The 91,988-nt window shown below is 36.3% G+C and carries 94 protein-coding genes and 1 pseudogene (1 of these 95 only partly in view); 61 read left to right on the forward strand and 34 right to left on the reverse strand.

What is annotated here, in order from left to right:
* Window positions 1-289: the 3' portion of a GNAT family N-acetyltransferase gene (locus H4K33_RS02945; RefSeq protein ID WP_370576653.1), read on the forward strand. 326 nt of this gene lie to the left of the window's left edge; 289 of the gene's 615 nt are visible here — the last part of the coding sequence; its start codon lies beyond the left edge, outside the window; its stop codon occupies window positions 287-289.
* A gap of 132 nt (window positions 290-421) precedes the next feature.
* On the opposite strand, the gene H4K33_RS02950 is transcribed toward H4K33_RS02945, so the two are convergent.
* From H4K33_RS02950 to H4K33_RS02980, 7 genes are all read right to left on the reverse strand, one after another.
* Window positions 422-1,300: an IS3 family transposase gene (locus tag H4K33_RS02950; RefSeq protein WP_182647103.1), complete on the reverse strand. Its 879-nt coding sequence runs from the start codon at window positions 1,298-1,300 to the stop codon at window positions 422-424.
* Window positions 1,267-1,665 carry a transposase gene (locus H4K33_RS02955; protein WP_182647012.1) on the reverse strand — a complete coding sequence of 133 codons (399 nt, stop codon included), beginning with the start codon at window positions 1,663-1,665 and terminating at the stop codon, window positions 1,267-1,269. The genes H4K33_RS02950 and H4K33_RS02955 overlap by 34 nt, the downstream gene beginning before the upstream one ends.
* Window positions 1,666-1,895: 230 nt before the next feature.
* Window positions 1,896-2,399 (reverse strand): YfbM family protein, encoded by a 504-nt coding sequence (locus H4K33_RS02960; RefSeq protein ID WP_182647013.1) that lies wholly within the window; start codon window positions 2,397-2,399, stop codon window positions 1,896-1,898.
* 50 nt (window positions 2,400-2,449) lie between these two features.
* The gene (locus tag H4K33_RS02965) at window positions 2,450-3,331 is read right to left on the reverse strand and encodes an alpha/beta fold hydrolase (RefSeq protein WP_182647014.1); all 882 of its coding nucleotides are present in this window, start codon (window positions 3,329-3,331) and stop codon (window positions 2,450-2,452) included.
* A 111-nt stretch (window positions 3,332-3,442) separates the two neighbouring features.
* On the reverse strand, window positions 3,443-3,862 hold the full coding sequence (locus tag H4K33_RS02970; protein ID WP_182647015.1) for a MarR family winged helix-turn-helix transcriptional regulator: 420 nt from the start codon (window positions 3,860-3,862) through the stop codon (window positions 3,443-3,445).
* A gap of 131 nt (window positions 3,863-3,993) precedes the next feature.
* Window positions 3,994-4,926: a M48 family metallopeptidase gene (locus H4K33_RS02975; protein WP_182647016.1), complete on the reverse strand. Its 933-nt coding sequence runs from the start codon at window positions 4,924-4,926 to the stop codon at window positions 3,994-3,996.
* Window positions 4,926-5,486: a LemA family protein gene (locus H4K33_RS02980; RefSeq protein ID WP_182647017.1), complete on the reverse strand. Its 561-nt coding sequence runs from the start codon at window positions 5,484-5,486 to the stop codon at window positions 4,926-4,928. Before H4K33_RS02980 ends, H4K33_RS02975 begins: the two co-directional genes overlap by 1 nt.
* 205 nt (window positions 5,487-5,691) lie before the next feature.
* Between H4K33_RS02980 and H4K33_RS02985 the strand changes: the two genes are divergently transcribed.
* The 7 genes from H4K33_RS02985 (at window position 5,692) to H4K33_RS03015 (ending at window position 11,692) form a co-directional block, all read left to right on the forward strand.
* Complete coding sequence (locus H4K33_RS02985) at window positions 5,692-6,021, forward strand: helix-turn-helix transcriptional regulator (protein WP_182647018.1); 330 nt, start codon at window positions 5,692-5,694, stop codon at window positions 6,019-6,021.
* Between the two features lie 59 nt (window positions 6,022-6,080).
* Window positions 6,081-6,536: a DUF6428 family protein gene (locus tag H4K33_RS02990; protein ID WP_182647019.1), complete on the forward strand. Its 456-nt coding sequence runs from the start codon at window positions 6,081-6,083 to the stop codon at window positions 6,534-6,536.
* Window position 6,537: 1 nt separating this feature from the next.
* Window positions 6,538-7,158, forward strand: coding sequence for a protein-tyrosine-phosphatase (locus tag H4K33_RS02995; RefSeq protein ID WP_370576654.1), 621 nt, complete (start codon window positions 6,538-6,540; stop codon window positions 7,156-7,158).
* Entirely contained in the window at window positions 7,155-8,183 is a 1,029-nt protein-coding gene (gene arsB / locus H4K33_RS03000) for an ACR3 family arsenite efflux transporter (RefSeq protein ID WP_182647021.1), read from the forward strand. The genes H4K33_RS02995 and arsB overlap by 4 nt, the downstream gene beginning before the upstream one ends.
* A 338-nt stretch (window positions 8,184-8,521) precedes the next feature.
* On the forward strand, window positions 8,522-10,444 hold the full coding sequence (locus H4K33_RS03005; protein WP_182647022.1) for a PQQ-binding-like beta-propeller repeat protein: 1,923 nt from the start codon (window positions 8,522-8,524) through the stop codon (window positions 10,442-10,444).
* Window positions 10,445-10,649: 205 nt separating this feature from the next.
* Window positions 10,650-11,111, forward strand: coding sequence for a hypothetical protein (locus H4K33_RS03010; protein ID WP_182647023.1), 462 nt, complete (start codon window positions 10,650-10,652; stop codon window positions 11,109-11,111).
* Between the two features lie 41 nt (window positions 11,112-11,152).
* Window positions 11,153-11,692 (forward strand): hypothetical protein, encoded by a 540-nt coding sequence (locus H4K33_RS03015; RefSeq protein WP_182647024.1) that lies wholly within the window; start codon window positions 11,153-11,155, stop codon window positions 11,690-11,692.
* 137 nt (window positions 11,693-11,829) lie between these two features.
* Here the strand turns inward: H4K33_RS03015 and H4K33_RS03020 are convergent, their stop codons facing one another.
* The 4 genes from H4K33_RS03020 to H4K33_RS03035 form a co-directional block, all read right to left on the reverse strand.
* Complete coding sequence (locus H4K33_RS03020) at window positions 11,830-13,203, reverse strand: RagB/SusD family nutrient uptake outer membrane protein (RefSeq protein ID WP_182647025.1); 1,374 nt, start codon at window positions 13,201-13,203, stop codon at window positions 11,830-11,832.
* Between the two features lie 12 nt (window positions 13,204-13,215).
* Window positions 13,216-16,260, reverse strand: a complete 3,045-nt coding sequence (locus H4K33_RS03025; protein ID WP_182647026.1) for a SusC/RagA family TonB-linked outer membrane protein — start codon at window positions 16,258-16,260, stop codon at window positions 13,216-13,218.
* A gap of 97 nt (window positions 16,261-16,357) precedes the next feature.
* The gene (locus H4K33_RS03030) at window positions 16,358-17,728 is read right to left on the reverse strand and encodes a HAMP domain-containing sensor histidine kinase (protein ID WP_182647027.1); all 1,371 of its coding nucleotides are present in this window, start codon (window positions 17,726-17,728) and stop codon (window positions 16,358-16,360) included.
* On the reverse strand, window positions 17,728-18,402 hold the full coding sequence (locus tag H4K33_RS03035; RefSeq protein WP_182647028.1) for a response regulator transcription factor: 675 nt from the start codon (window positions 18,400-18,402) through the stop codon (window positions 17,728-17,730). Before H4K33_RS03035 ends, H4K33_RS03030 begins: the two co-directional genes overlap by 1 nt.
* 153 nt (window positions 18,403-18,555) lie before the next feature.
* On the opposite strand from H4K33_RS03035, the gene H4K33_RS03040 reads away from it, so the two are divergent.
* The gene (locus H4K33_RS03040) at window positions 18,556-18,945 is read left to right on the forward strand and encodes a VOC family protein (RefSeq protein WP_182647029.1); all 390 of its coding nucleotides are present in this window, start codon (window positions 18,556-18,558) and stop codon (window positions 18,943-18,945) included.
* A gap of 103 nt (window positions 18,946-19,048) precedes the next feature.
* Here H4K33_RS03040 and H4K33_RS03045 read toward each other — a convergent pair whose 3' ends face one another.
* From H4K33_RS03045 to H4K33_RS03060, 4 genes are all read right to left on the reverse strand, one after another.
* Complete coding sequence (locus tag H4K33_RS03045; protein WP_182647030.1) at window positions 19,049-19,198, reverse strand: hypothetical protein; 150 nt, start codon at window positions 19,196-19,198, stop codon at window positions 19,049-19,051.
* Between the two features lie 126 nt (window positions 19,199-19,324).
* Window positions 19,325-19,849, reverse strand: coding sequence for a DUF4252 domain-containing protein (locus H4K33_RS03050; RefSeq protein ID WP_182647031.1), 525 nt, complete (start codon window positions 19,847-19,849; stop codon window positions 19,325-19,327).
* Window positions 19,850-19,855: 6 nt separating this feature from the next.
* On the reverse strand, window positions 19,856-20,071 hold the full coding sequence (locus H4K33_RS03055; protein ID WP_182647032.1) for a hypothetical protein: 216 nt from the start codon (window positions 20,069-20,071) through the stop codon (window positions 19,856-19,858).
* A gap of 123 nt (window positions 20,072-20,194) precedes the next feature.
* The gene (locus H4K33_RS03060; protein ID WP_255493524.1) at window positions 20,195-21,226 is read right to left on the reverse strand and encodes a YncE family protein; all 1,032 of its coding nucleotides are present in this window, start codon (window positions 21,224-21,226) and stop codon (window positions 20,195-20,197) included.
* A 780-nt stretch (window positions 21,227-22,006) separates the two neighbouring features.
* On the opposite strand from H4K33_RS03060, the gene H4K33_RS03065 reads away from it, so the two are divergent.
* The 8 genes from H4K33_RS03065 to dnaB all read left to right on the forward strand — a co-directional run bounded on the left by H4K33_RS03065 (window position 22,007) and on the right by dnaB (window position 30,944).
* Window positions 22,007-22,792: a lipopolysaccharide kinase InaA family protein gene (locus H4K33_RS03065; protein WP_182647034.1), complete on the forward strand. Its 786-nt coding sequence runs from the start codon at window positions 22,007-22,009 to the stop codon at window positions 22,790-22,792.
* A 100-nt stretch (window positions 22,793-22,892) separates the two neighbouring features.
* The gene (locus tag H4K33_RS03070; protein WP_182647035.1) at window positions 22,893-24,032 is read left to right on the forward strand and encodes an ABC transporter substrate-binding protein; all 1,140 of its coding nucleotides are present in this window, start codon (window positions 22,893-22,895) and stop codon (window positions 24,030-24,032) included.
* The gene (locus tag H4K33_RS03075; RefSeq protein WP_182647036.1) at window positions 24,033-25,046 is read left to right on the forward strand and encodes an iron ABC transporter permease; all 1,014 of its coding nucleotides are present in this window, start codon (window positions 24,033-24,035) and stop codon (window positions 25,044-25,046) included.
* 74 nt (window positions 25,047-25,120) lie between these two features.
* The gene (gene tgt / locus H4K33_RS03080) at window positions 25,121-26,251 is read left to right on the forward strand and encodes a tRNA guanosine(34) transglycosylase Tgt (RefSeq protein WP_182647037.1); all 1,131 of its coding nucleotides are present in this window, start codon (window positions 25,121-25,123) and stop codon (window positions 26,249-26,251) included.
* A 37-nt stretch (window positions 26,252-26,288) separates the two neighbouring features.
* Window positions 26,289-27,362, forward strand: a complete 1,074-nt coding sequence (locus H4K33_RS03085) for an LptF/LptG family permease (RefSeq protein ID WP_182647038.1) — start codon at window positions 26,289-26,291, stop codon at window positions 27,360-27,362.
* Window positions 27,349-28,242 (forward strand): DMT family transporter, encoded by an 894-nt coding sequence (locus tag H4K33_RS03090; protein ID WP_182647039.1) that lies wholly within the window; start codon window positions 27,349-27,351, stop codon window positions 28,240-28,242. Before H4K33_RS03085 ends, H4K33_RS03090 begins: the two co-directional genes overlap by 14 nt.
* Window positions 28,243-28,305: 63 nt before the next feature.
* Window positions 28,306-29,259: an acetyl-CoA carboxylase carboxyltransferase subunit alpha gene (locus H4K33_RS03095; RefSeq protein WP_182647040.1), complete on the forward strand. Its 954-nt coding sequence runs from the start codon at window positions 28,306-28,308 to the stop codon at window positions 29,257-29,259.
* Between the two features lie 146 nt (window positions 29,260-29,405).
* Window positions 29,406-30,944: a replicative DNA helicase gene (dnaB, locus tag H4K33_RS03100; protein ID WP_182647041.1), complete on the forward strand. Its 1,539-nt coding sequence runs from the start codon at window positions 29,406-29,408 to the stop codon at window positions 30,942-30,944.
* Window positions 30,945-31,047: 103 nt separating this feature from the next.
* Here dnaB and H4K33_RS03105 read toward each other — a convergent pair whose 3' ends face one another.
* The 7 genes from H4K33_RS03105 to rsfS form a co-directional block, all read right to left on the reverse strand.
* Window positions 31,048-31,809, reverse strand: a complete 762-nt coding sequence (locus tag H4K33_RS03105) for a superoxide dismutase (RefSeq protein WP_182647042.1) — start codon at window positions 31,807-31,809, stop codon at window positions 31,048-31,050.
* Window positions 31,806-32,075, reverse strand: a complete 270-nt coding sequence (locus tag H4K33_RS03110) for an acyl-CoA-binding protein (protein WP_182647043.1) — start codon at window positions 32,073-32,075, stop codon at window positions 31,806-31,808. The genes H4K33_RS03105 and H4K33_RS03110 overlap by 4 nt, the downstream gene beginning before the upstream one ends.
* Window positions 32,076-32,077: 2 nt before the next feature.
* Window positions 32,078-32,728, reverse strand: coding sequence for a phosphatidylserine decarboxylase family protein (locus H4K33_RS03115; protein ID WP_182647044.1), 651 nt, complete (start codon window positions 32,726-32,728; stop codon window positions 32,078-32,080).
* 3 nt (window positions 32,729-32,731) lie between these two features.
* Entirely contained in the window at window positions 32,732-33,520 is a 789-nt protein-coding gene (locus tag H4K33_RS03120; protein ID WP_182647045.1) for a phosphatidate cytidylyltransferase, read from the reverse strand.
* Window positions 33,521-33,523: 3 nt separating this feature from the next.
* The gene (locus H4K33_RS03125) at window positions 33,524-34,096 is read right to left on the reverse strand and encodes a lactate utilization protein (RefSeq protein WP_255493525.1); all 573 of its coding nucleotides are present in this window, start codon (window positions 34,094-34,096) and stop codon (window positions 33,524-33,526) included.
* A gap of 144 nt (window positions 34,097-34,240) precedes the next feature.
* Window positions 34,241-36,205 carry an ATP-dependent zinc metalloprotease FtsH gene (ftsH, locus tag H4K33_RS03130; RefSeq protein WP_182647047.1) on the reverse strand — a complete coding sequence of 655 codons (1,965 nt, stop codon included), beginning with the start codon at window positions 36,203-36,205 and terminating at the stop codon, window positions 34,241-34,243.
* 19 nt (window positions 36,206-36,224) lie between these two features.
* A complete protein-coding gene (rsfS, locus tag H4K33_RS03135; RefSeq protein WP_158961357.1) occupies window positions 36,225-36,596 on the reverse strand; it encodes a ribosome silencing factor in 372 nt (123 codons plus the stop codon).
* A gap of 102 nt (window positions 36,597-36,698) precedes the next feature.
* On the opposite strand from rsfS, the gene H4K33_RS03140 reads away from it, so the two are divergent.
* Window positions 36,699-37,430 (forward strand): biotin--[acetyl-CoA-carboxylase] ligase, encoded by a 732-nt coding sequence (locus H4K33_RS03140; RefSeq protein ID WP_182647048.1) that lies wholly within the window; start codon window positions 36,699-36,701, stop codon window positions 37,428-37,430.
* A 41-nt stretch (window positions 37,431-37,471) separates the two neighbouring features.
* Here the strand turns inward: H4K33_RS03140 and msrB are convergent, their stop codons facing one another.
* Together msrB and H4K33_RS03150 are read right to left on the reverse strand one after the other, a co-directional pair.
* Entirely contained in the window at window positions 37,472-37,864 is a 393-nt protein-coding gene (gene msrB / locus H4K33_RS03145) for a peptide-methionine (R)-S-oxide reductase MsrB (protein WP_182647049.1), read from the reverse strand.
* Between the two features lie 10 nt (window positions 37,865-37,874).
* Window positions 37,875-38,753: an alpha/beta fold hydrolase gene (locus H4K33_RS03150; RefSeq protein ID WP_182647050.1), complete on the reverse strand. Its 879-nt coding sequence runs from the start codon at window positions 38,751-38,753 to the stop codon at window positions 37,875-37,877.
* Between the two features lie 218 nt (window positions 38,754-38,971).
* On the opposite strand from H4K33_RS03150, the gene H4K33_RS03155 reads away from it, so the two are divergent.
* From H4K33_RS03155 to H4K33_RS03185, 7 genes are all read left to right on the forward strand, one after another.
* Window positions 38,972-39,784: a M48 family metallopeptidase gene (locus H4K33_RS03155; protein ID WP_182647051.1), complete on the forward strand. Its 813-nt coding sequence runs from the start codon at window positions 38,972-38,974 to the stop codon at window positions 39,782-39,784.
* A 70-nt stretch (window positions 39,785-39,854) separates the two neighbouring features.
* Entirely contained in the window at window positions 39,855-41,156 is a 1,302-nt protein-coding gene (locus H4K33_RS03160; protein WP_182647052.1) for an MFS transporter, read from the forward strand.
* 93 nt (window positions 41,157-41,249) lie between these two features.
* Window positions 41,250-42,260, forward strand: coding sequence for a hypothetical protein (locus H4K33_RS03165; protein WP_182647053.1), 1,011 nt, complete (start codon window positions 41,250-41,252; stop codon window positions 42,258-42,260).
* Window positions 42,261-42,449: 189 nt separating this feature from the next.
* A complete protein-coding gene (lon, locus tag H4K33_RS03170; RefSeq protein ID WP_182647054.1) occupies window positions 42,450-44,918 on the forward strand; it encodes an endopeptidase La in 2,469 nt (822 codons plus the stop codon).
* Between the two features lie 161 nt (window positions 44,919-45,079).
* On the forward strand, window positions 45,080-46,102 hold the full coding sequence (gene porQ, locus H4K33_RS03175) for a type IX secretion system protein PorQ (RefSeq protein ID WP_182647055.1): 1,023 nt from the start codon (window positions 45,080-45,082) through the stop codon (window positions 46,100-46,102).
* Between the two features lie 17 nt (window positions 46,103-46,119).
* Window positions 46,120-46,803, forward strand: a complete 684-nt coding sequence (cmk, locus tag H4K33_RS03180; RefSeq protein WP_182647056.1) for a (d)CMP kinase — start codon at window positions 46,120-46,122, stop codon at window positions 46,801-46,803.
* Between the two features lie 73 nt (window positions 46,804-46,876).
* Entirely contained in the window at window positions 46,877-48,211 is a 1,335-nt protein-coding gene (locus H4K33_RS03185; protein ID WP_182647057.1) for an MFS transporter, read from the forward strand.
* A 78-nt stretch (window positions 48,212-48,289) separates the two neighbouring features.
* Here the strand turns inward: H4K33_RS03185 and fumC are convergent, their stop codons facing one another.
* Window positions 48,290-49,681 carry a class II fumarate hydratase gene (gene fumC, locus H4K33_RS03190; RefSeq protein ID WP_182647058.1) on the reverse strand — a complete coding sequence of 464 codons (1,392 nt, stop codon included), beginning with the start codon at window positions 49,679-49,681 and terminating at the stop codon, window positions 48,290-48,292.
* Window positions 49,682-49,824: 143 nt separating this feature from the next.
* On the opposite strand from fumC, the gene H4K33_RS03195 reads away from it, so the two are divergent.
* The 11 genes from H4K33_RS03195 (at window position 49,825) to H4K33_RS03245 (ending at window position 62,142) form a co-directional block, all read left to right on the forward strand.
* The gene (locus H4K33_RS03195; protein WP_172462211.1) at window positions 49,825-50,001 is read left to right on the forward strand and encodes a hypothetical protein; all 177 of its coding nucleotides are present in this window, start codon (window positions 49,825-49,827) and stop codon (window positions 49,999-50,001) included.
* A 632-nt stretch (window positions 50,002-50,633) separates the two neighbouring features.
* Entirely contained in the window at window positions 50,634-53,471 is a 2,838-nt protein-coding gene (locus tag H4K33_RS03200; RefSeq protein ID WP_182647059.1) for a TonB-dependent receptor, read from the forward strand.
* Window positions 53,472-53,541: 70 nt separating this feature from the next.
* Entirely contained in the window at window positions 53,542-54,540 is a 999-nt protein-coding gene (locus tag H4K33_RS03205; protein WP_182647060.1) for a metallophosphoesterase, read from the forward strand.
* Window positions 54,540-55,610: a phytase gene (locus H4K33_RS03210; RefSeq protein WP_182647061.1), complete on the forward strand. Its 1,071-nt coding sequence runs from the start codon at window positions 54,540-54,542 to the stop codon at window positions 55,608-55,610. Before H4K33_RS03205 ends, H4K33_RS03210 begins: the two co-directional genes overlap by 1 nt.
* 254 nt (window positions 55,611-55,864) lie before the next feature.
* Window positions 55,865-56,737, forward strand: coding sequence for an SDR family oxidoreductase (locus H4K33_RS03215; protein ID WP_182647062.1), 873 nt, complete (start codon window positions 55,865-55,867; stop codon window positions 56,735-56,737).
* 150 nt (window positions 56,738-56,887) lie between these two features.
* Window positions 56,888-57,652 carry a ParA family protein gene (locus tag H4K33_RS03220; protein WP_182647063.1) on the forward strand — a complete coding sequence of 255 codons (765 nt, stop codon included), beginning with the start codon at window positions 56,888-56,890 and terminating at the stop codon, window positions 57,650-57,652.
* 24 nt (window positions 57,653-57,676) lie between these two features.
* Window positions 57,677-58,579, forward strand: coding sequence for a ParB/RepB/Spo0J family partition protein (locus tag H4K33_RS03225; protein WP_182647064.1), 903 nt, complete (start codon window positions 57,677-57,679; stop codon window positions 58,577-58,579).
* Between the two features lie 23 nt (window positions 58,580-58,602).
* Window positions 58,603-59,175: a DUF5683 domain-containing protein gene (locus H4K33_RS03230; protein WP_182647065.1), complete on the forward strand. Its 573-nt coding sequence runs from the start codon at window positions 58,603-58,605 to the stop codon at window positions 59,173-59,175.
* A 14-nt stretch (window positions 59,176-59,189) separates the two neighbouring features.
* Window positions 59,190-59,897, forward strand: a complete 708-nt coding sequence (gene dapB, locus H4K33_RS03235; RefSeq protein WP_182647066.1) for a 4-hydroxy-tetrahydrodipicolinate reductase — start codon at window positions 59,190-59,192, stop codon at window positions 59,895-59,897.
* A gap of 29 nt (window positions 59,898-59,926) precedes the next feature.
* Window positions 59,927-61,513, forward strand: a complete 1,587-nt coding sequence (lepB, locus tag H4K33_RS03240; RefSeq protein ID WP_182647067.1) for a signal peptidase I — start codon at window positions 59,927-59,929, stop codon at window positions 61,511-61,513.
* Between the two features lie 2 nt (window positions 61,514-61,515).
* Window positions 61,516-62,142: a WbqC family protein gene (locus H4K33_RS03245; RefSeq protein ID WP_182647068.1), complete on the forward strand. Its 627-nt coding sequence runs from the start codon at window positions 61,516-61,518 to the stop codon at window positions 62,140-62,142.
* Window positions 62,143-62,231: 89 nt separating this feature from the next.
* Here H4K33_RS03245 and H4K33_RS03250 read toward each other — a convergent pair whose 3' ends face one another.
* The 4 genes from H4K33_RS03250 to H4K33_RS03265 all read right to left on the reverse strand — a co-directional run bounded on the left by H4K33_RS03250 (window position 62,232) and on the right by H4K33_RS03265 (window position 65,654).
* A complete protein-coding gene (locus H4K33_RS03250) occupies window positions 62,232-63,320 on the reverse strand; it encodes a peptidylprolyl isomerase (RefSeq protein ID WP_182647069.1) in 1,089 nt (362 codons plus the stop codon).
* Between the two features lie 5 nt (window positions 63,321-63,325).
* Window positions 63,326-63,877, reverse strand: a complete 552-nt coding sequence (gldI, locus tag H4K33_RS03255; RefSeq protein ID WP_182647070.1) for a gliding motility-associated peptidyl-prolyl isomerase GldI — start codon at window positions 63,875-63,877, stop codon at window positions 63,326-63,328.
* Window positions 63,870-64,892 (reverse strand): bifunctional oligoribonuclease/PAP phosphatase NrnA, encoded by a 1,023-nt coding sequence (locus tag H4K33_RS03260; RefSeq protein WP_182647071.1) that lies wholly within the window; start codon window positions 64,890-64,892, stop codon window positions 63,870-63,872. Before H4K33_RS03260 ends, gldI begins: the two co-directional genes overlap by 8 nt.
* A gap of 78 nt (window positions 64,893-64,970) precedes the next feature.
* Window positions 64,971-65,654, reverse strand: coding sequence for a Crp/Fnr family transcriptional regulator (locus tag H4K33_RS03265; protein ID WP_182647072.1), 684 nt, complete (start codon window positions 65,652-65,654; stop codon window positions 64,971-64,973).
* A gap of 127 nt (window positions 65,655-65,781) precedes the next feature.
* Here H4K33_RS03265 and H4K33_RS03270 point away from each other — a divergent pair, with 127 nt between their 5' ends.
* The 9 genes from H4K33_RS03270 (at window position 65,782) to H4K33_RS03310 (ending at window position 75,415) form a co-directional block, all read left to right on the forward strand.
* The gene (locus H4K33_RS03270; RefSeq protein WP_182647073.1) at window positions 65,782-68,163 is read left to right on the forward strand and encodes a heavy metal translocating P-type ATPase metal-binding domain-containing protein; all 2,382 of its coding nucleotides are present in this window, start codon (window positions 65,782-65,784) and stop codon (window positions 68,161-68,163) included.
* Window positions 68,164-68,248: 85 nt separating this feature from the next.
* A complete protein-coding gene (gene ccoS, locus H4K33_RS03275; protein ID WP_182647074.1) occupies window positions 68,249-68,449 on the forward strand; it encodes a cbb3-type cytochrome oxidase assembly protein CcoS in 201 nt (66 codons plus the stop codon).
* A gap of 12 nt (window positions 68,450-68,461) precedes the next feature.
* On the forward strand, window positions 68,462-70,645 hold the full coding sequence (gene ccoN / locus H4K33_RS03280; RefSeq protein ID WP_182647075.1) for a cytochrome-c oxidase, cbb3-type subunit I: 2,184 nt from the start codon (window positions 68,462-68,464) through the stop codon (window positions 70,643-70,645).
* A gap of 17 nt (window positions 70,646-70,662) precedes the next feature.
* Window positions 70,663-70,869: a cbb3-type cytochrome c oxidase subunit 3 gene (locus tag H4K33_RS03285; protein WP_158961321.1), complete on the forward strand. Its 207-nt coding sequence runs from the start codon at window positions 70,663-70,665 to the stop codon at window positions 70,867-70,869.
* Window positions 70,866-71,843 (forward strand): cbb3-type cytochrome c oxidase N-terminal domain-containing protein, encoded by a 978-nt coding sequence (locus tag H4K33_RS03290; protein WP_182647076.1) that lies wholly within the window; start codon window positions 70,866-70,868, stop codon window positions 71,841-71,843. Before H4K33_RS03285 ends, H4K33_RS03290 begins: the two co-directional genes overlap by 4 nt.
* Window positions 71,844-71,939: 96 nt before the next feature.
* Window positions 71,940-73,361, forward strand: coding sequence for a cytochrome c oxidase accessory protein CcoG (gene ccoG / locus H4K33_RS03295; protein WP_182647077.1), 1,422 nt, complete (start codon window positions 71,940-71,942; stop codon window positions 73,359-73,361).
* Window positions 73,362-73,381: 20 nt separating this feature from the next.
* The gene (locus tag H4K33_RS03300) at window positions 73,382-73,831 is read left to right on the forward strand and encodes a FixH family protein (RefSeq protein WP_182647078.1); all 450 of its coding nucleotides are present in this window, start codon (window positions 73,382-73,384) and stop codon (window positions 73,829-73,831) included.
* A gap of 5 nt (window positions 73,832-73,836) precedes the next feature.
* Window positions 73,837-74,532, forward strand: coding sequence for a sulfite exporter TauE/SafE family protein (locus H4K33_RS03305; protein WP_182647079.1), 696 nt, complete (start codon window positions 73,837-73,839; stop codon window positions 74,530-74,532).
* A gap of 484 nt (window positions 74,533-75,016) precedes the next feature.
* Window positions 75,017-75,415 (forward strand): hypothetical protein, encoded by a 399-nt coding sequence (locus H4K33_RS03310; protein WP_182647080.1) that lies wholly within the window; start codon window positions 75,017-75,019, stop codon window positions 75,413-75,415.
* Window positions 75,416-75,734: 319 nt separating this feature from the next.
* Here the strand turns inward: H4K33_RS03310 and H4K33_RS03315 are convergent, their stop codons facing one another.
* On the reverse strand, window positions 75,735-76,181 hold the full coding sequence (locus H4K33_RS03315; RefSeq protein ID WP_182647081.1) for a hypothetical protein: 447 nt from the start codon (window positions 76,179-76,181) through the stop codon (window positions 75,735-75,737).
* 232 nt (window positions 76,182-76,413) lie between these two features.
* Here H4K33_RS03315 and H4K33_RS03320 point away from each other — a divergent pair, with 232 nt between their 5' ends.
* The 15 genes from H4K33_RS03320 (at window position 76,414) to H4K33_RS03390 (ending at window position 87,311) form a co-directional block, all read left to right on the forward strand.
* Entirely contained in the window at window positions 76,414-77,442 is a 1,029-nt protein-coding gene (locus H4K33_RS03320; protein ID WP_182647082.1) for a cytochrome-c peroxidase, read from the forward strand.
* 204 nt (window positions 77,443-77,646) lie between these two features.
* Window positions 77,647-78,420: a 3'-5' exonuclease gene (locus H4K33_RS03325; RefSeq protein WP_182647083.1), complete on the forward strand. Its 774-nt coding sequence runs from the start codon at window positions 77,647-77,649 to the stop codon at window positions 78,418-78,420.
* 12 nt (window positions 78,421-78,432) lie between these two features.
* Window positions 78,433-79,044, forward strand: a complete 612-nt coding sequence (locus H4K33_RS03330) for a fumarylacetoacetate hydrolase family protein (RefSeq protein WP_182647084.1) — start codon at window positions 78,433-78,435, stop codon at window positions 79,042-79,044.
* A gap of 6 nt (window positions 79,045-79,050) precedes the next feature.
* Window positions 79,051-79,404, forward strand: coding sequence for a hypothetical protein (locus H4K33_RS03335; protein WP_182647085.1), 354 nt, complete (start codon window positions 79,051-79,053; stop codon window positions 79,402-79,404).
* Entirely contained in the window at window positions 79,401-80,645 is a 1,245-nt protein-coding gene (locus tag H4K33_RS03340; RefSeq protein WP_182647086.1) for a competence/damage-inducible protein A, read from the forward strand. Before H4K33_RS03335 ends, H4K33_RS03340 begins: the two co-directional genes overlap by 4 nt.
* An 80-nt stretch (window positions 80,646-80,725) precedes the next feature.
* On the forward strand, window positions 80,726-80,962 hold the full coding sequence (gene rpmB / locus H4K33_RS03345; protein ID WP_002990304.1) for a 50S ribosomal protein L28: 237 nt from the start codon (window positions 80,726-80,728) through the stop codon (window positions 80,960-80,962).
* 26 nt (window positions 80,963-80,988) lie between these two features.
* Window positions 80,989-81,171, forward strand: a complete 183-nt coding sequence (rpmG, locus tag H4K33_RS03350) for a 50S ribosomal protein L33 (protein ID WP_002990305.1) — start codon at window positions 80,989-80,991, stop codon at window positions 81,169-81,171.
* Window positions 81,172-81,178: 7 nt separating this feature from the next.
* Complete coding sequence (locus H4K33_RS03355; protein WP_002990306.1) at window positions 81,179-81,331, forward strand: DUF4295 domain-containing protein; 153 nt, start codon at window positions 81,179-81,181, stop codon at window positions 81,329-81,331.
* Window positions 81,332-81,466: 135 nt separating this feature from the next.
* Entirely contained in the window at window positions 81,467-82,420 is a 954-nt protein-coding gene (ftsY, locus tag H4K33_RS03360) for a signal recognition particle-docking protein FtsY (protein WP_182647087.1), read from the forward strand.
* A 9-nt stretch (window positions 82,421-82,429) separates the two neighbouring features.
* A complete protein-coding gene (locus tag H4K33_RS03365; RefSeq protein WP_182647088.1) occupies window positions 82,430-82,864 on the forward strand; it encodes a lipocalin family protein in 435 nt (144 codons plus the stop codon).
* A gap of 2 nt (window positions 82,865-82,866) precedes the next feature.
* Window positions 82,867-83,196, forward strand: a complete 330-nt coding sequence (locus H4K33_RS03370) for a DUF721 domain-containing protein (RefSeq protein ID WP_182647089.1) — start codon at window positions 82,867-82,869, stop codon at window positions 83,194-83,196.
* A 118-nt stretch (window positions 83,197-83,314) separates the two neighbouring features.
* Window positions 83,315-83,749 carry an Rrf2 family transcriptional regulator gene (locus H4K33_RS03375; RefSeq protein ID WP_182647104.1) on the forward strand — a complete coding sequence of 145 codons (435 nt, stop codon included), beginning with the start codon at window positions 83,315-83,317 and terminating at the stop codon, window positions 83,747-83,749.
* Between the two features lie 69 nt (window positions 83,750-83,818).
* On the forward strand, window positions 83,819-86,065 hold the full coding sequence (locus tag H4K33_RS03380) for a nitric-oxide reductase large subunit (RefSeq protein WP_182647090.1): 2,247 nt from the start codon (window positions 83,819-83,821) through the stop codon (window positions 86,063-86,065).
* Window positions 86,055-86,768, forward strand: a complete 714-nt coding sequence (ric, locus tag H4K33_RS03385) for an iron-sulfur cluster repair di-iron protein (protein WP_182647091.1) — start codon at window positions 86,055-86,057, stop codon at window positions 86,766-86,768. The genes H4K33_RS03380 and ric overlap by 11 nt, the downstream gene beginning before the upstream one ends.
* Window positions 86,769-86,852: 84 nt before the next feature.
* Entirely contained in the window at window positions 86,853-87,311 is a 459-nt protein-coding gene (locus H4K33_RS03390; protein WP_182647092.1) for a copper resistance protein CopD, read from the forward strand.
* Between the two features lie 3 nt (window positions 87,312-87,314).
* On the opposite strand, the gene H4K33_RS03395 is transcribed toward H4K33_RS03390, so the two are convergent.
* The gene (locus H4K33_RS03395) at window positions 87,315-87,686 is read right to left on the reverse strand and encodes a helix-turn-helix domain-containing protein (protein ID WP_182647093.1); all 372 of its coding nucleotides are present in this window, start codon (window positions 87,684-87,686) and stop codon (window positions 87,315-87,317) included.
* Window positions 87,687-87,826: 140 nt separating this feature from the next.
* Here H4K33_RS03395 and H4K33_RS03400 point away from each other — a divergent pair, with 140 nt between their 5' ends.
* Window positions 87,827-88,969 carry an MFS transporter gene (locus tag H4K33_RS03400; protein ID WP_182647094.1) on the forward strand — a complete coding sequence of 381 codons (1,143 nt, stop codon included), beginning with the start codon at window positions 87,827-87,829 and terminating at the stop codon, window positions 88,967-88,969.
* A gap of 73 nt (window positions 88,970-89,042) precedes the next feature.
* Here the strand turns inward: H4K33_RS03400 and H4K33_RS03405 are convergent, their stop codons facing one another.
* From H4K33_RS03405 to nirK, 3 genes and pseudogenes are all read right to left on the reverse strand, one after another.
* Window positions 89,043-89,669, reverse strand: coding sequence for an SCO family protein (locus tag H4K33_RS03405; protein ID WP_182647095.1), 627 nt, complete (start codon window positions 89,667-89,669; stop codon window positions 89,043-89,045).
* Between the two features lie 11 nt (window positions 89,670-89,680).
* Window positions 89,681-90,460: a formylglycine-generating enzyme family protein gene (locus H4K33_RS03410; RefSeq protein WP_182647096.1), complete on the reverse strand. Its 780-nt coding sequence runs from the start codon at window positions 90,458-90,460 to the stop codon at window positions 89,681-89,683.
* 1 nt (window position 90,461) lies between these two features.
* Window positions 90,462-91,805 (reverse strand): annotated as a pseudogene (gene nirK / locus H4K33_RS03415) (copper-containing nitrite reductase); the annotation flags it as partial.
* Between the last annotated feature and the right edge of the window lie 183 nt (window positions 91,806-91,988).

Genomic DNA, 91,988 nt, shown 5'->3' on the forward strand with positions numbered 1-91,988 from the left:
TACGCAAAAATATTGGGGAACTGCGGTTAATTTAGAGAGTAAACTATTGTTGATGGCCTATTGCTTTGAAGTACTAGGAGTAAATCGCGTCCAATTAAAAACAAAGGATACCAATATTCGATCGCGCAAAGCGATAGAAAAGATAGGGGGAGTCTTTGAAGGTATTTTGAGAAAAGATAAAATACAAGCCGATGGCACAACGCGCAATGCGGCATATTACAGTATTTTAGATACAGAATGGGAAGCAGCTAAAAGTAAAATAAATCAGTTGATATTTGAGAGAGAATAGAGGAAAGAGAATAGAGGAAAGAGAATAGAGAATAGAGGAAAGAGGAAAGAGGAAAGAGGAAAGAGGAAAGAGGAAAGAGGAAAGAGGAAAGAGGAAAGAGGATGAACATCCCTAAATACGGTTGACCGTTTTTTAAACATTAACTTCATTATTAAAGATAGTAATAATTGGTTTGTTGAAAGTACTTTCTGCAAACCAATTATTTTCAAACTCAATAGGAGACATTTTTCTTATTGAATTATGAGGTCTATTATTGTTGTATTGATTGACTGCTTTTCTCACAGCTTTTTTTAATTCCAACAAATTTTTAGGTTTCCAAAATTCTAGGTAATCATTTTTGATTGTTCTATTAATACGCTCAGCGTAGGCGTTATCTTGAGCAGAAAGAGCCATACTTATTTGGCAATTATTACTCTTTAATATTTCGATATAACCTTTATACATATATTGACTTCCTCTATCTGAGTGATGGATTAAAGGAGCTTGATTATTCTTTAAAGCCATTTTTAAAGCCATTATATTAGCTTGTGCTCGCATGTGATCTGATACTTGATAACCTACTATTTTTTTTGTGTATACATCTATGATAAATACGGCGTAATAGAAGCTACTTCCAACTGGGATATAGGTGATGTCTGATTGCCATATAGTTGATGGAGATTTTACTTGCATCCCCTTAATTAAATTAGGATAATATATCCTTGAAGCTACGGTTGTTTTTGTGTGATTTCTACGTTTATTCAATCGATAACCTAAGCTCATAAAAGTAGCTATAAACTTGTCTCTACCTAAAAAACTTGGTTTTAAGGTGTAGTACATCTTCTCAACCCCGCAACCAGGGTGATCGCGTCTTAAATCATCCGCTTCTGAAGCAAGTTTGGATATTTTATTATTAAATAAATCTTGCCGTTTGGAGTATTGATTTACCGCTTGTTTACTGATACCTAAAGTTCGGTATAAACTGTTCAGTGAGTAAGTTATTTGTTCTCTTTCTTTGCGGAACCAGTCGATTGCGGGGTGTTTGAATTTTTTATGATATCATAGTCTAATTCTTCACTAGCAATCTCTATCAATTTTGAATAGAAATCTACTTGAATTTGCTTTTGACCTACTATACGCTCTAGTTCTCTGACTTTGGCTTCTAATTCTTTTACTTTGTTGGTGTTGCTTGCTTTCATCTCTACGATTCTTTGTCCTTGTTTACTAAAGATAGAAAATTTATAGATCCATCGGTAAATTACTGGACCCGAAATTCCATATAATCTACTAATTTGCAATACACTATAATTTCCTTTTTCAAATAAGGAAACTATTTCGCGTTTAAATTCTTCTGAATAAACACGACTTTTTTGAATAATTTTGACATTGGGTTTCATATAAAAATTGACTTTTTATGGTCAACCTATATCAGGGACGTACAGGAAAGAGGAAATCGAAACGCAGTGAAAATCGAAACGCAGTGGAGATTCATCGAACACAAAAACCAATATAAACTCGGTGAGATATATTCATCGAACACAAAAACCAATATAAAATAGGTGAGATAAAGAAGAAAGAAGAGAGGTGAGAAATTTCACACCTATCCTCTTTCCCCTCTCTTGTTTCTTTAATTCAAATAAGTAATCATCGCCTCATTTTGATCTGCAGCTTTTTGATAAGCTGTACGAAGAACTTGGAGATTATCTTGGATATATTCCCATAAATCTTCTTCATCTTCTCCTACCCAAAAAGAAGGATAAATATCGTGTTCTTCACATAAAGCAGGTGAAAAGCGTTTTCTTATTTCCTCATCTGTTAGTTGAGTTAGAGCCTGATTGAGTTCTGTTACCTCTTCAGCAGTAAGGTATCTCGCTGGGCCATAACCCACATCTTGATTCTCATCTAGGGTGTGTTTACCGAAGAGTAGACCCGCCATCGGGTGATCTTCGAATCTATCTTTTGTTTCTCCTAAAAGAAAAGCCAATACATGCCAAGCTTTATCTAAATCTACCATAGCCTCGTCTGTTTCGTCGTATTCTTTGTAAATGCGATCCTCAAATAATTGACTATCGGCTTGGTAACGTGCTAAGTCTGCTTGTGAAACACGAAGCAAATTGCCTATCATACTCATCGTTTATGTTTTTTAGTAAGGATAAAGATATGGGAAATATCGGCGTTTTTTTATCCCCAATTATGGCTAAATTCTTCGAGTAAAAGCGCATAGCGATTGGGATGTAAATCGTGTCCCATTTGGTCAATAAGTACCAATTTCGATTGTGGTATAGAAGCGTGTAAATCCAATGCGTGTTCCTGAGGGAAGATAGGATCAAGAGTTCCATGCATAATCATCACCGGACAATTAATATCTTTCGTTATTGCAGAAGTATAGGGTGTAAATCCAACAGCCGCTACGTGGAATAGCGTTTGGTTTGGTTTTGTATTGCGGCGATAATCTTCTTCAATTAAAGCGATTTCCTCTGTTTCATTAAAAGGCAAATCAGTACTTGAAATGCGTTTGGTAAAGGTCAATCGCGCTTGAAGGTGATCTTCTTTCGCAGTGAAATAAGACGGAAGAGGCGTCATCATTTGTTGCATGACTAGAGGATCCGTTTGCGGTAGTGCTGGGTTCAAGGAAGTTGACATAATAATCACCAAAGACAACACGCGTTCTTTGTACTTACTTCCCAAAATTTGAGCGACAATTCCCCCCATTGAACGCCCCATAATATGTGCTTGTTCAATGCGAAGCTGATCCAATAAATCGATGGCATCTTGCGCTAAATCGTATAAAGAATAAAAAGGAGTTTCTATTTTACCTTTTTGCAAAGCGGCCATGAGTTCGCCAGGATGAGTTATACTCGGAGAGGTAAAGGTCGAACAACCCGTATCACGATGGTCATAACGGATGACATAAAAACCGCGTTGAGCCAGTTGTTGACAAAAATCAACCGTCCATCTCGTCATGGAAGTCCCTAAACCACCAAGTAGCAGTACACAAGGATTTGCAGAAGATCCGAAATCTTCGTAACAAAGGGTTAGGTGTGGGGTTTGTATGTGTTTCATTTTTTTGTTTTTTGTTTTTTGTTCGTTGCGAATCTTCGATTAAAGGAAGGAACCTTTTATCTTAGAAAATCTGCGGATAACTGATAACCGATAACCGATAACCAACAACAATTATTCCTTGTCAATTTGTCTAAACAAGTCCATAACCGCTTGCAGCTGATTTGCTTTTATTTTGGGTAGTAATTCCAAGGCTACAGCTTCTGCAGTTATTTTTGCCTCCGCATAAATGCGTTGACCTGTTTCAGTTAAAATGACATAACTAACACGAGCGTCTCGTGCATTACGCTCTCTGCCTACTAATCCATTTTTTTCTAACGGACTCAGTAAACGTGTCACCCCCGAAGGTGTAAGCCCAATGCGACTGGCCAAATCAATTCTCCTCATTTTATTTTCTGAATTGCTTGCAAGAAGATGGAGTAGCATAAAATCGGTATAGCTCAATCCGTGTACACTCAATCGATCAAATTTTCGTTGAAGGACAGATTGTGTTTTTGTTAGGCTGAACAACAGTTGTAATGATTCGTTTATCATTTGAAATATGTTTGAGTAGTCAAATACTTTGCAAATGTAAAAAAAATCTGTTTGGTTTTTACTCAAACAGATTTTTATATTTTATCATTTTTAATTAAATGTTTTATTTTCTTGTGAAATACGTCATGAAATTACATTTTTTCCAAAAAGTCAATGCGTTTTTCGATTGGAGGATGCGTACTGAAAATAGAACTAATATCTCCCAAGAATCCCTTGCTTTTTGACTCATTACTGTTGTCAATAAAGAGTTCTCTTACTTCATTGTTGGTGGTTTCTAATTTCGAATTCCCACTGATTTTACGCAAGGCACTAGCTAAGGCATGGGCATCTTTTGTCATGCTAACTGCACCAGCATCAGCCATATATTCTCGGCTTCTCGATAAAGCAAATTTAAAAACCATAGAGAAAAAATAAATCACTAAGGTTACTACTAAGATGAGAATGATAATGGCACCTCCATTGTCTTTTCCTCCTCGTCTTCGTCCCAAACCGTTAAATAATCCGCGCAGTAATAAATCGAGAATAACACCCAAAATTCCAACAAAAACGATAGTGACAACGAGCAATCGCACATCGTTGTTGCGGATGTGCATCAGTTCATGTGCAATAACCCCTTCCAACTCTTTATCGTCAAGTTTGTCAATGATTCCTCTGGTTAAGGTGACAGAATGTGATTTCTGATTGATCCCCGAAGCAAAGGCATTTAAGGCCTCAGTTTCAATAATAAACAGTTTAGGCATAGGCATTCCCACCGACATACAAAGATTTTCGGTTAGGTTGTATACCCGCATATTGTCCTTTCGCTCTAGCGGTTTTGCATGTGTGGCCCGCTGAATCATTTGGTTGTGAAAAAAAAAGGAAATAACAAACCAAATTCCAACTACTACAAAAACAATAGGTGTAACTTGTATGATCGGATCATAGGCCATTTCCCAATTCCAGCTAGCTAGGTAGCCCAAAATAAAAACGACTCCCAGTAAAATTAATAAGGGGAAAGAAAATAAAAGGAGAACCGATTTGGTGTTGTTTCTTCTAATTTGCGTATGTAAACCAACGTATGCCATTAAAATTTAATCTCAGGTGCAACATCAAGTTGAGCGCGCTGTTCAGCACCTAGTTCAAAGAAAGGTTGTCTGGTCATGTTTTTAATCCCTGCTATAATGTTCGAAGGAATGGATTCAATTGCTGTGTTTAGTTCTTTTGTAGCCGAATTAAAGTAACGACGAACAGCAGCTAGTTTATTTTCAATATCTGAGATTTCGTTTTGCAATTGTAAGAAGTTCGTATTTGCTTTTAGATCAGGATATGCTTCAACTGCAACACGCAATCCCGCTAAGGCAGAAGAAAGTTGTTGTTCAGCCTGAATTTTGGTGTTGATATCTCCCGCTTGCATCGCAGCTGTACGTGCTTGTGTTAGTTTTTCTAAAGTTTTTGCTTCGTGTTCCATATACCCTTTTACAGAAGAAACCAACTGAGGAATTAAATCATGACGCTGTTTGAGCTGTACATCAATGTCAGCAAATGCATTTTCTCTGTTGTTTTTTAATGCTACTAATCTGTTGTTTGTAACGATGTACCAAAGAACAAGAAGAACAAGAATACCGATTCCAATAAAAATTCCCATAGTTTATAATTTTTTGTCTAATGTACGACTTTTTAGGTTTTTTTAACCGTTCTGAATGGTAGATAAAGATATTTTAATGTATAAAATGCGAATAAGTAGATACAAAAATATCGTTGCCAAAAGAAAATAAAATTTTTTTGTGGGTGTTATAAAAAAATAAATATCTTTGTATCGTAATATTACGATGATAAAATAAAAAGAGCAGATGGGAATTACAAAATCAGAATTATTTAGTGAGAAGAAAAATCGCTTAGCGGCTATGTTTAAAGTACTAGGACATCCTGCACGTTTGGCTATTTTGCAGTATATCATCAACCAAAAGGCTTGTATATGCAGTGATCTAGTAGAAGAACTTGGTTTAGCACAAGCAACAATATCTCAGCATTTAAAAGAGTTGAAAAATAGTGGATTATTACAAGGTACGGTAGAAGGAAAATCTGTTTGCTACTGTGTTGATGAGGAGATTTGGAAAGAGTTTTCTACTGAATTTGCAGCTTTCTTCGGGCAATCTACGCATATTGATAAATGCTGTTAAGGCATTTTTTTAATGTAACGTATCGTAATATTACGATTAATAATATAAAAACAAAAATCATGAAATTATCAGAAGTAAAACAAATTTTAGCAGGATTGGAAAAAGTAGATTTTCAATTAGAAGATGGCAGTTTTGTACCCGAACATTTTCACGTAACCGAAGTGGGGCAAGTAGATAAGAAATACATCGACTGTGGTGGTGTAATTCGCACTGAGAAAAAAGTGAGTTTCCAGCTGTGGAATGCCAATGATTTTGAGCATCGACTAAAAGCAGGGAAGTTGTTGAATATTATTCGATTGTCTGAAAATAAATTAGGTATTGAAGAGGGTGAAGTAGAGGTGGAATTCCAAGGAAAAACAACTATTGGCAAGTATAACTTAGCTTTTAATGGCACGCATTTTATCTTAGTGAATACCATAACCGCTTGCTTAGCGGAAGATGCTTGTGGCATCAAGCCTGAAGATCTACCGCAAACAGCAAGCTCTTGTTGTGATCCTAATTCTGGTTGTTGTTAAGGTGTATCCAGTTTTACAACAAACAATTACTTCTTTGCTGTACCGAACTACTTTGAGTGAGGAACGCAAAGAAGTACTTACTCCTCTTGTAGATTGCCTTAGCGATCAATTGAATAAAGATGGAAGTGTTATTATAGTATTCATTTGTACACACAATTCAAGGCGTAGTCATTTGGCTCAAGTATGGGCACAAGTTGCCGCTCATTATTATGGATGTGTAACGATCCATTGCTATTCTGGTGGAACAGAAGAAACAGCGCTGGCACCTCAAGTGGCAACGGTCCTGCAAGAACAAGGAATCAATGTGAGTTTATTAGCCTTAAACGATAATCCAATCTATAGTTTAAAGTACGATAGTAGAAGTGCTCCTCTGATTGGATTTTCTAAAAAATACAACCATGTGTTTAATCCAGAGAGTGGGTTCATTGCCGTTATGACTTGTTCACAAGCAGACGGAGATTGTCCTTTTATATCAGGAGTTAGTCATCGAGTAGCCATCGCTTATGCTGATCCTAAGACGTTTGATGGTCTGCCAGAAGAAGAATGCGCCTATAGAGAAGCCAGCTTGTCTATTGCTCAAGAAATGTTTTACGTGTTCTCCCAAGTAAAGAATAAAAGATGAAAACAAAAATGAAATTTTTAGATCGCTACCTTACCCTATGGATTTTTTTAGCCATGGGTATTGGTGTAGCTTTGGGGAATGTTTTTCCTCAATTGCCTGTAATACTAAATAAATTAAGTATAGGAACGACGAATATTCCCTTGGCGTTAGGATTAATCATTATGATGTATCCGCCGTTGGCAAAGGTAGATTATACCTTATTGCCTAAAGCCTTTCAAGACAAAAAAGTATTGAGCCTTTCTTTGTTGTTGAATTGGGTTGTTGGACCTATCTTGATGTTTATTTTAGCCCTTATTTTTTTACGTTATCAGCCCGATTTAATGGTAGGAGTAATTCTCATTGGGTTGGCGCGTTGCATTGCGATGGTCATTGTGTGGAATGATCTCGCTAAGGGAAATCGAGAATATGCCGCCTTACTCATCGCCTTGAATAGTATTTTTCAAATTCTTTTTTACAGCGTATTTGTATGGTTGTTTATCAATGTACTACCCCCATACTTCGGATTTGCCTCCTTTGATGTTTCCATTGCGATGACTGATGTAATACAAAGTGTTGCAATCTACTTAGGGATTCCTTTCTTGGCAGGTTTTCTAAGCCGAAAATATCTAGTACAATACAAAGGAGAGATTTGGTACAATCACAAGTTTATTCCCTTTATTTCTCCTTTCACCCTATATGCGTTGCTTTTTACCATAGTGTTTATGTTTAGCCTAAAAGGAGAGCAAATCGTTCAACTTCCTGGACAGGTAATTCAAGTGGCAATCCCTTTGATTATCTATTTTGTATTGATGTTTTTTATTAGTTTTTTCCTCAATAAATCTATGGGAGTTCCCTATGATAAGAATGCAGCTATCGCATTTACAGCAACAGGAAATAACTTTGAATTAGCCATTGCTGTAGCTATTGCAGTATTTGGAATACACTCCCCTCAAGCCTTTGTTGGTGTCATAGGACCTTTAGTTGAGGTACCCGTACTGATTTTACTCGTTAAGGCTAGCTTACTGTTGAAGAAAAAGTATTCATAAAGTAGACAGCGCATCGAAGACCAAAATAAACTATAAACCTAATGATATAAACATCAACGCAGCGAATAAAGAGGAGAGTAGTGGGAATTTGATCCCTGTATTGTCAATTGGTCTTGGAGTGAAATTGTCGAATCAAACGAAACAGTTCTGTTAGTATAAACGGTGGTTTGTTTCGTGATAAATTTGCGTATAGTGGTGTTTTTTATCAATATTTAATGTTTATAATTTGTTATTTTGCTTTAAAATAATGGTTATTTTGTAAAAATATGTTTTTGTTAGGTGTTTATTTTGTTAAATTTGCCCTCGATAAAATGACAAATTGTAAAAAACAATTGCATATGAAATTAAAATACTACGTATTGGCAGCTTTGCTGTCTAGTGTATGGGTAAATGCACAAGTTAATGTGGATTTAAAACATACTATCGAACAGGTTCTCTTAGAACCTCTAACGGGAAATGTATTGGTAGAGGATAAAGAAAATATCTCTGCCATCGATGCCGAAAACCATAAGGTGGTTTGGAGTATTGCAAAAAAGGACTATAGCAGTACTACTACTTTGCAAAGCATAGATAAGATTAATTCGAAGCTATCTGCTAATGATTTCATAGGTGCTTTTTCCAAAAATGAAGAACTATCATTAATTCCCAATTCTCCTTTTGCCTTAGTGAATTTAGAAAATAATGATTTAATCATTAATGCTGCAACTGGAAAAGTCGTATTTAATTCTGCAGATGCAGGTTACCGTATTTTAGAAACCTATTATATGCTAGCCGAAAATGCTTTATTAGTTTTAGGTGTGAAAGGAGATCAAATCGAGTTTGTTAACTTTGATTTAAGTACAAAAAACATTAAATGGTCTAACCCTCTAGGAACAGTAGATAGTTTAGGAAAAACTCTAGGTGGATTGTTTAAAGTAAAACGCGTAGCAGAAGATAAGATTGTATCGGTAGGATCTACCATTATGGTTACGGTGAAAGGTGTTTTATACAATATTGATAAAAATACAGGAAATGTAAACTGGAATACATCTTACGCAATTACTAATTTCTTCATCAATCAAAGTAAAGACAAAGTAGTAGTAATTACAGATGAATCTAGTTTGTTTTCATCTAAATACGCCTTGAATGTATTAAACTTATCGAATGGAGATAAATTGTGGAAAGACAATATTACAACGAAAAATATCTCTTATTTAGAAGATCATCAAGATAAAATTTTAGTTGCTCATACCACTGGATTCAACTTTTTCAGCTATAAAGATGGCAAAAAAGTGTGGAAGAAAGATGCGAAAGGAAAAAACATCAAACGTGTAATTCCAGTAGAACAAGACTATCTGTATATTGCAGATAACGAGATGAACTTGGTAAACAGTAATGGAGAAAATAAATGGAAGAAATTTGTAGAAATTGCAGATGATGAGAAGGACGAAGTTTACTATTTAGACAAGGTTGGTAGTGATCGCGTTTTTTATTTAACAGATACGTACGGAAACATGGTTGATTATGTTTCAGGTAAGAAAATTTGGAAAAAGAATGTGAAGTTTGATAAGAAAAGACCTTTGGTTTATTCGGTAACAGGAGATAAGTTTTTAGTATATAACAACAAGCGTATTTACACTTTTGATGCAAACTCTACGGACGATCCGAAACCAAAAGGTAAAGTTGAAGTGAACAACGATAAAACAATTAAGAGTATTGAAGCTTTTGATTGGGGAGTGTGCTTAGTTGGAGAGAATGATGTAATTGGATTGGATTACGAAGGAAATCAATTATACCACAATACCTATAAAGAACCAGGAGAAGGACAACGTAGGCTGTTGAAATCGGCAGGAATTGTAGGTGGAGCTTTGTTGCAAACAGGACAAGGAGCTAATGCTGCTATGGCCAATGCTACTGTTACAATGACGTATAGAGATGCAAATGGACAACTGAAATCTGAAACTGGAAGTTTATTGACCGAAGCTGCACAGAATCGCGCCAACAGAAATGCAGATGCTTTTGGTGGAGCTGCGGATGCGTTAGATAAAAACCTAACAGCTAAAGTGAAAAATCGCTTTAATGCAATGAAGCAAAATGATGAATATGCTTTCGTAGCTAATAGAGGTGAAAAAGGGCCTGAATTAGTGAAAGTACGCAAAAAAGACGGACAAGAAGTGGTGAAGATTGAATTAGATGGGAACAAACCGTTGTATGAAATTGACCCAGTAACGGAAAATCTTTACTACGCAAGTGGTACTACGCTTAAAATTTATACGAAGTAATTCGTTTATAATAAACAGTTATATCAAGGTGTTCCAATCGGAACACCTTTTTTTGTTTCTTTTTTAGAAGTAACGTGAGCTAAAGGTTTTTCTCTTTTTAGTGATTTTTACCTATGAAATAAAAAACACAAGAAAAGTTCATAAAAATGAGTGTTAGCGCACTTTTTAAAGTATATTGCTGGGAGAAATAAAAGAAATTGGTTTCATGAGTATAGTATCTTCCAAACGAATTGCTTTTTGGCGAAGTGTTCTGTGGTATGAACTGTTGTTTGTAGCTTTGGCTTTTGTACAAGCATCCATTGCTATGCGTCCTTTTAAGGATCAACCTTCAAGTAGTTTGTCATACGATTTTTATACCGATGCATTTTTTGCCTCTCTGATTGTCAGTGTGGGCTACATACTTTTTTTGTTTCTTGTATTGCGAATTAAACCTTGGCTTTTGCAACTAGTAAGCCACCTCATACTCGTTAGTTTGCTTTGGTTTTGGATTGATTGGGGAATTTTTGAAGATCGAGAAGCTGGATGGAGTACGTACACCCTTGAAGAATCATTTTACGCAATGGTGAATCATAGCCTTTGGGTCATTCTTATTGGATGTAGTTTATTTTTGTTTGGGAGTCAATGGATATGCAAACAAAACCAATCAAAAGGTAAATCCCTTAGTTAAATTTCCTATAGAAATACTACCTTTGTTTTAAATCAGCTCATATGAAAAAACTATTGACACTCACACTTGTATGTTTGTTCGCACTAGCGTGTAAACAAAATACAGAACAAGATACAACAACTACCGAAGTATCAACGAAAGAACATGCTGCAAAAGCATTTGAAAAAACAGAAACACTACAAAAAATTAGTAGTGAATTACTCGTTCCTATGGAAATTGTTGATCCTACATCAACAGTAGTTACGACGAAGTATGGATTGGAATTTGGAGGTAATTGCTATGCGTGTGATGTTGTCAATATTTTAATTGACGGAGAAATGATTACTGTAATGAATGCTTGCGACCTCAATAGTCAGTTGTCTTATGCCATTGAAGCCGTAGAAGAAAAAGGAGCGCAAATTAGCATTCGAACTAAATCTCATACGTTTGTATTTGAACAAGTAGAAGATTATCCTGTTTATAGTCTGAAAGTAATCGGTGAGGAAATAGATGAATCGCTATTTAGAGAAGCTTCTTTTTATACGTTACGCAGTTTGTTAGAAACATTTGAGGTACATGATTGTGGAGATTTTGAAGGATAATTGTTCCAATTGATATAACATTAAAAAAGCCCCTAGTACACTGTTCTAGGGGCTTTTTTTATATTTTTTGCGCGTCACTAGATTGACTTGTAAAAGATCGCATATCCTTGTACTAGAAAATCCATGTCAACCACCAGCTAATTACCTAAATTAGGATTGCTTTGTACTTCTTTTAAAGGGATAGGCAATTGATAGAGTGGACTGCCAAATAAGAGGAATGGATTATCAGAGAGAGCGGCTAGATCCTCTGAATTGCGTTCTAGTGTTTTACCCAAGCGTTTTAAGTCAAAGTAGCGGTGTCCTTCAAAAGCCAATTCTTTAAAGCGCTCAACTAATAATTGTTCTTCTCTGAGTAAAGTAGTGGTAGCGATTCCTGTTCTCGCTTCTTCTAATGCGTGAATATCGGCTAGCGCTTGATCTTGTGATCCCGAATTGAAAAGTGCCTCTGCGCGAATAAGATACAATTCGGCAGTTCGAAATACAGGCAAATCGCTAATTCTATTTTCATTGTTTTCTCCAGCGTATTTGGCAATTTGATTGTTTTGCTCTTCTCCAAAGAATAGAATGGATCGAATGTCGTTTACTTCGTAGGATTGAATTAATTTATTCGAAGCATAAAATAAGTTCTTCCCAGTATTGAAGTTGTACCATAACGTATTTGGACGAAGCTCATCATCGTTATTTCTAGCAAGCTTAAAGATACTTTCAGCCGTTTGATTTTGTTGCCATAAAGCAGTGTATTGCTCTTTTGTAGCTAAAGGATAGCGATCAATTACTTTACTGGCATAGGTAATCGCTCGGTTGTAATCTTGCTGATACAGTGCCACGCGAGCTGCAAGGGCTTGTGTTGCTGCAAGTGAAAAACGCGTAGGACCATCCGTATTGTTCAACTGTTTTTCCGCAACGTGTATATCATCCCATAACAAAAAGTAAAAATCTTCCCTAGGCGTTTTTCCTGGCTTTTTGTATAAATCAGTATCAACAACATAAGGAACCGTTGACGCTTGTGTTTTTTGACTATCTGAATCTCCAAAAACACGATGAAGTTCAAAGTGGATTAATGCGCGTAATCCGTGTAACTCACCTTGTAGTGCGTACATCTTTTCTTTATCGACTGTCGTTTCTTGGGGAACTCGATGCTGATTCTCCAGTAAATCATTGATTTTGTATAGCGTATGATAGTAATCTTTCCAAGTTTCGTGCAACAATTCATCATCAGAACTGTACGTCCATCGATTGAGCTGAACAGCATAACCATCAACTCCGGTATTCTCACTGCTCAATTTACACTCATCAGCCATCACAGCTCCCAATAAGACAGAGTATTCTAAATGTAAACTGTTGTAAACCCCAACCACTCCGTATTCAAAGTATCGCACCGATTTGTAAAGCTGATCAGAATCGACATTCTCCTTAGGGTCAATGTCTAACATGCGATCACAACTCGTCAAGTAAAAGACTGAACAAAGAGCGAAAAGAAGCCCTAGTATGGTATATCTTATTTTAATCATGGTATGTATCTTTTAGAAAATTACTTTTAAACCTGCCGTAATAGTACGCGGGAGTGGATATTCATATTGGTACCAGTTGTTGTCGTCTTCAGGATCTTGTCCTTTCCATTTGGTCCAAGTAACGAGGTTAGATCCTTGGGCGAATACATTCACCTCTTTGACGAATTTACTGGCTCTACCCAAGTTGGTCATTTTATAGTTGATCGTTACATTTCTCAATTTTAGATAATCCGCTTTTTGCAATTCGCGATCGGTTAAATATCTCGTGTAACTTGGGTGTGGATTGCTACTTTCATCTCCTGGTTTCTGCCACATGTCCAACATACTGGTCGATTGGTTGTAGATGCGATAATTCGGATCTGCGGCGGTGCGATAAAATTCACCTGTATTGAGACGATACATTCCTTTGATAAAAGAAAACAACGCACTTACTTCTAAATTTTTATAGCGGAAGTTTGTTGTGATTCCCCCTTTCCAAGAAGGGTCAAAACTACCTTTGACAAGAACCGCATCTTCGGGATTATATTCATCAGTAATACGACCTTCTTTATCCAAATACTGTGGAGCTCCAGTTTGTGTATTTACCCCTGCCCAACGTACCATGTAAAAATGTCCTAATGACTTTCCTACTTGATGAATAGAATAATCCTCTGTTACGATGTCGTCTTCATCACCCAAACGGAGAATTTTATTCTTATTGAAAGCGAGATTTAGTCCCATGTTCCACGTAAAATCTCCCTGACGAATCAGATCACCTGCAATTCTAAACTCCACTCCACGGTTGCGTATTTTACCCAAGTTAGAAGGAAGAGACTCAAAGCCAGAAGTCATAGATAAAGTGCGATCCAAGAATAGATCACTCGTTATGCGGTTGTAGAAATCAATTTCAGTAACTAAGCGATTTTGAAAAAATCCCATCTCAACACCCACATCAAAAATTCGATTCATTTCCCAATTGTAATTGGCATTTCCTGGTGTGATAGGTACTAATCCTGCTTGCCCATTATATTGCCCAGGACCATACAAACGACGATAACCAAAGTCACTGGCAAATCCATTCGCATTACCTGTTAATCCATAACTCATGCGTACTCTTGCGGTAGAGATTACTTCTATATCCTGTAGAAAATCTTCATATTTGGCGTTCCAGTTTCCACCAAGTGCATAGAAGTATTTATATCGGTTGTCGGCGGGTACGCGAGAAGAGCCATCTCTTCTCAAACTACCAGTTACGGTGTATTTATTTTCAAAAGAGTAACGCAGTAAAGCAATTTGAGACAACAAAACATTTTCTGAAGCTCCACCTTCTATTTTGGGAATAAAGTCATTTTCGGGTGTTCCAGGCGTAATGCCAGAAGGAGTTTGATCCAAACCAGAAACCAATCCAAATCCCGTAAAACCATGATAATCGTATTTATATCGGTTAATTTCAACTAGCCCAATTGCTTCAAGTTCATGTCGATCCCATTGAGTTCTGTAGTTGAAACCTATATTGCTCATGGTACTGATCTTATTTTGATCTCCTTGACTGTACATCCCTTGTCCGCCTTCTTCCACTAACGATCCAAAATACGTATCAGGTTTGATAATATGTGTATTGGAATATTTGCTGTAATCAACCCCTAAGGTTGAGGTTAATTTTAATTCATCTGTAATAGCATAAGAGAAATTGCTGGATAGGACTCCTTTTAGGCTAGTTGATTTGCGGTTGACATCTTGATACATAGATAGCGCATTTGTTCCAAATCGATTCACCCCAGGTTGTAGTTTACCTTGCTCATCATAAGGATTTTCATAAGGCAAAGCAAAGTAAAGAGAAGCGACTGGGTTGGTTTCGCTGACGTCAAAATCCGATTCGGACTCTTTACTGTTGCTATGTGCCAAGTTGATGAAAAAATCAGCCTTAAAGCGTTTGCTTTGGTGGTGAATATTGGAATTTATCGTAAATCGTTCTAAATCTGAATTGTATAAAACACCTTCTTGATTTGCATAAGTAAAGGAGGTATAGTGTTGTGTTTTTTCAGATCCACTCGTTAAACTTAACGCGTGGGATTGAATCATACCTTTGCGCAATAATTTCTTGCGCCAATCGATATCTGTTTTTCTCAACTGTTCAAGCTGTTGAGCATCTCGAATATAATCTTCATCCGTTTTGGCTACTTTAACACCTTGCACTGTTTTGTAAGGATTTTGCACAGAATATGCCCAACCAGGTAAATTTGGATCTTGTAAGAGTTCTTCAAATTGCAAACGTTGATTGGTGTTCATCATATCCCATTTGCTGTTGTTGGCTTGAGCAAACCCCAATTGCGTTTGATAGGTAACACGAAGTGGAGATTGAGGCACCCCTTTTTTGGAGGTTATAACAATAACCCCATTGGCTCCTCGTGAGCCATATTGTGCCGTAGCAGCTGCATCTTTTAAAACGGTGATATCTTCGAAGTCTTCTGCAGGCAAAGACGTAAATGTTTCTGGTGAAATGGGCATGCCATTTAAGATATACAATGGGTTTGTATTTTCATCTTGTAAAGAACCAATACCGCGAATCGTAACACGACCTGGGGTACCGGGTTGACCTGAGGGTGAAGCAACGTACAAACCAGGTACTTGCCCTTGTAGAGCTTGATCCATCGAGCTTACTTGCAATTGATTCAATGCTTTAGCTTCAATTTTTCCAATAGCTCCTGTGGTTCTTGACTTGGATTGTTTCGTATAGCCTGTAATTACAATGCCATCCAATACGTTTTCCTCGATGAACAAGTCAATCGTATCGGGAATAGCATCGATAGTAAAGGAGAGAAATTGGTCTTGATACCCCAAATACGATAACCTCAATTGGATCGTTTCTTCTTCTCCTTCAGTCGTTAAATCAAAAGAACCATCCTCTAAGGTAAAGCTATATTCATTTTTGCTGATATTCTCTATCGTTACTCCTGGTAAGGGGAGTAAGGTTTCTGCATCTCGTACTAAAATAGGAATCTTTTTATCATAAGCTTGAGCACTTAATAAAGCAAAATAGCATAATAAAGTAGCTAAAAATCTTTTCGTTTTGCGCATATCCGTTTGTGTTTATTGAGAATACAAACCTAATGGCAGCAGATTAGAAGCACTTTAAATCGAGATCAAGAAGGAATTAAAAAGAGATTAAAAAAAACTAATGTGTCTTTTTAAATTGTTTGGGAATTCGAATTGTAACTGTTGTCCCTTGTTGTAGAATCGAAGTTACGTTTACTGTTCCTTTGTGTAATTCTACAATCTTATAAGCCAAGGATAAACCCAACCCAGTACCTTTAATCCCCAAAGCATTTGAGGATCGGAAGAAGGGCAGAAAAAGTTTGTCCAAATCTTCTGGATGTATGCCAATTCCTTGATCCGCAATGGCAATTATAATAGCAGAATCATCCGTTGTTAGCGTTAGTTGTATTGGTGCTTGGTGCGAAAATTTATGTGCATTGAGAATAATATTCGAAAGCGCTAATTCTAATAAATGTGAATTTCCCGTAAAGTATAAGGCATATAATTCTTCCTGTGTTTCTAGGGCTAGGTTGAGATTTAAATCTTTTTGTTTGGCAATTAAATGATCAATAACAGTCCACCAAAATGTCTCAAAAGGCGTTTCTATAAGCGAATAACGCGCATTGTTCAATTGAGATAAGGTAAGTAGATTATTGATGATTCGATCAATGTGACTTGCATCTCTGACTATGCCCTCCAATACTTCTTGATATTCAGTAGTAGAGCGCGGACTGCGTAAAGCAATTTCTGCATTGCCCATCATCGAAGCGATTGGCGTTTTTAATTCGTGTGATGCATGTGAAACAAAAGACTGTTGATTGTCAAAGGATAGATGAAGACGCAAAAACAAGGTGTTGATGGTGTTGCTTAGCACTTTAATCTCATCATTTGACATGTGTTCCACTGGAATTGGCTGAATGAGTGTTTCCACATCTTTATCTTGAATGTGATTAATCATGCTTTTAATCGGATTCAATAGCGAATTTGAAAAGATACGAGATAGAATAAAAGTTATAATCAAAGCAATGAGTAAACTAAAGAGCATGATACTGCGCAATTGGTGTAAAGCTTTTTCTCCATTTTCATTTGTCGCTTTGGCAACGATAATATAATCTCCAGAATTATCTTCATAAAACACACCAACGATATAGTCTCCATCTTGTTTAAATTGTATTTTTTTTTGGGTATAGATTTGGTTTAATACGTGTTTATCCCATTTCAATTCTTGTTCTGCTATGTAGGTAGGTTCAAAGGAAGAGGTGTAAATGCGTATTTGTTCTTTGGGTAGCGTTCTGGGAAATTTTCGGAGAACTTCTTCATATTCGGCTGCAGTAAAATTGTCTTCTGCTAAATAGTTATGACCGACAGTTATGGCGCGATCTTCCAATTGACGAAAGAAATTATTTTTCCATTGAGAGGCTACTACAAAGTAAATAGAAGTTAAAACACTCAATAGTAAAATAGCAAATAAACCAATAAATTGTAGGGAAAGGCGGGTTCTTATTTTCATTACTCATCTTTTAAAATATACCCCATACCAATCACCGTTTGAATCAAGGGGGTCTCTTGATTTTTATTGATTTTTCTTCTCAGGTAGTTGATGTATACATCAATGAGATTGGTTCCTCGATCAAAGTCAATACCCCAAACTGCTTCTGCAATTTGAGCGCGACTGAGTACGCGATTTTTATTGAGTAAAAAATACTCGAGTAAATGATATTCTTTTTGCGTGAGATTGATTTCTTCCGAATCGCGATAAACTTTCTTTTTGAAACAGTTCATGACCAAATTATCTGCGGTGTATTCAAGGCTAGGCATGGTCATTTTATTACGGCGTGTTAAAGCATTAATACGCAATAAAAGTTCCTCATAATGGAAGGGTTTGGTTAAATAGTCATCTGCTCCCATATTGAATCCTTTAATTTTATCGTGTAAGGTAGATAAGGCAGTGAGCATTAAGACGGGAATATCCGATTTGTACTTTTTAACCTCTTGACAAATATCAAAACCATTGATATTCGGAAGAATTACATCTAATATGATGAGGTCAAACTCGTGTTCCATTGCGAGTTTTAATCCCATATACCCTTCATAAGCTAACGTTACGTGATGTTGACTTTCTTCTAATCCTTTGCGGATAAAATTCGATACAGTTGTTTCATCTTCAACAAGTAAAATATTCATAAGCTAAATTTTAAACAAAAATAAAACTTATAAGTACTTGAAAATTAACATTAAAGAAATTTAATGGTAGGTTAGAAAACAATAAGAGTGATGAAAAAAGAAGATTGAGTATGTTTTTTTGCTAAAATCAAATTGTATATTCGGACAAAAAATATGATTCGATATTCTTATACTATTTTGTATGTAAAACAGGTAGAAACTACCGTTGAATTTTACGAAAAGGCGTTTGGATTTGAACGCAAGTTCTGCACTCCAGAAGGCGATTATGCAGAGTTAATTTCTGGTGAAACAACGATTGCGTTTGCATCAGAAGCACTCGCTACATCCAATTTGTCAAAAGGTTTTATTTCAGCTAGTAAGGAGCGCGTTTTTGGTATAGAACTTGGCTTTGTTGTGGCAAACGTTGAAGAAGCTGTTGCTCAAGTAATAGCAGTAGGAGGAGCGTTGTATGAAGAGAGTCAGGTGAAACCTTGGGGACAAACCGTTGCTTACGTCACCGATTGCAACGGATTCTTGATTGAATTGTGCACAGCAATGGCGTAAAATTAGGCCACAAAATTTCATGCCCAATGTTGAGCGAAAAGAAGAAATTGTGATGGTCGCTCATCACAATTTTTCTCTCTTGTGTTGTATATCAAATTTTGTCCTACTCTTGTTGGTCTTCTTCATTCTTTTTTGAGCTTCCTCCCATGAATAAGAAAATAGCTACAACAAGACCCACACATACTAAGCCAAAGATAATGATCATAAATGTGCCATTAGCAAAATTGTACAGAGGTAAATTCATTAAGTTCATAATACGTGTTTATTAATGTTATTCTGTACTAATTTATGAAAAATAATAATAATATTGAATGATAAATATCAGTATATTATGATGAATAATAAAAAACGCCCCTTTTTTTAAGGGGCGTTGATGTTTTTATAATTTGTCTAGGGTATTGCCTAAAGGAAGATTCATTTTTTTAGTTAGAGAGGAAAGCTCCTTTAAACTGAAGTTCCCTGTGATGAGAACTAAAATCGTTTCTTTCGAAGGATCCACACTATCATTGATCATTACTAGTTCAGAAATATTTTGATTCGTCCCTGTTTTGTCAATGTAAATGACAATTTTAGCGTCATTGTCTTTTTTATTGATCAGTTCTTTTAAGTTTTTAGCCTGTACGTAGTCTTGCACAGTTGTAGTCATTTCTTTTTTTACCTCAGGTGTTTTTGAGTTAAAAACGCGTAGACTACTTAATTTTTTGATGAGATCAAAGTAAAGCTGTTCTTCCGTATTCGTTGCTTCGACCTTAACATTAGCCATCATTTCAAACATCTTTTTGTTTACAACTACATTGTTGATGTTTTTGTTTTTTTCAAACTTTGAAAAAGTGTCTTGACCCAAAGCTTGATTTGCAGTGCAAAGAGCAAAGCAAAAAAGTAAATAAGGTATAATTCGTTTCATGCTATTTTAATTTGTCGTATCGCTGGTATTTACGGCTTTAGAAACCTCTGTCAAAATAGTTTTACACTCTTGGTAAGCTACTTCTGGGTTTGTAAACGTCCCCAAATTGGTTTCTGAGGTTGTACGTGTTGTCTTGAGGTATTGAGTTTGTACAATCAACACAAGTAAACTAATGGCCAATATACCGACAATGAAGTAGGTGAAATTTTTTTTGTTCTTCATTATTCTTGCGAACTAAATTAATATCTAGAGTAAAAATAGGAAATATAATGGAATTATTGTCACTTTTTTAAAAGATAGTGTTAAGGATGTATAAATAAAAAAGAGTCCAATTGGACTCTTTTTTTATTTTTTGAAGTTAGCGTAGAAGTTGTTCGTTAAAATTCCCGCTTTAAAACTGTTGACTTTTTTTCCTTTTTGATAGACATCAACCGTACTTGCTTCATTCATATCTCCTGCATCTCCAATGTAAAAAGTTGTATTGATAACATTAAATCCGTAAAAAGAAGAAGCTTCGTTGAATTTTTCTGTCGGAATACTTAATACTGGTGCTACTTGTACATTCGTGTCACTTGTTCTCCAGTTATAGATGTGATTTGCACTAGTATAGTATAAGTCGTTATTGTCTAAACGCAAGTTCTTTGCATTTGAGTTTCTCGTTGAAAAGAATTCCGTTGCTTTTGAATCTGTATGTGCATCTATTTTGTAGAAATACGATTTGTCAGTTGTTGATGAAATCGCGTAAACGAAATCACCCAATACAGCCATTCCTTTTAATTCACTTTCAATAGCTATTTTTTTAGATACAGCAAAGTCTGCACTCAGTATAGCAATCTCACTCTTTGTCTCTGATATATTTTTCTGAATATATAGTTTTGTATTCCAAGCGATAATTTGTCCAACTTCCGCTCCCATGTCAATCTCGTGAATTAACTTGTTGCTTGAATCATAGATTGCAACATTCTTTGACTCCGCATTCGTTACGTACATTAAATTGTTGGCAAAAGCAATGTAAAGGGGCTGATGTAATCCTTCTTTAATTGATCCTTCGTGTTTAAATGTGTAACGGTCAAAAATTTCAATCGAATTAGACCCTTTCATCACAACATAAGCTTTGTTGTCTTTAAATGCAATACTATGCGCAACATCTCCTAGTATCTTCTCTGGAGTAATAGCAATGTTTTCGTGATATTTATCGAAAGTAAAACTTGCAAATCCTATGGATGCATCATTCAATTGAAAACCTCCTTCATTTAATATGATCAAACCATTATCAAGATTAGGTGCTTGTGGTTTTTCAATAAATGGATCATCTGATGTACTACAAGATGTTGAAAGGATTGATAATGATAGTGCTAGAAATAAAAGTTTTTTCATATTTAGTTGCATAGTATTAGTATTACACGAAAGTGAAAGTTTAATAAAATGTTAATTTTTATCTTTTTCAAAATTAGTTTTTATTCTGAAATAAACAAGAACTAAACGATAAAAATTACGGGAATGCAAGTAATTATCTTGTAAACATCTACTTATAACCTAGCATATGGGTTTAAAGGTCTGAAATGTTAGGTATTGAAATAGAATGTTCAAAAAAAATTTCCTTGTGTTTCTTTGCTTTGATAACGATAAAAACAGGGCTTTCGTATAGCGTATTACCCTCATTTGAGAAGAAAAAAGAATGGAATAATGCTATTTAACAAATATTAACATAGTTCAATTTAAAGTGTAAAAGCCACTTGTGAAAAAAATAATTGTTTGTTTTTTATTTTTTAGTTCGGAATTTAATGAACTAAAAATATGTAAAGTGAATCAAAATTGCAATTTTAGCTTTAAAAAAGTCCGTAAACACGTTGATTGTATTGAATTTCACAATAATCAAATAAACGCAAATGACGCATTTTTAATTTAAAACTAAGTTTTGATTTTGTGTTAAATAGAGTAGAAGAGTGCTTTTTATAACGAATAAGCGCAAGTTATAAGGAATAAAGTGAGTTTTATTCTTAATTTGAGAGAGGTCTTTAAATGGGTGGAAGAAATAGGTGATCGATTCTTTTTGTATTTTAACTTATTGATATAGTGGTGTTTGTGTTTTTAAGCAGCTGGGTTTAGTTTCCTGAAAAGGCAGTATCTTGCCTGTAAATAAAAAATAGTTTACATATGACTCAACTAAGGGTGAAAACACTACTACATCCCTTATATCACGACCAACAAGAAGAATTAACTAATTTAATTGAAAACTATGACGAATTAACTACTTACCTTTTTAAAGGAACTAGAAACTCAATCAAAATTGCCACCTTATCAACCGGACAACGAGTTGCTATTAAATCCTTTAAAATCCCCAATATTTTTAATCAATATGTGTATAAGTTTTTTAGAAAACCAAAAGGACTGAGATCCTTTGAACATGCTGAAAGATTAAAAAAACTTGGAGTAGCTAATCCACAAGCTGTTGCGTACTTTGAATACAGTACAACCACAAGAATTCGAAATACCTTTTATATTTCTGTTTTGGTGGATGCCGAATTAACGTATCGCGATTTAATTACCCAAAAGAATTATCCCAATCGGGAAGTGATTTTGGAAGAATTCGTTCGATTTTCTTACGGTTTACATGAGAAAGGGATTAATTTTTTAGATCATTCACCAGGGAATACCCTGATTGAACAAAAAGAAAACGGAGCGTATAAATTTTATTTGGTAGATTTGAATCGAATGAAATTTGATCAAGTGATGTCATTTACGCATCGCATGAAAAACTTAGCACATCTAACAACCAATATTCAAGATATTGAAAAGATGGCCGAACACTATGCTCGATTGATCGGAAAAAACTCTAAAGAAGTTTTTATCCGTTTGTGGCTAGAAACCATTAAATTTCAATTTAGATTTTACAAGAAAAAAGATTTAAAGTTTAAAATTAAACGATTTTATTTTAGTTAAGAGAGAGGAGAGAAGAGAGAGGTCTTCTTTCCTCTCTCTTCTTTCCTCTCTCCAAATAAAAGAAATAAGATTATTTTTGTATCGTAAACATTAAGAGGATATGAAAAAAATAGCTTTTTATCTTTTAGGATGCATGACATTGCTTTTGTTTGTTGCTTGTAAGGATAAACCAACAGCCGCAATAGAACAAGTAACACAGCAATCGCTTATTACCTATGCAAAGGGATTTACCCTAGCTTCCTATGATGACTTTTACGTTGTGCGAATCACACAACCTTGGGTGGGTGCAAAAGAACAATTTACCTATGTCTTGAAGAGAGAACAAGCGCAAGTTCCTGACTCTTTGCTTCAATATACTCAAGTTCAAATTCCGATTCAAACAATAGCTTGTACTTCTACTACACATATTCCCGCTTTGGATGTGCTAGATAAAGTTTCTTCTCTTATTGGGTTTGCCGGATTAGATTATATCTCAACACAGTCTGTTCGAGATCGAATAGAACAAGGGAGTGTTCAAGAGCTAGGACAAAATGAAGCCTTGAATGTTGAAACGCTCATTGATTTACAACCAGATGTTTTGATGACTTTTGCTATGGATCATTCCAATAAAGCACTACAAACTATTGAACAAGCGGGAATTCCTGTTTTATACAATGGAGATTGGACAGAGCAAAATCCGCTGGGAAAGGCAGAATGGATTAAGTTGTTTGGCGTTTTATTTGATAGAGAAGCGGAAGCTAATCAATTTTTTAATCAAATAGTAAAGGATTATACTTTGACTTTACAAGTAGTAGAAAACATAGAAATTCAACCTACGGTATTGAGTGGTGTGATGTATGGAGATATATGGTACTTACCTGAAGGAAACAGTTGGGCAGGAATTTACTTTCAAGATGCACAAGCGAATTACCTTTGGAAGGAAACTCAAGGCACGGGAAGTTTATCCCTTTCTTTTGAACAAGTTTTGGAAAAAGCACAGCAAGCAGAATATTGGATCAATCCTGGGCATTATGAATCGCTAGCCGATTTAGATGCTGCTAATCCACATTACAAAGAGTTTGATGCATTTAAAAATAAAAGAGTGTACTCGTTCGCCTCTACAAAAGGATCTACCGGAGGTTCTCTTTTTTATGAACTTGGAGCACTGCGACCTGATTTGGTTTTGAAAGATTTAATTCACATCCTTCATCCAACGGTATTGCCCAATTATCAACCCTATTTTTATCGACAATTGAAATAAATGAAAGTAAAAAAATTGAGTTGGCTAGTGGGAATAGCGCTACTTCTCGCGTTGTTTATTTTAAATCTGTCTTGGGGAAGTGTGAAGATTCCCTATCTTTCTGTTTGGAATATTCTTACAGGACAGGAAGGAGAAAAACCTTCTTGGGAGTATATTGTATTGCACTATCGCTTACCCAAAGCTATTGCAGCCATACTTGTTGGAATTGCATTATCTGTTAGTGGAGCTTTGATGCAAACGCTTTTTCGAAATCCTATGGCGGAGTCTTATGTTTTAGGAATTAGTGCTGGTGCGGGATTGGGAGTAGCTCTTGTTCTACTAGGTGGTACAGTTGTTCCAGCAGTACTAACGTCTTATTTAACCTCAAATTACACGTTGCTTTTAGTTGCTATACTCGGCAGTTTTGTTTTGCTGTTGTTTATCTTAGCGGTGTCTAATAAGGTTAGAAATTCGATTACAGTGCTTCTTGTAGGACTAATGTTTGGCAGTTTTGCCAATGCCATAATAGCCTTATTAACCTATTTTAGTCAAGCAGATCAATTGAAAAAATACGTAGTTTGGATGGCGGGTAGTTTAGGAAATTTAACCCCAGAGATGCTTGTGCTTTTTGGTATTGTTGTAAGTATAGGAGTGCTCATGGCTTTGCTTTTGATTCGAAGATTAGATGCTTTGTTGTTGGGCGATGATTACGCTGTCTCTTTGGGAATAAACGTCAAGCAAACGAGAAATTGGTTGATTATTACAGCGAGTTTATTGGCTGGGGGAGCTACAGCTTTTGTCGGACCTATTGCTTTTATCGGTTTGGCAGTTCCTCATATCGTTCGAATGCTTTGGAAAAAAAACACCCACCGTACCTTGCTACTGGGTTGTATGTTTTTAGGGAGTATAATAATGCTGTTATGTGATATGTTAACGCAAATCGGCAGTAGTACGGTGTTGCCTATCAACGCAATTACAGCATTATTTGGTGCACCAATCGTGGTTGTTCTTCTCTTTAAATACCGCATTTTGTAGAAAGTAGAAAAATAGATAAAAACTAGGGCGAATGACTACTTTTAAATTATCTTTGCAAGTTGTAAATAGATAATATGAAGTTCGAATTATTACATACTGATGTTCAGTCACGTGCACGTGCTGGAAAAATTACTACGGATCACGGTGTAATTGAAACACCTATCTTTATGCCTGTTGGAACAGTTGCAACAGTAAAAGGAGTACATCAAAGAGAGTTAAAAGAGGAAATAAATCCCGATATTATTTTGGGAAATACCTATCACTTGTATTTACGTCCAAAAGTAGAAATTTTAAAGCAAGCAGGTGGTTTGCATAAATTTATGAATTGGGACCGCAATATCTTAACCGATAGTGGGGGATTCCAAGTGTATTCTCTCTCAGCTAATAGAAAAATCAAAGAAGAAGGAGTGAAGTTTAAATCTCACATTGACGGTTCATATCACTTTTTTTCTCCTGAGAATGTAATGGAAATCCAACGCGCAATCGGGGCAGATATTATCATGGCGTTTGATGAGTGTACACCTTATCCTTGCGATTATCGCTACGCGAAACGCTCTATGCACATGACGCACCGTTGGTTAGATCGCTGTGTGACACACTTTAATAAAACACCTGAACTTTACGGGTATTCACAAGCGTTATTTCCAATTGTACAGGGAAGTACATATAAAGATTTACGTCAACAATCAGCTGAGTACATTGCGAATGTTGGAGCAGAAGGAAATGCTATTGGAGGATTATCGGTAGGAGAACCCGCAGAAGAAATGTACGCAATGACTGATGTGGTAACTTCTATTTTACCTGTAGATAAACCTCGTTATTTAATGGGGGTAGGAACACCAATTAATATTTTAGAAAATATTGCCCTTGGAGTGGATATGTTTGACTGTGTAATGCCAACGCGAAACGCAAGAAACGGGATGTTATTTACAGCCAATGGTATCATTAATATTAAAAATAAAAAATGGGAGGATGATTTTTCTCCTATTGACGAAATGGGACATACTTGGGTAGATACAGAATACTCAAAAGCCTATTTACGCCACTTATTTGCTGCTAATGAATCACTAGGAAAGCAAATTGCATCAATTCACAACTTAGGTTTTTATATGTGGTTGGTACGCGAGGCGCGTCAACAAATCCTAGCAGGAACATTTGCTGCATGGAAAAATAAAATGGTAAAGCAGTTAGGAGAAAGATTGTAACAAGAAACAAAGGTCAAATAGCAAAAGTAGTTTACAGATGAAAATTATAGATTGGTATATTTTAAAGCGATATTTAGCCACTTTTTTTGTGATGCTCTTGCTGTTTGTACCTATTGGTATTGTTATTGACGTCTCGGAAAAAATCAATAAAATCCTCGAAAATAAAGTTCCCGTACAGGCAACAATAATGTATTACTTGGATTTTACGGTTTATTTCGCCAATATGTTGTTTCCTATATTTCTGTTTATTTCCATTATTTGGTTTACCTCCAAATTAGCAAATAACACAGAAATTGTGGCAATTTTGAGCTCGGGTATTTCCTTTACTCGTTTCTTACGCCCTTATTTAATTGGAGCAACATTAATCTCCCTATTAGCCCTGGCTATGTCGATGTATATCGTACCTAGAGCTAGTGCTGGTTATAATGATTTCCGATATAAATATCTCAAAAGAGATGAGGTTCGGGAAAGTCAAAATGTATTCAAACAGATTAATGCCAACGAGTTTATCTTCGTTAGTAATTTTAACTATGGTAACAATACAGGATATAATTTTACTTTAGAAGAGTTTGAAGAAAATACATTAGTTTCAAAAATAGAGGCAAAACGCATCGAATGGAACGCTGAAACAAAAATGTATACCTTGTATGACTATTTCAAACGATCAGTAGGAGAAGCTGGAGATAAGCTTGAATTTGCTGACGCCAAGGAATTGCAGTTAGAATTTGATATCGACGACCTAAGTCCTGTAGTTTATGCTGCAGAAACCATGACTTTAGGGCAACTAAAGCGATTTATTGAAAAAGAACGCATGCGCGGTTCATCAAATATCAATGTTCACTTAGTTGTACTATATAAGAAATACAGTGTACCTGTATCTGCCTTTATTTTGACCATTATTGCCGTATCCGTGTCTTCAATGAAGAGACGAGGAGGAATGGGAATTAACTTGGCTATCGGTATTGCGTTGGCCTTTATCTATGTTTTCTTTGATAAAATATTCAGTGTGTTAGCGGAAGCTTCTAGTATGTCACCTCTTGTGGCTGTTTGGATTCCCAATGTTACATTTTCAATTTTAGCTATATTTTTATTACGAAATGCTCGCAGATAACGTTAAAAGTCATTTGCTGTTGCACCTCATTGTTTTTGTATGGGGGTTTACAGCTATTCTAGGAAATTTAATTACGCTAGAAGCATTGCCATTGGTTTGGTATCGCATTGTCATTGCCGTGATTACTTTACTTATTTTGTTTGCCTTTAAACGACAAACACTTAAAGAAAGTAAAGGAAATATTATGAAGTTTTTAGCCGCAGGTGTAGTTATTGCATTGCATTGGCTAACTTTTTTCTGGGCAATTAAAATATCTAATGTATCGGTTACTTTAGCTTGTCTGTCGACAGGTGCATTCTTTACTTCTATTTTAGAACCTATTTTCTATAGAAGAAAAGTTATCGCTTACGAAGTTTTGTTCGGTTTTATGGTGGTATGTGCACTAGCGCTTATTTTTAGCGTGAGTATGGAATATATCCAAGGTATTATCTTGGCCCTAATTTCGGCGTGTTTATCAGCGATGTTTTCGATTATTAACGGAAAATTTGCCAAACAAGCATCAGCCTCTATCATCACATTCTATGAAATGGTCGGAGGAGTATTGATCTTGTCTTTGTATTTGTTGTTTAGCGGTGGGTTTACAGCAGAATTTTTTACCGTAGCAACTTCGGATTGGCTGTGGTTGTTAGTGTTGGGTACTTTTTGTACTGCTTTTGCTTTCATCGGCTCCGTTTATGTAATGAAGTATATTACGCCCTTTACCGTAATGCTTACCGTTAACCTTGAACCCGTATACGGAATCTTGTTAGCCATCCTTATTTTTAAAGACAGTGAGAAAATGAGCACCGAATTTTACATCGGAGCACTATTAATATTGAGTACAGTAGTATTAAATGCTATTGTTAAAAACAGGAAAAAGATAAAAGTTAGCGAAATATAGAGGTCTATATAGAGGAAAATTTTATCTTTGTGATTAGTAATTGAAACTAAAAATTATTCATAAATGGAATATTTAGATTTTGAGCTTCCTATTAAAGAACTTGAGGAGCAGTTAAAAAAATGTACGTTAATCGGGGAAGAATCTGATGTAGATGTATCAACAACTTGCTCACAGATCGAGAAAAAATTAGAAGAGACAAAGAAAGACATATATAAAAATTTGAGTCCTTGGCAACGCGTACAATTGTCGCGTCACCCAAATAGACCTTATACTGTTGATTATATTAAAGCGCTTTGTGGAGATACTTTTTTAGAGCTATTTGGCGATAGAAATGTAAAAGACGACAAAGCAATGATCGGTGGTTTAGGGAAAATTGGAGATCAAAGTTTTATGTTTGTTGGTCAGCAAAAGGGATTCAACACAAAGACTAGACAGTATAGAAACTTCGGAATGGCTAATCCAGAGGGATATAGAAAAGCTTTGCGTTTGATGCAAATGGCAGAGAAATTTAATATTCCAATCGTAACTTTAATTGATACTCCAGGTGCATATCCAGGATTAGAAGCTGAAGAAAGAGGTCAAGGAGAAGCAATTGCACGTAATATTTATGAAATGTTCCGCATTAAGGTTCCTATCATCTGTATTATTATCGGTGAAGGTGCTTCAGGTGGTGCTTTGGGTATTGGTGTAGGTGACCGTGTAACGATGTTGGAAAATACATGGTATTCGGTAATTTCACCAGAATCGTGTTCTTCAATCTTATGGAGAAGTTGGGAGTACAAAGAACAAGCTGCTGAAGCTTTGAAATTGACTTCATACGATATGAAAAAGAATAAATTAGTAGACGATATCATTGCAGAACCACTAGGTGGAGCACATTCAGATCGTGAAGCTACTTTTGAATCAGTGCGCAATTACATTGTAAAAACACACAAAGAACTTGCTAAAACACCATTAGATAAATTACTAGACCAACGCATGGAAAAGTATTTCGAAATGGGAGAATACAAAAGTTAAGTATAAAAAATACAATAAAAAAATCCGAGCATTGCTCGGATTTTTTGTGCTTTATTATTCCGCTAATCACATTTAAAAAGGTTATTTTTATTAAATGTAAAGGAAATACAAGAACAGTCTATTAAAAAAAGAGTTATTTTCGCACTATGGAAAAAGCAAAAGATATACGTACCTATTCCAGTTCTTTTACTAAAGATGTTATTGCTTTAGAAAAAGGAAAGTTACCGCCTCAAGTCACTGATTTTGAGGAGGCTGTTTTAGGTGCAATGATGATTGATAAGAAAGGAATCGACGAAGTAATTGACATTCTTCAACCAGATGCCTTTTACAAAGAAGGACATAAGTATATTTTTGAAGCTATCGATCAATTGTTTGTCGGAAATCAACCCATCGATTTACTAACTGTTTCAGCTCAATTGCGCAAAAATGCCAAATTAGATTTGGCTGGCGGTGATGCTTATTTGGTTAGCTTGACACAAAAGATCAGTTCTTCTGCACATATTGAATTTCACTCTCGTGTGATTCTTCAAAAATTTATCCAACGCAGTCTGATTCGTATTTCTAATGAAATTATCGAAGATGCTTATGATGAAACTACGGATGTTTTTGATTTGTTGGATAAAGCCGAAGCAAAACTGTACGAAGTTACACAAGGAAACATTAAGAAAAGTTCCGAAACGGCACAAAGCTTAGTAGCTCAGGCGAAAAAACGAATCGAAGAAATTAGTACCAAAGAGGGATTGAGCGGATTGCCAACTGGTTTTCACAAGTTAGATGAACTTACCTCAGGATGGCAACCCAGTGACTTGATCATTATTGCTGCACGTCCCGGGATGGGAAAAACGGCATTTGTATTGTCTATGGCGCGTAATATTGCCATTGAAGCAGGAGCAGGGGTCGCTTTTTTCTCCTTAGAGATGTCTTCCGTACAGTTGATTACGCGTTTGATTTCTTCTGAAACAGGTTTGTCTTCGGAGAAACTTCGTACCGGGAAATTGGAAAAACACGAATGGGAACAATTGAACGTTAAGGTAAAAGACCTAGAGCGTGCCCCGTTATTTATCGATGATACACCTTCATTGTCTATCTTTGATTTACGTGCAAAAGCAAGGCGTTTAGCCTCTCAATATGGTATTAAACTTATTGTTATTGACTATTTACAGCTGATGACAGCTGGAGGAAGTCAAAAAGGAGGAGGTAACCGTGAACAAGAGATTTCAACGATTTCTCGAAACTTAAAAGCACTAGCAAAAGAGTTAGATATTCCAGTAATTGCCTTATCTCAGCTATCGCGTGCAGTAGAGACTCGTGGTACATCGAAACGCCCTTTATTGTCGGATTTAAGGGAGTCTGGAGCTATTGAGCAAGATGCGGATATCGTGTCGTTTATCTATCGTCCGGAGTACTATAAAATTGAAGAATGGGATGATGAGTTCCGTTCGCCTACAGCAGGACAAGCAGAATTCATCGTTGCAAAACACAGAAATGGTGGACTAGATAATATTCGCCTGAAGTTCTTAGGTATGTACGGTAAGTTTGACAACTTAGATGAAGATGCTAGAATGGAAGGTTTTCCAGGAGGGGATGGAGTATATTCATCAGCAATTAATGAAGGAGGAGCTAATATGACGCAACATTTACCTCCAGCGAGAGATGTGTTTAATGATGATGATGTACCTTTTTAGTTAACTGTTAACGGTTTACAGTTTTTAGATTTGGTAAACAACGAACATAAACAAATAAAAAAGGCGAAAGAGTTATCTTTCGCCTTTTTTATTTGTTTATTCATCACTGCTCACTCAATCTTCGATTGGCAAATTCCCAGTTTAAATGAGGGAGGAGTGCTTTAATGTATTTTTCTTTGTCGTTTTTATAGGAAGCTAAATAAGCGTGCTCCCATAAGTCAATAACCAATAGCGGTTTTCCTAGTCGCAATGTAATTGGGTTTGTATTGTTTTCTGTCGTTAGCAAGGTGAGATTATTGCGGTGATCTGCAATAAGCCACAACCAACCAGAACCTTCAAACTCAACAGCCATTCTTGTAATTTCAGCTTTTAAATTGTTGTAAGAGCCAAAACTAGAAGTGATCATGGCAGATAACGTTGTATTTGGACTTGTTGTCGTTTCTTTACTTATCGATTGCCAAAAGAAATTATGGTTGTAATAAGCACTAGCGAGATGGTTGATTTCCACTTGTGCAGGCGTTACTTTAGTCAGGATACCCACAAGGCTATCTGTTACAAAAGGAGTGTTGTGGATGGCTGTATTTAAACGATTGGCATAGCTTAAATGTATTTCTCCATAGTGTAAAGCCATTTCCTCAGGTTTGAACAATTCACTCAGTTCTTCATATTGAAAAGCAAGAGGATTCATGTCAAAAGGACCTTGTTTCGTTTTGACCTTTTCTTGGCCTAACGCTGATTTTTTTTCAACAATAAAAGTTTCCCTTTTGGGAATTTCGACTTCAACGAGGTCATTTTTTTTGCCACAAGATGCCGCTAAAAAAGCCAGGAAGTAAAGAACTAGGTTTAACGACTTGATTCTTTTCATTTTTTGGTCAAAATTGTTTGGGCAATTCTAATATATTCTGCTTTAGCTTCTTCAGTGGATAAGTGACTAACTTGTGTCCATGCATTGAACTTAAACGCCTTTTTTAAATCGTGAGACATGTGTTCAAAGTCTTGATGACTTAAACCATTTGTCGCTTGTTTATAATAGGCATAAATCCGCAGCATTACATCTGGAGCTAAATTTCTAGCTTCTTTAGAAATTCGCTCATAAGCTTCTAAGAAGTCTTTATCTAGTTGCTCGTTCATTCCTATTTTTTTGCAATTATCGTTTTGTTACCGATCGCTTTTTGGTTGAGCACTACATCTACTTTTGTTCCAACTGGTAAGTATAGATCTACTCTAGATCCGAATTTAATAAATCCTGCATCAGTTCCTTGAATGGCTTGCATTCCAGGTTGTGCGTAGTTTACAATTCGCTTAGCTAGCGCACCTGCGATTTGGCGGTACATAACCTCTCCGTAAACAGGGTTGTCAATAACTACTGTTGTTCTTTCATTTTCTTCACTTGCCTTTGGATGCCAAGCGACAAGATATTTTCCTGCGTGATATTTGCTGTACTTAATTAATCCGCTTAATCCATAACGCGTAACGTGTACATTGATTGGCGACATAAAGATAGAAACCATCAAACGGTTATCTTTAAAATATTCAGGCTCATAAACTTCTTCGATCACAACAACTTTTCCATCCACAGGAGCTACAATAACTTGGTCATTGGGCTTAATTGATCTGTTTGGATTTCTAAAGAATTGCAACACTAAGATTAGCAGTGCTAGAATAATAGATGACAAAGTCATTCTTAACCAATCAATCGTTATGAAATAATCAAAAACTACAATAATGATTACAGCGACTACTAACGAGAAAAAAATAATTTTAGTTCCTTCTTTATGAAACATGACTTATAAAATTTGAAAAATTATATACAAAAAGGGTGAGATAAATAAGATGCTGTCTAAGCGATCTAGGATACCTCCATGCCCAGGCATGATAGTGCCACTATCTTTTACACCAGCTTCTCTTTTGAAATGCGATTCAACCAAATCACCAAGTGTTCCGAATAGCCCTACAAAAATAGCACTTGCAATCCAAATATACACATTTAATGAGGTAAAAAACTGATTTAATACTAGAGAAGCTATAATCGCGAATACAATACCACCTAGTAAGCCTTCGATAGTTTTCTTTGGTGATATACGTTCAAATAACTTGTGTTTACCAAATTTTTTACCAACAATATAAGCAAAAGTATCATTGGTCCATACTAAAATAAGAATGCCAATTACGATTTGTGGCTGATAACCTTCTGCTGTATAAGGGAGGTGTAAAAAAGCTAAAAAGGTTCCAATAACGTATCCCAAGAAGAGGATAACTTTGATTGGAAGACTTCGGTTGGGTTTTCGGGTGGTGAATAGTTCTGCCGTTATTGCTAAAAGTATCAAAAACGTTGCGATTACTAAAGCGTTAATAGGTAAGGGTACCACTGATTGAAATAGTGCTCCCACAGCTAATAAACTAATGCCTACGCAAAAGTATTTTGATAGTTGTATTAAGCGTGAGAATTCATATGCAGCTACAACCATGAAAAAACTAAAAAGTATTTTGAAGGTTAGCGCATCATATAAGGTTGCACTTATTAGTAGAACAATATATACAATTCCCGATATTGCTCTTTTAACGGTTTCAGACATAATTTAGAGATCTTCTAATAAAAGTAAATATAAGTTTTTAGGAGATCTGCCATAACTTAAGAAATCTTGATTGGCAGACGGTTTAAAACAGTTAATAGCCGTAATATTAGTAGGCAAAGAACTGCTGTACTTTCTTTTTATTTCGCGTAATCCATCACTTTTTGTTCGTGTAATTTGACTCGTTGCAGCGATAATAATTATGTTGTCTGGGATTTCGTGCGGTTTGTAATCTCTCAGCTGCTTTTCACAAAATAAAATAGCTCCATCATCTGCAATTAAACTTTCACAAGATGAAACAAAAAAAAGCGGTTGCTTTGAGTTGATATATTTAATATTATTTTCCCTTAAAAGTGAATGAAATTTGTTTTCATGTGTTAGGGCTTCTTTTTCAAACCAATCATTTTCCACTAATACATTGACAAAGGTCTCGTGTAATTCTGTTTGTGTATCACAATACAAGAACTTACCACCGTTATTCTTAAAATTAACAGTGAATAAGTCATCAACAGGCATAACAGTCTCTGGAAGATATTGGCTTTTTTGATCGCCGTTTTCTTCATTATTTTGTTTTGACATAAATCCGCTAATTAACTTCTTTAGAAAGCTCATAGGTTAAGTGTCGAAATAGATGGTTTGTATTATCTTCAAAGATAAAAAAAATCTTAACTTAAAAGGGTCTTTAAGTTAAGATTTTTATATGGTTTGTTATATTATGCTTGATTAAGCGATTGTTTCTTCGCTATCCGATTGAGGTTGAATTGTGTTTTCTACTGTTTCAACTGGTTCAAAAGGTCTTTTACCAAAGATATTTTCTAAATCTTGTTGGAAAATAACCTCTTTTTCACAAAGTAAATCGGCTAATTGAATTAATTTATCCTTGTGTTGAGTTAAAATGGTTTGAGCACGCTCATATTGACCTTCGATCAATTTCGAGATTTCTTCGTCAATTACCTTAGCTGTATCTTCTGAATAAGGTTTGCTAAAGTTGTACTCGTTCTGACCTGATGAATCGTAATAGGTGATGTTTCCAAGTCTGTCGTTTAATCCATAAACAGTAACCATCGCTCTTGCTTGTTTGGCTACTTTTTCAAGATCACTGAGTGCACCCGTTGAAATTTTGTCAAAGACAATTTTTTCAGCAGCACGTCCACCCATAGTAGCACACATTTCATCTAGCATTTGTTCTGTGCGGACAATTTGTCTTTCAGCAGGTAAATACCAAGCAGCTCCTAAACTTTGTCCACGCGGTACAATAGTAACTTTTACAAGTGGTGCTGCATGTTCACACATCCAACTTACAGTCGCATGACCTGCTTCGTGTATAGCGATAGCGTATTTCTCTTCTGGTGTAATGATTTTGTTTTTCTTTTCTAATCCACCTATAATACGGTCTACTGCATCCAAGAAATCTTGCATATCTACTTCTTTCTTGTCTTTACGAGCTGCAGTTAAAGCCGCTTCGTTACACACGTTTGCTATGTCAGCACCAGAGAACCCCGGTGTTTGTTTAGCTAAAAAGTCAATATCTAAATTGTCTACTCTTTTAATGTTGCGCAAGTGAACATTGAAAATAGCTTCTCTCTCTTTAACGTCCGGAAGGTCAACATAAATTTGTCTGTCAAAACGACCTGCACGTAGAAGGGCTTTATCCAAGATTTCTGCACGGTTAGTTGCTGCCAATACAATTACGTTAGTATGTGAACCGAAACCATCCATTTCTGTCAGTAGCTGGTTTAACGTGTTTTCTCTTTCGTCATTTGATCCAGAGAAATTACTTTTTCCTCGAGCTCTACCTACAGCATCAATCTCGTCAATAAAGATAATAGCTGGTGATTTTTCTTTTGCTTGTTTGAATAAGTCGCGTACACGTGATGCACCAACTCCAACGAACATTTCTACGAAATCAGAACCTGACAACGAGAAGAAAGGTACTTTTGCTTCGCCAGCAACTGCTTTAGCTAACAATGTTTTACCTGTTCCTGGAGGTCCTACCAAAAGAGCTCCTTTTGGTATTTTTCCACCAATTGATGTATATTTTTCAGGGTTCTTTAAGAACTCTACAATTTCTACAATTTCTTCTTTGGCCCCTTCTAATCCTGCCACATCACTAAAAGTAACTTTAATGTCGTTCTTTTCGTCGAAGAGTTTAGCTTTTGATTTTCCAATAGAGAAAATCTGTCCACCACCACCAGCACCACTGCCACCAGTCATTCTTCTCATCATGAATAACCAGAAACCAATGATAATGATAATTGGCAAGAAACTGATGAAATAATCACCCCAGTTACTCTCTGCTTCTGATTTGTATTCCAGAAGTTTACCCTCAACAGCAGCTTCATCCAATTTCTTTTGGAAAATTTCTGAGTTACCAATTTCTGTTACAAACTGAGGACCTGTACTTTCTTTACCTAAGATTGATTTTCGTTGTAATTCTTCAAAGTCTTTGCTCTGCAAAGCGTCTTTGGTCAAATAAATTTTAGCAACAGAACGATTAAATTCTACCTTTTCAACTTTACCTTCTTTCAGGTAATCGAAGAATTTAGACAGACTCAGTTGTTTGGAATCTCCAACACCGCTTCCGTTTGATAAAAAGTTTATAACCAATACAATAACCACAATGCTCGCGTACAATATCCACGGGCTAAATTTGGGTTTGTTTTGGTTTGGTTTTATGTTTCCCGCCATGAAGAATAAATTTTAAGGTTTAATATTGGCTGTTGATATTTGTAATCTTTGCGTCTCCCCACAAGCTCTCTAGGTTGTAAAATTCGCGAATTGATTTTTGGAATACGTGTACCACAACATTAACGTAGTCCATTAAAATCCATTCTGCATTTATTTCCCCCTCAACATGCCAAGGTTTGTCGTGTAATTCTTTTGATACAATTTTTTGAACTGAACCCGCGATCGCATTTACTTGCGTATTCGAGTTTCCATCACATATAATGAAGTAATCACAAGGTGTGTTATCTATTTCTCTTAAATCTAAAATTGTTGTGTTTTCCCCTTTTACAGCTTCAATTCCTTTGATAATATTAGCAATCAATTCGTCGTTGTTGATAGTTTTGTTTGTCATTTATTGATTTTATCTAAATTTCTTCAAGTTAACAAAAATATGTTTCCTAATTTTGGGTTCAAATATAGTGAATCGCTTCTGATTAGACTACAATAATTTTATATGAATATTATCAAACTCGATGCCACGGCGTCTACAAATACCTATTTAAGAGAGATGTTAACAACTTGTGATTTAGAAAACTTCACTGTTGTTGTTGCTGAAAATCAATTTGCAGGTAAAGGACAGCGTGGTTCTAATTGGGTATCTGAAGCAGGTAGTAACCTGACATTTAGCGTGTTGTTGAAAAGTGTGCCGGTGTCAATTCAACGTGTTTTTGATCTGAATGTTATGGTTGCCTTGGCTGTTGTACGCACCTTAAAAAAAATGTATAACCTGCCATTTTTTATCAAATGGCCGAATGACATTTTGTCCTATACAAAGAAAATCTGTGGCATACTCATTGAGAATATTATCAAGCAGCAAGGTGAAGTATTCTCTATTGTCGGAATTGGTATTAATGTTAATCAAAAGAACTTCTCTTCGATGAGTAAAGCAAGTTCTCTTTCTATTATGCTTGAAAAACAGCTAGATAAAGAAGAACTTTTGCACGCGTTATTGCAAGAATTAGCGAAGGGCTATCAGCAATTGGCAGAAGGTCAAGCTGCTCTTATGTGGCAAGAGTATAAGACTTTTTTGTTTCGAAAAGACAGTGTGTCTGCTTTTGAATTGCCTCAAGGTAGTCGCTTTAACGGAATAATAAGAGATGTGACTCCTTATGGAAAGTTAGTTGTCGAAATGGAAGACAGCTCAAACGCGGTGTTTGACTTGAAAGAAGTAAAGCTATTGTATTAGTTCAAAATAAGGATTGTCCTTACTTTGAACTACGACATTGTTTATTTTTGATGCTTTATTGAAATTGAGTTAATGCAATAGCGATGCCCAGTTGTTTCTTGTGGCCCATCAGGAAATACATGTCCTAAATGACCGTTACAATTGGAACAAACTACTTCTACACGAACCATACCGTGACTTACATCTTTATTGTAAGTGACGCTGCCCTCTACGGCTTGATCAAAAGACGGCCATCCGCAGTGGGAGTTGAACTTGGTGTTAGAATCAAATAAAACTTGACCACAACCCGAGCAAACATATTGTCCGTCCTCATAAAAATCATTGTACTCTCCTGTAAAAGGACGCTCTGTTCCTTTTTCTCTCAATACATAGAATTGCTCTGGTGTCAGTATTTCCTGCCATTCTTGCTCTGTTGTCTGTTTGTCTTTTTTCATCTTGTTGTTATTAGTTGTTTTCCTGTGTAAAATCGCGAATGCGTTCAATTACTTTTTTATCACCCAATATTTTGCGATGACCTAGACCTGCTGTTATCATCAATTGGCTAGTTGGTGCGTGTTTTTTAATTTGATAAGCCGCTTTAATCGGAACATCAACATCGTCTTCATCATGTATAATTAATAACGGAATATCTAGATGTTCTGCTGCTTTATGAACACAGTAGCTGTCCATGGAGCGGTTGAATTGCTTTTCGAAACGCGCTTTGATAATCTGTGCAATTGCTGGTTTGAGCTGAATCTGTTTCACGAAATCTTCAATTACATCTTGTACTACGTCTCCACTGCCAATGATGATTGCTTTTTTTGCTTTCAAACCATCGCGCAATGCATTGATCGTTGTCATGCCACCCAAAGAGTGTCCAACTACAAGGTCAAAAGGCCCGAATTGCTTTTCGATTTCAAAGGCAGAGGCGATGAATTCAGTCAGATTTGTTTTTGTTTTCGGTGAAAAACCGTGACCAGGAGCATCAAAACTGACAATGTCATAGCCTTGTCTGATTAAAATATTAGCAATGGTTACGAGTTGTGTCCCTCTGCCATTCCAACCGTGAATGAGCAACGCTTTTTTAGTTGCTTTTTTGTTGATCCCATATTCGTATACAACAATATCCTTTTTAATTGTATTGACATACAACTTCGTTCTTTTGCTTTTAGAAAGCATTTCTTTTTCCCTTTTAGGAGTTTTGAATTTTATGGGTGTTATAAAGAGATTCTGTGCGAATTTTGCAGCGAGTGAAAGGGAGAAAAATTGTAAAAACTTCCCTGTCCAAATGATCGATTTAGGTATTTCTAGCGAATGTTTTACCTTTTTAGAATTGTCTTGCATTATTTACCAACGTTTCGAACAAAAATACAAAATATATTGGGAGGCTTTTTTTCGCAAGGTTCTTTTTTGGTTTTTGCAGTTGTTTTTTTATTACACAGGTTCTTAAAGAGGTGGTATCTTCTTACTTGTTGTTTGATTTGACAAAAGATTAAAAAAACAAAAAAATATTTCCATTTGTTAAACATCAAAGAATAATTTTAATTTTGATAAAAAAAAGAATGAGAAAACTAGCTTTAACTTTAGGAGTGGTTCTTTTGCTAAGTGGCTGTAAAACAAATCCATTTAGTGGAAAAAGTACAATGGCTTTTGTGTCAGATGCTTCTTTGTTTCCTTCATCTTTCCAGCAGTATGGAGAGTTCTTGAAAGAAAATAAAGTCATTAAAGGAACGAAAGACGCAAAGAGAATTGAAGATATTGGAAACAAGATTCGCATAGCTGCTGAGAAGTGGTTGACGGCAAATGGTTATCCAAAATATTTAGACGATTACCGTTGGGAATATAATTTAGTTGATGACAAAGAGGTTAATGCTTGGTGTATGCCAGGGGGTAAGATTGTGTTCTTTACGGGAATATTGCCGATCTGTCAAACCGATGCTGGAATCGCTACGGTTATGGGACATGAGGTATCGCATGCTTTAGCTAATCACGGACAACAGCGTATGAGTGCTGCTATGCTACAGCAAGCAGCGGCGGTTGGCCTAGATGCAGCAACAGCAAATAGCAAAGGATCAACGAAAGAAGCCTTAGCTATGGCTTTTGGGTTGGGGAGTCAATATGGTGTAATGTTGCCATTTAGTCGCAGCAACGAAAGTGAAGCGGATAAAATTGGTTTAACCTTAATGGCTATTGCGGGATATAACCCCGATGAAGCTGTTAATTTTTGGAGCCGTATGGCAGCAAATAGCGGTGATGGAGGAGGAGGCTCGTCTTTTTTAAGTACACACCCTTCTAATCAACAACGCATTGAAGATCTAAGGAAATTGATCCCTGCTGCCAAAGCAGAAGCTGCTAAATTTGGCGTGACCTTTTAAAATATATAGAAAAAAGCTACCCACACAGGTAGCTTTTTTTTACTTTAGTGGCCTATTTAGAACCTGTAGAATGAAAAAATTTGAAAAGGGGAATGCCAAACTTTTAAATGCTTGGGCATTTTACGATTGGGCGAATTCGGTTTATCCACTAGTGATATCGTCTTCTATTTTTCCGCTGTACTATGGAATGCTATTCAGAGCCAAAGAGATAGATCAGTATACTTTTTTTGGCGTGTCTATGAATAGCGAAAGCATAATTAGCTATATCACAGCTTTAGGTTTTTTAATCATTGCTTTTATCTCTCCTCTGTTATCGGGAATCGCAGATTATTTAGGTACTAAAAAGTTCTTCATGAAGCTCTTCTGTGGTATTGGAGCTGTATCTTGCATGTTGTTGTATTTTTTTAGTTTAGATTATTTTGGACTGAGCTTATTTATCTATATGATGGGCTTAATCGGTTTTTGGGGGAGTTTAGTCTTCTATAATTCCTATTTACCTGACATCGCTTATGAAGAACAACAAGATCGCATCAGTGCTAAAGGATATGCCTTGGGATATGTGGGGAGTGTGGTGTTGTTAATTCTCAACTTAGCATTAGTGATGAATGCCGAAAAATTGGGCTTTGATAACGGACAACAAGCCATGCGAATGTCTTTTATTTTAGTAGGTGTTTGGTGGATTGTATTTAGTCAAATCACCTTTCGCAGATTGCCCGATTTTAAAAATGACAAAAAACTGTCGAAAGGAATCGTATTCAATGGTTTTAAAGAATTAAAAAAAGTCATGGTGCTCCTACAAGAACAACGCGTATTAAAACGTTATTTAGTTGCGTTCTTTGTCTATAGTATGGCTGTGCAAACCGTGATGATTATTGCTGCTTTTTTCGGTGAAAAGGAAATAGCTTGGCAAGACGATGAACAGCGTAGTATGGGGCTTATCGTCAGTATTATGTTGATTCAGCTCATTGCTATTGTCGGTGCATTTGCAACTTCTAGTCTGTCTAAGCGCATTGGCAATATATATACGCTCTGTGTTTTGAACGTGCTGTGGGTCTTTATTTGTATTTACGCCTACACCATCGTTTCTCCAAATGAGTTTTACGTTGCAGCTGCTTTTGTCGGATTGGTGATGGGAGGAATTCAGTCTCTATCGCGTTCAACTTATGCGAAGTTGTTGCCCGAAACTACAGATACAACTTCCTTTTTTAGCTTTTATGATGTAACAGAAAAAATCGGTATTGTTGTAGGAATGTCTATCTATGGGCTAATTAGTGACTTAACAGGTAAAATGCAGAATGCGATTTTATTCCTTATTCTCTTTTTTATCGTAGGTTTTTTCTTATTATTACGTGTAAACGAGAAGAAGAAATAAAAGAGAATATTTTTTGTTAATTTTTTTTTATTAAAAAAGTTTTAAAATCTATTAAAATATATATATTTGAATTTGTAATTAGAATATGAAATTATGAAGAGAATTTATTCGATATTGATGGGTATTAGCATCTTGGCTGTTGGAGGAGGATTAGTAACCTCTTGTAACAGTTCTGATAATAGCGACTTTTCAAGTGATCCAAATTATAAGGGACCAACTTTTGTTTCTCTTACTTTACCTGATACAACACGTATTGAAAAAGAAAATTTTATTGCTAGGCTAGATGTCAATGGAGAATTTACGTTGTTGCTAGATAGAATAGACAATGGAAATGAAAAATTTGAATTTAAGGTATTGCGATTCCAAGAAGGAAATTTTCCAACGAATCTAAACCCGATGACTTATCTATTGAGAACGGGAGAAGGTTCTTATGATGCATTTAGTTCTTTGGATATGATGGATCCAAAGAAAAATAATGGAATGATCAAAATTACAAAGATTGATAAAGAAGCAATGCTTGTTAGTGGGTCGTATAGTAGTTTGGTGAATCCTTCTCCTACAAATACTGCCTTATTGAGATCATTTAATATCTCAGGTGAATTTAAAAATATTCCATATAAAAGAGTAGGTGTACAAAGTGAATTTGGATTTGTTTACGCTACGTTGGATAATAGAGAAATGAAAGATCTTTTGGTGATTTCAAATCCAAAAGGTGATATCCAAAAAGGAAGAGCTGTAATTAAGGCAGAAAGTTCTTCTTTACGCAAGAGAATTATTGAAATTAGCTTTCCAAAAGAAGCGGGAGTAGGTGCATATGGTTACGATCAAGTAGACGTAGTATATACTTCAGAAAATGGAGTGAAATACTATTCTGATGCAGCGGCTAAAGATTTAGTGGGAAGTTCATTTAGAATTGAATCTATGGAGTCTAATATAGTAACAAATAGAACGACTTTTATTGGTAAGTTCTTGTTTAAATTAAAATCTAAAGAAGGAAGTGTAATTACGCTAGAGTTCGGTGATTTTAATGCAAGATTATTGATGAAAGAATCAGTAACAACTCCTAATCCTGATCCAGGTACTGGAGGTCCTATCGAATTATAATCGTGTATGAGATAAAAAAACTGACATAAGACCTTGCTTTATGCAAGGTTTTTTTATGGCATAAAGATTGAACTACTACTGTAGTATGAAACTAGTTGGTAGTTGTTTTTGTTGATTATTAGATACTTAGTGTTTTTAATGGTGATTTTAGAATGAAGACTACTGACAAAATGACGTGATATTTATAATATGGCAAACCAAAAAATAATAACATTAGATAATTTGATGCTTGATGATTTCTTAGATGGAGATTCGGAATTCATTCCTTTGTTAAGTCAAGAGGATGAAGAAGAAATGAATAATGAAGAACTCCCTTTAGAATTGGCCATCTTGCCTTTGCGTAATATGGTTTTGTTTCCAGGTGTTGTTATTCCAATAACGGCAGGAAGAGATAAATCAATTAAGTTAATTGAAGCAGCAAATAAAAAAGGCAAAAGCATTGGGGTGGTAGCACAGATCAATGAAGATACGGAAGATCCCGGTTTGAATGATATTCACCACCACGGAACAGTAGCGCGTATTATCAAAGTTCTCAAGTTGCCTGATGGAAATGTAACGGTAATTTTACAAGGTAAAAAGCGATTTGAAATCGTTGAAATGATTAGTGAAAAACCATATTTGACAGCAACAGTAAAAGAATGCGAGGAAATACGTCCTGAAGCTGAAGATCCTGAGTTTTTAGCTGTTGTGGATTCGATAAAAGAACTTGCTGTTGAAATTATCAAAGAAAATCCCAATATTCCTACAGAGGCTTCTTTTGCAGTGAAGAATATTGAAAGCAATTCTTTCTTAATTAATTTTGTTTCATCAAATCTCAATCTAACAGTAGAAGATAAACAAAAATTATTGCATATCAATAATTTAAAAGAACGCGCGTATGAAACGCTGCGTCTGATGAATGTTGAATTGCAAAAATTACAGCTGAAAAATACCATTCAGTCAAAGGTGCGTATTGATCTCGATCAACAACAAAAAGAGTACTTCCTTCATCAACAAATGAAAACAATCCAAGAGGAATTGGGTGGCTTTTCAAATGAAGAGGAATTTGAAGACATGCGCAAAAAAGCCAAAGATAAAAAATGGAGTAAAGAGGTGCGCGAGCGTTTTGACAAGGAATTGATGAAATGGCAACGCATGAATCCACAGGTAGCTGAATTTGGTATTCAACGCAATTACCTCGAACTTTTACTTGAGTTACCTTGGCAAAAATATTCAGATGATAAATTTGATCTAAAACGCTCTCAAAAGATTTTAGATAAAGATCATTACGGAATTGAAGACGTAAAGAAAAGAGTGTTAGAGCACATGGCTGTTTTGAAACTGCGCAATGACTTGAAAGCTCCTATTTTGTGTTTATATGGACCTCCAGGTGTGGGTAAAACTTCCATCGGGAAGTCAATTGCCAAAGCATTGGGACGTGAATATGTGCGTATTTCATTAGGTGGATTACGCGATGAAGCGGAAATTAGAGGACACAGAAAAACATATATCGGTGCGATGCCTGGACGTATCATTCAGAGTTTGAAAAAAGCCGGAACATCGAATCCTGTTTTCTTATTAGATGAAATTGATAAACTATCGGTGAGTAATAATGGAGATCCCTCTTCTGCTTTACTTGAAGTATTGGATCCAGAACAAAACAGCGATTTTTATGACAACTTCCTTGAAATGGGATATGATTTGTCTAAAGTGATGTTTATTGCTACTTCAAATAGCTTATCAACAATTCAACCTGCATTGAGAGATCGTATGGAAATCATTGAAATGACAGGGTATACGATTGAAGAAAAAGTAGAAATTGGGCGACAACATTTATTGCCAAAACAAATAGAAGAACACGGACTTACAGCGAAGGATTTAGTGATCGGTAAAAAACAAATGGAGTTTATCGTAACACATTATACGCGCGAGTCTGGAGTACGTGGATTAAACAAGCAGCTGGCTCATGTGGCTAGAGGTATTGCAAAAAACATTGTTTTAGAGGAAGAGTTTAATCCAAAAGTAACGGAAGAAGATATTCGAAAAATATTAGGTACTCCTCGATTTGAGGCTGATAAATACGAGAATAACGATGTTGCTGGTGTAGTTACAGGTTTGGCTTGGACAAGCGTTGGAGGAGATATTTTGTATATTGAATCTATTATTTCTAAAGGTAAAGGTGGATTGAGTATCACCGGAAATTTAGGAACCGTGATGAAAGAATCAGCGACAATTGCGTTGGAATATATCAAAGCACATGCTGACGAATGGGGAATTGCCCCAGATGTATTTGAGCAATATAAAATTCATATTCACGTTCCTGAAGGAGCTACACCAAAAGATGGACCAAGTGCGGGTATTACTATGTTGACGTCTATGGTTTCTTCGTTCACTCAACGAAAAGTGAAGAAAAATTTAGCGATGACAGGAGAAATTACCCTAAGAGGAAAAGTATTGCCTGTTGGTGGTATTAAAGAAAAAATATTGGCGGCAAAACGCGCTAATATCAAAGAAATTATCTTGTGTAAAGAGAATAGAAAAGATATTGAAGAAATTAAAGAAGACTATGTAAAAGGCCTGACCTTCCATTATGTTGATCGTATGGATGAAGTGTTGAAAATAGCACTTTTAGACGAAAAAGTTAAAAAAGCAAAACAGTTCAGCATAGAGAAAGCCTAACCATTCATAAACGGAATAAACAAGAGAAAGCAGTAGTAAATTATTTATTACTGCTTTTTTTTTATCAATGATCTTCAAGATCACCAACGATCAACCAACACTTCCTTTTTTATAATTGTTTTTGAAAATGTAATATATTAGCGACGTAATACAAATGTCTCATGAAGAATTCAATATCGTGGATAGGCCTGACCGTGATCTGCTTGCTATCGTGTAAAACCTATAGCCAAGTAGGGGCTGATTATACCTATCAGTTTTTGAATTTACCTTCTTCACCCATTCAGGCTGCTCTTGGAGGAAAAAACTTTGCTTCTTCCACTAAAGTGAGTCAAGCCTTTTTGAATCCTGCCGTGATCAATGAAGAGATGAACAACCAATTAGAAGCTAGCTTTAGCCGCGTGTATGGAGCAGCTAATTACGGCTCTTTAGGGTATTCTAAGACCTTTCGATCCAAGCACAATCTCTTTGTAGGAGTTAATTATCTCAACTATGGCGACATGGAAGGATATGATGAGTTTGGTAGCTATACAGGTAGTTTTCAGGGGAATGAAGTGGCTCTTACAATGGGATCTTCCTATCAAATAGAGCAATCGGATTGGCATGTTGGAGCAAATGTAAAATTTGTTTTTTCGTCTTTGGAGTCATATCAATCTATTGGTGCGGCTATTGACTTAGGGGTGCTCTATAGAGACGAAATTGGTCAATGGGATTTTGCCTTCACCGCCCGTAATTTGGGGGCTCAGCTAAAAACCTATGCAGATTATAGAGAAAAATTACCATTAGATGTCGCAATTTCTGTTTCGAAAGAATTAGAAAACGTACCTTTGCGTTGGCACATTACAATAGATAATTTACAACAATGGGATTTGTCCTTTTCAAACCCCAATAGAGGGACTACGTCTATAGACGAAGAATTTAAAGAAGAAAAGGTCAGTTTTTTTAATAATGCCCTTAGGCATTTTATTGTTGGAGTAGAACTTTTTCCTAGAAAGAAGTTCCAAGTCCGTTTGGGCTATAACTTCCGAAAAGGAGAAGAATTGCGAATTGTTGATAATAGACATTTCGCAGGAATCTCTGCGGGAGTTGGTTTGCAACTCAAACGCTTTAAATTCGACTATTCTTATGCACGCCAAACCACAGCAGCAAACACAAGTATGTTTGGTGTTCGTTTTGATATGAATTAATTGTAAATTTTTCAAATTTGAAAAAGATAACTATAGCAATTGACGGTTTTTCTTCTACAGGAAAAAGTACGTTAGCAAAAGCACTGGCCAAGTCATTAGGTTATATCTATATTGACACGGGTGCAATGTATCGTGCAGTGACACTTTTTGCCATGCGCAAAGGACTGATCTCAACTAAAAGTTTTGATCAAGCTCGATTAGTCGAACTGTTAGATACCTTTGATGTTCACTTTGAATACAATGTGTCTAAAGGGTATGCCGATATTTATTTAAATCAAGAAAATGTAGAAGAGCTCATCCGTACACTCGAAGTGTCGCAATTTGTAAGTCAAATCGCCGCTGTATCGGAAGTGAGAAGAAAATTAGTTGAACAACAGCAAAACCTAGGTAAAGCGAAAGGTGTTGTCATGGATGGTAGGGATATTGGAACCGTAGTTTTTCCTGATGCAGAGCTGAAAATTTTCATGACGGCTTCACCCGAAATTCGAGCAGAAAGACGCTTTAAAGAATTAAAAGAAAAGAATAGCAATGTTGAGTACGAAGAAGTTTTTCGAAATGTAGTGGAAAGAGATAAAATCGATACCGCTAGAGAAGACTCTCCTTTAGTAAAAGCAGCAGATGCTGTTGAAATTGATAATTCTAATTTATCAAGAGAAGAGCAATTTGATTTAATCCTCCAATTAGTAAAAGAAAGAATTTAAAAATGATGGACGGAAATAATCAAGAAGGAAATCCCAATGCTGTTTATTTCCATACACGATACACAATAGAATTATGAATGTGAAATTAAAACTAACGTTTATGAACTTCCTCGAATTTGCTGTTTGGGGAGCTTATTTAACGTCAATGGGAAACTATTTAGGATCTATAGGATTAGGACCTAAAATTGGCTCGTTTTATGCTATGCAGGGAATTGTGTCTATATTCATGCCTGCAATCATGGGAATCGTAGCGGATCGCTGGATTCCAGTACAACGTTTATTAGGAATCAATCACTTGCTAGCAGCCCTTTTTATGTTTGCTACAGGGTATTATGGTTATGTTTCGGGAGAAAATGTAGATTTTACTACCATTTTTACCTTGTATACCATTAGTGTGGCTTTCTTTATGCCAACGATTGCGCTTTCCAATTCTACAGCTTATACGGTGTTAAAACAAAATCAATTGGATGTAATTAAAGCCTTTCCACCTATTCGAACATTCGGAACTATTGGCTTTATCATTGCCATGTTGTTTGTAAACTTCTTTGGGTATACGGACGGGACACTCGGTTTTAACTTCAGTAGTAGTCCTGATTTTATTAGTTTTCAACAAGATTACCACCAGTTTTACGTATCCGGATTTTTAGGTGTTGTCCTGTTTCTATACAGTTTTGCTTTACCTAATTGTCCTGTAAATAAATCAAAGGAAAAACGCTCCTTGGCTGATGCCTTTGGATTAAAAGCATTTGCTTTATTCAAGCAAAAGAAAATGGCGATTTTCTTTATATTCTCTATGTTATTAGGGGTGTCGCTGCAGATCACCAATGGATATGCCAATCCTTTCATCACAACGTTTAAAAAGATTCCTGAATACGCAGATACTTGGGGAGCAAGTAATGCTAATGCCTTAATATCGCTTTCTCAAATTTCAGAAACCCTGTGCATCTTGTTGATTCCTTTCTTCTTGAAGCGCTTTGGTATTAAAGTGGTGATGTTGATGTCGATGATTGCTTGGGTATTGCGCTTTGGATTATTCGGATTAGGAGATCCTGGAAATGGCGTGTGGATGTTTATCTTATCCATGATCGTTTATGGAATAGCTTTTGACTTCTTCAATGTATCAGGGTCTTTATATGTAGATAATGAAACCAGTGAAGATATTCGCTCATCTGCTCAAGGGGTATTCATGATGATGACCAACGGATTTGGCGCAACCATCGGAATGTTCTTGGCTCAAGCCGTAGTAAATCACTATGTATATAGTCAGGAAGATTTGGTACTACAAGTAGAAGGATGGCGACATTCGTGGATCATCTTCGCCCTGTTCTCTTTAGTGGTGACGATTTTATTTGCGATTGTCTTCAAATACAAACACAAACCGGAAGATGTAGAACATCTTTCGCATTAATAAAAAAAAGCAGTAGATTTCTTTCTACTGCTTTTTTCGTTTTTAACTAAAGTAGTTTCTATAACTGTTAACAGTAAACTAATTCCCGATCATCTTCTTCGGATCTACCCAAAGGTCAAAATCCTCTGGTGTCACATAGCCCAAGCGAACTGCTTCCTCTTTAAGCGTTGTACCATTGGCATGAGCCGTTTGTGCAATCTCAGCTGCTTTGTAATAACCTATTTTGGTATTGAGGGCCGTAACCAGCATTAATGAATTGTCTACTAATTCTTGAATGCGTTTGTGATTAGGTTCAATGCCTTGTGCACAGTGTTCATCAAAAGACACACAAGCATCCCCAATTAATTTAGCTGATTGAATAAAATTAGCCGCCATCACGGGTTTGAATACATTCAATTCATATTGCCCTTGAGTACCACTAAAGGAAATCGTTACATCATTCCCCAATACTTGAGCGGCCACCATCGTTAATGCCTCACATTGGGTTGGATTTACTTTACCTGGCATGATAGAAGATCCTGGTTCATTCGCAGGGATGATAATCTCACCAATTCCTGAGCGAGGACCAGAAGCTAACATACGAACATCATTGGCAATTTTATAGAGAGAAACAGCCAACTGCTTTAAAGCACCATGTGTTTCTACAATCGCATCATGCGCTGCTAGCGCTTCGAATTTATTAGGTGCCGTTACAAAAGGTAACTTTGTAAAGTCAGCAATGTGTTTAGCAACTACCACGTCGTAATTTACGGGTGTGTTTAATCCCGTACCAACAGCCGTTCCCCCCAAAGCCAATTCCGCTAAGTGAGGCAACGTATTTTGGAGCGCTTTTAGGCCGTGTTCCAACTGAGCGACATAACCTGAAATTTCTTGTCCTAACGTTAATGGAGTCGCATCCATTAAGTGCGTACGCCCAATTTTTACCACGTCTTTGTATTCCTTTGCTTTTGCCGCTAACGTATTTTTTAATTGCGTTACACCCGGAATCGTTGATTCAATTACAGCTTTATATGCTGCAATGTGCATAGCCGTAGGGTAGGTGTCATTGGAAGATTGTGATTTGTTGACATCGTCATTGGCTTTCAATACAGGTTCTCCTTCGCCAATGCCAAATCCTGCCAATACTTGTGCGCGATTAGCAATCACCTCATTGACATTCATATTCGATTGCGTACCCGAACCCGTTTGCCAAATAACCAAAGGAAACTGATCGTCTAATTTTCCTGCAACAATCTCATCACACACTTGTGCAATGGCATCTCGTTTCTCCTGACTCAATACCTGTAAATCAAAATTGGCATAAGCAGCAGCTTTTTTTAAATAAGCAAAAGCCTCAATAATTTCATGGGGCATCGATGCTTCAGGGCCAATTTTAAAATTATTTCTCGAACGCTCTGTCTGTGCTCCCCAATACTTGTCTTTGGGAACTTGAACTTCTCCAATGGTGTCTTTTTCTATTCTATAGTCCATGATGTGATTTGTATTTAAAATTACCTTAAAGGTACTGAATTATTTAGTTTGATTCTAAAGAAGAGGTAAAATAAAATGGGAGGTATTGTCATATCGAGAAAAGAATGTATATTTGGGACGTATACAAAAAAATCCGGAATAAAATGTTTGAATTTCAACAGTATTTAGGTTTCATCGTAGCCATGACCGTTATTACAATGGCGTTTTGGCTTTTGATATTCTTAATTGGTTTCGCTTGCTACTGGGCAACTGGAGGCGCAATGGAGTTATTAAAAGAGAAGAAAGCTAAAAAACAACAGTTAGAAGAAAGTCAAATGTAGAATTTGATTTTACGAGATAAAAGAGGTTATGTGATGCATAGCCTCTTTTTTTGTTTATAGGTATCGGTGAGGTGTTTGATGTTTGAATATGTCAAAATAAAAGCGATCTCCTTTTAAATAAGACGATGAAATGTTAGGCGTTTGAATATCTTAAAACAAGAGGACTTTTTTAATCGATTTTCATACTCAAAAAATAACATTCAACTTATTGCTTAAAACAAGAAGTGACCATAGATAACCCTTCCTTAATATGAATCAAATATACCTTCATGGACTCATCTTAAACGAACGACGTCTCGTCCTACTATAACTGTGCAACCCTACGTACTAATACTACTCTTTATTGTAGCGTTTTTCAAAAAAATAGTGCAAGCTTATACCAATTATTACTATCCTTTATTAATGAAATTAAGGTTTAAAAAACAGTCAGCAATATTTAGGGATGTTCAACAACAGACAACGAACAACCCACAACAAACCTCTCTCTCCAATACCACCAAATAACATTTTCTTAAAAAGACAACCAATTACTTAACATAACAAGTAAAACCACCACACAATCATAACGATATAGAAACACAATTTCATAGGGGTAAGGGTAAGTTTGCTTAAAATTATTCAACGTTATCATTATGAAACTAAAGTACCTATTATTCTTTTTTACATTTTGTTTTGCTTTAGCCTTACAAGCACAAACAGGAGAAAAAAAATTCGGAATCGTATCAGGAAGAGTGATCGATGCAACAGATAAAAGCTCATTACCTGGTGCAGCCGTAATTTTAAATAAAGGAAAACAATACACCATTAGTAATACCAACGGTTATTTTGAATTTTTAAATATTCCTGTTGGGCAATATACCTTAGCTGTCAGTTATATCGGGTATGCTCCTATTGAACGAGAAGTAGAAGTAACCGCAGGAAACAATACAGTTGTAAACTTAGACTTATCTACAGATGTACAAACCTTAGAGGGAATTGTCATCATAGGTGATCGACTAAAGGGACAAGCAAAAGCACTGAACCAGCAGAAGAACAATGCCAATGTAACCAATGTTATTTCTGCAGATCAAGTAGGGCGTTTTCCAGATTCTAATATTGGAGATGCACTAAAACGAGTACCGGGAATTACCATGCAAAACGACCAAGGAGAAGCGCGTAATATCGTAATAAGAGGATTGGCATCAAGTTTAAATTCAGTGACGTTAAATGGAGATCGAATTCCTTCAGCAGAGGGAGATAACCGCAATGTGCAGATGGATTTAATTCCTTCGGATATGATTTCTTCCATTGAAGTAAATAAAACCTTAACGCCAGATATGGATGCAGATGCAATTGGAGGTTCGGTTGACTTAATCACGCGTGCATCACCCTATGGAGAGCGTATCTCTGCAACAGTGGCAGGAGGATATAATCCAATTAGAGAAAAGGGAAATTACATTGGGAGTTTCGTTTATGGCAATCGATTTTTAGATTCTAAATTCGGAATGATTTTAAGTGGATCTTATAACAGCAATAACTTCGGCTCTGATAACGTAGAGGCGGTGTGGGCACAAGACGACCATGGCAATACTTATATCAATCAATATGACATTAGAAAATACGATGTACAACGTGTAAGACGTAGTTTTTCTGGTGCGTTTGACTACAAGATTAACGATAATCACACGATTTATGCGAGTGCCATGTACAATTGGAGAGATGATAGAGAAAATCGTTATCGTGTTCGTTATAGAGGAATTACTCCTGAGTATGATGCGGACAATAACATCATCGGGTATAAAGGAGATATTCGAAGAGAAACAAAAGGAGGAATCGACAACAATCGCAATAAGAATGCACGTTTAGAAGATCAACGTGTGCAAAATTACGCCTTGAGTGGAGAACACTTGTGGTCGAGTAATTTAGATATGGACTGGTCTGTGAATTATGCTCGTGCATCAGAAGATAGACCAGGAGAGCGTTATCTAGACTTTCAAAATAAGAAAGTAGCGATGATAGAAGATTTATCGAATGGCGATTTTCCTTTGATAACCGCTGCAAAAGATACACCAGAAAATTTTAGCTTTAGAAAAGCAACAGAAAATCACAACTTTACAAAAGACAGCGAGTTTGGAGCTAAATTGAATTTTAGAATTCCCTTCTCTGTGATCGAAGATCAAAAAGGGCGTTTGCGCTTTGGTGCACGTTTGCGCTTAAAAGACAAGAAACGCGACAATATGTTCTATGAATATACGCCAATTGCTCCAAATGCCATTGGAGGATTAGCAGAAGTGCCTAACAGTTTTTATGATGGAGCAAATTTTCAAGCAGGAAGTAGATATGTTCCAGGATATTTTGCCTCTAAACAATATGTAGGAGGATTGGATTTAAACAATGCTAGTTTATTTGAAAAAGAAGCTAAACCAGAAGAGTATTTGGCATTAAATTACAAAGCAAAAGAAAAAGTTTATGCAGGATACATTCGTTGGGATCAGGATTTTAACGATAAACTATCGATGATCGTTGGAGCTCGTGTAGAGCATACGAGTATTGATTACACTGGAAACCACATCGTAGATGAAAGTGATTTAGTAGGTGAAGTAAACAATACAAATAGCTATACGAATGTAATGCCAAGCTTGACATTTAAATATCAAACAGATAGCGATTGGATTTATAGAGCTGCATTTACAACTGCTCTAGCAAGACCTGACTATTATGCATTAGCACCTTATATTAGCGTGGTGTCTCAAGACAACGTTATTGCTGCTGGAAATCCAGATTTGAAAGCAACGTATGCCTATAATTTTGATTTAATGGCAGAAAAATACTTTCAGTCTGTTGGGATGTTCTCTGCGGGAGTGTTTTACAAAAATTTAAATGACTTCATCTATACGTATCGTTCTGAATCATTTAACCAAGATAATTTTAATGCAGCTTTCCCAGATCAAGTAAATCCAATTAAAGCGGGTGAGAACTGGAAGTTTACTCAACAACGCAATGGAGATCAAGTGAATTTGTTTGGTGTTGAGGTTGCATTTCAAAGACAATTAGATTTTATTCCAGGTAAATTCTTCAAAGGATTGGGAATCTATGTAAACTATACCTATACGCATTCAGAAGCTAAAGGAATTACCAATGCCGCTGGAGAATTGAGAAAAAATATGGAATTACCAGGATCAGCACCTCATATGTTTAATGGATCGCTATCATGGGAAAATGAACGCTTCTCTGCGCGTATCTCCATGAACTATGCTTCAGATTACTTAGATGCTTTAGGAGGAAATAGCTTTGAAGATATGTACTATGACAAGCAATTGTTTGTAGATGCGAATGCTTCTTATAAAATCACCTCATATTTACGTGTATTCGCTGAAGCAAATAACTTAACCAATCAACCGTTGAGATACTATCAAGGGGTAAGCAATCGCGTAATGCAAATGGAATACTACCAACCGAAATTTACGTTGGGCATTAAATTTGATTTATAAAAATTAATTATACACCATAAAAAATACAGCGAATAGTTTTATTGGCTGTATTTTTTGTCATAAATAAGACATGAAGAAAATACTATATACCTTCTTATTACTTAGTTTAACAGGAATAGCACAAGCTCAAACACCATTTGAATACGAAAAGAGCACGGGATATTCTGGAGAGAATATTCCAAGCTTAAAATTTCAAGATGACAGTTTTAATTTCGTGGTTTTAGGCGATTTTGGACGTGTAGGGGATTACTATCAAAAGGACGTCGCACGCGCCATGGGGAATGCCATGGTAGTTCTTGATGGGGAATTTGTCGTTTCAGTGGGAGATAATTTCTATCCCAATGGCGTAGCGAGTACACAAGATTATCATTGGATTTCTTCTTTTGAGCAAGTGTATACCAATCCTGCACTCTATGCAGATTGGTATGTAGCCCTAGGGAATCACGATTACTTGGGAAATGTACAAGCACAAATAGATTATACACAAGTGAGCAGACGATGGAATATGCCTGACCGCTATTACAGTAAAACCTTTAAATTAGAGAATGGAAAAAAACTGTTGTTGGTAGTGATGGATACAAATCCGTTTATTGATAGTTATCAAAAAAGTGCAAAGTACAGCGATTTAAGAGAACAAGATACGGCCAAGCAAATGCAATGGCTTGAGGAAACGCTCAGTCAAACAGCAGAGGATGTACAATGGAAAATTGTTGTTGGGCATCATCCCATGTACAGTGGAGGAAAGCGAAAAACAAATAAAGACACGCAAGGGTTTGAACAAAAATTTGCCGATCTTTTTGATCGTCATCGCGTAGATGCTTATATCTGTGGACATGAACACGATTTGCAAATTATTAAACCAAAACAGCGTTACACCACACAGTTCTTGTCAGGGGCTGCAAGTGAAGTTCGCCCGTCGGGAACGATGGAACACACGCTTTTTTCAGCTGCAGAACCTGGGTTTATGACCTTCACAATCGCAGGAGAGGTGCTAACTGTTCAGGTAGTAAAAGCAGATGAAAAAATGACAGAAGTAATCTATACCCATACCATTCAAAAGAAAAAATAATGAAAAAGATATCTCTATACTTGTTACTTAGTTTAGCTGTACTAACCAGCTGTAAAGATAAATTGGCCCCTGTTTCGCCTGATGCCATTCAACCTGTAGTGGTGACAGAACAAACTGTTTTTGATACGGATGATCCTGCAATTTGGATCAATAAAAAGGATCAAACTAAAAGTTTGGTTATAGGAACTGATAAAGAAAATGGAGGCGGACTATATGCCTATGATTTACAAGGAAAAATTGTTCGTCAATTCGTCGACATGGCACGTCCGAATAACGTGGATATCGCGTATGATTTTCCCTATGGTGAAGGGGTAATAGACGTGGCAGTAGTAACTGAGCGCAATGCCAATGCTATCCGCATTTTTAAGTTACCAGAGCTAGTACCTATAGATGGAGGAGGATTGAAGGTGTTTGAAGGAGAAGCTACAGAAGAGTACAATGAACCGATGGGAATCGCTTTGTATGAAAAAGAAGAGGGAGATACCAAGGTGTTTTATGCGATTGTAGGACGTAAAAATGGACCTGCTCAAGACTACTTGTGGCAATACACGTATCAAACTCATGCGGACGGAAAGGTAGCGCTACAATTGGTGCGAAAGTTTGGTGCTTATAGCGGAAAGAAAGAAATTGAAGCCATTGCAGTTGATCGAGAATTAGGCTATGTGTACTATTCTGATGAGGTAGAAGGGGTGCGAAAATATTACGCAGATCCAGTAAAAGGAAATCAAGAATTGGCCTTTTTTGCACAAACTGATGCGAAGCGCGATCACGAAGGTATTGCGATTTACAAAAAAGATGCAACAACAGGATATTTGGTTGTTTCCAATCAACAAGACAATTCAATCTTGATTTATCCTAGAGAAGGAGAAGCGAATAATCCACATGAACATCGATTAATTACAACGATTCCAGTCGCAGCAATTGAATGCGATGGATTGGAGATTACAGCCCGTGGACTTGATCCGAGATTTCCGCAGGGGATGTTAGTGATGATGAGCAACGGCAAAGTATTTCATTACTACGATTGGACGAAGATTCAAGAAAAAATTGATCAAGCAAAAAAGAAATAAACTCAACATAAAAAAAGACATCTCTCGGGATGTCTTTTTTTATGTTGAGGTGTTGAGGTGTTGAGGTGTTGAGAGGTTGAGGTGTTGAGAGGGTGAGGCGTTGAGAGGGTGAGGCGTTGAGAGGGTGAGGCGTTGAGACGTAAAAATATCTTCTGGCATTTCTGCCCCCTTCAAAATAAAGTTTTTCAACCTAGAGGAAAGAAAATCAACTTCCTTTTTTGTATCTTTAAGAATTATCAAAAAGAAAAAACACCATGAGTTATACAGAAAAAATGTTGCCACCAACGGCATTAAAAGATAAAGTAGTTATTGTAACAGGAGGAGGAAGTGGCTTGGGACGATCTATGTCAGCTTACTTCATGGAAATTGGAGCTAAGGTAGTCATCACTTCTCGAGATTTAGATAAATTACAACAAACGGCCAAAGAACTGGAAGAACAAACAGGAGGAGAGTGTTTTCCTGTAAGCTGTGATGTGAGACATTACGAGCAAGTGGAACAGATGTTACAAGCCGTATTGGATAAATGGGGCAAGGTCGATGTTCTACTCAACAATGCAGCGGGTAATTTTATTTCTCCCACAGAGCGCTTATCTTCTAATGCGTTTGATACTATTGTAGATATTGTCTTAAAAGGAACGAAAAACTGTACGCTAGTTTTGGGAAAACACTGGATCGAACAAAAACAACGCAATACAGTTGTGTTGAATATTACAACAACTTACGCTTGGACTGGTTCGGCTTATGTTGTGCCATCATCTGTTGCGAAAGCGGGGGTATTGGCCATGACGAGAAGCTTGGCTGTAGAATGGGCGAAGTATGGCATGCGTTTCAACGCGATTGCTCCTGGACCTTTCCCTACTAAAGGTGCTTGGGACCGACTACTACCAGGTGACTTAAAAGAAAAGTTTGACCTAACCAAGAAAATTCCATTGCGCAGAGTCGGTGAGCATCAAGAGTTAGCCAATTTAGCAGCCTATTTGATTTCTGATTTCTCGAGCTATATCAACGGAGAAGTAATCACAATAGATGGAGGAGAGTGGTTGCAAGGCGCAGGTGAATTTAATATGTTAGATCAAGTTCCCGAAGCGATGTGGGATATGTTAGAAGCAAATATTCGCAAGAAATAAGATAAAATTAGTAAAGGGTATTCTTTTGTATAATAAGAGATTACCCTTTTTTTAAGGAAAAGTTATCGATTGAGAATGTTAATAAAATAGATTTTATATACAGATAAATAATTGTATTTTTACCACTCAAAAACTATTTGATATAAGAAAATGGGGAAAATTATAGCTGTTGCCAATCAGAAGGGTGGAGTAGGTAAAACTACTACTTCTGTAAATTTAGCTGCTTCATTAGGAGCGCTGGAAAAAAAGGTATTGTTAATCGATGCCGACCCTCAAGCTAATGCTACTTCCGGTTTAGGTGTAGATGTGGAAGCTGTGGAAATTGGTACTTATGAAGTACTGGAACACAGTTGTACTCCTGCCGATGCTGTTGTAGCCTGTACAGCCCCCAATGTATATTTAATTCCTGCACATATTGACTTAGTCGCAATCGAAATTGAACTAGTTGATAAGAAAAACAGAGAATACATGCTGAAAGAAGCCTTGCAATCAATTAAAAATCACTATGATTACATCATCATTGATTGTGCACCTTCTTTAGGACTGTTAACCTTAAATGCCTTAACAGCTGCAGACTCTGTTATTATCCCTATTCAATGTGAGTATTTCGCTCTGGAAGGACTAGGGAAATTGTTGAATACAATCAAAAGTGTACAGCGCATTCACAATCCAAAATTGGATATTGAAGGACTGTTATTAACGATGTATGATTCGCGTTTACGCTTGTCTAACCAAGTAGTAGAAGAGGTACAAAAACACTTTAATGACATGGTTTTTGATACCATTATTCAGCGAAATGTAAAATTGAGTGAAGCACCGAGTTTCGGTGAAAGTATCATAAATTACGACGCAACAAGTAAAGGTGCTACAAATTATATTAATTTAGCGGAGGAAATAGTAAAAAAGAATCACTAAAAAATAGGAGAGGAAAGATAAACTATGGCAAAAGCAATAAAAAAACAAGCTTTAGGAAGAGGATTGTCGGCGTTGTTAAAAGATCCGGAAAACGATATTAAATCGATTGACGATACCAATGCAGACAAAGTTGTGGGGAATATCATCGAATTGGATTTAGAAGCAATTGAAATAAATCCTTTTCAGCCTCGTACCAATTTTAATGAAGAATCACTACAAGAATTAGCGAGTAGTATTCGCGAGCTTGGTGTGATTCAACCAATTACCGTTCGTAAGATTGACTTTAATAAGTATCAGTTAATTTCGGGGGAAAGAAGGTTAAGAGCTTCTAAAATTGCTGGTTTATCAACGATTCCTGCTTATATTCGCATTGCAAACGACAATGATTCGCTTGTAATGGCGTTGGTGGAGAACATTCAACGTCATGATTTAGACCCAATCGAAATTGCGATGTCTTATCAGCGTTTGATGGAGGAGATTAGCTTAACACAAGAACAAGTAAGTGATCGCGTAGGAAAAAAGCGATCTACGATTGCAAACTATCTTCGACTGTTGAGGTTAGACCCTATCATTCAAACGGGGATTCGAGATGGTTTTATTACGATGGGACACGGAAGAGCTATTATTACTATTGACGATTTAGACGTACAAACGGATATCTACCACAAAATTATTGTCGAAAACTTATCGGTTCGCGAAACAGAAATGCTAGTAAAGAACTATCAAGAAGGAGATAAAAAAGAGGTCAATACAAAAGCGCAGCCGAAGGCTCAACCTGCTGTTCCAGAAACATACAGACAATCATTTGGTAAGTTTTTTGGCGCTAAGGTTGATATTAAAGCAAACCACAATGGAAAAGGAAAAATTACAATTCCCTTTTACTCAGAAGAAGATTTAGAGCGTATTATCAAACTTTTAGACAAGTAGTGAGAAGTAAATTATTGTTGATAATGATTTTCAGTATGCTTTTTCAAGTTGCTAGTTTTGCACAAGAAGAAGAAATACTAGAGAAAGAAAGTAAAAACGAAAAACGAAAAAAAGAGGCTGCATACAAACCTCTTGATCCTGTCGCACCCTCTCGTGCCGCATTCTATACCTCAATTGTTCCCGGTTTAGGACAGATTTATAACAAAAAATATTGGAAGGTTCCCTTGGTTTATGCCGGAATTGGTGTCCCTATATACTTTTGGGCAGATAACCAACGCAATTATGACCGCTATCGCAATGAGTATAAGAACAGATTACAAGGTAAAATAGATCAAACAGATCCAACACTTGCGGGATTAGATGAACAACGTTTATTAGACGGACAAAATTTCTACCGAAAAAATAGAGACTTATCTGTGGTAATCGCTGTTGGATTTTATGTGTTAAGTATTGTTGATGCCAATGTTGATGCGCATTTGATGCAATTCAATGTCAATGAAAACCTGACGATTCAACCCGTTATCGAATTTGATCAAAAAAGCTTGATGCAACAGCAACAGGTTCAATATGCGATTAATGTACAATATCGCTTTTAAATCAAAGTAAACTTATGAATATTGCACTATTAGGTTATGGCAAAATGGGTAAAATCATTGAGCGTATAGCCATTGAAAGAGGACATGCTGTAGTCTATACAAAACAGAGAAATCAAGAAACCGGAAATTTAGCCACTGCGGATGTAGCCATTGACTTTAGTGTGCCATCTGTTGCAGTAGATAATATAAAACAAGCGTTAAGCGTTGGAGTACCTGTAGTAAGTGGTACAACTGGATGGTTGAATCAATATGAAGAGGTTGTCGCTTTTTGTAAGGAAAAAGAACAAGCTTTTTTATATGGTTCAAATTTTAGTTTGGGAGTGAATATCTTTTTTGAATTAAATGATTACCTCGCAAAAATGATGCATAACTTAGAACAATATACCGTAGCAATGCAAGAAGTGCACCATACAGAAAAATTAGATGCTCCAAGTGGAACGGCTATTACTTTAGCTGAAGGAATTATTGCGAATTCTTCCTATACTAGCTGGACCTTAGACGCACAACCTACAGCAGAACAAATTCACATCGATGCCGTACGAGAAGATAAGGTACCTGGTACGCATACAGTGAGATATGACTCGTCAATTGATCAAATTGAGATTAAACACACAGCACATAACCGAGAGGGATTTGCTCTTGGGGCGGTTATTGCTGCAGAATGGATAAAAGATAAAAAAGGTATTTTCTCAATGAAAGATGTACTTAATTTGAAAAAATAAGTAAATTGGGGTTTTAAAAATAAAGAAGTATGACACTAACACAATGGTTTATTTTTTTCTTGCTGATTCAAGTAGTTCACTTTTTAGGAACGTGGAAGCTATATGTAAAAGCAGGTAGAAAAGCTTGGGAAGCGGCTGTTCCTGTATATAATGGAGTAGTATTAATGAAGATTATCAATCGCCCTTGGTGGTGGGTAATCCTGTTGTTTATTCCAATTGTAAACCTTATTATGTTTCCTGTAGTTTGGGTGGAAATATTGAGAAGTTTTGGAAAAAAATCAACGGTAGATACCATTTTAGGTGTTGTTACACTTGGATTGTATGTCGCTTATGTAAATTATGCAGGAGATGTAAAATATCGCGAAAATCGATCACTTAAACCTGAAACAGAAACAGGAGAATTTGTTAGTTCTATTTTATTTGCGGTAGTCGTTGCTACAGTAATTCATACTTATGCGATTCAACCGTATACGATTCCAACTTCTTCTTTAGAAAAAACATTATTAGTAGGAGATTTTTTATTTGTAAGTAAATTTCACTACGGAGCGAGAACACCTATGACAACAGTGGCGCTGCCTATGGTACATGATACCATTCCATTTACTTCGCGTAAATCCTATTTAAATAAACCGCATTTACCGTATTTTAGATTACCAGGCTTTCAAAAAGTACAACACAACGACATTGTGGTGTTCAACTGGCCAGTAGATACAATATATAAGTTTAATGATCCAGTACGACGTCCAGGTGTAATCAAGCCGATCGACAAAAAAACCAATTATGTCAAACGTGCGGTGGGTCTACCAGGTGAGAACTTATCTGTAAAAGACGGGGTAGTTTTCATTAATGATAAAGAATTACAACTCAATGATAGAGCAAAAGTTCAGTACAGCTATTTGGTTGAAACGGATGGAACCTTAGATTTGAGAAAAATCATTAACGATCGAAAAATTAGTGATTTTGTGACCTATCTTGATCGTCCACATTATGGGATTTATTTTAGATCATTGACAAATGATGATGTTGCATACTTAAAGACGTTCAGTGGAGTAAAAGGGATACATAAAAGTCCTGGTGCAGAACAACTTCTTGGGATGAAAACACCAAGTGGTTTTATTTTTCCACACAACCAACCAACCTGGACAGAATCGAACTTAGGTCCTATTCACATTCCTGCTGAAGGTGAGACAATCACATTAAATGAAGATAATCTACCCATGTATAAACGCGCAATACGCGTATATGAAGGGAATGAACTTGACGTGAAAGACGGACAAATCTATATCAACGGACAAGCAACCAATCAATATACCTTCAAGCAAAACTACTACTTCATGATGGGAGACAACCGAGATAACTCGGAAGATAGTAGAATGTGGGGATTTGTTCCTGAAGATCACATCGTCGGAAAGCCTGTATTTGTTTGGATGAGCTTAGATCAAGCTATTCCTTGGTCGAAAGCCTTAGATAAAATACGTTGGGATCGCATGTTTATCACTGTTAATGGAAATGGAGAACAAGTCTCTTACTTTCCTTATTTTGTAGTGATCTTAGTGGGCTGGGGTGGTTATAGTTTATATAAGAGAAGAAGAGATAAAAAGAATTCTAAGTTTTAGTAATGACCAATACAATTTTACTACATCCGACTTATTTTCCTTCAATAAGTCACTATGTAGCGATGGCGCAAGCAGAGGAAATTGTTTTTGAAGTGAATGATAATTTTCAAAAACAGACCAATAGAAATAGAATGTATATTCACAGTGCCAATGGCATGCAACTGTTGAATATTCCCATCAAGCATACCAAAGAAGGCGTAAATCAAAGGTTTAAAGATGTTGAAATTGAATATGCCTTCGGATGGCAGAAGCAACATTTTAAAAGCTTAGAAGCAGCTTATCGAACTTCTCCTTATTTTGAGTATTTCGAAGATGATATTCGCCCTGTGTTTGAGAAACACCACAAGTATATGTTAGATTTGAATTTAGAAATTCACGAAATCATTACAGCGTGTTTGGGTGTAACGTGGAAGACTAGTCAAACGGAAGAGTACCTCAAAGAAGTTCCTGAAGGAATAATGGATTTGAGATCTTTGGCCAACGGAAAGAAAGACGAAAATCAATTCGAAACCTATGTTCAAGTATTCGATGATAAGAATGGATTTTTAAACAATCTCAGTATTTTAGACTTGTTATTTAATGAAGGACGAAATGCAGTGAATTATTTAAAAAATCAGCAAATAAGATAATAAAAAAACACCCTATACAGGGTGTTTTTTTTTATGGTTATATCTTTCAAGAACAAAAAAATCCCCTCACATCGTAGGGGATTTTTATATTATTCTCTTGTTGATTTTTCGTATAATTTTAACTCGAAAACTAGATCTGTATTTGGAGGAATAGGACCTACTCCGCGTTCTCCATAAGCTAAGTGAGCAGGAATGAAGATAATAGCAGTATCTCCGAAGTTCATTTGTTCAATACCTTCAATAAATCCAGGGATTAATCCTGTTTTAGCTCCGAATTTGAATGGAATAGGTTGGTAACCATTCATGTCAGCTCTGCGTTGATCAAAGGTGTCAAATGATTTTAAAATTGACTCAATACTCGAATCAAACAACATTCCATTTTCAAAGAATCCCGCGTAGTCAACATATACTTCTTGGCTGATCGCTGGTTTTTTACCTTGTCCTTGTTCTGTGATTACATAAGCTAATCCTGAATCTAATACTTTCGCTTTGCTCTTTAAATCTGTGAATTTAGCAGCATAAGATTCTTGAACTTTATTCATGTTCTCTTCTTTCTCTTTTTTAGCTTTGGCAGCCTCTTCAAAATACGTTTTGAACACTTTTACTGCGTCAAATTTCTTCGCATTTTTCCCTTGACGAATGATTTTTACACTTTCGATTACATCGTCTTTTTGAATGCTATTTACTACATCCATTCCTTTTATTGTATAGCCAAAAACAGAGTGTCTATTATCTAAAAAAGGAGTAGGTTTATGTGTGATGAAAAATTGACTTCCGTTAGTGAATGGTCCACCATTTGCCATAGATAATGTTCCGGGTTTGTCATGTGTTAATTCTGGAGAAAACTCATCTTGAAAAACATAACCTGGCCCACCAGCACCAGTACCTGTTGGATCACCTGCTTGGACAACGAAATCCTTCTCCACACGGTGAAATTTGATTCCATCGTAGTATTGTTTTCCTTTATATTGCTCATCGACAAAAGGGTTTTTTCCCTCTGCTAAACTCACGAAGTTTGCCACAGTAATTGGCGCTTTTTCATAAGCTAGTTCAACGATAATATTACCTTTGTTGGTTTTAATGTCTGCATACAATCCATCAGGTAAATCTGACTTCTGTGTAGTACAAGCTGACACTAAAGCGACTAAACTTAAAATTAAACTCGTCATTTTTTTCATTTTTATTAATTAGATTTTGTGATTGATTCCAAAGAAACGATGAATACTAAAGGTTGGTTTTTAGCAATTGATTTTTGATCCCCCAAATAGCTATAAGCTAAACTCGAAGGCGTTAAAACTTTGATGCGTTCGTTGGTTTTTAAAGTTTTTATACTGTTTCTCAATACAGGTAGAATATCTTCTTCATCTACTTTGTAGGTTAGAGAACCTATTTCTTTTTGTCCGTAAATAATACTGTCATTTACAGCTTGTACCTCATAGGTGTAATGAACAAGATCACCTTTTTGAGGGCGAATAGAATCTTTAACTTGACGCTCTAAATAGGTAAACCAAAAACCTGTGTTCGAATGAATGTAATCGTGGTCTACATCTTTCTCTATGTATTTTTTGAAGATATCCTCTTCACTTTCTCTTAATTCCACATTACGATCAATAGAGAGTTTAGTTTCTATTGATTTGGATTGAGAGATAGGCTTTCGAGGCTCATCTTTTTGTTGACAACTAGCCAAAACAAGAACAAGTGACAACAGAGCAATAGCTAAACGAGGGTTAAACATAAAAATCGTGTTTGTGATTGTTTACTATTTCGGTATAACGTTTAATTGTGTCTTCCAGAGATAAAGTAGATTTTCCTCCAGCTGCGTTAATATGTCCGCCACCTTCAAAATAAGTACGAGCCAATAGGTTGACATCGAGATTGCCCGAAGAACGGAAAGATATTTTAATGATTCCTTCTTCTTGGCGTTCAATAAAAAAGGCAGTTAAATCAATACCTGCAATCGATAAACCGTAATTTACTAATCCTTCAGTATCGCCTTTTTGGTGTTTGAATTCCTGTAAATCCTGTTCACTTAAAAATAAATAAGACGATTGAGTATTGGGAATTAAATGCAAGTTTTGCAGGGCTCTCCCCATAAGCTGTAAGCGATTATAAGAACTGTTGTCGAATAAAGCGTGGTGAATAGAAGGATTGTCAATGCCTTTGTCGATTAAAGCAGCAACAACCTGATGTGTTTTGGCTGTTGTTTTTGGAAATCTGAACGAACCTGAATCCGTAACAATTCCCGTGTAAATACACGTAGCGGCTTCTTGATTCACTAATGATGTTAGATCCATACGTTCCAACAACGTATAGAGTAATTCACAAGTGGAACCGAATGAAGTATCTGAAAAGGTTAACTTAGCGTAATCACCAGGCATTTGATGGTGGTCTATCATAACAAAATCATTGGGTAGAGTTGCTAAGAAATCGCCCATTTCATCTCCAGTTCGCGATAGAATATTGAAATCTAACGTAAAAATACAGTCGCTATTTTTTAAGATATGTTGTCCTGCGGGTTTATTAAAATCGTAGATCTTAATCGCTGCAGTTCCAGGCATCCAAGCCAAGAAATTTGGGTACTCATTGGGAGAGATAATTTCAACTTTGTGTCCTAGTTGTTTTAAGACGTGAAATAATCCAAGACAAGAACCAATAGCATCACCATCGGGGTTGCGATGAGGAATAATTGAAAAGCTCTTTGCCGGTAAACTAATTAGTTGTTTTAATGTATCTATTGTTGTCTGCTTCATAATGCGAAAATAAGTTATTTTGCATCATTTGCATAAAAATATAACGGATTTTAATTAAATTAAAACAACAGTTCACATTTATTCAGCCAATGCGCGAAGCTCACGCTTGTCTACCAGAACAATGTCCTTACCTTTGAGTTGAATAATGCCCTCTTTTTTCATTTCAGAAAGCAAACGAATACAGCTTTCAGTAGCTGTACCAACCATGTTGGCTAAATCTTCGCGAGATAATTTGATGTTTAGTGCCTGTGTATCAGCAGCAGATCCACCTAACTCTTCAAGCTTTAGCAATACAATAGCTAATCGCTCTTTTACTGTTTTATGGGTTTGATTGGCTAAATCCTGATCGGCATCTTTTAAGTGAGTACAAATATCACGGGTAATAAGTAGAGAAAACTTGTTGTTTTCTGTGAAGTGATCTAGCATTTCTTTTTTAGGAATGAAACACACTTGCATGTCTTCTAAAGCAGTTGCTGAAAGGTTAGACGTTTCTTCGTTAATGATCGAGCGCTGCCCTAACAAATCTCCGCGTTTTGCTAACTTGACAATAGAGTCTTTTCCGTTTGAATTTAGTTTGGTTAACTTGCAAAAACCTTCCTTAATACAATAAACCCCATTTAAACTCTCTCCTTCTGAAAATATATTCTCTCCTTTTCTAATGATAAAGTGGGTTTTTGTTTCTGAAATCGCTAGTAACTCCTCTCTAGTTAACGCTTTTAAAGAACTAAATTCTCTAATCATACATTGCTCACATCTTCCCATACCTTAATATACTTATTTAATGCAAATGGTGAAATACCTCGACAAAGATAGTGCTATTTAATGATAAATGTCATAAATTTTAGGAGAATTAACTAAGACCTTTGTACAAGGTAAATGAGCAAATTTTATGGATAAAAAAGCGTGTTTTCATTGTGGTAACAGTGTTACTGCATTTAATCGTATAGACTACGATGAAAAAATGTTTTGTTGTAACGGTTGTAAAACCGTCTACGAAATTTTCAATGAAAACGATTTGACCTGTTACTATGACCTTGAAGCTACACCAGGAGCTACTCCTGAAGATGTTCAAGGCAAATATGATTTTTTAACCAACCCCGATATTGTGGAAAAATTGCTGGAATTTAACGAGGGGGCTACATCTATTGTCTCCTTGTATATTCCACACATTCACTGTAGTTCGTGTATTTGGATTTTAGAAAATCTGCATAAACTCAACGCAGGGGTTTATCGTGTATTAGTTAATTTTCCTGAAAAAAAGGCTACGATTACCTTTAATAATGAGAAAATAGACTTAAAAGAAATTGTTCTTTTGCTGTGTCGTATTGGTTATGAACCGTACATCAGTCTAAAGAATTACGAAGAAAAACCCAACAATATCGATCGTAGCTTGATTTACAAAATAGGCGTTGCCTTTTTCTGTTATGGAAATGTCATGATGCTGTCTTTTCCTGAGTATTTCAACATAGACGATGTATGGATGGAACAGTACAAGAATTTCTTCCGTTGGTTGATTCTTGTTCTGTCTTTGCCTGTGTTCTTTTATTCGGCTTCTCCTTATCACAAGGCTGCCTGGACGGGTATAAAAACAAAAAATTATACGATTGATATTCCGATGTCTTTAGGGATTATTGTGATGTTTATCCGCAGTACAATAGATATTGTTTTTGATCTAGGGCCAGGGTTTTTCGATAGTATGACCATGTTAGTGTTCTTTATGCTGTTGGGAAAACTATTTCAACAACGCACATATAACTTCTTGTCTTTTGAACGAGACTATAAATCCTATTTTCCAATTGCAATTACCAAGCTGAAAAAGGAGGGAACTGAAGAGCCTATACAGGTTTATGAGGTTGAACAAGGAGATCGTTTGTTGATTCGCAATCAAGAATTACTTCCCGTTGATGCGATCTTATTATCTGAGCGCGCGTTTATCGACTATAGTTTTGTTACAGGTGAAGCGATCCCCGTTGAAAAGAAATCTGGCGATAAATTATTTGCTGGAGGAAAACAGATGGGAGAGGCTGTAGAAGTAGAAGCTATTAATAAGGTATCTCAAAGTTACTTGACGCAATTGTGGAGTAATGAAGTGTTTCAAAAACGCGTCGATTTAAAATATAAAACCATTACGGATACAGTTAGTCATTACTTTACTCCGGCTTTGTTGACTATTTCTGTTTTGGCTTTTATCGGTTGGGCATTTGTCGATTTAAATAGTGCTTTTAATGTGGTAACTGCCATTTTGATTGTTGCTTGTCCGTGTGCTTTAGCATTAACAGCGCCATTCACTCTTGGAAATGCCATTCGAATTTTAGGTCGAAAAAAGTTCTTTCTCAAAAATGTGACTGTTGTTGAGCAAATGGCAAAAGTTGATACGCTTGTTTTCGATAAAACGGGTACCATTACAACAAATGCGCAATCGACCATTCAATACGAAGGAAGGGAACTAACGAAAGACCAACAAAGTGATATTAAAAATTTAGTCCGCGCATCAAACCATCCGTTGAGTCGAAAGTTATATGCTTTCTTGCAAACGAAGGTAGTGATTAAACCTACCCAGTTTGAGGAACTTCCAGGTAAGGGAATTGTCGGAGTGATTAACGGTTCAGTTTATCAAATTGGTTCGACAGTTTTAGTTGGAGCTGATCATACAGAGCGCCTTAACGAAACCGCGGTGCATATCGCCATAGAAGGACAGTATTTTGGGAAGTTTGTTTTTGAGAATCACTACCGACCAGGTTTAGCTACGCTCTTTAAAAACTTGCGTAAGCACAATTATAAACTCAGTATTCTCTCAGGAGATAACGAAGGAGAAAAAGCGTATTTACAAACGTTATTACCCGAAGATACGCTCTTGGCTTTTAATCAAAAACCCGAAGAAAAATTAGACTATGTCAAACACTTACAAGAGCAAGGTGGAAATGTTATGATGATTGGTGATGGGTTAAATGATGCAGGAGCTCTGGCGCAAAGTAATGTGGGAGTTTCTGTTTCAGAAAACGTCAATGTCTTCACGCCAGCGAGTGATGCAATCCTTGATGCGAGTGTTTTTGATCAACTGCTCAGTTTCTTGGATTTTTCTAAACAATCTGTTAAAGTGATCAAAATCAGTTATGTACTTGCTTTAACGTATAATGTGATCGGTATTACGGTTTCAATTATGAATATGATGTCGCCTTTGTTGGCTGCTATATTGATGCCAATCAGTACGTTTACTATTATTAGCTTCGTTACTGTTTTGACAAATTATTATGGAAAAAAGATAAAATAAAAAAACTAATTATTAGGTTTTTGGTGATATTTATCATATTTTTAGGTAAAATATATTGTTAACTTTGTTTTAATAATAATAAGGTATGAGTGTTATTTATTTCTTAATTAGTATCAGTGTTTTCGTGGCAGGAATCTTCCTATACATTTTTATTAAGTCAGTGAAAAGTGGTCAGTTTGACGACGCTTATACACCTTCTGTTCGCATGTTGTTTGATGATGAATTAAAAAAAGAGGACAAAAAGGAAGGGAACAAAGGCAAGGAAATTAATCAAAAAGAAAATTAAATATAAACAACTATGGAAGTGCAACAATTTTATTATGACAACAAAATTGTAAAGAAATTCCTTTACGCATCGATCTTTTTTGGTGCAGTAGGGATGCTTGTAGGATTGCTATTAGCGGTAATGTTTATATTTCCTAACTTAACCGATGGGATTCCTTGGTTGAGTTACGGAAGACTACGTCCGCTACATACGAATGCAGTTATTTTTGCTTTCGTTGGAAATGCAATTTTTGCAGGGGTTTACTATTCTTTACAACGTTTGTGTAAGTCGAGAATGTACAGTGATGTTTTGAGTAACATTCACTTTTATGGATGGCAAACAATTATTGCTGCTGCAGCAATCACCTTGCCTCTAGGTTTTACTACTTCAAAAGAGTATGCTGAATTAGAATGGCCAATTGATATCGCTATTGCGGTAATCTGGGTTACTTTTGGTATCAACATGATTATGACGATTATTAATCGTAGAGAGCGTCATATTTACGTTGCGATCTGGTTCTATTTAGCAACTTTCGTTACAGTAGCAGTATTACACATTTTTAACTCGTTAGAGTTACCAGTACACGGATTGAAATCATATTCAGTGTATGCAGGGGTTCAAGATGCATTAGTGCAGTGGTGGTACGGACATAACGCCGTGGCCTTCTTCTTGACAACGCCATTTTTAGGATTGATGTACTACTTCTTGCCAAAAGCAGCAAATAGACCGGTATATTCATATCGTCTATCTATTATCCACTTTTGGTCTTTAATTTTCTTATACATTTGGGCTGGACCGCACCACTTATTATATTCAGCTTTACCTGAATGGGCACAAAACTTAGGAGTTGTATTCTCTGTAATGTTGATTGCTCCATCTTGGGGAGGTATGATTAACGGACTTCTTACATTACGTGGAGTTTGGGATAAGGTTAGAGTTGATCCTGTTTTGAAATTCTTCGTTGTAGGTATTACAGGATACGGAATGGCGACGTTTGAAGGGCCAATGTTGTCTTTGAAAAACGTAAACGCTATTGCTCACTATACAGACTGGATCGTTGCTCACGTTCACGTAGGTGCTTTAGCATGGAACGGATTTATGACGTTTGGTATGGTGTATTGGTTAATCCCTAGAATGACAAAAACAGAATTGTATTCTAAAACACTAGCGAATTTCCACTTCTGGATTGGTACATTAGGTATTATCCTTTATACAATTCCTTTATATGTAGCTGGATTCTCTCAACACTTAATGTGGAAAGATTTCGATCCGTCAGGAACATTAAAATATGGTAACTTCCTTGAAACAGTAACAGCGATCATGCCAATGTATGTGATGCGTGCAATTGGAGGTTCGTTCTACTTAATCGGATTATTCGTATTGATCTTCTTAGTATACAAAACAGTAAGAGCTGGTAAACCAGTAGAAGATGAATTGGCAGAAGCACCAGAATTAAAAAGAATTTCTGCTTCTCGTTTAAGAGGAGAAGCTTGGCATACTTGGTTAGAAAGAAGACCAATTCAGTTTACAATCCTTACTACAGTTGCTATTTTAATTGGAGGTATTGTACAGATTATCCCAACGATTTTTGTGAAATCTAATATTCCTACCATTACAAGTGTAAAACCATATACACCATTAGAATTAGAAGGTAGAGACTTGTATATCCGTGAAGGATGTGTGGGATGTCACTCTCAAATGATTAGACCATTCCGTTCTGAAGTTGAGCGTTATGGAGAGTATTCAAAATCAGGAGAGTATGTATACGATCACCCGTTCTTATGGGGGTCTAAACGTACAGGACCAGATTTAATGCGCTTAGGACAGAAATATTCTGATAACTGGCATTTTAACCACATGTTTAATCCACAATCAACATCTCCGGGATCTATCATGCCAGGATATAAATGGTTGTTCGATAATAAACAAGCGGATTTCTCTAATATCGAGAAGAAAATGAGCGTGATGAGAACGTTAGGTGTTCCTTATACAGATGAAGATATTGCTAATGCAAGACAATCTATCAAAGAACAAGGAGATCAAATTGCGTTAAACTTACAAACTGATCCAGATTATACAGAATCTTATTTAGCAAGTGAAAAAGCTGCTAAAGAAAATGGACAAGAGTTCGTTCCGATGAGCGAGCGTGAGATTGTAGCGATGATTGCCTACTTACAACGTTTAGGTACAGACATCAAAAATAGAGTTGAGGAATAATAAAAAGATGATACATTATGTTGAAATTTATTAAGCATACAATGGAAACAATAGGTGGAATAGAAATATACCCTATTATCTCATTGCTGATATTCTTTACCTTTTTTGTTGGCCTATTCGTATGGGTGTTTACCTACAAAAAGGAGACGATCGAAGAATTGAGCAATATGCCATTTCTAGATGATGAAAAGCACAATGTTGATCCTAATTCAGAAAAATTATGAAAAAGTATTTTCCAGTATATGTAAGAGTTCCATTACTATTCTTGCTATTTTACGTACTAGTAGAATGGGTAGCAGGCGGAACAGCGCAAAGACCTGCTTTTGTAGATCATCCTGCAGTGCTTATTTTGTTGGGATTGTTTTTATTCGCTTTAATAGCTGTAGAAATCGTTGCTTCGGCAACCAATAGAGTACTCAGACGATTAATGACACCGGAAGAAATCGCTGCGAAAGAAGCGTTAGACAACCTTTCATTTGCTGATCGTCCATGGGTGAAGAAAATGATGCAAAAGATGACTCGTGCTAAAGAAATTAGCGATGAAAAAGAGTTGTTAATGGATCACGATTATGATGGTATTAAAGAGTTAGATAACGAATTACCACCTTGGTGGGTTGGATTATTCTACGTTACTGTTATATTCTCTGTAGTTTACTTATTGAGATTCCACGTATTTGGAGGCGACAACCAAATTGTAGAATACGAAAAAGCAATGGCTATTGCGAAAGAACAAATCGAAGAGTACAAAAAAACTGCTGCAGATTTAATCTCAGCTGATGATGCACAATACTTAACAGATGAAAGTTCGTTAGCCGCTGGTAAGAAGATTTTCGACATGAACTGTGTAGCTTGTCACCAAGCTGATGGTGGTGGAGGAATCGGACCAAACTTAACAGATGATCATTGGATTTTAGGTGGTGGAATGAAAAATGTTTTCCATACAATTTCTGAAGGGGGTAGACCTGGTAAAGGAATGGTAGATTGGAAAAAAACATTGAAACCTTCTGAAATTGAAAAAGTAGCATCTTATGTTATTTCTTTAAATGGTACAATTCCTGCAAGCCCGAAAGAAGCTGAAGGAGATATCATTTGGTCTAAAGCGGAGTTAGAAGCACCTGCTGACGGTGCTGCTGAAGAAGCAAAACCGGAAACTGCTGAAACTCCAGCTGCTGATGAAGCTGAACCTGCTCAGGAGTAACCCTAGATCAAACAAAAAAAACTAATAAACACATAAAAAAGGAGTTGAGTGAGTATTATACAGGCTCAACTCCTTTTATAAAAAACACACAAGGCTATGGAAAATGGAAATAATGAGAGTTTTAGAGACTCGATAAGTACCATTGACAAAGATGGTAAAAGAGCATGGATTTATCCTAAAAAGCCGTCTGGCCCATTTTACAACAAGCGAAAAATAGTTAGTTATCTCTTACTAGCTTTTTTATTAGCAGCCCCTTTCATTAAAATAAACGGAAATCAGTTGTTGCTATTTAATGTAATTGATCGAAAATTCAACATTTTTAGCTTCCCTTTTTGGCCACAAGATTTTTATCTGGTCGTAATTTCAATGATTATCGGTGTTGTTTTTGTAACCTTATTTACGGTTTCCTTTGGTCGTATTTTTTGTGGTTGGATATGTCCGCAGACTATTTTTATGGAAATGGTGTTCAGACGTATCGAATACTGGATCGACGGTGATAGAGGTGCTCAAATGAGATTAGACAAACAACCTTGGAATGCAGAGAAAATACGCAAGAGACTTTTGAAGTGGTTCATTTTCTTTGTGATATCTTTTATTATTGCCAACGTTTTTCTATCCTATATTATTGGAAGTGACGCAGTGCTCTTGATGATTGAAGATGGTCCGTTTGTACATATGGGTAATTTTATTGGACTGGTTATTTTTACTGGTGCTTTCTATTTTGTATTTACTTGGTTTAGAGAGCAAGTATGTGTAATCGCTTGTCCTTATGGCCGCCTACAAGGGGTTTTACTCGATGATAAATCTATTATTGTAGCGTATGATCATGTACGTGGTGAAAGCACAAACGGAAGAGCTAAGCTGAAAAAAGGCATGGACAGACAAGCGGAAGGAATCGGTGATTGTATCGATTGTAAACAATGTGTCAACGTTTGTCCGACAGGTATCGATATCCGAAATGGAACACAGTTAGAATGTGTAAACTGTACTGCTTGTATTGATGAATGTGATTTCGTTATGGAAAAAGCAGGGTTTCCTAAAGGGCTAATTCGCTATGCTTCTGAATCAGAAATTGTAGAAAATAAACGCTATAAATTTACACCTCGTCAAAAAGGATATACTATTGTACTGTCTATTTTAGTGCTGTTGTTAGTCGGACTTCTGTTTTTAAGAATGGATGTTGAAGCTAGAGTATTGCGCGTTGCTGGTAAAACGTTTGAACACAAAGGAGCTAATATCTCTAACGTGTATACCTTTAAGATCATGAATAAAACGATGAAAGACTATGACAACCTTACCTTTAAAGTGAAAAAACCGGAAGGTGCACAAGTACAAATGGTTGGAAAAGACGTCATCGAAGTGAAAAAAGAAAACTATAGCGAAGGAGTGCTGTTTATCGAAATTCCTCAAAAAGAACTCGATGGGTATAGCACTAAGGTAACTATTGAAGTATATGATGGAGATCGTTTAATCCAAACAACCAAAACCAACTTCTTAGGCCCTCGCTTATTGAATTAAAAATTAAAAAATAGTTAGGTATGAAATTTAATTTTGGAACAGGTATCGTAATTGCTATTGGGCTATTTATGATATTCATTTTACAATATGTAATTCGAGTACAAGTTGATTCGAAGTATGACAATCAACTGGTGACAGAAAATTATTATCAACAAGAAGTTGAAGTGGATTCCCGTCGTGAGAGAGAAATGGAAGCACTAAAACTCGAAGAACAAGTTACAATATACAGTACAACTGATGGAATTAAAATAACTTTTCCTGAAAGTTTTGACTATAACAAAATACATGGAAAAATATTCCTATACAGACCGTCTAACCAGCAATTAGACTTTGATACTCTCATATCATTGTCTTCTTCCAATTTGCTCATACCTAACACAAATCTGGTAGACGGTCGTTGGGATATTGTGGTTGAATGGAACTATAACGATGTATCGTATAGAAATGTAAAAAAAATAACAATTAAGTAAGAGTATTGATTTCGGCACTTATTTTTGGCTTAGTAAGCAGTCTGCATTGTATTGGAATGTGTGGACCGATTGCGTTGATGTTGCCAATTAGCCAAAACAATCCAGTTTTAAAAATTAGGCAGATGTTCACCTATCACATAGGTAGGATATCTGCCTATTCTTTATTAGGCTTTGTTTTTGGCCTGTTTGGCAAAGGTCTGTATCTGGCTGGTTTTCAGCAACAATTGTCAATTGTAGTAGGTATTATTATGATTGTATTGGCGCTCATACCCACCAATCGAATTGGAAATTTTAACCTTTTAAAACCGCTGTATCGCTTTGTAAATTGGATTAAATCTTCCTTAGGAAAACAGTTTAAAAAGAAATCACCAAATGCCTTGTTCTTCATCGGTTTCTTTAATGGGTTTTTACCTTGTGGAATGGTATATGTCGCTTTGTTTGGTGCTTTAGCAACACAAGATGTACTTCTGGGAATGGCATATATGGCTTTGTTTGGCCTAGGGACAATTCCCTTGATGAGCTTAGTTATTTATTTTAAAAATCTTTTTTCTGACTCGTTTAGAAGAGGAGTGATGAAGTACTATCCCGTTGTCATTGTGCTTATTGGTATGCTTTTTATCATTAGAGGATTGGGATTAAATATTCCTTATCTCTCACCAGATACATTAAATCTATTTGTTCGAGGAGAAGCAATGTGTTAAAAAATACTTAATTATGTGACTTTTGATTGCCTCTCTTGTCTAAAGGATAGAACAGCGATAAAGTAAGATTGTTATTAGCTATGAAAAAGATTACTAGTTGTTGTTCAAATGCTATAGAAAAAGAAAAGAAAAAAAAGGAAAGACATAGTCTTTCCTTTTTTTTTGTACCTGACTGAGTAGAGTCTATCTAATTGTCTTTTTTATATGTGACTACTTTGTGTTCACAAATTTCAATTTTCAGTGTTTTATCATAAATTTTTACATTATTTGTTTGTTTTACTGGTGTTTTTGGTGTTAATATTTTGTTTTAATGCTTGAGTTGTATTTGTAATTATGAGGTGTTTGTTTTTATTTAGTACAATTGTTGTTTTCTATATTGTTTTTTTGTTATAAAAATGACGTATTTGTAAAAACAGTGCAATGTTTTTTGGATAAAGTAATATTTCTTAAATTCACAGTAGAAAAAAATTAAAATTTGTTGTTTATGAAAGCAAAAGTACAGTATAACGATTTTAAAGGTACTGTAGCTGCGGATATATCAGATATGATCGCAGTTAACAAAGGAAATTACATCAGCAGTATTGGGGAGTACTTCGGTGTAGATCAAGAGCGTTTTAAGGTTGTAGGGGTTTCTCTACAGGGAATTCAAGATTTTGAATTGACCATGCTTTGTGTTGACAAAGTAAAAAGTACACCTTTTAAAGAGCATTTAGTAAAAATGCAATTTGATCTTGATGCAGAAGGACAAAAACGAATGTTAGGATTGTTGTTCAAACGATTAAACGTTGTTTTATTTGATTCGGGTGAAGAAGATTACGAAAATGACAACTACGATGAAGTTGTTAATTATGCAGATCACCATGAAAAAGAAGATCTAGAGTAAAAAAATTAAATGGAATAAGAAGTTCTCGATGAAAATCGGGGACTTTTTTTTGGTTACGAGTGAACGGTTGTGAGTGAACAGTTAGGGGATAGGAGTGAGTAATACAATTTTCTGGAATAAGATAAAAATCGTTTTTTAGGTGCTCAACGCCTCACCATCTCAACGCCTCATCATCTCAACGCCTCACCATCTCAACGCCTCATCATTTCAACGCGTCAACATCTCATCATCTCAACGCCTCAACGCCTCATCATCTCAACGCCTCATCATCTCAACGCCTCATCATCTCAACGCCTCAACGCCTCACCATCATCAAAAACTAATAATTGTCTTTTCTCCAAATAGCTACATCAGCTAGAATTTTTTCTGTATCAGGATGAACTTCTTCCAGGTAGTTTTCAGTATAAAGCGTATAAGTAGCTTTGTCCAAACGCAATTTCACTTGATTATTGTTAATGACACGTACTGAAATTTGTTTTGAAGAATCGACAAACAGTTGATGTCTCTTTGAAGTTTGGTCTTCTTCTAACGTTAGGAAAATAGGAGTTTGTGTGCCATTTAGTTTACTGTCTTGTTGATACACCAATGTAGCTTTACCATCTTTATAGGTAAAATAATAATTCTTGAACAGGAGAGTTTTTGCTGTAAAAACTTTTGTTTTGCTTTTATCTAAAGTATAAGGCGAAGAAACTATGGTTTCCGTAGTTTGACAACTCTGCACAAGAGGCGACAAGGCTAGTATAGTAAGAAGAAATAGTTTTTTCATAAGCTTGATTCGTGTAATTCAATAAGACCAAAATAAGATAATAATTCAACAAAACAAAATAATATTTAAATAATATTGGTTTTTCTATGCTTTTTAGTTCAAAAGTAATAGTATTTGAGTGTTAATAAGTGATTATTTTTAAAACTTAATTGTCAAAATGAAGTGATAATTATCAGTGTTTAAGAAAAAAATTGGCTGTAATTTAATACTAGAATTAAAAGTAGTGTGAATTATGATTAAAAAACTGATTTTAGTTGCCGTATTAGTTTCATTGGTAGGGTGTAAGCAGGATAAGTCAAATGCCTTTGAGTTTGTACAAAAAGACGATGGTGGGTTGTTTACCCAAGCAAAAACTTTTTTTCAGCCCATTTCTTCAGTAGATCTTCCTGAAATAGATTCAGCTAAAGTGGATTTAGGGAAGTATTTATACTTCGATACGCGTTTGTCTAAAGAAGGCAATATAAGCTGTAATTCTTGCCATAATCTGAATACTTATGGAGTTGATAATCTCGCTTTTTCTCCTGGTGATGATGGTTCGTTAGGAGGGAGAAATTCACCTACCGTTTTTCATGCAGCCTTGCACAGTATGCAGTTTTGGGATGGTCGTGCTAAAGATGTGGAAGAACAAGCAGGAGGACCAATCCTAAATCCGGTTGAACACAATATCAAAAATGAAAAAGAACTAGAAGACCGCTTGCGTCAAGTTGAGCTGTATAAAGAAAAATTTGCAGCTGTTTACCCAACCGATAAACAACCTATAACGTTCAAAAATATCACTAATGCCATTGGTGCTTTTGAGCGTACATTAATGCCAGCGAGTCGTTTTGATCAATATTTAGAAGGAGATAGAGAGGCGCTGTCTGCACAAGAACAAAAAGGACTAGAAGCTTTTATGGCTGTTGGTTGTACGACATGTCACAGTGGGGTAGCTATGGGAGGTCAAATGTTTCAGAAATTTGGACTCTATGGAGATTACTGGGTAGCTACAAAGTCTGAAAAAGTAGATAAAGGTTTGGCTGATTTGAGTAAAAAAGAAACGGAAAACTATTTCTTTAAAGTACCTGGTTTGAGAAATATTGTACATACTGGACCTTATTTTCACGATGGATCTGTTAGTGATTTGAAAGAAGCAGTAAAAATTATGGCTGATCTTCAAACCAATATAACCTTGACAAAAGAACAGTTAGATGATATTGTTGCTTTTTTAGGCAGTTTATCTAGCGATATCCCTGCAGAAGTTAAAAAATCACCCTTTGAATAAGTGTTTCTTATCAAAGTTTGTTTGTATATGTTGACAAAAGCTATTCTTCTTTGAGTAGCTTTTGTTTTTTTTCAATTAGTGCGAAGAGAGCTGTTTCAGAGGAGCTTATTTCATGCAAATAGTGAGCTACTAAAAGTTAACTACTCAAATTATATTGGCTAAACTTTACATTTGTTATATTTGTAGATAAATAAACCAAGAAGTATGGAGTTGAAATTACACAGACCTATTTGTTTTTTTGATTTAGAAACAACAGGAATCGATGTAGCAAGAGATCGAATCGTAGAAATAGCTATATTAAAAGTATTTCCCAATGGAAATAAAGAAAGTAAAACATGGTTAGTTAACCCTGAGCGACCTATACCAGAAGCGTCTTCTAAAATTCACGGAATTACGGATGAGAAAGTCGCTAATGAGCCTACATTTAAAGAATTAGCTCCCTTGGTTTATCAAATGATTAAAGACTCTGATTTAGCTGGGTTTAATTCTGATCGCTTTGATATTCCATTGTTAGCAGAAGAATTGCTTCGTTCGGGTGTTGATTTTGACTTGGGGAATCGCGTAACGGTTGATATTCAAACCATTTTTCACAAAAAAGAAGAACGAACATTAAGTGCAGCATATAAGTTCTATTGTAACGAAAGTTTAGAGAATGCCCATTCTGCTGCTGCTGATACCCATGCTACCTATGAAATCCTGAAAGCACAACTCGATCGATATGACGATTTAGAAAATGATATGCGCGTGTTGTCTGAGTTTACAACAAGAAAGAAAAGTGTTGATTTTGCAGGTTTTATTGCGTTAAATGAAGAAGGACAAGAAGTATTCACCTTTGGTAAGCACAAAGGTGTTTTAGTGGAAGAGGTGTTGGAAAATGAACCAGGTTATTACGGTTGGATTCAAAATGCAGATTTCCCACTGTATACCAAAAAAGTGTTGACCGGAATTAAGTTGCGAAAACTCAATAATAAACTATAAAAGAGAAGTAGTATGAAAATTATCTGTGTTGGAAGAAATTACGTTGAACACATCGCGGAGTTGAATAACGAAAGACCAAATGAACCGGTATTGTTTATCAAACCCGATACCGCTCTTTTAGGAAAAGAATTCCCTTTTGTAATTCCCGATTTTTCGCAAGATATTCACTATGAGGCAGAAGTGGTGGTGAAAATTACAAAAGTGGGTAAGTACATCGATGCAAAGTTTGCTTCTAAATACTATGATCAAGTTTCGTTGGGAATTGATTTTACCGCTCGAGATATACAAGCGAAGTTAAAAGAGAAAGGCTTGCCTTGGGAGAAAGCAAAAGCATTTGATAATTCTGCTTTTGTCGGGGATTTTATTGCTAAAACACAAGTTGAATCAATGGATGAATTGGCTTTTTCTTTTGTTCAAAATGGCAAAATAGTTCAGCAGGCTACAACGGCGCAAATGATTTGGAAGATAGACGAATTAATAGCAGAAATTTCAAGGTACTTTACTTTGAAAACGGGTGATTTGATCTTTACAGGTACACCTGCAGGTGTTGGAAAGGTAACACCTGGCGATGTCCTAGAAGGATATTTAGGTGAGAATAAAGTTTTTGATTTAATCGTAAAATAACGAATTATGGCTCTTTTTTATGATGTAAGAGCGCTTTATGACAAGCACAGTAATAAGGAAGAACACGTAGTGGAAGAACTTATTGTTTATGTGGAACAAATGTCAAAGCGATTGGATAAAATGAAAAAGCATATCGATGCAAAGAATTACGAAAAATTGCAAAAGCACGTCACAATTTTGCAACCCATTGTTGAGATCTTAGGGATGGATCAAGCATCTGAGGAATTTAATGGTGTTCAGGAATGGATCGCGCAAAAAGGCAAAACCAAAGAGATTAAAGAAGTGTACAAATCACTGCGAAAACACTTGCGTTCTGCCGTGAAAGAGATTAAAAAAGATTACCAAATAACTGTCGAATGAAAGCGAGTATCATCACCATTGGAGACGAGATTTTAATTGGACAAATCGTAGACACCAATTCTAATTTTTTAGCGAATTACCTTGATAAATTGGGGTTCGAAATTGTTGAAATGCTCTCTATTTCCGATTCGGAATCTGCAATTAGTGAGGCCATGAATAGACAGCTAGAACGCGTGGATTTGGTTTTGATTACTGGAGGATTAGGACCGACAAAAGACGATTTGACCAAGCAAGTATTTTGTCGTTTTTTTGAGGATGAATTGGTAGAGAATACAGCGGTATTTACGCATGTGAAAGCACTGATCGAAGGGTATTTTAAACGCCCTATCTCGGATCTTAACCGCAAACAGGCTTTAGTGCCGTCTAAAGCAACGGTACTGTTTAATCAATTGGGAACAGCACCAGGAATGATGATGAAAAAAGGCAATACACAATACGTGTCTTTGCCAGGCGTACCTTTCGAGATGAAGGGGATTGTCGAAAATAGCTTAACTCCTCTGTTAAAAGAGCAATTTACCTTGCGTTTTAATGTGCATAAAACAATTGTTGTTTACGGAATAGGAGAAAGTTTGTTGGCCGAATATTTAAGTGAATGGGAAGATGCTTTGCCTGCAGAGGTGCAATTGGCTTATCTGCCTAGTAGAGGCAGGGTGCGCCTGCGCTTGTCTTCCGTTGGAACAAACAAAGATAAAATAGAAACCTTGTTGGATGAACTTATTGCAGCGATTCCAACTCAGGTCAAGGAAAATATCCGCGCTTATACCGATTTAAGTCGCGCTGAAGTAGTGATAGAGAAGCTAAAAGCAGAAGGGAAAACCATTGCATGTGCAGAGAGTTGTACCGGAGGTAGATTAGCAGTTCTATTTAGTGAAAAAGAAGGCGCATCGGCTTATTTCAAAGGAGGAGTGATCCCATATGCGACAGCAGCTAAAGAAACAGTTTTGGGGGTTCAGAAAGAAACTATCGCCACCCATAGTGTGGTGAGTGAACAAGTAGCTCGCGAAATGGCAGAGCAAGTTCGAACTAAATTTCAAGCTGATTTTGGCGTTTCTACCACTGGAAATGCAGGTCCATCTAAAGGAGATTCAACAGCAGATTTAGGTACTGTATATGTTGGAATTGCTTCACAGTATGGGAGCTTTGCAGTGAAATTTGAGCTAGGTCAACCTAGAGAACAAGTCATTGAACGAGCCATTAGTCGCGCTTTGGAATTGGTTTATAACGAAATATTAAAAAAATAGTTGAAAGATTTTGTTTAGTAAAAATCTTTTTCGTTACTTTGCACCCTGATTTTGAATATTGAAATAAAAGATTAGATATAATGTCAAGAGTTTGTGAAATTACTGGAAAGAGAGCAATGGTTGGAAACAACGTCTCTCACGCGATGAATAAAACTAAAAGAAAGTTTTCTGTAAACTTAATTAAAAAACGTTTTTACATTGCTGAAGAAGACAGATGGGTAACATTAAAATTGTCTACCACTGCATTAAAAACAATTAATAAGAAAGGTATTACTGCTGTTTTGAAAGAAGCAAGAGTAAAAGGATTAGTAAAATAATTCGACCATAAAAAACAAGGAAAACGATGGCAAAGAAAGGTAATAGAATCCAAGTAATCTTAGAGTGTACTGAACATAAAGCATCTGGTTTACCAGGTACTTCAAGATACATCACAACTAAGAACAAGAAAAACACACCTGATAGATTGGAAATTAAGAAATTCAACCCTATCATGAAAAAAGTAACAATTCATAAAGAAATTAAATAATTAAGTCATGGCAAAGAAAACCGTAGCTACTTTAAGAACATCTTCTAAGAAGTTGACTAAAGCAATTAAAATGGTTAGATCTCCAAAGACAGGTGCTTACACATTTGTTGAGTCTGTTATGGCTCCTGATTTTGTAGATGAATTCTTGAGTAAAAAGTAATTTACCATTAAATATCTTGAAAAAGCTGCCTTATTAGGTAGCTTTTTTCATTTATAGTACCTTCTAAGTTATAGCAAACCGCTATAAGATGGTATACTTTTATTCTTTATATTTGTACAAACTAATAGGAATGTTATGAGTTTTTTTAAACGAATTTTTTCTTCAGAAAAAAAGGAAACGTTAGATAAGGGATTAGAAAAATCTAAAACGTCTTTTTTCTCTAAGTTAACCAAAGCTGTAGCTGGTAAATCTAAAGTAGATGATGATGTTTTAGACAATCTAGAGGAAGTGTTAGTAACCTCAGATGTTGGGGTAAATACAACTTTAAAGATTATTGAGCGTATCGAAGCAAGAGTTACTCGTGATAAATACGTGGGAACAGAAGAATTAAACCAAATTTTACGCGAAGAAATCGCAGGTTTACTGTCGGAAACAGAATTAGGTGAATCTACAGAATTTGAGATTCCAAAAGATAAAAAACCCTATGTTATCATGGTAGTTGGGGTGAATGGAGCTGGAAAAACAACGACAATTGGAAAACTGGCTTATCAATTTAAAAAGGCTGGTTTGAAAGTGGTTTTAGGAGCTGCTGATACCTTTAGAGCTGCTGCTATTGATCAGTTACAAGTGTGGGCAGATCGCGTTGATGTGCCTATCGTACGTCAACAAATGGGAAGTGATCCTGCCTCTGTCGCTTTTGATACCTTGCAATCTGCTGTGACTCAAAATGCCGATGTTGTTATTATCGATACAGCAGGGCGTTTGCACAATAAAGTAAACCTGATGAACGAGCTTTCTAAAGTGAAACGCGTGATGCAAAAAGTTATTGCTGATGCTCCTCATGATGTGATGCTTGTCTTGGATGGTTCTACTGGGCAAAATGCTTTTGAACAAGCCAAACAATTTACAGCTGCTACAGAAGTGACGTCTTTGGCTGTTACTAAATTAGATGGTACGGCAAAAGGTGGAGTTGTAATTGGTATTTCGGATGAGTTTAGAATTCCTGTTCGTTATATCGGTGTAGGTGAGGGAATTGAAGACTTACAAGTGTTTAATAAATATGAATTTGTCGATTCATTTTTTAAATAAAAGAAGAGGATGCGAACATTTAAATTTTTTTGTAGCTTACTTTTAATAATCGTTTTGCAAGCTTGCCAATCTAAAGCTGATAAGTCTGCAGTTATAGCCCATATCAATGGATACTGGGAAATTGAAAAAGCACAATTACCTGATGGCACTGAAAAAGACTATACTATTAATTCAACGATTGATTACTTTGAATTGAAAGAAGATCAAACAGGCGTACGCTATAAAGTAGTTCCTCAGTTTAATGGAGAGTATTTAACCAATGATATGCCTGAGGCTTTTACACTAACAGAAAAAGATGGTGCAATTTGGTTGGTTTATAAAACTGATTTTGCAACTTGGGAAGAACAAGTGTTAAGCGTTAGCGATGAAAAAATGGTGGTAGAAAACGAAACTAAGATTAAGTACTATTATAAAAGAGCACACCCTGTTCAAATTAAAGAGTAAACGTGAATAAAAACAATCCTAATTACCGAAACAAGATTAGTCCTCGAGTAAGAGAAGCGAAAGGATTGTCTGATTTATTACAGCTCTTTAGAACAGAAAATAACCTCGATGGTGGGCTGAATGAGTTCGATGTATATGAGGCGTGGAAAACAGTATTAGGACCAGGTATTGTATCTTATACGCTAGATGTAGCTTTTAAGCGAAGCACACTATACGTCAAACTGTCTTCGTCTATTGTTCGAGATGAATTGAGTTACGGAAAAGCAAAAATCATCAAGATGCTCAACGAAGAATTAAAGCGTGAATTAATTGAAGATCTTGTTTTAAGATAATAAATAGAAAGCGACAGCAACTACAAAATGCTGTCGCTTTTTTTTTTACTCACAATAAAAGACTTTTTTGTCTTTTATGTAAATAAATAGTTTATCTTTGTCTTGTAATAGTAAAGGTATGTTTTCTAAAGCTTGTGAATACGCTATTCGATCTGCTGTCTTTATTTCAGTATCATCATTGAAGGGTTCGCGTGTAGGATTTAAAGAGATTGCTCAAGAAATTGACGCCCCAGAGGCATTTGTAGCCAAGATTTTGCAGAAGTTAGTAAAGGGCGGAATTATTGAATCTGTTCGAGGAGCAGGAGGAGGGTTTGAAATCCCAGTGAGTCAATTAAAGCAGATCAAGTTGTTTGAAATAGTTAAAGTTATAGATGGAGATGCAATATACAAAGGTTGCGGATTGGGTTTAGCACAGTGTTCTGAGACACACCCTTGTCCAGTTCATTTTAAATTTAAAGCGATTCGCAATGAATTAAAACAAATGTTAGAAACAACATCGTTAGAAGAGTTAGCCAAAGGTACCAAGTCAGGTGATACTTTTTTAAAGATCTAAGTGAATGAGAATGTGAGTTCTCTTTTTTTATAATTAAATAAAGGATAAAAAAGTCTTCTATTGTTATTTATGAATACAAGTCAAAGAAAATTATGGATAGCATTTGCGATAGTGATGTTATTCTCCTTCGGGGTATTGGGATACTTTGGTATAGAAATTTATCAAGAAGCACCTCCCGTACCAACGCAAGTACGAACAGCTGACGGACAAGTAGTCCTTACAAGCAGTGATATTAAAGATGGGCAGAATGTCTGGCAAAGTATTGGAGGACAAGAAGTCGGTTCTATTTGGGGACACGGTGCTTATGTAGCACCCGACTGGACAGCAGATTACTTACACCGAGAAGCATTGTTTCTTTTAGATTACTATGCAAATCAAGAATACGGAAAGGAATATGCTGCTGTTACACAAGAGGAACAAGCTTTTTTACAAGCGCGCTTACAACGGATGATTCGAACCAATACCTATGATAAGACTACAGGTATTTTGACAATTACTGCTGAACGCAACCTAGCTCGCTTATATCTTGATGAATATTACAGTAAGTTATTTACGGATGATCCTGCCTTTAATCAATTGCGCAAAGATTATGCGATTCCAAATAATGCAATCAAAGACGAAACGCGTTTGAAGCAGATGAATGCTTTTTTCTTTTGGGCTACATGGGCTACCGTAACGAATAGACCAGATAGTGACATCAGTTATACGCATAATTGGCCTGCAGATGATTTGGTCGGAAACAAAGCAACAACTCCCTTATTGGCCTGGTCAGGGGTGAGTATTATTCTGTTGATTTTTGCGGTTGGAGTTCTCGTTTATTATCACGTGGCATCAAAAAAAGACGAGGAAGAATTAATTCCCGTTGCAGATCCTGTTTCTAATGGAACAACGACAAAGAGTATGACAAGACTCAAAAAGTATTTTTGGGTGGTAAGTTTGTTGATGTTGTTACAAGTAGGACTGGGCATTATAACAGCACACTATGGAGTGGAAGGACAGGGATTGTATGGTATACCATTAGATCAAATTCTTCCTTATTCTGTTACGCGAACTTGGCATACGCAATTGGCTATCTTCTGGATTGCTACAGCGTGGTTAGGAACAGGCTTGTATATTGCACCAGCTGTAGGAGGGAAAGATCCAAAATATCAAGTTTTTGGGGTAGATTTCTTATTTGTAGCCTTGCTTATTATTGTGTTGGGATCTATGATCGGACAGTGGTTTGGTATCATGCAAAAATTGAATCTAGTTCAAAACTTTTGGTTTGGACATCAAGGGTATGAATACGTTGATTTAGGACGTTTTTGGCAACTGTTTTTGTTTGTGGGACTATTCCTGTGGTTGGCCTTAATGATTCGACCTTTACTCCCTGTTTTAAGAGCTAAAGGAAGCCAACGCAACCTCATTGTCTTATTTCTTATTTCTTGTGGAGCTATCGCTTTGTTTTATGGTGCTGGACTGATGTGGGGGAGACAAACGAATCTTGCTATAGCTGAATATTGGAGATGGTGGGTTGTGCATTTATGGGTTGAAGGATTTTTTGAAGTATTCGCAACAGTTGTATTAGCTTTCCTATTTGTTCGAATGGGGCTGATCAAAACTAAAACAGCAACTAATGGCGCGCTTTTTTCAACTATTATCTTTATGTCAGGAGGAATTATAGGTACGTTCCATCACCTTTATTTTGCAGGAACGCCAACTGCAGTCATGGCATTAGGAGCTACGTTTAGTGCTTTGGAAGTCGTACCATTAACGCTAATTGGATATGAAGCATATGAAAATTATAAAGTATCTACACATAAAGGATGGCTGCAAGATTATAAATGGCCCATCTATTTTATGGTTGCTGTAGCTTTTTGGAATTTCTTAGGCGCAGGGGTGTTTGGCTTTATTATTAATCCGCCCATAGCCTTGTATTATGTACAAGGACTAAATACAACACCACTTCACGGACATACAGCGTTGTTTGGGGTTTATGGAATGCTGGGAATTGGATTGATGTTGTTTGTCCTGAGAAGCATGTATAGACAGGTACAATGGAATGATAAATTGTTGAAAATAGGATTCTGGGGACTCAACCTAGGTTTATTACTCATGGCTTTATTAAGCCTTCTACCAATTGGTATATGGCAAGCAATCGAAAGTATTCAACACGGCATGTGGTATGCGCGTTCAAGTGAATTGATGCAATTACCTGCCATGACCACACTTAAATGGCTTCGCACTATTGGTGATGTGATTTTTGCCATCGGTATTTTTGCCATCGTCTTATTCATTTTTAAATTAACACTAAAAAAACAAACACATGAAAAATAGAACAATAGGCTCATTTGTAGCAGAAGATTTTAGAACAGCTGCGGTATTCAACAAATATGGAATTGATTTTTGCTGTAAAGGTGGACGCACGCTGGATGAAGTATGTGATAAAAAAACCGTAGATGCAACGGAATTAATAGGCGAATTAGAACGTGTATTAAATCAACAAGCAGATAACAATATTGATTTTAGACATTGGCCTTTGGATTTGTTGGCGGATTATATTGAAAAAACACACCATCGTTATGTGGAAGAAAAAATTCCGGTGCTCTTGCAGTTTCTTAACAAGTTGAGCAAGGTTCACGGCGAGCGACATCCAGAACTGCATGAAATTAATGAATTGTTTATCGGATGTGCGCAAGAACTTAGCCAACATTTGAAAAAAGAAGAATTGGTGTTATTTCCTTTTGTACGCAAAATGGTATCCGCAACTCTTACAGGACAAGCGATAGAAGCACCACATTTTGGTACGGTTGAGAATCCAGTAAACATGATGATGCATGAACACGATGGTGAAGGAGAGCGATTTCGTAAAATTGCAGCACTGTCCAATAATTATACGCCCCCTACGGATGCGTGTAATACGTATAAGGTGACATTTGCAATGTTAAAAGAATTCGAAGAGGATTTACACAAACACATTCACTTAGAAAACAATATTCTCTTTCCAAGTGCAATTGTATTAGAACAAAAGTTCAATTAATAAACGAATCAGTCAAGAAGTGCCTCGTCCTATAGAGGCACTTCTTGTTTTCGTGAACTAAAATTAAATTGTAAAGCATAAGTTATGAGTGAAATCCATTTTTTATTACTGCTTCATTTACTCGGCGCAACGATTTGGGTAGGTGGACATATTTTGTTGAGTGTTATTATTCTACCTCAAGTTTGGAAAGAAAAATCAGTAGAAAAGCTGTTTAATTTTGAAAGTAGATATGAGTGGATTGGAATGCCTGCATTAGCTATAATGCTGCTTACGGGAGTGCGAATGGCTTACTTATACAATGTTAAAATCACAACTTGGTTCGCGTTTAAAACCCCAATTGAAACCGTTATCTCGCTCAAACTCCTCTGTTTGTTCAGTCTTGTTTTATTTGCGTTGAGTGCTCAATTCTACGTTTTACCTCGATTAAAAATGTCGATTAAGTTATTACCCTTAATGACGTTTCATATCCTTTCCGTGACAATCATTAGCGTAGTCATGCTTGTTTTGGGGAGTTTCGTGCGATATGGAGGCATAACACTATAGTATTTATTCCGTATTGTCTTGTAGTGCACGGTGTTTTGCACCCCAATCTTCTAAGGCAGGCCATATCGGAAGTAAATCTTGAGCAATGGATGTCAACGTATATTCTACACGGGGAGGAACTTCAGCAAATACTTGCCTCTGAATTAATTGATCGGCCTCTAATTCTTTTAATTGAAGGGAGAGCATGCGATCTGTAATTCCGTGAACTTTTTCCTTTAACTCATTAAAACGCAGTACTTCGTATTCTGCTAGGTTAAATAGAATCATCATTTTCCAACGACCTCCTATTTTGCAAATGGTGTAAATTGCATCACAATTTGTTGTGATAAAATCTCGATTGATGCTATTGGTTGAATTTTCTTTTCTCTTTGCCATGACTTACAAAATTGTTAGCTACTCACATTAAAGGTCTCACTAGTTCCTGAGCGTTGCACATTATACTTTTGTTTGAATAAATACAAAGCAATTAAATAGAACAATCGCTTTGTGTTTACAAAAGTATAACGATTATTTTTATGAAGAAATATGCTTACGTAGGAGCTCTTGGATTATTGAGCATTATTACGACTGAATTTGGTGTAATTGGGGTATTACCACAAATTGCGTCCCATTATCAAATTTCAATTGATCAAGCGAGTTGGCTGTTGAGTGGCTTCGCTTTAGTTATCGCCTTGTTTGGTCCTTTTATGACGATGCTTACTGCTCAGATAGAAAAAAAAACAAGTATGCTGCTGGCGATTGCACTCTTTAGTATCACTAGTTTTTGTTCTGTTTTACTGCCTTCTTTTGGAATATTACTAGCCCTGCGAATGATTCCCGCCTTACTTCAACCTGTGTATATTGCAAATGCTTTAGCCATAGCTGTGAATACGAGTCCTGAAGAACAATCGAGCAATAGAATGAGTATTGTGTTTAGCGGTATTACTATTGCCTCGTTTACGACTATTCCTTTGGCTACGTATTGGACGAATCTCGTTGGGTTACAAGCCATTTTTGTCATTCAAGGAATCATTAGCGCTGTTGCATTTGTTGCAATTTATAGGGTATTGCCTACAGTTCGAGGAGAAAAGAAAAATATAAAAATCAACGAATTGAATTGGCTAAAAAAAGCTCCCTTTATTCGAAGTGCGTTAGTTAATCTATTCGTCATTGCAATGTGGTTTAGTGTTTATAGTTACTTTGCAGACTATCTCAACAAAGAAAAACAGCTATCAGGATTTCAAGTGAGTATGATGATCTTGCTATTTGGAATAGTAGGGGTTGTTGCCATGTATTTTGGAGGAAAGCTATTGAAAAAAGGCGTAGTGTTTAGTAATGTGATCTATGTGGTAGGAGCAATGGGAATCGCTACATTACTGTACTTATCAGCAAATAATTTGCTGTTGATTATTGGGTTAATAGCCCTTTGGAGCTTGTTTTACACACCGGTATTTCTAAATGTCACTGCTTTTTTACAACGAACAACCTCTATTTCTTTTGAATTGGGAAGCAGTCTTTCCACATCTTTGGGCAATTTGGGTATTGCACTAGGTACTTTTGTAGGAGGAAAGGTCATCACTAATTATGGTATACAACATTTACCGTTGGTTATGTTTGGATTTGCAGGGCTAAGTTTGATTTTGATTTTTTTCGTTTCGCGAAAGAATGAAATTCGGTAAAATAGAACTACTGCTCTTACGTGCTATAACATCGTTTAGAGCAGTAGATCCTTTCATTAATAATTAACCACATTTAATGGAGCAAAGCCAGTTGTCTTTCAATTTCTTTAATTGTTGGTGCATAATCAATACCGAGACCTTCTTGCTGATAATCGAGTTCTCCTTTGGTATTAAAAACACTGATGATATTAGAATGAGAAAAATCAATGGGTGATATTTTTTTGTAGTTTACTGCTAGTGTAGCTGCAAATTCTCTAGTATTAGTCTCTGTAGAGCGCAAGAAAATCCACTGATTTCCATCCATTTTGTTTTCTTTTGCAAATGCTTTTAGGCGTTCCGGAGTGTCTACTTCGGGATCAATACTAACTAAAATGTATTTGACCTTATCTTTGTTTTTCGCTGTTACTCTTTCCTCAATATGACGCATATCAGCAACCAATCGCGGACAAGCAGCTTTGCAAGAGGTGTAAATCATCACCATGACCAAAACCTGGCCTTGTAAGTCTTTTAACTCTAAATTCTTGCCATCTTGCGTTGTCCAAGTGGAAGGGAGATTATAGATAGATAGGTCTGATATAGCCTCTGTTGCAGAGGGATGTTCTGTTGCCGTAGTAGAATCTTTTTCGACAGTATTGGTTTGCTTGCAATTTGTAAGAAGCAAACACAAGCAACTGGCTAGTAAAAGGAATATTTTTTTCATAAGTATTTTTTTTATAGGTCTTTAGCACATCTAAAACCTAGATTTTTTGTCGTAAAATTCGCACGTAAGCTACCTCTAAAACCATAGCGCATAAAAGCAGCATAGTCCATTAAATCTGATGCGTTAATAGAGGCACTTCCGCAAAATAAATTTTCGTCATTTCCCTTGTCTTTTCTGCTTTCTCCTGATAAGAATATGGAATTGTAATCGAAGACCCATTCCCAAATTAGACCGTGCATATCATATACCCCCCAGTAGTTTTTGGGTGTACTGCCTACCGGATTAAGGTAGGTTTTAGGCGTTTCATACCAAGCTAAAATATACTGATTATACGCTTCTTTTTCTCTTGCATCCATTTGTTGTGCATCGGCCATAGCGACATATTCCCATTCATCTAAAGTAGGAAGTCTTTTTCCTTGACATTCGCAATATTTATTAGCGGCGAACCAAGAGATGTTTGTTACAGGGGCTTGTGCATGTAGCTCTCCATAATCGAGATCAGTTTTCCAATGAGACAAATAGCTCTTCGTAGCAAATAAACCTTTGATTTGCGAACGTTGATAAGATGGATTTTGTTTTAAAAAATCCAAATATTGTGCGTTAGTCACTGCAAACCGATCCAGTTGAAAAGAAGGTACTTTGACATAACCTTCTTCTGTACTGCCATAGAGCGGGGTGAAAGTCCCCCCTTGTATGGTTTGCATGGGCGTTGTTTGTTGAGCATGTAACAGCGGGGCTGTCAAAATACTCAACAAACACAGCACCAATTGAAGAGGATGAATACACATCATATTATCTGTTTTTTTGAACCATTTGTGGAGTTACAACTGTTTTATTATTACCCCAACTGTTGTATACATAAGTCAATACATCGGCAATCTCTTGATCACTTAAATTTTGACTGGTCATGATGGAATTGTACTTTATTTTGTTAACTGTAATTTCACCTTGTAAGCCATTAATAACGGTTTTGATCGCTCGATTGACGTCTGCATTCAAGTAATCTGATTTAGCCAGTGGAGGAAATATTCCTTCTATTCCTTGACCTTCAGCCTGATGACAGGCAAAACACGTACGAGTGAAGATGCTTTTACCATCTGTTAGTTGTTGTGCTAAGGTTTTACTTTCTATGGTTTCTTTTTTACCCGATTCTTTTGGCATTGTCTGAATGGTTCCACCTTCAGGTAAGTAGATGCCTTCTCGGATTTTACCAGCAAATACTTTTTGATTTTCATCTCCTTCAACTTTAAGCATCCCCAAGGCGCCTTTGTTAAAGGCTCTGAAAATAGAGTGATCAACGAGTACAAAGGTACCAGGTGTATTGACTTTGAATTCTACAATGGCTGCTCCTCCTGCTGGAATAAGTGTTGTTTGTACATTCTCATTAATTAAGTCACCTCCTTCTACGTGTACGCGATCAAATATTTCTCCGATGACATGAAACGAACTAACCAAATTTGGTCCGCCATTTCCAACAAACAAACGCACAGTTTCGCCAACTTTTGCGGTGATGGCATTGTCATTAACTAATCCGTTAACGTGACCATTGAATACAACATAATCGGGCTGTTCTTTGATGGCTTTGTTCATGTCAAATGGTTGCAGTCCTTTTTCACCATAGTTGCCTTTCGTATAAAAATCACCCTGCATTATATAGTATTCCTTATCTACTGGTGCAAGACCACCTTCTGGTTCGACCAATATTAGTCCATACATTCCATTGGCAATATGCATACCTACAGGAGCCGTTGCACAGTGATACACATAAAGACCTGGATGAAGTGTTTTAAATGAAAATGTTACTTCATGACCGGGTGCAACTAAAGAAGAAGCCGCTCCACCTCCCGGACCTGTTACCGCATGTAAGTCAATGTTGTGCGGCAGCTTATTGTCGGGGTGATTTTTTAGTGTAAACTCCACTTCATCTCCAACACGTGTGCGTATAAAACTGCCGGGAACAGTACCCCCAAAAGTCCAATACATGTACTTTACACCATCAACCATTTCTCCTTCTTGTTCTAGAATTTCTAAATTTACCTTCAATTTAGTAGCCGCCCTTAATCCTATAGGCTTTGGAACAAAAGGAGGAGCAGTCAATTCCGCTTCATTTTCTCCATGTGCAACTATGCGCTCAGCCCAATCTGCATTCTTTACGATGTTCTTTGGCTCTTTTTTAGCACAACTTCCTAAACTCTTGAATTCAACTTATAAATGCAACTTTTTGGGTGCGGATAATAAGCAATAAAAACATTTATTTTTCAGAGAGGAAAGAGAGACAATGTCCCCCTTTCTCTCACTCTGAATGGATAAAGTTTGCTA

Origin of the sequence: Myroides sp. WP-1 (assembly GCF_014145635.1) — a bacterium.
Classification (GTDB): domain Bacteria; phylum Bacteroidota; class Bacteroidia; order Flavobacteriales; family Flavobacteriaceae; genus Flavobacterium.

Coding starts and splice junctions, on each gene's coding strand:
- H4K33_RS02955 (WP_182647012.1), bottom strand. CDS start 1,665: ATGAAACCCAATGTCAAAATTATTCAAAAAAGTCGTGTTTATTCAGAA.
- H4K33_RS02960 (WP_182647013.1), bottom strand. CDS start 2,399: ATGAGTATGATAGGCAATTTGCTTCGTGTTTCACAAGCAGACTTAGCA.
- H4K33_RS02965 (WP_182647014.1), bottom strand. CDS start 3,331: ATGAAACACATACAAACCCCACACCTAACCCTTTGTTACGAAGATTTC.
- H4K33_RS02970 (WP_182647015.1), bottom strand. CDS start 3,862: ATGATAAACGAATCATTACAACTGTTGTTCAGCCTAACAAAAACACAA.
- H4K33_RS02975 (WP_182647016.1), bottom strand. CDS start 4,926: ATGGCATACGTTGGTTTACATACGCAAATTAGAAGAAACAACACCAAA.
- H4K33_RS02980 (WP_182647017.1), bottom strand. CDS start 5,486: ATGGGAATTTTTATTGGAATCGGTATTCTTGTTCTTCTTGTTCTTTGG.
- H4K33_RS02985 (WP_182647018.1), top strand. CDS start 5,692: ATGGGAATTACAAAATCAGAATTATTTAGTGAGAAGAAAAATCGCTTA.
- H4K33_RS02990 (WP_182647019.1), top strand. CDS start 6,081: ATGAAATTATCAGAAGTAAAACAAATTTTAGCAGGATTGGAAAAAGTA.
- arsB (WP_182647021.1), top strand. CDS start 7,155: ATGAAAACAAAAATGAAATTTTTAGATCGCTACCTTACCCTATGGATT.
- H4K33_RS03005 (WP_182647022.1), top strand. CDS start 8,522: ATGAAATTAAAATACTACGTATTGGCAGCTTTGCTGTCTAGTGTATGG.
- H4K33_RS03010 (WP_182647023.1), top strand. CDS start 10,650: ATGAGTATAGTATCTTCCAAACGAATTGCTTTTTGGCGAAGTGTTCTG.
- H4K33_RS03015 (WP_182647024.1), top strand. CDS start 11,153: ATGAAAAAACTATTGACACTCACACTTGTATGTTTGTTCGCACTAGCG.
- H4K33_RS03020 (WP_182647025.1), bottom strand. CDS start 13,203: ATGATTAAAATAAGATATACCATACTAGGGCTTCTTTTCGCTCTTTGT.
- H4K33_RS03025 (WP_182647026.1), bottom strand. CDS start 16,260: ATGCGCAAAACGAAAAGATTTTTAGCTACTTTATTATGCTATTTTGCT.
- H4K33_RS03030 (WP_182647027.1), bottom strand. CDS start 17,728: ATGAAAATAAGAACCCGCCTTTCCCTACAATTTATTGGTTTATTTGCT.
- H4K33_RS03035 (WP_182647028.1), bottom strand. CDS start 18,402: ATGAATATTTTACTTGTTGAAGATGAAACAACTGTATCGAATTTTATC.
- H4K33_RS03040 (WP_182647029.1), top strand. CDS start 18,556: ATGATTCGATATTCTTATACTATTTTGTATGTAAAACAGGTAGAAACT.
- H4K33_RS03045 (WP_182647030.1), bottom strand. CDS start 19,198: ATGAACTTAATGAATTTACCTCTGTACAATTTTGCTAATGGCACATTT.
- H4K33_RS03050 (WP_182647031.1), bottom strand. CDS start 19,849: ATGAAACGAATTATACCTTATTTACTTTTTTGCTTTGCTCTTTGCACT.
- H4K33_RS03055 (WP_182647032.1), bottom strand. CDS start 20,071: ATGAAGAACAAAAAAAATTTCACCTACTTCATTGTCGGTATATTGGCC.
- H4K33_RS03060 (WP_255493524.1), bottom strand. CDS start 21,226: ATGAAAAAACTTTTATTTCTAGCACTATCATTATCAATCCTTTCAACA.
- H4K33_RS03065 (WP_182647034.1), top strand. CDS start 22,007: ATGACTCAACTAAGGGTGAAAACACTACTACATCCCTTATATCACGAC.
- H4K33_RS03070 (WP_182647035.1), top strand. CDS start 22,893: ATGAAAAAAATAGCTTTTTATCTTTTAGGATGCATGACATTGCTTTTG.
- H4K33_RS03075 (WP_182647036.1), top strand. CDS start 24,033: ATGAAAGTAAAAAAATTGAGTTGGCTAGTGGGAATAGCGCTACTTCTC.
- tgt (WP_182647037.1), top strand. CDS start 25,121: ATGAAGTTCGAATTATTACATACTGATGTTCAGTCACGTGCACGTGCT.
- H4K33_RS03085 (WP_182647038.1), top strand. CDS start 26,289: ATGAAAATTATAGATTGGTATATTTTAAAGCGATATTTAGCCACTTTT.
- H4K33_RS03090 (WP_182647039.1), top strand. CDS start 27,349: ATGCTCGCAGATAACGTTAAAAGTCATTTGCTGTTGCACCTCATTGTT.
- H4K33_RS03095 (WP_182647040.1), top strand. CDS start 28,306: ATGGAATATTTAGATTTTGAGCTTCCTATTAAAGAACTTGAGGAGCAG.
- dnaB (WP_182647041.1), top strand. CDS start 29,406: ATGGAAAAAGCAAAAGATATACGTACCTATTCCAGTTCTTTTACTAAA.
- H4K33_RS03105 (WP_182647042.1), bottom strand. CDS start 31,809: ATGAAAAGAATCAAGTCGTTAAACCTAGTTCTTTACTTCCTGGCTTTT.
- H4K33_RS03110 (WP_182647043.1), bottom strand. CDS start 32,075: ATGAACGAGCAACTAGATAAAGACTTCTTAGAAGCTTATGAGCGAATT.
- H4K33_RS03115 (WP_182647044.1), bottom strand. CDS start 32,728: ATGTTTCATAAAGAAGGAACTAAAATTATTTTTTTCTCGTTAGTAGTC.
- H4K33_RS03120 (WP_182647045.1), bottom strand. CDS start 33,520: ATGTCTGAAACCGTTAAAAGAGCAATATCGGGAATTGTATATATTGTT.
- H4K33_RS03125 (WP_255493525.1), bottom strand. CDS start 34,096: ATGTCAAAACAAAATAATGAAGAAAACGGCGATCAAAAAAGCCAATAT.
- ftsH (WP_182647047.1), bottom strand. CDS start 36,205: ATGGCGGGAAACATAAAACCAAACCAAAACAAACCCAAATTTAGCCCG.
- rsfS (WP_158961357.1), bottom strand. CDS start 36,596: ATGACAAACAAAACTATCAACAACGACGAATTGATTGCTAATATTATC.
- H4K33_RS03140 (WP_182647048.1), top strand. CDS start 36,699: ATGAATATTATCAAACTCGATGCCACGGCGTCTACAAATACCTATTTA.
- msrB (WP_182647049.1), bottom strand. CDS start 37,864: ATGAAAAAAGACAAACAGACAACAGAGCAAGAATGGCAGGAAATACTG.
- H4K33_RS03150 (WP_182647050.1), bottom strand. CDS start 38,753: ATGCAAGACAATTCTAAAAAGGTAAAACATTCGCTAGAAATACCTAAA.
- H4K33_RS03155 (WP_182647051.1), top strand. CDS start 38,972: ATGAGAAAACTAGCTTTAACTTTAGGAGTGGTTCTTTTGCTAAGTGGC.
- H4K33_RS03160 (WP_182647052.1), top strand. CDS start 39,855: ATGAAAAAATTTGAAAAGGGGAATGCCAAACTTTTAAATGCTTGGGCA.
- H4K33_RS03165 (WP_182647053.1), top strand. CDS start 41,250: ATGAAGAGAATTTATTCGATATTGATGGGTATTAGCATCTTGGCTGTT.
- lon (WP_182647054.1), top strand. CDS start 42,450: ATGGCAAACCAAAAAATAATAACATTAGATAATTTGATGCTTGATGAT.
- porQ (WP_182647055.1), top strand. CDS start 45,080: ATGAAGAATTCAATATCGTGGATAGGCCTGACCGTGATCTGCTTGCTA.
- H4K33_RS03185 (WP_182647057.1), top strand. CDS start 46,877: ATGAATGTGAAATTAAAACTAACGTTTATGAACTTCCTCGAATTTGCT.
- fumC (WP_182647058.1), bottom strand. CDS start 49,681: ATGGACTATAGAATAGAAAAAGACACCATTGGAGAAGTTCAAGTTCCC.
- H4K33_RS03195 (WP_172462211.1), top strand. CDS start 49,825: ATGTTTGAATTTCAACAGTATTTAGGTTTCATCGTAGCCATGACCGTT.
- H4K33_RS03200 (WP_182647059.1), top strand. CDS start 50,634: ATGAAACTAAAGTACCTATTATTCTTTTTTACATTTTGTTTTGCTTTA.
- H4K33_RS03205 (WP_182647060.1), top strand. CDS start 53,542: ATGAAGAAAATACTATATACCTTCTTATTACTTAGTTTAACAGGAATA.
- H4K33_RS03210 (WP_182647061.1), top strand. CDS start 54,540: ATGAAAAAGATATCTCTATACTTGTTACTTAGTTTAGCTGTACTAACC.
- H4K33_RS03215 (WP_182647062.1), top strand. CDS start 55,865: ATGAGTTATACAGAAAAAATGTTGCCACCAACGGCATTAAAAGATAAA.
- H4K33_RS03220 (WP_182647063.1), top strand. CDS start 56,888: ATGGGGAAAATTATAGCTGTTGCCAATCAGAAGGGTGGAGTAGGTAAA.
- H4K33_RS03225 (WP_182647064.1), top strand. CDS start 57,677: ATGGCAAAAGCAATAAAAAAACAAGCTTTAGGAAGAGGATTGTCGGCG.
- H4K33_RS03230 (WP_182647065.1), top strand. CDS start 58,603: ATGATTTTCAGTATGCTTTTTCAAGTTGCTAGTTTTGCACAAGAAGAA.
- dapB (WP_182647066.1), top strand. CDS start 59,190: ATGAATATTGCACTATTAGGTTATGGCAAAATGGGTAAAATCATTGAG.
- lepB (WP_182647067.1), top strand. CDS start 59,927: ATGACACTAACACAATGGTTTATTTTTTTCTTGCTGATTCAAGTAGTT.
- H4K33_RS03245 (WP_182647068.1), top strand. CDS start 61,516: ATGACCAATACAATTTTACTACATCCGACTTATTTTCCTTCAATAAGT.
- H4K33_RS03250 (WP_182647069.1), bottom strand. CDS start 63,320: ATGAAAAAAATGACGAGTTTAATTTTAAGTTTAGTCGCTTTAGTGTCA.
- gldI (WP_182647070.1), bottom strand. CDS start 63,877: ATGTTTAACCCTCGTTTAGCTATTGCTCTGTTGTCACTTGTTCTTGTT.
- H4K33_RS03260 (WP_182647071.1), bottom strand. CDS start 64,892: ATGAAGCAGACAACAATAGATACATTAAAACAACTAATTAGTTTACCG.
- H4K33_RS03265 (WP_182647072.1), bottom strand. CDS start 65,654: ATGGGAAGATGTGAGCAATGTATGATTAGAGAATTTAGTTCTTTAAAA.
- H4K33_RS03270 (WP_182647073.1), top strand. CDS start 65,782: ATGGATAAAAAAGCGTGTTTTCATTGTGGTAACAGTGTTACTGCATTT.
- ccoS (WP_182647074.1), top strand. CDS start 68,249: ATGAGTGTTATTTATTTCTTAATTAGTATCAGTGTTTTCGTGGCAGGA.
- ccoN (WP_182647075.1), top strand. CDS start 68,462: ATGGAAGTGCAACAATTTTATTATGACAACAAAATTGTAAAGAAATTC.
- H4K33_RS03285 (WP_158961321.1), top strand. CDS start 70,663: ATGTTGAAATTTATTAAGCATACAATGGAAACAATAGGTGGAATAGAA.
- H4K33_RS03290 (WP_182647076.1), top strand. CDS start 70,866: ATGAAAAAGTATTTTCCAGTATATGTAAGAGTTCCATTACTATTCTTG.
- ccoG (WP_182647077.1), top strand. CDS start 71,940: ATGGAAAATGGAAATAATGAGAGTTTTAGAGACTCGATAAGTACCATT.
- H4K33_RS03300 (WP_182647078.1), top strand. CDS start 73,382: ATGAAATTTAATTTTGGAACAGGTATCGTAATTGCTATTGGGCTATTT.
- H4K33_RS03310 (WP_182647080.1), top strand. CDS start 75,017: ATGAAAGCAAAAGTACAGTATAACGATTTTAAAGGTACTGTAGCTGCG.
- H4K33_RS03315 (WP_182647081.1), bottom strand. CDS start 76,181: ATGAAAAAACTATTTCTTCTTACTATACTAGCCTTGTCGCCTCTTGTG.
- H4K33_RS03320 (WP_182647082.1), top strand. CDS start 76,414: ATGATTAAAAAACTGATTTTAGTTGCCGTATTAGTTTCATTGGTAGGG.
- H4K33_RS03325 (WP_182647083.1), top strand. CDS start 77,647: ATGGAGTTGAAATTACACAGACCTATTTGTTTTTTTGATTTAGAAACA.
- H4K33_RS03330 (WP_182647084.1), top strand. CDS start 78,433: ATGAAAATTATCTGTGTTGGAAGAAATTACGTTGAACACATCGCGGAG.
- H4K33_RS03335 (WP_182647085.1), top strand. CDS start 79,051: ATGGCTCTTTTTTATGATGTAAGAGCGCTTTATGACAAGCACAGTAAT.
- H4K33_RS03340 (WP_182647086.1), top strand. CDS start 79,401: ATGAAAGCGAGTATCATCACCATTGGAGACGAGATTTTAATTGGACAA.
- rpmB (WP_002990304.1), top strand. CDS start 80,726: ATGTCAAGAGTTTGTGAAATTACTGGAAAGAGAGCAATGGTTGGAAAC.
- rpmG (WP_002990305.1), top strand. CDS start 80,989: ATGGCAAAGAAAGGTAATAGAATCCAAGTAATCTTAGAGTGTACTGAA.
- H4K33_RS03355 (WP_002990306.1), top strand. CDS start 81,179: ATGGCAAAGAAAACCGTAGCTACTTTAAGAACATCTTCTAAGAAGTTG.
- ftsY (WP_182647087.1), top strand. CDS start 81,467: ATGAGTTTTTTTAAACGAATTTTTTCTTCAGAAAAAAAGGAAACGTTA.
- H4K33_RS03365 (WP_182647088.1), top strand. CDS start 82,430: ATGCGAACATTTAAATTTTTTTGTAGCTTACTTTTAATAATCGTTTTG.
- H4K33_RS03375 (WP_182647104.1), top strand. CDS start 83,315: ATGTTTTCTAAAGCTTGTGAATACGCTATTCGATCTGCTGTCTTTATT.
- H4K33_RS03380 (WP_182647090.1), top strand. CDS start 83,819: ATGAATACAAGTCAAAGAAAATTATGGATAGCATTTGCGATAGTGATG.
- ric (WP_182647091.1), top strand. CDS start 86,055: ATGAAAAATAGAACAATAGGCTCATTTGTAGCAGAAGATTTTAGAACA.
- H4K33_RS03390 (WP_182647092.1), top strand. CDS start 86,853: ATGAGTGAAATCCATTTTTTATTACTGCTTCATTTACTCGGCGCAACG.
- H4K33_RS03395 (WP_182647093.1), bottom strand. CDS start 87,686: ATGGCAAAGAGAAAAGAAAATTCAACCAATAGCATCAATCGAGATTTT.
- H4K33_RS03400 (WP_182647094.1), top strand. CDS start 87,827: ATGAAGAAATATGCTTACGTAGGAGCTCTTGGATTATTGAGCATTATT.
- H4K33_RS03405 (WP_182647095.1), bottom strand. CDS start 89,669: ATGAAAAAAATATTCCTTTTACTAGCCAGTTGCTTGTGTTTGCTTCTT.
- H4K33_RS03410 (WP_182647096.1), bottom strand. CDS start 90,460: ATGATGTGTATTCATCCTCTTCAATTGGTGCTGTGTTTGTTGAGTATT.